Source organism: Methylobacterium ajmalii, assembly GCF_036448855.1.
GTDB classification, from domain to species: domain Bacteria; phylum Pseudomonadota; class Alphaproteobacteria; order Rhizobiales; family Beijerinckiaceae; genus Methylobacterium; species Methylobacterium ajmalii.
This window is the reverse complement of record NZ_JAZFXT010000010.1, coordinates 1-115,042: the sequence shown is the minus strand read 5'-3', so window position 1 is coordinate 115,042 and position 115,042 is coordinate 1. Positions and strand designations below refer to the sequence as shown.

General features: G+C 70.9%; 97 protein-coding genes, 3 tRNA genes, 1 other RNA gene and 1 pseudogene (1 of these 102 cut by a window edge). 63 read left to right on the top strand and 39 right to left on the bottom strand.

All coding sequences use genetic code 11. The annotated features are described in order from the left end of the window. Nucleotides 1-1,755, top strand: the 3' portion of a protein-coding gene (gene ptsP / locus V3T34_RS04570; RefSeq protein ID WP_060845485.1) for a phosphoenolpyruvate--protein phosphotransferase. It extends 507 nt beyond the left edge of the window; only the last 1,755 of its 2,262 coding nucleotides appear in the window; its start codon lies off the left edge, out of view; its stop codon occupies nt 1,753-1,755. 345 nt (nt 1,756-2,100) lie between these two features. On the opposite strand, the gene V3T34_RS04565 is transcribed toward ptsP, so the two are convergent. Further along, nucleotides 2,101-2,523: an ester cyclase gene (locus V3T34_RS04565; RefSeq protein WP_305077409.1), complete on the bottom strand. Its 423-nt coding sequence runs from the start codon at nt 2,521-2,523 to the stop codon at nt 2,101-2,103. 223 nt (nt 2,524-2,746) lie between these two features. On the opposite strand from V3T34_RS04565, the gene prfA reads away from it, so the two are divergent. The 8 genes from prfA to V3T34_RS04525 all read left to right on the top strand — a co-directional run bounded on the left by prfA (nt 2,747) and on the right by V3T34_RS04525 (nt 11,783). Then, nucleotides 2,747-3,826: a peptide chain release factor 1 gene (gene prfA, locus V3T34_RS04560; protein WP_060845487.1), complete on the top strand. Its 1,080-nt coding sequence runs from the start codon at nt 2,747-2,749 to the stop codon at nt 3,824-3,826. 5 nt (nt 3,827-3,831) lie between these two features. Further along, entirely contained in the window at nt 3,832-4,695 is an 864-nt protein-coding gene (gene prmC / locus V3T34_RS04555) for a peptide chain release factor N(5)-glutamine methyltransferase (protein WP_305077454.1), read from the top strand. 435 nt (nt 4,696-5,130) lie between these two features. Then, the gene (locus V3T34_RS04550; RefSeq protein WP_305077410.1) at nt 5,131-6,213 is read left to right on the top strand and encodes a DUF4167 domain-containing protein; all 1,083 of its coding nucleotides are present in this window, start codon (nt 5,131-5,133) and stop codon (nt 6,211-6,213) included. Nucleotides 6,214-6,441: 228 nt separating this feature from the next. After that, nucleotides 6,442-7,359: an SDR family NAD(P)-dependent oxidoreductase gene (locus tag V3T34_RS04545; protein ID WP_305077411.1), complete on the top strand. Its 918-nt coding sequence runs from the start codon at nt 6,442-6,444 to the stop codon at nt 7,357-7,359. Nucleotides 7,360-7,547: 188 nt separating this feature from the next. Beyond that, on the top strand, nt 7,548-9,023 hold the full coding sequence (gene zwf / locus V3T34_RS04540; RefSeq protein ID WP_305077412.1) for a glucose-6-phosphate dehydrogenase: 1,476 nt from the start codon (nt 7,548-7,550) through the stop codon (nt 9,021-9,023). 193 nt (nt 9,024-9,216) lie between these two features. Beyond that, nucleotides 9,217-9,879 (top strand): invasion associated locus B family protein, encoded by a 663-nt coding sequence (locus tag V3T34_RS04535; protein WP_305077413.1) that lies wholly within the window; start codon nt 9,217-9,219, stop codon nt 9,877-9,879. 43 nt (nt 9,880-9,922) lie between these two features. After that, nucleotides 9,923-10,120, top strand: a complete 198-nt coding sequence (locus V3T34_RS04530) for a putative motility protein (protein WP_091886002.1) — start codon at nt 9,923-9,925, stop codon at nt 10,118-10,120. 400 nt (nt 10,121-10,520) lie between these two features. Next, a complete protein-coding gene (locus tag V3T34_RS04525) occupies nt 10,521-11,783 on the top strand; it encodes an MFS transporter (RefSeq protein ID WP_305077414.1) in 1,263 nt (420 codons plus the stop codon). A gap of 1 nt (nt 11,784) precedes the next feature. On the opposite strand, the gene V3T34_RS04520 is transcribed toward V3T34_RS04525, so the two are convergent. Next, entirely contained in the window at nt 11,785-12,546 is a 762-nt protein-coding gene (locus V3T34_RS04520; protein WP_305077415.1) for a ComF family protein, read from the bottom strand. A 188-nt stretch (nt 12,547-12,734) separates the two neighbouring features. Between V3T34_RS04520 and V3T34_RS04515 the strand changes: the two genes are divergently transcribed. Continuing rightward, entirely contained in the window at nt 12,735-12,947 is a 213-nt protein-coding gene (locus V3T34_RS04515; protein ID WP_305077416.1) for a hypothetical protein, read from the top strand. 101 nt (nt 12,948-13,048) lie between these two features. Here the strand turns inward: V3T34_RS04515 and V3T34_RS04510 are convergent, their stop codons facing one another. Continuing rightward, the gene (locus V3T34_RS04510) at nt 13,049-13,795 is read right to left on the bottom strand and encodes a restriction endonuclease (protein WP_091886010.1); all 747 of its coding nucleotides are present in this window, start codon (nt 13,793-13,795) and stop codon (nt 13,049-13,051) included. A 267-nt stretch (nt 13,796-14,062) separates the two neighbouring features. Here V3T34_RS04510 and V3T34_RS04505 point away from each other — a divergent pair, with 267 nt between their 5' ends. After that, entirely contained in the window at nt 14,063-14,857 is a 795-nt protein-coding gene (locus tag V3T34_RS04505) for a DUF1194 domain-containing protein (RefSeq protein ID WP_060845497.1), read from the top strand. A gap of 57 nt (nt 14,858-14,914) precedes the next feature. Here the strand turns inward: V3T34_RS04505 and V3T34_RS04500 are convergent, their stop codons facing one another. Together V3T34_RS04500 and V3T34_RS04495 are read right to left on the bottom strand one after the other, a co-directional pair. Next, nucleotides 14,915-15,346, bottom strand: a complete 432-nt coding sequence (locus V3T34_RS04500; protein WP_060845498.1) for a Ros/MucR family transcriptional regulator — start codon at nt 15,344-15,346, stop codon at nt 14,915-14,917. Between the two features lie 709 nt (nt 15,347-16,055). Further along, complete coding sequence (locus V3T34_RS04495; RefSeq protein ID WP_175539947.1) at nt 16,056-17,081, bottom strand: adenylate/guanylate cyclase domain-containing protein; 1,026 nt, start codon at nt 17,079-17,081, stop codon at nt 16,056-16,058. A gap of 336 nt (nt 17,082-17,417) precedes the next feature. Here V3T34_RS04495 and V3T34_RS04490 point away from each other — a divergent pair, with 336 nt between their 5' ends. Further along, nucleotides 17,418-17,651, top strand: a complete 234-nt coding sequence (locus V3T34_RS04490; protein ID WP_060845499.1) for a hypothetical protein — start codon at nt 17,418-17,420, stop codon at nt 17,649-17,651. 109 nt (nt 17,652-17,760) lie between these two features. Here the strand turns inward: V3T34_RS04490 and V3T34_RS04485 are convergent, their stop codons facing one another. Then, complete coding sequence (locus tag V3T34_RS04485) at nt 17,761-18,165, bottom strand: penta-EF hand family protein (protein ID WP_060845500.1); 405 nt, start codon at nt 18,163-18,165, stop codon at nt 17,761-17,763. A 118-nt stretch (nt 18,166-18,283) separates the two neighbouring features. After that, the gene (locus V3T34_RS04480) at nt 18,284-19,606 is read right to left on the bottom strand and encodes a hemolysin family protein (protein WP_305077417.1); all 1,323 of its coding nucleotides are present in this window, start codon (nt 19,604-19,606) and stop codon (nt 18,284-18,286) included. 288 nt (nt 19,607-19,894) lie between these two features. Here V3T34_RS04480 and purH point away from each other — a divergent pair, with 288 nt between their 5' ends. After that, entirely contained in the window at nt 19,895-21,496 is a 1,602-nt protein-coding gene (gene purH, locus V3T34_RS04475; RefSeq protein WP_305077418.1) for a bifunctional phosphoribosylaminoimidazolecarboxamide formyltransferase/IMP cyclohydrolase, read from the top strand. A 109-nt stretch (nt 21,497-21,605) separates the two neighbouring features. Beyond that, a complete protein-coding gene (locus V3T34_RS04470) occupies nt 21,606-22,889 on the top strand; it encodes a DUF3422 family protein (RefSeq protein ID WP_091886016.1) in 1,284 nt (427 codons plus the stop codon). 152 nt (nt 22,890-23,041) lie between these two features. Here V3T34_RS04470 and V3T34_RS04465 read toward each other — a convergent pair whose 3' ends face one another. The 8 genes from V3T34_RS04465 to V3T34_RS04430 all read right to left on the bottom strand — a co-directional run bounded on the left by V3T34_RS04465 (nt 23,042) and on the right by V3T34_RS04430 (nt 31,571). Continuing rightward, complete coding sequence (locus tag V3T34_RS04465) at nt 23,042-24,730, bottom strand: cation acetate symporter (RefSeq protein WP_305077419.1); 1,689 nt, start codon at nt 24,728-24,730, stop codon at nt 23,042-23,044. Continuing rightward, complete coding sequence (locus tag V3T34_RS04460; RefSeq protein ID WP_060845505.1) at nt 24,727-25,035, bottom strand: DUF485 domain-containing protein; 309 nt, start codon at nt 25,033-25,035, stop codon at nt 24,727-24,729. Before V3T34_RS04460 ends, V3T34_RS04465 begins: the two co-directional genes overlap by 4 nt. A gap of 383 nt (nt 25,036-25,418) precedes the next feature. Then, nucleotides 25,419-27,368 (bottom strand): acetate--CoA ligase, encoded by a 1,950-nt coding sequence (gene acs / locus V3T34_RS04455; RefSeq protein WP_305077420.1) that lies wholly within the window; start codon nt 27,366-27,368, stop codon nt 25,419-25,421. Nucleotides 27,369-27,523: 155 nt separating this feature from the next. Beyond that, nucleotides 27,524-27,826, bottom strand: coding sequence for a hypothetical protein (locus V3T34_RS04450; RefSeq protein WP_305077421.1), 303 nt, complete (start codon nt 27,824-27,826; stop codon nt 27,524-27,526). Nucleotides 27,827-27,942: 116 nt separating this feature from the next. Next, entirely contained in the window at nt 27,943-28,422 is a 480-nt protein-coding gene (locus tag V3T34_RS04445; RefSeq protein ID WP_305077422.1) for a nucleoside deaminase, read from the bottom strand. Nucleotides 28,423-28,522: 100 nt separating this feature from the next. Continuing rightward, the gene (locus V3T34_RS04440; protein ID WP_048434235.1) at nt 28,523-29,413 is read right to left on the bottom strand and encodes a LysR family transcriptional regulator; all 891 of its coding nucleotides are present in this window, start codon (nt 29,411-29,413) and stop codon (nt 28,523-28,525) included. A 111-nt stretch (nt 29,414-29,524) separates the two neighbouring features. Beyond that, nucleotides 29,525-30,517, bottom strand: a complete 993-nt coding sequence (gene trxB, locus V3T34_RS04435; RefSeq protein WP_305077423.1) for a thioredoxin-disulfide reductase — start codon at nt 30,515-30,517, stop codon at nt 29,525-29,527. 31 nt (nt 30,518-30,548) lie between these two features. Further along, entirely contained in the window at nt 30,549-31,571 is a 1,023-nt protein-coding gene (locus tag V3T34_RS04430) for a mitochondrial fission ELM1 family protein (protein WP_407942672.1), read from the bottom strand. Nucleotides 31,572-31,652: 81 nt separating this feature from the next. Here V3T34_RS04430 and gltX point away from each other — a divergent pair, with 81 nt between their 5' ends. Further along, complete coding sequence (gltX, locus tag V3T34_RS04425; protein WP_305077424.1) at nt 31,653-32,999, top strand: glutamate--tRNA ligase; 1,347 nt, start codon at nt 31,653-31,655, stop codon at nt 32,997-32,999. A gap of 6 nt (nt 33,000-33,005) precedes the next feature. On the opposite strand, the gene V3T34_RS04420 is transcribed toward gltX, so the two are convergent. The 4 genes from V3T34_RS04420 to V3T34_RS04405 form a co-directional block, all read right to left on the bottom strand. Then, nucleotides 33,006-34,412, bottom strand: coding sequence for an amidase (locus V3T34_RS04420; RefSeq protein ID WP_091886027.1), 1,407 nt, complete (start codon nt 34,410-34,412; stop codon nt 33,006-33,008). Between the two features lie 4 nt (nt 34,413-34,416). Continuing rightward, entirely contained in the window at nt 34,417-34,764 is a 348-nt protein-coding gene (locus tag V3T34_RS04415) for a hypothetical protein (protein ID WP_060845510.1), read from the bottom strand. 14 nt (nt 34,765-34,778) lie between these two features. Continuing rightward, nucleotides 34,779-35,345 (bottom strand): Uma2 family endonuclease, encoded by a 567-nt coding sequence (locus V3T34_RS04410; RefSeq protein ID WP_305077425.1) that lies wholly within the window; start codon nt 35,343-35,345, stop codon nt 34,779-34,781. 110 nt (nt 35,346-35,455) lie between these two features. Further along, entirely contained in the window at nt 35,456-36,889 is a 1,434-nt protein-coding gene (locus V3T34_RS04405) for a homospermidine synthase (protein WP_060845512.1), read from the bottom strand. A gap of 330 nt (nt 36,890-37,219) precedes the next feature. On the opposite strand from V3T34_RS04405, the gene V3T34_RS04400 reads away from it, so the two are divergent. Further along, nucleotides 37,220-37,435 (top strand): hypothetical protein, encoded by a 216-nt coding sequence (locus V3T34_RS04400; protein WP_048428297.1) that lies wholly within the window; start codon nt 37,220-37,222, stop codon nt 37,433-37,435. A gap of 252 nt (nt 37,436-37,687) precedes the next feature. Here V3T34_RS04400 and V3T34_RS04395 read toward each other — a convergent pair whose 3' ends face one another. From V3T34_RS04395 to pepN, 6 genes are all read right to left on the bottom strand, one after another. After that, complete coding sequence (locus V3T34_RS04395; RefSeq protein ID WP_305077426.1) at nt 37,688-38,326, bottom strand: hypothetical protein; 639 nt, start codon at nt 38,324-38,326, stop codon at nt 37,688-37,690. A 165-nt stretch (nt 38,327-38,491) separates the two neighbouring features. Then, nucleotides 38,492-39,655, bottom strand: coding sequence for a glutamate 5-kinase (gene proB / locus V3T34_RS04390; protein ID WP_060845514.1), 1,164 nt, complete (start codon nt 39,653-39,655; stop codon nt 38,492-38,494). 11 nt (nt 39,656-39,666) lie between these two features. Continuing rightward, nucleotides 39,667-40,065, bottom strand: a complete 399-nt coding sequence (locus tag V3T34_RS04385; protein ID WP_305077427.1) for a type II toxin-antitoxin system VapC family toxin — start codon at nt 40,063-40,065, stop codon at nt 39,667-39,669. Continuing rightward, nucleotides 40,062-40,334: a hypothetical protein gene (locus V3T34_RS04380; protein WP_305077428.1), complete on the bottom strand. Its 273-nt coding sequence runs from the start codon at nt 40,332-40,334 to the stop codon at nt 40,062-40,064. The genes V3T34_RS04385 and V3T34_RS04380 overlap by 4 nt, the downstream gene beginning before the upstream one ends. A 140-nt stretch (nt 40,335-40,474) precedes the next feature. Continuing rightward, nucleotides 40,475-42,871, bottom strand: coding sequence for a PAS domain-containing sensor histidine kinase (locus V3T34_RS04375; RefSeq protein ID WP_060845517.1), 2,397 nt, complete (start codon nt 42,869-42,871; stop codon nt 40,475-40,477). Nucleotides 42,872-43,070: 199 nt separating this feature from the next. Next, complete coding sequence (pepN, locus tag V3T34_RS04370; protein WP_331369103.1) at nt 43,071-45,728, bottom strand: aminopeptidase N; 2,658 nt, start codon at nt 45,726-45,728, stop codon at nt 43,071-43,073. Between the two features lie 232 nt (nt 45,729-45,960). Here pepN and V3T34_RS04365 point away from each other — a divergent pair, with 232 nt between their 5' ends. Then, the gene (locus V3T34_RS04365; RefSeq protein ID WP_305077430.1) at nt 45,961-46,401 is read left to right on the top strand and encodes a VOC family protein; all 441 of its coding nucleotides are present in this window, start codon (nt 45,961-45,963) and stop codon (nt 46,399-46,401) included. A 47-nt stretch (nt 46,402-46,448) separates the two neighbouring features. Here V3T34_RS04365 and V3T34_RS04360 read toward each other — a convergent pair whose 3' ends face one another. Beyond that, nucleotides 46,449-46,619, bottom strand: a complete 171-nt coding sequence (locus tag V3T34_RS04360; RefSeq protein WP_305077431.1) for a hypothetical protein — start codon at nt 46,617-46,619, stop codon at nt 46,449-46,451. 206 nt (nt 46,620-46,825) lie between these two features. Between V3T34_RS04360 and rnpB the strand changes: the two genes are divergently transcribed. From rnpB to V3T34_RS04315, 9 genes are all read left to right on the top strand, one after another. Further along, nucleotides 46,826-47,254: RNase P RNA component class A (gene rnpB, locus V3T34_RS04355), an RNA gene on the top strand. A gap of 453 nt (nt 47,255-47,707) precedes the next feature. Next, entirely contained in the window at nt 47,708-48,724 is a 1,017-nt protein-coding gene (gene rsmH, locus V3T34_RS04350; protein ID WP_060845520.1) for a 16S rRNA (cytosine(1402)-N(4))-methyltransferase RsmH, read from the top strand. Next, nucleotides 48,721-49,167 (top strand): cell division protein FtsL, encoded by a 447-nt coding sequence (gene ftsL, locus V3T34_RS04345; RefSeq protein WP_060845521.1) that lies wholly within the window; start codon nt 48,721-48,723, stop codon nt 49,165-49,167. The genes rsmH and ftsL overlap by 4 nt, the downstream gene beginning before the upstream one ends. Before the next feature lie 5 nt (nt 49,168-49,172). Next, nucleotides 49,173-51,023: a peptidoglycan D,D-transpeptidase FtsI family protein gene (locus tag V3T34_RS04340; RefSeq protein WP_407942671.1), complete on the top strand. Its 1,851-nt coding sequence runs from the start codon at nt 49,173-49,175 to the stop codon at nt 51,021-51,023. Further along, complete coding sequence (locus V3T34_RS04335; RefSeq protein ID WP_305077432.1) at nt 51,020-52,477, top strand: UDP-N-acetylmuramoyl-L-alanyl-D-glutamate--2,6-diaminopimelate ligase; 1,458 nt, start codon at nt 51,020-51,022, stop codon at nt 52,475-52,477. The genes V3T34_RS04340 and V3T34_RS04335 overlap by 4 nt, the downstream gene beginning before the upstream one ends. Then, entirely contained in the window at nt 52,474-53,931 is a 1,458-nt protein-coding gene (locus tag V3T34_RS04330) for a UDP-N-acetylmuramoylalanyl-D-glutamyl-2,6-diaminopimelate--D-alanyl-D-alanine ligase (RefSeq protein ID WP_091886056.1), read from the top strand. Before V3T34_RS04335 ends, V3T34_RS04330 begins: the two co-directional genes overlap by 4 nt. Nucleotides 53,932-54,010: 79 nt before the next feature. Continuing rightward, nucleotides 54,011-55,096, top strand: a complete 1,086-nt coding sequence (mraY, locus tag V3T34_RS04325) for a phospho-N-acetylmuramoyl-pentapeptide-transferase (protein ID WP_060845525.1) — start codon at nt 54,011-54,013, stop codon at nt 55,094-55,096. 111 nt (nt 55,097-55,207) lie between these two features. Beyond that, nucleotides 55,208-56,596, top strand: coding sequence for a UDP-N-acetylmuramoyl-L-alanine--D-glutamate ligase (gene murD, locus V3T34_RS04320; RefSeq protein ID WP_305077433.1), 1,389 nt, complete (start codon nt 55,208-55,210; stop codon nt 56,594-56,596). 167 nt (nt 56,597-56,763) lie between these two features. Continuing rightward, nucleotides 56,764-57,591 (top strand): endonuclease/exonuclease/phosphatase family protein, encoded by an 828-nt coding sequence (locus tag V3T34_RS04315; RefSeq protein WP_082742365.1) that lies wholly within the window; start codon nt 56,764-56,766, stop codon nt 57,589-57,591. Here the strand turns inward: V3T34_RS04315 and V3T34_RS04310 are convergent. The 6 genes from V3T34_RS04310 to V3T34_RS04285 form a co-directional block, all read right to left on the bottom strand. Next, complete coding sequence (locus V3T34_RS04310; RefSeq protein WP_305077434.1) at nt 57,524-58,960, bottom strand: phospholipase D-like domain-containing protein; 1,437 nt, start codon at nt 58,958-58,960, stop codon at nt 57,524-57,526. The two genes, V3T34_RS04315 and V3T34_RS04310, sit on opposite strands and share 68 nt — an antisense overlap. Before the next feature lie 181 nt (nt 58,961-59,141). Beyond that, entirely contained in the window at nt 59,142-60,968 is a 1,827-nt protein-coding gene (gene typA, locus V3T34_RS04305; protein ID WP_060845528.1) for a translational GTPase TypA, read from the bottom strand. 180 nt (nt 60,969-61,148) lie between these two features. Next, entirely contained in the window at nt 61,149-62,471 is a 1,323-nt protein-coding gene (locus tag V3T34_RS04300; protein WP_091886062.1) for a TAXI family TRAP transporter solute-binding subunit, read from the bottom strand. Nucleotides 62,472-62,575: 104 nt separating this feature from the next. Continuing rightward, the gene (locus tag V3T34_RS04295) at nt 62,576-64,063 is read right to left on the bottom strand and encodes an O-fucosyltransferase family protein (protein ID WP_305077435.1); all 1,488 of its coding nucleotides are present in this window, start codon (nt 64,061-64,063) and stop codon (nt 62,576-62,578) included. 167 nt (nt 64,064-64,230) lie between these two features. Continuing rightward, the gene (locus V3T34_RS04290; RefSeq protein ID WP_091751905.1) at nt 64,231-64,425 is read right to left on the bottom strand and encodes a hypothetical protein; all 195 of its coding nucleotides are present in this window, start codon (nt 64,423-64,425) and stop codon (nt 64,231-64,233) included. A 137-nt stretch (nt 64,426-64,562) separates the two neighbouring features. Continuing rightward, on the bottom strand, nt 64,563-65,381 hold the full coding sequence (locus V3T34_RS04285) for a substrate-binding domain-containing protein (protein WP_305077436.1): 819 nt from the start codon (nt 65,379-65,381) through the stop codon (nt 64,563-64,565). 158 nt (nt 65,382-65,539) lie between these two features. Between V3T34_RS04285 and tcuC the strand changes: the two genes are divergently transcribed. Then, the gene (gene tcuC / locus V3T34_RS04280; protein ID WP_305077437.1) at nt 65,540-66,859 is read left to right on the top strand and encodes an MFS transporter; all 1,320 of its coding nucleotides are present in this window, start codon (nt 65,540-65,542) and stop codon (nt 66,857-66,859) included. A gap of 24 nt (nt 66,860-66,883) precedes the next feature. On the opposite strand, the gene V3T34_RS04275 is transcribed toward tcuC, so the two are convergent. Continuing rightward, the gene (locus tag V3T34_RS04275) at nt 66,884-67,561 is read right to left on the bottom strand and encodes a haloacid dehalogenase type II (RefSeq protein WP_305077438.1); all 678 of its coding nucleotides are present in this window, start codon (nt 67,559-67,561) and stop codon (nt 66,884-66,886) included. Between the two features lie 186 nt (nt 67,562-67,747). Between V3T34_RS04275 and V3T34_RS04270 the strand changes: the two genes are divergently transcribed. Both V3T34_RS04270 and V3T34_RS04265 read left to right on the top strand, forming a co-directional pair. Then, complete coding sequence (locus tag V3T34_RS04270) at nt 67,748-68,398, top strand: NAD(P)-dependent oxidoreductase (protein WP_091886080.1); 651 nt, start codon at nt 67,748-67,750, stop codon at nt 68,396-68,398. A gap of 4 nt (nt 68,399-68,402) precedes the next feature. After that, entirely contained in the window at nt 68,403-69,017 is a 615-nt protein-coding gene (locus V3T34_RS04265) for an SOUL family heme-binding protein (RefSeq protein WP_305077439.1), read from the top strand. Nucleotides 69,018-69,389: 372 nt separating this feature from the next. Here the strand turns inward: V3T34_RS04265 and V3T34_RS04260 are convergent, their stop codons facing one another. Then, nucleotides 69,390-70,412: an alpha/beta hydrolase gene (locus V3T34_RS04260; protein ID WP_060845536.1), complete on the bottom strand. Its 1,023-nt coding sequence runs from the start codon at nt 70,410-70,412 to the stop codon at nt 69,390-69,392. A 206-nt stretch (nt 70,413-70,618) separates the two neighbouring features. Here V3T34_RS04260 and meaB point away from each other — a divergent pair, with 206 nt between their 5' ends. Next, nucleotides 70,619-71,596, top strand: coding sequence for a methylmalonyl Co-A mutase-associated GTPase MeaB (gene meaB, locus V3T34_RS04255; protein ID WP_305077440.1), 978 nt, complete (start codon nt 70,619-70,621; stop codon nt 71,594-71,596). Between the two features lies 1 nt (nt 71,597). Here meaB and V3T34_RS04250 read toward each other — a convergent pair. Continuing rightward, a pseudogene (locus V3T34_RS04250) lies at nt 71,598-71,699 on the bottom strand (NAD(P)-dependent oxidoreductase); the annotation flags it as partial. Between the two features lie 201 nt (nt 71,700-71,900). Beyond that, the gene (locus V3T34_RS04245) at nt 71,901-72,074 is read right to left on the bottom strand and encodes a hypothetical protein (RefSeq protein ID WP_167543872.1); all 174 of its coding nucleotides are present in this window, start codon (nt 72,072-72,074) and stop codon (nt 71,901-71,903) included. Nucleotides 72,075-72,213: 139 nt separating this feature from the next. On the opposite strand from V3T34_RS04245, the gene V3T34_RS04240 reads away from it, so the two are divergent. The 4 genes from V3T34_RS04240 (at nt 72,214) to V3T34_RS04225 (ending at nt 77,871) form a co-directional block, all read left to right on the top strand. Then, nucleotides 72,214-72,855, top strand: coding sequence for a TetR/AcrR family transcriptional regulator (locus tag V3T34_RS04240; RefSeq protein WP_244533426.1), 642 nt, complete (start codon nt 72,214-72,216; stop codon nt 72,853-72,855). Beyond that, the gene (locus V3T34_RS04235; protein WP_305077441.1) at nt 72,852-74,081 is read left to right on the top strand and encodes an efflux RND transporter periplasmic adaptor subunit; all 1,230 of its coding nucleotides are present in this window, start codon (nt 72,852-72,854) and stop codon (nt 74,079-74,081) included. Before V3T34_RS04240 ends, V3T34_RS04235 begins: the two co-directional genes overlap by 4 nt. Nucleotides 74,082-74,186: 105 nt before the next feature. After that, on the top strand, nt 74,187-77,288 hold the full coding sequence (locus V3T34_RS04230) for an efflux RND transporter permease subunit (RefSeq protein ID WP_305077442.1): 3,102 nt from the start codon (nt 74,187-74,189) through the stop codon (nt 77,286-77,288). A 94-nt stretch (nt 77,289-77,382) separates the two neighbouring features. Further along, on the top strand, nt 77,383-77,871 hold the full coding sequence (locus V3T34_RS04225; protein WP_091886100.1) for a GNAT family N-acetyltransferase: 489 nt from the start codon (nt 77,383-77,385) through the stop codon (nt 77,869-77,871). Nucleotides 77,872-78,259: 388 nt separating this feature from the next. On the opposite strand, the gene trpE is transcribed toward V3T34_RS04225, so the two are convergent. Then, nucleotides 78,260-79,774: an anthranilate synthase component I gene (trpE, locus tag V3T34_RS04220; RefSeq protein ID WP_091886103.1), complete on the bottom strand. Its 1,515-nt coding sequence runs from the start codon at nt 79,772-79,774 to the stop codon at nt 78,260-78,262. Between the two features lie 4 nt (nt 79,775-79,778). Beyond that, a complete protein-coding gene (locus V3T34_RS04215; protein ID WP_305077443.1) occupies nt 79,779-81,683 on the bottom strand; it encodes a SurA N-terminal domain-containing protein in 1,905 nt (634 codons plus the stop codon). Nucleotides 81,684-81,845: 162 nt separating this feature from the next. On the opposite strand from V3T34_RS04215, the gene tpiA reads away from it, so the two are divergent. Both tpiA and V3T34_RS04205 read left to right on the top strand, forming a co-directional pair. Continuing rightward, nucleotides 81,846-82,607 (top strand): triose-phosphate isomerase, encoded by a 762-nt coding sequence (gene tpiA / locus V3T34_RS04210; RefSeq protein ID WP_060845542.1) that lies wholly within the window; start codon nt 81,846-81,848, stop codon nt 82,605-82,607. 889 nt (nt 82,608-83,496) lie between these two features. Then, nucleotides 83,497-84,516 carry a helix-turn-helix domain-containing protein gene (locus V3T34_RS04205; RefSeq protein ID WP_305077444.1) on the top strand — a complete coding sequence of 340 codons (1,020 nt, stop codon included), beginning with the start codon at nt 83,497-83,499 and terminating at the stop codon, nt 84,514-84,516. A gap of 194 nt (nt 84,517-84,710) precedes the next feature. On the opposite strand, the gene V3T34_RS04200 is transcribed toward V3T34_RS04205, so the two are convergent. Continuing rightward, nucleotides 84,711-84,786, bottom strand: a tRNA-Val gene (locus V3T34_RS04200). 270 nt (nt 84,787-85,056) lie between these two features. Between V3T34_RS04200 and V3T34_RS04195 the strand changes: the two genes are divergently transcribed. The 27 genes from V3T34_RS04195 to V3T34_RS04065 all read left to right on the top strand — a co-directional run bounded on the left by V3T34_RS04195 (nt 85,057) and on the right by V3T34_RS04065 (nt 114,922). Further along, nucleotides 85,057-85,133: transfer RNA gene (locus tag V3T34_RS04195), tRNA-Asp, on the top strand. A 44-nt stretch (nt 85,134-85,177) separates the two neighbouring features. Next, nucleotides 85,178-85,254 (top strand) — tRNA-Asp (locus V3T34_RS04190). 118 nt (nt 85,255-85,372) lie between these two features. Continuing rightward, nucleotides 85,373-86,107 carry a hypothetical protein gene (locus tag V3T34_RS04185; RefSeq protein ID WP_305077445.1) on the top strand — a complete coding sequence of 245 codons (735 nt, stop codon included), beginning with the start codon at nt 85,373-85,375 and terminating at the stop codon, nt 86,105-86,107. 7 nt (nt 86,108-86,114) lie between these two features. Next, nucleotides 86,115-86,669 carry a CAP domain-containing protein gene (locus V3T34_RS04180; RefSeq protein ID WP_407942670.1) on the top strand — a complete coding sequence of 185 codons (555 nt, stop codon included), beginning with the start codon at nt 86,115-86,117 and terminating at the stop codon, nt 86,667-86,669. A gap of 306 nt (nt 86,670-86,975) precedes the next feature. Next, nucleotides 86,976-87,341: an NADH-quinone oxidoreductase subunit A gene (locus tag V3T34_RS04175; RefSeq protein ID WP_060845602.1), complete on the top strand. Its 366-nt coding sequence runs from the start codon at nt 86,976-86,978 to the stop codon at nt 87,339-87,341. A gap of 50 nt (nt 87,342-87,391) precedes the next feature. Then, on the top strand, nt 87,392-87,973 hold the full coding sequence (locus V3T34_RS04170) for a NuoB/complex I 20 kDa subunit family protein (protein ID WP_048425437.1): 582 nt from the start codon (nt 87,392-87,394) through the stop codon (nt 87,971-87,973). A 10-nt stretch (nt 87,974-87,983) separates the two neighbouring features. Then, nucleotides 87,984-88,646 carry an NADH-quinone oxidoreductase subunit C gene (locus tag V3T34_RS04165; RefSeq protein WP_091886117.1) on the top strand — a complete coding sequence of 221 codons (663 nt, stop codon included), beginning with the start codon at nt 87,984-87,986 and terminating at the stop codon, nt 88,644-88,646. A 6-nt stretch (nt 88,647-88,652) separates the two neighbouring features. Then, a complete protein-coding gene (locus V3T34_RS04160) occupies nt 88,653-89,843 on the top strand; it encodes an NADH-quinone oxidoreductase subunit D (RefSeq protein ID WP_048425439.1) in 1,191 nt (396 codons plus the stop codon). 59 nt (nt 89,844-89,902) lie between these two features. Then, a complete protein-coding gene (nuoE, locus tag V3T34_RS04155; protein WP_305077446.1) occupies nt 89,903-91,006 on the top strand; it encodes an NADH-quinone oxidoreductase subunit NuoE in 1,104 nt (367 codons plus the stop codon). 48 nt (nt 91,007-91,054) lie between these two features. Next, a complete protein-coding gene (nuoF, locus tag V3T34_RS04150) occupies nt 91,055-92,356 on the top strand; it encodes an NADH-quinone oxidoreductase subunit NuoF (protein WP_048425441.1) in 1,302 nt (433 codons plus the stop codon). 99 nt (nt 92,357-92,455) lie between these two features. Next, entirely contained in the window at nt 92,456-94,537 is a 2,082-nt protein-coding gene (gene nuoG / locus V3T34_RS04145) for an NADH-quinone oxidoreductase subunit NuoG (RefSeq protein WP_305077447.1), read from the top strand. A 13-nt stretch (nt 94,538-94,550) separates the two neighbouring features. Beyond that, the gene (nuoH, locus tag V3T34_RS04140; protein WP_060845607.1) at nt 94,551-95,573 is read left to right on the top strand and encodes an NADH-quinone oxidoreductase subunit NuoH; all 1,023 of its coding nucleotides are present in this window, start codon (nt 94,551-94,553) and stop codon (nt 95,571-95,573) included. 23 nt (nt 95,574-95,596) lie between these two features. Next, nucleotides 95,597-96,085: an NADH-quinone oxidoreductase subunit NuoI gene (nuoI, locus tag V3T34_RS04135; RefSeq protein WP_048425444.1), complete on the top strand. Its 489-nt coding sequence runs from the start codon at nt 95,597-95,599 to the stop codon at nt 96,083-96,085. A 185-nt stretch (nt 96,086-96,270) separates the two neighbouring features. Beyond that, nucleotides 96,271-96,891, top strand: coding sequence for an NADH-quinone oxidoreductase subunit J (locus V3T34_RS04130; protein ID WP_060845608.1), 621 nt, complete (start codon nt 96,271-96,273; stop codon nt 96,889-96,891). 123 nt (nt 96,892-97,014) lie between these two features. After that, a complete protein-coding gene (gene nuoK / locus V3T34_RS04125) occupies nt 97,015-97,320 on the top strand; it encodes an NADH-quinone oxidoreductase subunit NuoK (protein WP_048425446.1) in 306 nt (101 codons plus the stop codon). A gap of 82 nt (nt 97,321-97,402) precedes the next feature. Continuing rightward, the gene (gene nuoL, locus V3T34_RS04120; RefSeq protein ID WP_305077448.1) at nt 97,403-99,547 is read left to right on the top strand and encodes an NADH-quinone oxidoreductase subunit L; all 2,145 of its coding nucleotides are present in this window, start codon (nt 97,403-97,405) and stop codon (nt 99,545-99,547) included. Between the two features lie 22 nt (nt 99,548-99,569). Further along, on the top strand, nt 99,570-101,090 hold the full coding sequence (locus V3T34_RS04115) for an NADH-quinone oxidoreductase subunit M (protein WP_305077449.1): 1,521 nt from the start codon (nt 99,570-99,572) through the stop codon (nt 101,088-101,090). Between the two features lie 10 nt (nt 101,091-101,100). Beyond that, entirely contained in the window at nt 101,101-102,546 is a 1,446-nt protein-coding gene (nuoN, locus tag V3T34_RS04110; protein ID WP_091886137.1) for an NADH-quinone oxidoreductase subunit NuoN, read from the top strand. A 4-nt stretch (nt 102,547-102,550) separates the two neighbouring features. Continuing rightward, nucleotides 102,551-103,351, top strand: coding sequence for a biotin--[acetyl-CoA-carboxylase] ligase (locus tag V3T34_RS04105; RefSeq protein WP_305077450.1), 801 nt, complete (start codon nt 102,551-102,553; stop codon nt 103,349-103,351). A 201-nt stretch (nt 103,352-103,552) separates the two neighbouring features. Then, nucleotides 103,553-105,226: a ribonuclease J gene (locus V3T34_RS04100; RefSeq protein WP_091886143.1), complete on the top strand. Its 1,674-nt coding sequence runs from the start codon at nt 103,553-103,555 to the stop codon at nt 105,224-105,226. 260 nt (nt 105,227-105,486) lie between these two features. Continuing rightward, a complete protein-coding gene (mce, locus tag V3T34_RS04095; RefSeq protein WP_091886146.1) occupies nt 105,487-105,891 on the top strand; it encodes a methylmalonyl-CoA epimerase in 405 nt (134 codons plus the stop codon). Nucleotides 105,892-105,893: 2 nt separating this feature from the next. After that, nucleotides 105,894-106,229 carry a DUF1467 family protein gene (locus V3T34_RS04090; protein ID WP_060845614.1) on the top strand — a complete coding sequence of 112 codons (336 nt, stop codon included), beginning with the start codon at nt 105,894-105,896 and terminating at the stop codon, nt 106,227-106,229. 495 nt (nt 106,230-106,724) lie between these two features. Then, on the top strand, nt 106,725-108,059 hold the full coding sequence (proS, locus tag V3T34_RS04085) for a proline--tRNA ligase (RefSeq protein WP_305077451.1): 1,335 nt from the start codon (nt 106,725-106,727) through the stop codon (nt 108,057-108,059). A gap of 4 nt (nt 108,060-108,063) precedes the next feature. Further along, the gene (locus V3T34_RS04080; protein ID WP_305077452.1) at nt 108,064-109,374 is read left to right on the top strand and encodes a lipoprotein-releasing ABC transporter permease subunit; all 1,311 of its coding nucleotides are present in this window, start codon (nt 108,064-108,066) and stop codon (nt 109,372-109,374) included. Nucleotides 109,375-109,491: 117 nt separating this feature from the next. Beyond that, entirely contained in the window at nt 109,492-110,193 is a 702-nt protein-coding gene (locus tag V3T34_RS04075) for an ABC transporter ATP-binding protein (protein ID WP_060845617.1), read from the top strand. A gap of 225 nt (nt 110,194-110,418) precedes the next feature. Then, a complete protein-coding gene (ppdK, locus tag V3T34_RS04070; RefSeq protein ID WP_091886159.1) occupies nt 110,419-113,097 on the top strand; it encodes a pyruvate, phosphate dikinase in 2,679 nt (892 codons plus the stop codon). Between the two features lie 91 nt (nt 113,098-113,188). Next, a complete protein-coding gene (locus V3T34_RS04065) occupies nt 113,189-114,922 on the top strand; it encodes an adenylate/guanylate cyclase domain-containing protein (protein WP_305077453.1) in 1,734 nt (577 codons plus the stop codon). Nucleotides 114,923-115,042: the final 120 nt, after the last annotated feature.

The window sequence follows — 115,042 nt, the reverse complement described above, 5'->3', positions numbered from 1 at the left end:
CCCGGCACGGTCAGCGCCTCGCGCCGGGCGCTGAGCCAGTGCGGCGTCGCGCTCGCCGACGGGGTGGGCCTCGGCCACGTCGTGCTGCACGAGCCGCGCATCGTCGTGCGCACCCTGATCGCCGAGAACGTCGAGCGCGAGGCCTCGCGCCTCGACACCGCCATCGCGGAGGTGCGCGCAGCCATCGACGACCTCGTCGAGCGCGGCGACGTCGCGGGGGCGGGCGAGCACCGGGAGGTGCTCGAGACCGTCAGGATGTTCGCCCACGACCAGGGCTGGCTGCGGCGGATGCGCGAGGCGGTGCTGTCGGGCCTCACGGCGGAAGCCGCGGTGGAGCGGGTGCAGTCCGACAACCGCGCCCGGATGCTGCGCCAGAGCGATCCCTACCTGCGCGAGCGCCTGCACGACCTCGACGACCTCGCCAACCGGCTCCTGCGCCAGCTCGTCGGCCGCGAGACGATCGGTCCGGATGCGATGCCCGAGAACGCCATCCTGGTGGCGCGCTCGATGGGCCCGGCGGCGCTCCTCGACTACGACCGCGCCCGCCTGCGCGGCGTGGTGCTGGAGGAGGGCGGCCCGACGAGCCACATCGCCATCGTGGCCCGGGCTCTGGGCATCCCGGCGGTGGGCGAGGTGGCCAACGCCACCGCGCTGGTCGAGACCGGGGACGCCATCATCGTCGACGGCGGCACCGGCGAGATCCAGATCCGCCCCGGGCCCGAGGTCGAGGCGGCCTACGCCGAGAAGGCGCGCCTGCGGGCCCGCCGCCAGGAGCAGTACCGCTCCCTGCGCGACGTGCCGGCGGTCACCCGCGACGGCGTCTCGGTCGGGCTCCAGCTCAATGCCGGCCTCATCGTCGACCTGTCGCACCTGCACGAGACCGGCGCCGAGGGCGTCGGGCTGTTCCGCACCGAGCTGCAGTTCATGGTCGCCGAGCGGATGCCGAGCGCGGCCGAGCAGCAGATCCTGTACGAGACCGTGTTCGACGCGGTCGGCGAGCTGCCGGTGACGATCCGGACCCTCGATATCGGCGGCGACAAGGTGCTGCCGTACATGAAGTCGCTGGAGGAGGAGAACCCGGCGCTCGGCTGGCGGGCGATCCGCATCGGCCTCGACCGGCCGGGCCTCCTGCGGATGCAGCTGCGCGCGCTGCTCAAGGCGGCGCGCGGTCGCCCGCTCAAGATCATGTTCCCGATGGTCGCGACCGTGGACGAGTTCGTCCAGGCGAGGGGCATCGTGGAGCGCGAGAAGGCGCACCTCACCCGCCACGGCTACCCGCTGCCGTCGGAATGCCGGCTCGGCGTGATGGTCGAGGTGCCCTCGCTGCTGTTCCAGATGGACGAGATCGCGGCCGAGGCCGACTTCCTCTCCGTCGGGTCCAACGACCTGATGCAGTTCCTGTTCGCGGTCGACCGCGAGAACCGCCAGGTCGCCAACCGCTTCGATCCCCTGAGCGCCGCGGCGTTGCGGGCCTTCCGGCTCATCGCCGAGCGGGCCAACGCCGCCGGGACCCCGGCGACGGTCTGCGGCGAGATCGGCGGGCGGCCGCTCGAGGCGATGGCGCTGATCGGCCTCGGCTTCCGCGCCCTCTCGATGTCCCCGGCCTCGATCGGCCCGGTCAAGGCGATGGTGCTGGGGATCGATGCCGGCGCCGTCGCGGCCTTCCTGGAGCAGGAGCTGGCGCGGACCAAGGACGGCGCGTCCCTGCGCCCGGCGCTCGCGGCCTTCGCCGAGGAGCATGGCGTCCCGATCTGAGCGGGCCGCGTGCGCGCACCGACCCGAAAGCGGTCCGTTCCCTCGGATCGACGATGACGTGACGTCGGGAAAGACCCTCTCCGGCCGGGGAGTGAGACATCCGAACGGCGTGCCGTTCGTGACCATCGCCGTCATCGAACGCCCGACCGGATCGGCTTTCGCCGTGACGATCGGGCTGCGTTCACGACCTGTCCCTGACAAGCGGGGTTGCGAGAGTGCCACCCCGCGGCTCGTCGCCTGCAAGACGGAAGCGGGAGGATCCTGTCCGCGAAGATCCCGCACGGCCTCGGGGTGCGCCAAGGCGGTTTTCGGCGTCGGACTGGATCCGGCGTCTCGGCGGCCGCCCTATCGGCCGGGCGCGCGACCCGTCCAGCTCGCCTGGGCCACGGTATCACTCCAGGCCGAGCCGACGGGCTGCATGATGACCCAGGTTTCCGCCAGCCGGCCGGCTTCCGTACGGTAGGATTGCAGACCGGCGCGGGTTCGCACTTCGCTGCTTTCGAGGTCCGTCCATTTCATCGTGAAGCGAAACCGGGCGCGATCACCCTCGAAGCTATGATCGTAGACGATGATCCTGATATCGGGACGCGCCTGCCTCAAGCGCGAGAGCTCCGCCGCGTAGTCCTCGCGGGCGACGGTGCGGTCGCCCATCTCGTCATGCCGGACGTAAGACGGCGCGACGCAAGACTCGACGAGGTCGAAGGCGCCCTCGTGCCAGACGCGCTCCCAGCGGTCGAACAGATCCTCCAGCACGGTGGCATTCGTCACGATCGGCTCCCTCTGCGAGATCGACCCGTCGCAAGCCCCTTGCCGGGTCGGTCGGCCGAAGGCTCGGGTGTGACGGGCGGTGCCGTACTGCCATGGTGCAAGCGCGTGCGAGCCCGCACCGACTCCCCATCCCCCGCAGACCTGCTATACGCGGCACCATCTCCGGCACCGGGCGCGGGCCGCCCCGGCTGAACCGTCCGCTGCGCATGGCCTTATCCTTCGTATGATCGCGATCCCGTCCGACCGTCTCGACGCCATCCTGGCCCGCCACGACATCGTCACCGCTATCCTGAGCGCCGGCGAGGCCGACGCGGAGAGCTTCGTCCAGCTCTCGCGCGAGCTCTCCGACCTCGATTCCGTCGTCGAGGCGATCCGCGCCTTCCGGGCCGCCGAGACGGCGTTGCACGGGGTCGAGGAGATGATCGCCGAGGGCGATCCCGAGATGCGGGCGCTCGCGGCGGAGGAGAAGCCGGAGGCCGAGGCCGCCCGCGACGGCGCGGCGCGCGCGCTCCAGCTCCTGCTCCTGCCCAAGGACGCGGCCGACGAGAAGAGCGCGATCCTCGAGGTGCGCGCCGGCACCGGCGGCGACGAGGCGGCGCTCTTCGCCGGCGACCTGTTCCGGATGTATTCCCGCTACGCCGACCTGAAGGGGTGGAAGGTCGAGGTCATCTCGGAGAGCGCCGGCACGATGGGCGGCTATCGCGAGGTCGTGGCCGAGGTGAAGGGCCGGGGCGTGTTCGCCCGGCTGAAGTTCGAGAGCGGCGCCCACCGGGTGCAGCGCGTGCCCGACACCGAGACCCAGGGGCGCATCCACACCTCCGCCGCCACCGTCGCGGTGCTGCCGGAGGCGGAGGAGGTCGACATCCAGGTCAACGAGTCCGACCTGAAGATCGACACGATGCGGGCGCAGGGCGCCGGCGGCCAGCACGTCAACAAGACCGAATCGGCGATCCGCATCACCCACGTGCCGAGCGGCATCGTGATCTTCGTCCAGGAAGAGCGCTCGCAGCACAAGAACCGGGCCCGCGCCATGGCGCTGCTGCGGGCCAAGCTCTACGACCAGGAGCGCAGCCAGAAGGACGCCGCCCGCGCCGCCGACCGCAAGTCGCAGGTCGGCAGCGGCGACCGCTCGGAGCGGATCCGCACCTACAACTTCCCGCAGGCCCGGGTGACCGACCACCGCATCAACCTGACCCTCTACAAGCTCGAGGAGGTGATGGCCGGCACCGCCCTCGACGAGGTGGTGGACGCGCTGATCACCGAGCACCAGGCGGCGCTCCTCGCCGCCGAGGGGATGGCGTGATCGCGCTGGCCCCGGAGACGAGCCGGATCGCGGCCCGCGCCCGGGCCGTGGACGTCCTCGCCGCCGGCGGCATCGAGACCGCCGCCCTCGACGCCCGCATCCTGGTCGAGGAGGCGCTCGGCGTCACCGCCACCGACCTCGCCCTGCGCGGCGACGCACCGGTCGGCCCGGAGGGGGCGGCGCGGCTCGCCGCGTTCCTGGCGCGCCGCGCCGCCGGCGAGCCGGTGGCCCGCATCATCGGCGCCTGGGAGTTCTGGGGCCTCCCCTTCGCTCTGTCGCCCGAGACCCTGGTGCCGCGGCCCGACACCGAGACCCTGGTCGAGACCGCCCTCGGCCTCGGCCTGCGCCGGGACGGCGCCCATCGCCTCGCCGATCTCGGCACCGGCTCGGGCTGCATCCTGGTGGCGCTCCTCAGCGAGTGGCCGCGGGCCGAGGGCCTCGGGCTCGACCGTTCGCCCGGTGCCCTGCGTACCGCCCGGGCGAACGCCGCCCGCAACGGCGTCGGCGATCGCGCCGCCTTCGCGGCCGGGGACTGGGCCGCGGCGCTCGCCGGGCCCTTCGACCTCGTCGTCGCCAACCCGCCCTACATCGCCAGCACGATCGTCGACGGCCTGTCCGGCGAGGTCCGCGACCACGATCCCCGGCTCGCCCTCGACGGCGGCTCCGACGGGCTCGACGCCTACCGGGCGATCCTCGCCCAGGTGCCGCCGCTGCTGGCGCCCGGCGGGCATCTCGTGGTCGAGATCGGCTACGACCAGGAGGCGGCGTTGCGCGGGCTCGCCGCGGCGCACGGGCTCGCGCCCGAGGTCCGGCGCGACCTCGCCGGGCATCCGCGCGTGGTCGTGATGGCGCCGCGGATCGCGACGTGACGCCGATCTGTCGGGTTCCGGACGCATTATCCCCGAAACCGGCCTGGACGAGACGGGAAATCGACTCGAAATCACTTGGCGGCGCCGGCCGAAACCGCTAACGTCCCAGGGTAGATCGTGAACGGTCCGGATATCACAGCCAGGCTCGGTTCTTAGGCGCGACATCGGACGCGGACCTTCGGACGATCTTCCACCACCGGGCAGACCAATCAGCGCGTAGGCGGTCCGGTGACCCGCATCTGTGGATCGAGGGCGGCCGGCGGCGAGACGGCCCGCGGTCGCACAGGGCACGGCGGACATCGCTGCGGAGACGGAGCAGGCCGGCACACGGCCGCCGGATCCGCGGACGAAGCCCCGCTCCGCGCGTGAAGCCCCGCCCTTCAAGTCGTCGAAGAGGGTCAGTCGAGACCGATGAGACCGAACCAGAACAGGCGTATGCGTGGTCGCAACCGCACCAACAACAAGGGACCGAACCCGCTGACCCGGGCCTACGAGTCGAACGGTCCCGACGTCAAGATCCGCGGTACGGCCCAGCACATCGCCGAGAAGTACGCCCAGCTCGCCCGCGACGCCCAGGCCAGCGGCGATCCGGTGATGGCCGAGAACTACTTCCAGCACGGCGAGCACTATTTCCGCATCATCACGGCGGCGAACGAGCAGTATCGCCAGCAGTACGGCGGCACCTACGGCCGTCAGGGCTACGACGACGAGGACGACGGCGACGACGAGGGCACGCCGACGAACGGCTATGCCGTCCAGGAGCGCGGTCAGGACCGGGGCCAGGAGCGCGGCAACGGCTACGCCCAGTCGGGCTACGGCGCCGCCGACGATTACGGCGACCCCTCCCAGCAGCCCCAGCCCTATGACGGCCGCGGCGAGGACCGCCCGTCGCGCTACGAGCGCCAGGACCGCGGCGAGACCCAGCGGCAGGACCGTCCGGACCGGCAGGAGCGCCGCGAGCGGTTCCAGCAGAACCGCCAGGATCGACAGGACCGCCCGGAGCGCCAGCAGCGCGACCGGCAGGACCGTCCCGAGCGCAGCGAGCGTCAGGACCGCCAGCCTCGTTCCGAGCGTCAGGACCTCTCCCGCGTCGAGCAGCCGCGGCAGGACGATGCCCGGCAGGACGCGCCGAGGCAGGAGTCCCTTCGTCAGGATTCCCCTCGCCAAGATTTTCCTCGCCAAGATGCTCCCCGCCAGGAGGGCTACCGCGAGGGCGGTCGCTCCGAGTTCCGCCGCGAGCGCCGCCGCGAGGAGCCGCGCTCCGAGCCGGTGCTGGCCGCCGACGAGCCGAGCGGCCTGCCGGCCTTCCTGACCACGCCGGTGCGTCCGGCGGTCTCGAACCCGGCCCCGGTCGAGGAGGCCCCGCCCGCCCCGCCGGCGACCGCGGTCGAGGCATCGGACGAGGCCCCGGCACCCCGTCCGCGCCGCCGCCGCCGCACCCGCTTCGAGGGCGCCGAGGGCGAGGGCCAGCCCTCCGGCGAGCTGTTCCCGAAGCCGTCCGAGCCCTCCGGCGAGTAGGCCTGCGGACATCTTACCGAGCGACGACGGGCCGGCTCCTCCCAGGGGGCCGGCTCTTTTCTTTGTCGGAACCGCGGACGTCCCGACGCGGATCGGCCGGATGCAGCGACATTTTTTGCGCCGCCGCGTGTGGCGTTTCCCGCGCGGCTGCCTACCTGCCGGCCTGAAGCACGGGACTGCGGTCCCGCAGACCGGCATCCTCCGGGATCGCCCGAGGTGGAGCGCAGCATGACTCATCATCCCGCCCTCGCGCAGGGCCGCGTCGCGGTCGTCACCGGCGCCGCGAGCGGCATCGGCCTTGCCGCCGCCAGGGCGTTCGCCGAGGCCGGGATGCGGGTCGTGCTCGCCGACCTGCCCGGCGAGGCGCTGACGGCGGCCGGTCGAGCCGTTGCAGCCGCGGCCCGGGGTGGCGAGGCGGAGGTGCGCGCGGTGCCGACCGACGTGACCGACCCCGAGGCCCTCGCGGCCCTCTCCCGCGAGGCCGCCTCCCTCGGCGAGGTGTCGATCCTGATGGCGAATGCCGGGATTGAGGCCGGCGGACGCTTCTTCTCCGACGCCGCGACCTGGCACCGCATCCTCGACACCAACCTGTGGGGCGTGATCAACGCGCTCCAGGCCTTCGTGCCGGGCATGATCGAGCGGGGGCGGCCCGGCGCGGTGATCGTCACCGGCTCCAAGCAAGGCATCACCACGCCGCCGGGCAACACGCCCTACAACGTCAGCAAGGCCGGTGTGAAGGTGACGGCCGAGGCGCTGGCCCACGAGCTGCGCGAGGCCGGCTCTCCGGTGACCGCCCACCTGCTGATTCCGGGCTTCGTCTATACCGGCCTGACCCGGGCCCGCGGCGTGACCGAGAAGCCGGCCGGCGCCTGGACGCCGGAGGAGACCGTCGCCCTGCTGCTCGACCGGATGGCGGCGGGCGACTTCTACGTCCTCTGCCCGGACAACGAGACCACCCGTGAGATGGACGAGAAGCGCATGCGCTGGTCCTCCGACGACGTGATCCGCAACCGCCCGGCCCTGTCGCGCTGGCACCCCGACCACAAGGCCGCCTTCGCGGCCCACATGGAGGCGCCGCTCGCGGGTGGCAGCACCGGGGCGGACGAGGGGATCAGGGAGGCCGCGGCGACGCCGGCCTCGTTCTGACGCGGCCCGCCCGCGAGGCCGGATCTTCATCGCGTCCCGGGTGCGTCGGAGGCACGGACGCGCCCGGCACGCATGCCGAATCGAGACGCCGCGGGATGTCGGGCGCGAAACGTGCTCGTCCCGCGGCAGGAGGCCGGCCAGCCCCTCGCGGAAGGGGCGCCGGCGAGGAACGGGAGACCCGTCACCCGATGCACAAGATCATCCCCGTCGCCGCCTTCGACGCGGTCGTGTTCGGCGCCACCGGCGACCTGACGATGCGCAAGCTGCTGCCGGCGCTCTACCAGCGCTTCCGCGACCGGCAGATCCCGGAGGAGAGCCGCATCGTCGCGGCGGCCCGCACCCATCTCGGCACGGACGAGTACCGGAACCTCGCCGCCACGGCGCTCGAGCGCCACGTCCCGACGGCCGACCGTGACCCCGACACGGTGGGCCGCTTCCTAGCCCATCTCCACTACGTCGCGGTGGACGGGGCCGGCGACGAGGGCTGGGACGACCTGGCGAGCCTGCTCGCCGAGCGCCCCGACCACATCCGGCCCTACTACCTCGCCACCTCGCCGAGCCTCTACGGCTCGATCTGCCGCAACCTCAGCGCCCACGGCCTGATCGGCGAGCGCTCGCGCGTGGTGCTGGAGAAGCCGATCGGCCACGACCTCGCCTCGGCCCGCGCCATCAACGACCAGGTCGGCAAGGTCTTTCCCGAGAGCCAGATCTTCCGCATCGACCACTATCTCGGCAAGGAGACGGTGCAGAACCTGCTGGCTTTGCGCTTCGCCAACACGATCTTCGAGCGGCTGTGGAACGCCGACGTGATCGACCACGTCCAGATCACCGTGGCGGAGACGGTCGGGGTCGAGGGGCGCGGCGGCTACTACGACACGTCGGGCGCGCTGCGCGACATGCTGCAGAACCACATGCTGCAGCTCCTCTGCCTGCTCGGCATGGAGAGCCCGCTCTCGCTCGATGCCGACGCGGTGCGGGACGAGAAGCTGAAGGTCCTGCGCGCCCTCAAGCCGATTCCCGCCCACGAGGTGGCGATGCGCACCGTGCGCGGCCAGTACGTCGCCGGCGCGGTCAACGGCCAGCCGGTCGCCTCCTACGCCGCCGACCTCGGCGGCGAGGCCCACAGCCTGACCGAGACCTTCGTGGCCCTGAAGCTCGAGCTGATGACGCCGCGCTGGGCCGGTGTGCCGTTCTACCTGCGCACCGGCAAGCGGCTGCCCCAGAAGGTCTCCGAGATCGTGGTGCAGTTCCGCTCCTCGCCGTTCAGCATCTTCTCCGACGAGTTCGCCCGCGAGCCGAACCGGCTGGTGATCCGCCTGCAGCCGCAGGAGGGCATCAAGCTCGAGGTGATGACCAAGGAGCCCGGTCCCGGCGGGATGCGCCTGCGCGCGACCGGCCTCGACATCTCGTTCGAGGAGACCTTCAACCAGCGCTACCCGGACGCCTACGAGCGCCTGCTGATGGACGTGGTGCGGGGCAACGCGACGCTGTTCATGCGGCGCGACGAGGTCGAGGCGGCCTGGGCCTGGGCCGACACCCTGCTGGACGCCTGGGCCGACCGTCCCGAGCCGCCGCGCCCCTACCAGTCCGGCACCTGGGGGCCGACCGCCGCCATCGCGTTGATCGAGCGCGACGGGCGCACGTGGCACGAGGACCTCGGCTGACGCCGAGCCGGCACGGTAATCCGGGTCGAACGCCGCTGATTGGAATGGATCCAGGATAATCGAAGGATCTCAACGGCATGGCCCCGGGTTCGACCGTCCGGCGGCTTCCCTTCCGGCCCGCCGCGCTCTAGACGGGCGGCGAGACACAGGCCCGTTCCGCGCCCCGGCGTGGGCGGGCGCCGAGGAATCGATCATGCCGCCCTGCCGCCGTCCCGTCGCCAGCCTGCTGGTCCTCGCCGCGTTCCTCGCGGGCCCCGTCCGTGCCCAGGAGGAGCCCGCGGTCGAGGCCCCGGCGGCGGAGGCGCCGCACAAGGCCGCGCCCAAGCCGGTGCGGCGCCCCGCCCCCAAGCCCGCCCCGGCCCCGAAGGCGGAGGCCGCGCCGCCCGTGGTGGCGGCGCCCACCGGTGCTTGGCCCAACGGCGCCAGCGCGGTGAGCGAGGTCTATGGCGACTGGACCATCAGCTGCACCCGCGAGAACGAGAAGCGCCAGTGCCAGCTGTCGCAGGCGCAGGGCGTGGCCCAGACCGGGCAGCGCCGCTTCAGCATCGAGCTCAACCCGCCGCAGGACGGGCGCAGCAACGGCCTGCTCCTGATGCCGCTCGGCCTCTCGATCGAGCCCGGCGTGACCTTCAAGCTCGACGACGCGACGCTCGGCAAGGGGGCGCCCTACACCTCCTGCGTCCAGGCCGGCTGCATCGTGCCGATCAGCTTCCCGACGGTCGCCACCGACGCGATGAAGACCGCCGTCAACTTGCGGATCACCGGCACCAAGCCCAACGGCGAGGCCGACACCATCACGGTGCCGCTCGCCGGGTTCGCCGCGGCCCTTACGCGGATGGCGCAGCTTTTGAGCTGAGATCTTCACCGCCTGGTCACGCTTGGGCGGCAGGCTTTCGGTCATGAGCATCGACTCCGCCTCCCTCGCCGCCTTCGCCGTCGCCACGCAGGGCGCCAACTACAGCCAGCAGGTCGCGACCCTCGTGACCCGCCAGGCGCTCGATGCCGAGCGCAGCGTCGCCGCCTACGTGGCCGAGACGGCCAACATCCCGGCCCCGCCCCCGCCCGGCCAGGGGCAGATCGTCGATGTGAGCGTCTGATACCGTTTCCGGAAGATCCCTTCCGGACACGGTATCACCAGCCGGCGCGGCGCTTGAGCGAAGCCGAAATCCGCATCGCGGAGCGATCAACCGGATTTCGTATGGGCGGCTCCGGCCTCCTGCTGCTGCCCCGCACGCCAGTTCCTGCCTGCCCCACAGGCAGGCGGGCGGGCCCTCGATCCGGTGCGATCCCCGAAGAACCGGCCTTCGAGCACTGGCACGAAAGCTGCAAACGACCCCCGCAGGCTGGCCTCACGGCCCGCGGGGCAACGACGCCCGAGCCTTGGACAGGGATGTCCGACAGACGGAGGAGCGTGAACGGGCCTCGCCGGTCCTGCACGATCCTCGCCCTGAAGCGCGTCGAAGACCCCCCGCGGGGGCCATGCGTGAGGCTCGTGAGATGGCCAGTTTCAAGACCGTGATGAAGTCGGGCCATCCCCCGACCCTGTTCGCCGCATTCCTGTACTTCGATTTCTGTTTCGCGATCTGGGTGCTCAACGGCGCCATGGGTCCGTTCATCACCGAGCACTACAAGCTCACGCCGGCCCAGACCGGCTTCATGATCTCGCTGCCGATCCTGGCCGGCGCGATCATGCGCTTTCCCCTCGGCGTGCTCGCCCAGTATATCGGGCGCAAGAACGCCGCGATCACCGAGATGTCGCTGATCGTCCTGGCGATGGCCTACGGCTTCTTCCTGGTGCACTCGTTCACCGACGTGCTCGCCATGGGCGTGCTGCTCGGCATCGCGGGCGCGTCCTTCGGCGTCGCCCTGTCCCTCGGCTCGGGCTGGTTCCCGCCGGAGCACAAGGGCCTGGCGATGGGCATCGCCGGGGCCGGCAACTCGGGCACCGTGCTCGCCGTGCTGTTCGCGCCGCCGCTCGCCCAGGCCTATGGCTGGCAAGCGGTCTACGGCTTCGCCGGCGCGTTCATGCTGATCCCGCTCGCCGTCATGGTCGTCTTCGCCCAGGAACCGCCGGACCGCGAGCACCAGAGCTTCAAGCAGCACGTCTCCTGCCTGTTCGAGAAGGACGGCTGGGCCTTCAACCTGGTCTACGTCATCACCTTTGGGGGCTTCATCGGCCTGTCGAACTTCTTGCCGACCTTCTTCTACGAGCAGTTCGCCGTCACCAAGATCGAGGCCGGGCGGCTCACCATGCTGGCCGCCCTGATGGGCTCGGGCATCCGCATCCTCGGCGGCTACTTCGCCGACCGGATCGGCGGCATCCTGGTCCTGACCGTGGTGCTGCTTGCCGCCGTCGGCTCGTTCCTGATGCTCACCGCGGCTCCGACGCTGCTGGTCACCACGATCCTGTTCATGGTCTGCTTCGCGGCGCTCGGCGCCGGCAACGGTGCGCTGTTCCAGCTCGTGCCCCTGCGCTGGCCGACCAACACCGCGGTGGCGGGCTCGATGATCGGCGAGGTGGGCGCGCTCGGCGGCGCCATCCTGCCGAACGCCATGGGCCTGTCGAAGCAGTATACCGGCGGCTTCGCGGTGGGCTTCCTGTTCTACGCCGCCTTCACGGCGGTCGTGCTCGGCTGCCTCGCCCTGTGGTCGCGCAAGTGGGTCGGCGTCTGGGTCGGTCCCCGCGGCAAGGTCCTGAACACGTCCGGAGATCTGGAGGCCGGCCAGGCGAACCCGCTCGGCGGCGTGCAGCGCGCCTGATCTACACCACGTCGCGCCCGTCGCTGACCACGCGGGCGAAGACCAGCACGTCGACCGCCGCCGCCCCGCCGCGCAGGAGCGCGCGGGCGGCGGCGTTAGCCGTCGCGCCGGTGGTCAGCACGTCGTCGACGAGCAGCACGCGCTTGCCCTGAAGCCGCGCCCGCGCCGCTTCCGGCACCCGGAAGGCGCCCTGCAGGTTCTCGGCCCGGGCGGCCCGGGTCAGGCCCACCTGCTGGCGGGTCCGCCGCACCCGGGCGAGGAGGTCCGGCGCCACCGTCACGCCGCTCCCGCGGGCCACCACCCGGGCGAGCAGATGGGCCTGATTGAAGCGACGCCGCCACAGCCGCCAGCGCCAGAGCGGCACCGGCACCACGAGGTCGGCCTCGGCCATGAGTTCGGCGCCCGCCCGCGCCATCATCCCGCCGAGCGCCCCCGCGAGGTCGAGTCGGTCCTCGTATTTCAGCCGCTGCACCAGGCGCCGCGCCGTCGCGTCGTAGCGGGCCACCGCCCGGGCGCGCTGATAGACTGGCGGGTCGGCGAGCGCTGCCGGGGAGAGCAGGCCGGGCGATCCGAGATCGACCGAGAACGGCGTCCCCAGCCGCTCGCAATAGGGCCGCTCGATGAAGCGCATCTCGCGCCAGCACGCGGCGCAGAGTGCGTGCGGTACCGCCGTCGCTCCGCCGCAGGCGATGCAGCTCGGCGGATAGACCAGGCCGACGAGGGCCCGGACGGCGAGACCGGGCAGCCTGGCGAAGCGGCTCACCGCCGCCCCGTGCCGCGATCGGCGGCACCGGGCCCGGCGGTGTCGTGACGGTGCATCATGGGCGAGGTGTCCGGGCGAATGTGTCGAAATCAGGCAACATACTGCCCGTTTGGCGCGCAGCACGGTTGCGTTGTGAACAGAGCCGGCGCACTATCGTGCTCAACATAAACGCGTAGGAGGAAGCGGTCATGAATGCAGTGCGGATTTCGTCCTCGGCCGAGACCGGGTTGGGCGCGACGCTCCGTACGGCCGGGCAGCGCAGCAGCGAGAGCGGCGTGGATGCCGGAGCCTTCATGACCGCGAGCTTCGTGCCTGGCGCCCCGTCCACGATCGAGGAATTGCGCGAGCGTGCGCAGCGGGAGTTCAAGCGGATCTGGGAACTCGGCGTTCTCGCTCACTGACCTCTCCGCGGCGTCCGGTACCGGCGGGCGTCGCGCCGATCTCTGCGGCCGGCTCTCGCCTCCGGAGAGATCCAGTCGGGATGCATTGGTGATCCCGCCGGTCACGTCTCGATGTCGGGCAGCGCGTCGTGGTGCAGGAGCAGCACGTCGGTCGCCGCCGCCAGCTTGCGGGCTGCGCGGGTGAAGCCGGCATTCGAGACTACCGCCGCATGGTCGGCATTCCAGTAGCTGCGCGCCGCCACCACTTCCTGCACCGCGCCGTTGCCGACGGGCTTCGCGTAGCGCTTGCACTGCACCACCAGCCGCACCCCGTCCCGCTCCGCCACCACGTCGGCGCCCTGGTCGCCCGCGGCCCGGGTGGTGCGCGCGTCCCAGCCCGCCCGCTCCAGCAGGGTGGCGCAGAAGCGCTCGTAGGCGATCCCGTCCGTCGGCGCCGCATCGTCCTCGTCCGGCAGCACCACGCTGAGGGAGGCCGCCTCGACGATGTCGAGGATCTCGTCGTAGCGCGCCGCGATCAGGTCGCCGTAGCCCTCGGCCTCGAGGCGCGGCAGCACCGTGCGGTCGGCGAAGTAGCTGCGCTCGCGCAGCCAGCCGTCGAGGATCTCGTTGCCGTAGGGATCGACGTAGCTCTCCTGGCGCCGGCGCAGCGCCAGGGTCTCGCGATGGCGGCGCGCGATCGCCCGGACCCGCCTGCGGAAGCGGCCGCCCCGGCCGAGCCGGTGCAGCACCAGCACCAGGGCCACCAGCCCGGCGACCCCGAGGGCCTTGGGCCCGAACCACAGGCTCGCCGCGCCACCGACCAGGATCGGCCAGAACAGGCGATCGGCGAGGCTGGAGGTGCGGCGCATCGGGAAGGACTCTCGCGCCGCGCGATGCGGCTGGACGGACCGGACTCTCGCGGGAGTGCGTTGTCCCCAGCCTAAGGCGCGGCCTGTCCCCGGATTCATCCACAGCAGAACGCCACCTCGCCCCGGGGGCCCGCATCGGCCTGAGACGGCGGCCCCTCACGCGAGCGTGTCGGGGCAAGGCCTTCGCGGCGCTTGCATTCGGGCTGCCGCTCGGCCGATCCTGGTGCTCCGCCGGGGTGTCTCGGGCCGGCGCACGGGAGTTCCCGGATGAGGTCACGCGTCGCCGCGCTTCTCGCCTGCCTCCTCGCCGCCACGGCGGCAGGCCCTCCGGTCCGGGCCGCGGACGCGCCGGTCGAGGTCGACGTCGCCCTGGTGCTGGCGGTCGACGTCTCCCTGTCGATGACCGGCGACGAGCAGGCGGTGCAGCGGGAGGGCTACGTCGAGGCGTTCCGCAACCCGGCGGTGCACCAGGCGATCCGCCAGGGCATGGTCGGGCGCATCGCCGTGACCTACGTCGAGTGGGCAGGGGTTGGCAACCAGCGGGTCGTGGTGCCCTGGACGCTCATCGCCGGAGCAGAGGAGGCCGCCGGCTTCGCCGAACGGCTGAGCCAGAGCCCGCCCCGGCGCTCGACCTGGACTTCGATCGCCAGCGCGATCGACTTTTCCGCCGGACTCCTTGCCGGCAGCGGCTTCGAGGCGATGCGGCGGGTGATCGACGTGTCGGGGGACGGGCCGAACAACCAGGGCCGCTCCGTCACCCGGGCGCGGGACGATGCGGTAGGGCAGGGGATCGTCATCAACGGCCTGCCGCTGATGATCCGCGAGCCGAGCGGCCCGTGGGACATCAAGGATCTCGACCGCTACTACCGCGACTGCGTGATCGGCGGGAGCGGGAGCTTCATGGTGCCGGTCCGCGAGCGCGACCAGTTCGCCGCCGCGATCCGCACCAAGATCATCCGCGAGGTGGCAAGCGGCGATCCCGGACCGCTGCTGCAGCGGGCCCAGGGCGAGCCCCGGGCCAACTGCCTGATCGGCGAGCGGCCCAACCCCGACTGGGATTAGCGCGACGCCGTTTGCAATCTGTAGATGCAGCAGGCCGCCTTCGGCCCGCGGTCCGGCTCAGCCTTCGTTGCCGCGCAGCGCCTTGCGCCGCTGCTGACCGAGGCCCATGGTCTTGGCCAGTTCCGAGCGCGCCGCGGCGTAGTTCGGTGCCACCATCGGGTAGTCGGGCGACAGGTTCCAGCGCGCGCGGTATTCTTCCGGCGTCAGGCCGTAGCGGCTGCGCAGGTGGCGCTTCAGCGACTTGAACTTCTTGCCGTCCTCAAGGCACACCAGATAATCCGGCATGATCGACTTCTTGATCGGAACGGCCGGGGTCAGCGGCTCGGCCGGGTCCGCCGTCTCGGTGTTGCCGAGGCCGCCCAACGCCGAGTGGACCGAAGCGATCAGGGCCGGAAGCTCGGCAACCGGCAACGAGTTGTTGCTCACGAATGCCGCCACGATATCCGCCGCCAGCTGGATGTGGTCCGTCGACGCCTCGGTGTCACTCATCACTTAGTCCTCTTCTCCCGATCGATCCATGACACGTTCGGACATCCCTGCCTCAGGACTCTGTGGGAGGGCGCCGAAACGGCAGGCCATGTCCGGGTTTGCTTCTGCGTGCAACTATGGCGTCGGCGCCAGAACCGCAAGGGAAAAACAAGCGACCTTCCCCAGCGGCTCAATGCCGTTCATAAATCTTGCAGGAGGGGGGATCGAGGCAGGGTTGTGCTCGCCTCAGCCTGCGCGTCCCGGGCAACTATCTCTGCCGTCGGCGATGCCTCGGCCATATCCTCTTCGGCTTATGCCATCTGGAGGATTTGTTATCTTTTGAACGGTGCGAGCTTCATCCTGTTGTCGCAAGTCGACGATCGAAGCCGGTGCAATCGCCGACGGCGGCCTTCGGCCGATCGAGCGACCAACCACAAGGTGTCGCGGGCGGGCGCGAAGAGTTGCTCGGTGATCGATGCTGTCGCAATTCAGTTATGCACGAATCGATCGACGGCGAATCGGCGCGGGGCGGCGTTTCCCGACGCCGTCGGGTGCTGCGATACAGTGCGACGGGTGGCGAAGACTGCGGTGAACGTGCAGGCCCGGCGTGACGCTGGCCGATCCGTGCGCGATCGGACGCCGAAGACCGGCGGGTTCGCTCCGCGGTGCGGGACCGGGCGGTCGAATGCTGTCGGTCGATTGCCGGAACCGGGTCGATCGTGCGGCCTTTTCAGGCCGCCGTCTGCGTCGCCGGCTCGAGGGCCGCGACGGCCAGGACCTGGTCGCGCCCGCGCACCGCGTGCTCGCCGAGCGGACGCGCGCGCACGCCCTCGGGCAGGCGCGGCAGCTTCGCCAGGAGGTCGCCGGAGATCAGCACCGGCGCGTCGAGGGTGCGGCACAGGGCCTCAAGCCGGGCGGTGACGTTCACCGCATCGCCGAAATACGCGATCTTGTGCCGGTCGACCCCGATCTCGGCGGTGACCACCGGGCCGCCATGCAGGGCGGCCCGGATGCGCGGCACGGTGCCGAAGCGCTCCTGCCAGGCCGCCGCGTCCCGGGTCAGGCTGTCCTGGATCGCCAGCACGCAGGCGACGCAGCGGGCGCCCTGCAGGCCGCGGGCCATCGGCCAGGTGATCATCGCCATGTCGCCGACGAAGTCGTCGGTCGAGCCCTGGCAGCGCCGCACCGGCTCGGCCAGGGTCGCGAAGACGGCGCTGAGGAACGCCTGCGTTCTCAGCGCCCCGTGGGTCTCGGCGTAGGCGGTGGAGCCGACGACGTCGACGAACAGGAAGATGCGCTCCTCCTCGACGGGCCGGTGGTAGCGGCCGACCAGCAGGTTGACGAAGACCTCGGCGCCGATGAGGTCGCGCATGCGCACCACGAAGACGAGCAGCGCCGAGACGGCGAGCGCGTAGACCAGGACCCGGAGCGAGGGCACCACCGCCTCGGCGAAGGGTTCGGGGCTCAGGCCCGTGCTCCACACGATGACACCGCCGGTGGCGTGCCCGAGGGTGATCATGCCGACATAGGCGAGCTCGGCGATGGGCACGTACAGGAAGGTCGGCAGGCGACGCAGGCGTGCCTGCAGCCGCGGCAGCAGGGTACCGCGCTCCATCAGCAGCGCGCAGGCGCCGATGAACACCCCGTGGATCGCCGCCACCAGCGGGATGCCGTTCTTGAACAGCGCGTCGTAGAGCAGGCCGGCCCCGGCGCTGAGCGCCAGGATCCCGATCCAGAACCAGGCGTGCTGCGGGATCGGCAGCCGCAGCGTGCGCAGGAACTCGGCGGCGCGCGCCGCGAGCCCGACGGAATCCGGCTCCCCCGATGAGCGGTGGTCGGCGGGGCCGGCTGCGGGCACGATGGCGCTCTCCTGGGCCGCGGCGGGCTCGGGGCAGGCCCGCGGCGTCAGGGCAGTTCAGCCGGGATTCGCGCCGATTTGAGGGCACCGGCGACACGAGGGCGCAGATCGCCGCCTCGGCGGCGCTTCGATCGCCGGCGCATCGCGGAGCCGGTCTGCTGCGGAAACCTGTGGAACTGTTGGCTTGACCATGGCGTTTGCAGTCCGGAACAGCATTCGAGCCTGGAGCCGACAATGTCTCTTCGTCTTGCCACCCTGGCGACCCTCGCCGCCCTGGTCACCGTTCCGGCGTTGGCCGAGGACGTGACGGTGATCCGCCGCGATTCGGCGCCTGTCGAGCGCAGCACCGTGATCGAGAAGCGTTCGGTCGAGTCGACCGGCTCGGTCGGTGGCTGCGAGACCAAGACCGTCAAGAAGACCAACGAGTACGGCGACAGCAAGACCGTCCGCAGCGAGCGCTGCGACTGATCCATCGATTGAAAAAGTGCGGCCCCGTGAGGGGCCGCCCCGTTCCGTTGTTTCTCCCGGTGTCCCTCGCGAAGCCCCCGTCCGCAGGAGCGGGCTTCGCCGGGGACGCTTACTTGATCAGGCGAGCCAGGGTCTTGCCGGCCGGGCTCTTCATCTCCTTGGCGTCGAGCGTGCCGTCGTTGTCCGGGTCGGCGGCCTTGAACAGGCTCTCGGCCAGGGCGACGTACTCGTCCTTGGTCAGCGTGCCGTCGTTGTCCGGATCGGCCTTCATCAGCTGCTGGCGGCTCAGGCGGCCCTTCAGTTCCTTGGCGTCGAGCGTGCCGTCGGCATCCTTCTCGAGCTTGTCGAACACCGCGGCGGCGGCGGCCTTGACCTCGGCGAGGTCGAGCGTGCCGTCGGAGTCGGTGTCGACGGCCGCGATGGTGCGGTCGGCCGCCGGCTTGGCCTCGGCGGAGGCCGGAAGCGCCAGCGGCGCGGCGAGCAGGGCGGCGAGAAGCAGGGTGCGGTTCAGCATCGAAAGTCTCCGGCGCGAGAATCGTCGTCCATCTCCCGTCGGGGAAATGGGATAATCTGGCAAGCGGATACCTAACCGTTGCGGGAAGCTTTGCAACCCCTTCTGACGCAAGGGCGGGTCACGCGCCGAGCCGTTCCGCCAGGATCTTGTCGACCCGGCGCCCGTCCATGTCGACGACCTCGAAACGCCAGCCGCCGCGTTCGAAGCCGTCGCCGGCGGTCGGAATACGTCCGAGCTGGAAGATCACGAAGCCTGCGAGCGTCGAGAAGTCGTCGGTATCGGGCCGTTCGGTGAGGCCGAGGCGCTCGAATGCTTCGACCGCGGGCATCATTCCATCGATGAGCAGCGATCCGTCCTGGCGCTCGACCACCATCGGCTCGTCGTCGTCGGTCTCCGGGATGTCGCCGGCGATCGCCTCGAGGAGGTCGGTCTGGGTGACGATGCCCTCGAGGTCGCCGTACTCGTCGACGACGATCGCCATCCGGACGGGCTTGGCCTTGAAGGTCTCCAGCACCCGCAGGATCGGCATGCCCTCGTGCACGACGATCGGCTCGCGGATGATCGCGTCGAGGCTGATCGGTGCCCCGTCGAGGAGCTGGTTGAGCACGTCCTGCTTGCGCAGCACGCCGACGATCTCGTGGATCTCGCCGCGGCTCGCCACCAATTGCTCGTGGCGGCAGGCGCGGATCGTCTCCAGCACCGCCTCGCGCGGATCCTCGACGTCGATCCAGTCGACCTCGTGGCGCGGTGTCATGATGTCCCGCACCCGCCGCTCGCCGATGCCGAAGATGCGCTGGACCGCCGCCTGCTGCGATTCCTGGATCAGGCCGGCCTCCTGGCTCGCCGCCACCAGGAGCGACAACTCGGCGGTGGAGTGGAGCGAGCCCTCGCCGGAGCCCGGTTGCAGGCCGCACAGCCGCAGCACGCCGTTGCCGAGCCCGTTGAGGAACGAGATCGCCGGGCGGAAGACCAGCAGGAACAGCCGCAGGGGCCGCACGATGGCGAGCGCGGTGCGCTCGCTGCGCTGCAAGGCCAGGCTCTTCGGCGCCAACTCGCCGAGCACGATGTGCAGCGAGGTGATGACCACGAAGGAGAAGACCACCGCGATGGCGTGGGCGCCGGCCGTGCTGACGCCCTGCGGCAGGAAGGCGAGCAGCGGCTCGATCAGGTGGGCGAGCGCCGGCTCGCCGACCCAGCCCAGCGCCAGCGACGAGATGGTGATGCCGAGCTGCGTGGCGGCGAGGTGCGAATCCAGGCTGTCGATCGCCCGCTGCAGGGCGCCGGCATTGATCCGCTTCTCGGCGACGAGCTCCTGGACCCGGCTGCGCCGGACGGCCACGAGGGCGAACTCGGCCGCGACGAAGAACCCGTTCGCGAAAACGAGGAACACGATGGCGAACAGGCCGAGGCCCGTCCCCCAGGGACTGTCGGAGAAAATCACCGCCTCCCGTGGCGCGACCGGCCGCTCCCGGGGCGGGGCGTGGCCGGCCCCCTCATAGCAAGTCTGCTCCTCCGAGCCTATCCGTCGGATGCCCGATCCGCCGCTCCTCCACGCCCGATGCCGCCGCGGAAAGACGGTGGACGCCGTCCGTCATCCCGCGGCGCAACATCTGGCCTCGACCCGCAGTTTCTGCTAGGCGCCGGCAAGATCCTGCGCCGGCTCAGGCTTTCTTCCCTTGTCCGGGATCTCCGCCGCGCCGCGCTCCACGACCGAAAGACCCGGTTCATCATGGCGAGCGACCTGTCCCGCATTTCCCGTGCGCTTCTCTCCGTCTCCGACAAGACCGGGCTGGTGGAGTTCGCCCGCGCGCTCGCCGCCCGCGGCGTGACCCTGGTCTCGACCGGCGGCACCCACCGGGCGCTGACCGAGGCGGGCCTGACGGTGACGGAGGTCTCGGACCTCACCGGCTTCCCCGAGATGATGGACGGGCGGGTCAAGACCCTGCATCCGGGCGTGCATGGCGGGCTGCTCGCGATCCGCGACAACCCCGAGCACCAGGCCGCCATGCTGGCCCACGGCATCGCGGCGATCGACCTCCTCGTCGTCAACCTCTATCCGTTCGAGGCGACGCTCGCCGCCGGCAAGCCCGCCGCCGAGTGCATCGAGAACATCGATATCGGCGGACCGGCGATGATCCGCGCGGCGGCCAAGAACCACAAGGACGTCGCCGTGGTGGTCGACGTCGCCGATTACGCTGCGGTGCTGGCCGACCTCGACGCCCATGACGGCGCCGTCGCCTTCGCGACCCGCCGGCGGCTGGCCCAGAAGGCCTATGCCCGCACGGCCTCCTACGACGCCGCCATCTCGACCTGGCTCGCCGGCGAGATCGAGGCCGCGCCCGAGACCCAGACCTTCCGGGCGCTCGGCGGCACGCTGGCCCAGGGCCTGCGCTACGGCGAGAACCCGCACATGAAGGCCGCGTTCTACCGCACGGCCGGCGCCCCGCGCCCGGGCGTGGCGACCGCGCGCCAGCTCCAGGGCAAGGAGCTGTCCTACAACAACATCAACGACACCGACGCCGCCTACGAGGCGGTGAGCGAGTTCGATCCTGCCCGCACCGCGGCAGTGGTCATCGTCAAGCACGCCAACCCCTGCGGCGTCGCCGAGGGCGCGAGCCTGATCGAGGCCTACGAGCGGGCGCTTCGCTGCGATCCGGTCTCGGCGTTCGGCGGCATCGTCGCGCTCAACCGCACGCTGGACGCGGAAGCCGCGAAGAAGATCGTCGAGATCTTCACGGAAGTGATCATCGCGCCCGACGCCACCGAGGAGGCGGCCGCGATCGTCGCCGCCAAGAAGAACCTGCGCCTCCTCACCACCGGCGGCGTCGCCGATCCCCGCGCCCCTGGCCAAGCGTGGCGCACGGTGGCGGGCGGCTTCCTGGTCCAGGACCGTGACAACGCCGTCGTCGACGACATGCCGCTCAAGGTCGTGACCAGGCGTGCGCCGACCGAGGCCGAATTGTCGGACCTGCGCTTCGCCTTCCGGGTCGCCAAGCACGTGAAGTCGAACGCGATCGTCTACGCGAAGGACGGCGCGACCGTTGGCATCGGCGCCGGGCAGATGTCGCGGGTCGATTCCTCGCGCATCGCCGCCTGGAAGGCGGCCGAGGCCGCCAAGGCCGCCGGCCTGCCCGAGAGCCTCGCCCGCGGCGCGGTGGTGGCCTCGGACGCGTTCTTCCCCTTCGCTGACGGCCTTCTCGCCGCGGCCGAGGCCGGGGCCACGGCGGTGATCCAGCCCGGCGGCTCGATGCGCGACGACGACGTCATCCGCGCGGCCGACGAGGCCGGCCTCGCCATGGTGCTGACCGGTCACCGCCACTTCCGGCACTGACCGACGACGGCCGTCGCCCGATCGGGGGGCGGCCTTCGCCGACCGGACCGTTGACCCCCGGGCCGGCCTCGGCCAAGCCTCGCCGGGACGACAGGCGGGACCTCGACGAATGCGGCTGGACGAACACCCCTTGCGAGCCCGGGTGCTGGCGGAGGTCCACGCCCGGCCGTTCACGCCGGTCAAGACGCCCCGCCGCTTCCTGCACTACGCCTTCCTGACCGACGGCGATGCCGCCGCCGCCGACCGCGACGCGCTCGAGGCCTATTGCGCCGGCCTCGGCCATCCCGGCCCGGCCCTGGGCGCCAAGCAGCATCGGGTGATCTTCTCCGGCGCGATCCTGCGCTGGGAGAGCCACAGCGAGTTCACCACCTATACCTGGGAGTACGGCGACGCCCAGGGCCATGCCTTCCAGCCCCAGCCCGACGCGATCGAGGGCGCGATGGGGGAGGTGGCCCAGCCCGGCCCGCTCCTCGTCGCGGTCGACCTCCACCTCCTGCCGGCGGTCGACGGGGGCCTGCCGGCCGACGTCGTATCGGGTTTCAACGCCGCCTCCCTGGCGATGGCGGAGGCCGAGGGCGGCGCCGCGGTGATCGCCACCGACTTCCAGCCCGACCCGCACGGCTACGTCCGCATCGTGGTGGCCGACCGGCGCCTGAGCCGGCTCGGCGCCGGCACCCTGGTGCAGCGCCTGCTCGAGATCGAGACCTACCGGACCCTGGCCCTCCTCGGCCTGCCGGAGGCGCAGGCGCTCGGGCCGACCATCCGGCGGATCGAGACCGCGCTGCCGCCCCTGATGGAGGCGATGCGCTCCAGCGAGGGGTTCGAGAAGAACCACGCCCTCCTCGACGAGCTGATCGGGCTCGCCGCCGAGCTCGAGGCCGGCGCCTCCCGGGCGATGTACCGCTTCGGCGCCACCCGGGCCTACGACGAATTGGTGCGCCTGCGCCTCTCCTCCTCGGGGGAGCACGCGCTGCCCGGGCAGACGAGCTGGTCGGTCTTCCTCGCCCGGCGCTACAACCCGGCGATCCGCACCTGCACGACGATCGCCGAGCGGCAGGACCTGCTCTCGCGCAAGCTCGCCCGGGCGGCCCAGATGCTGCGCACCCGGGTCGACATCGAGCTGGAGCGCCAGAACCAGGCCCAGCTGCAATCGATGAACGACCGGGTGCGGCTGCAGCTGCGTATGCAGCAGACCGTCGAGGGCCTGTCGGTCGCGGCGATCACCTACTACGTCGCGAGCCTCGTCCACCACGTCCTGGAGGGCGTCCACCATGCCGGCGTGCCGGTCGATGCGACGGTCGGGACCGCGGTCGCGGTGCCGGTGGTGCTGGCGGGCGTGTGGTGGACGGTCCGGCGCATCCGGCGGATGCATGCGGAGCCCGGGGGGCATTGAGGGGGAGCACCGGCTCGTCCGTCGCGACGACCTCGGCACCCTTTAGGTATTTGCAACAGTGCTTCCGCCGTCCGGGCGAGGGCGGATAGCAACCTCGTCACCGGACGACGAGAAAGGGGCGGCGGCCGCAACGGCCGCCGCCCCTCGCCGCATCAATGCGCGTGTGCGCCGGACGCCCCGATGCCGGTCTCGGAGCGCACATACTGCGCCTCGAAGGTCGCCCGCTCGCGTTTGGCCCGCGCCGAGTTGTCGATCTTCGAGACCGCCCAGATGCCCAGGAAGGCGAGCGGCATCGAGAACAGGGCCGGGTTGTCGTAGGGGAAGAGCGCCGCCGGATGGCCGAAGGTGGTGACCCACACGGCCTTCGACAGCACCACCATCACGACCGCGCTGACGAGGCCGATAAGGCCGCCGACGAGGGCGCCGAGCGTGGTGGTGCCCTTCCACAGGATCGACATCGCGAGCACCGGGAAGTTGCAGCTCGCCGCCACCGCGAAGGCGAGGCCGACCATGAAGGCGACGTTCTGGTTCTCGAAGACGTAGCCGAGATAGATCGCCACGATGCCGATCACGACGGCCGAGATCTTCGACAGCCGCACCTCGCCGGCCTCGGTCGTGCGCCCGCGGGCGAAGACCTGGGCGTAGAGGTCGTGGCTGACCGCCGAGGCGCCGGCGAGCGTCAGGCCGGCGACCACGGCCAGGATGGTCGCGAAGGCCACCGCCGAGATGAAGCCGAGGAAGAGCGACCCGCCGGTGGCGTTGGCGAGGTGCACCGCCGCCATGTTGCTGCCGCCGAGAAGCCCGGTGATCCGGTCGTAGGCGCCGTTCGCCCCGGCCTTGAAGTAGCTCGGGTCGCCCATCAGGAAGGTGATGGCGCCGAACCCGATGATGAAGGTCAGGATGTAGAAGTAGGCGATGAGGCCGGTGGCGTAGAACACCGACTTGCGGGCGGCCTGGGCGTCCGACACCGTGAAGAACCGCATCAGGATGTGGGGCAGGCCGGCGGTGCCGAACATCAGGCCGATGCCGAGCGACAGGGACGAGATCGGGTCGGCGACGAGGCCGCCCGGCGCCATGATCGCCTCGTGCTTGGGATGCTCGGCGACGGCGGCCGCGAACAGCGCCTCCGGATTGAAGCCGTAGCGCCACAGCACGGCGAGCGCCATGAAGGACGCGCCCGCGAGCAGCAGGCAGGCCTTGATGATCTGCACCCAGGTCGTCGCCTTCATGCCGCCGAAGGCGACGTAGACGATCATCAGGATGCCGACCGCGACGATGGCGGTGAGGTAGTCGAGGCCGAACAGGAGCTGGATCAGCTTGCCGGCGCCGACCATCTGGGCGATCAGGTAGAACGCCACCACCACGAGAGTGCCGGTCGCCGACAGGATACGGATCCGGGTCTGGTCGAGGCGGAAGCTCGCCACGTCGGCGAAGGTGAACTTGCCGAGGTTGCGCAGGCGCTCGGCAATCAGGAACAGCACGATCGGCCAGCCGACCAGGAAGCCGATCGAGTAGATCAGCCCGTCGAAGCCCGACGAGAAGACCAGCCCCGAGATGCCGAGGAACGAGGCGGCCGACATGTAGTCGCCCGCGATGGCGAGCGCGTTCTGGCCGGCCGAGATGCCGCCGCCGGCGGCGTAGAAGTCGGCCGCCGACTTCGAGCCCGCGGCCGCCTTGTAGGTGATGCCCAGCGTGGCGAGCACGAAGAGCAGGAACATGACGACGGCGGTCCAGTTCGTCGCCTGCTTCTGCACGGCGCCGAGATCCGGTCCGGCGGCGAGCGCGGCGCCGGCCCCGACGATCGTCAGGAGCGCCACGACGGCGATGCGGCGGGCGGTCATCGGCCGAGCTCCCGGTTGAGGTCGCGGGTCAGGTCGTCGAAGCGGCCATTGGCCCGGGCGACGTAGATCCCGGTCAGCACGAAGGCCGCCACGATGACGACGAGGCCGAGCACGATGCCGAGCGAGGTGACGCCGGAGCCGACCTTCGTCGCCATCAGGCCGTGCGCGAAGGCGACGAGCAGGATGAAGACAAGGTAGATGCCCAGCATCACGCCGGACAGGATCCAGCCGAAGCGGGTGCGTTCGGTGACGAGCTGCCGGAATTTCGGGCTCGCCAGAACCCGTGAATGATCGATCTCCGCCATCGGCGGGCCTCCTCCCTGTTGTCTTTCGCCTGTCGGTCTTTCGTCAGCCGGGCGCAGGTCGCCTCGCGCCCGTCATCGACGAGGCGGCCGATGCGGGCTGAGAATGTTGCCGGATCGTAACGGACAATCTTGTGCCGACTATCCGCTGCTGCAGCGCACACAGCGAATGACCTGAAATGGCGGCGATTGCCAGCGCGAAACGATTGAAAAGCCGTGTCGTGCTACGAAGGTTTAGTAGATCGCCGGTGGCGTGATCGACGGCTCTGCTGGCCGCCGCGGTGATGCCGCGCAGGAGAACGCCGCCGCGCGATCGGCGCGGCGGCGCAGCCGGGAGCCGAGCCGGCACGGGCCCCGATGGTCGTGCCCGGGGCCCGGCCGCCGGGTCAGTGGGTGCGGTTCTGGCGGTTCTCGATCAGGTCGTCGACGACGGCCGGCTCGGCCAGCGTCGAGGTGTCGCCGAGCGAGGAGAACTCGTCCTCGGCGATCTTGCGCAGGATGCGGCGCATGATCTTGCCCGAGCGGGTCTTGGGCAGGCCGGGGGCGAACTGGATCAGGTCGGGCGAGGCGATCGGCCCGATATCCTTGCGCACCCAGGCGACCAGCTCCTTGCGGAGCGCGTCCGAGGGCTCCTCGCCCTGCATCAGGGTGACGTAGGCGTAGATGCCCTGGCCCTTGATGTCGTGCGGATAGCCCACCACCGCGGCTTCGGAGACCTTCGGGTGCGCGACCAGCGAGGATTCGACCTCCGCCGTGCCCATCCGGTGGCCCGAGACGTTGATGACGTCGTCGACCCGGCCGGTGATCCAGTAATAGCCGTCCGCATCGCGCCGGCAGCCGTCGCCCGAGAAGTAGCGGCCCGGGAAGGTCGAGAAGTAGGTCTGGACGAAGCGCTCGTGGTCGCCCCACACCGTGCGCATCTGGCCGGGCCAGGAATCGTCGATGCAGAGGTTGCCCTCGCAGGCGCCGTCGAGGACCTTGTTGTCGCTGTCGACCACCACCGGCTTGACGCCGAAGAACGGCCGGGTCGCCGAGCCGGGCTTGAGCGGGGTCGCGCCGGGCAAAGGCGTGATGAGGATGCCGCCGGTCTCGGTCTGCCACCAGGTGTCGACGATCGGGCATCGCTCGTCGCCCACCACCCGGTAGTACCACTCCCAGGCCTCGGGGTTGATCGGCTCGCCGACCGAGCCGAGGGTGCGCAGGGACGCGCGCGAGGTCTTCTTCACCGGCGCCTCGCCGGCACCCATCAGCGAACGGATCGCGGTCGGCGCGGTGTAGAAGATGTTGACCTTGTGCTTGTCGACGACCTCCCAGAACCGCGAGATCGACGGGTAGGTCGGAATGCCCTCGAACATCAGGGTCGTGGCGCCGTTCGCCAGCGGTCCATACAGGATGTAGGAGTGGCCGGTGACCCAGCCGACATCGGCGGTGCACCAGTAGATGTCGCCCTCGTGGTAGTCGAAGACGTACTGGTGGGTCATCGCCGCGTAGACGAGGTAGCCGCCGGTGGTGTGGACCACGCCCTTCGGCTGGCCGGTCGAGCCCGAGGTGTAGAGCAGGAAGAGCGGGTGCTCGGCCTCGACGTGGGTGACCGGGCACTCGTCGGTGACCTGGGCGGCGGCCGCGTCGTAGTAGACGTCGCGGATCGGGTCCATCTCGACGCCGCCGCCGGTGCGGCGCACCACGATCACGTGGTCGACGCTGTCGGCGGGCAGGCGCTGGATCGCCGCGTCGACATTGGCCTTCAGCGGCACCTTGCGGCCGCCGCGCAGGCCCTCGTCGGCGGTGATGACGAGCTTCGAGTCGCAGCCCTGGATGCGGCCGGCGAGGGAATCCGGCGAGAAGCCGCCGAACACCACCGAGTGGATCGCGCCGAGGCGGGCGCAGGCCAGCATCGCGAAGGCGGCCTCGGGGATCATCGGCAGGTAGATGGTGACCCGGTCGCCCTTCGACACGCCCCGGTTGCGCAGGACGTTGGCCATCCGGCACACTTCCGCGTGCAGCTCGCGGTAGGTGATGTGGCGCGATTCCGACGGGTCGTCGCCCTCCCAGATGATCGCCACCTGGTCGCCGCGGGTCTCGAGGTGCCGGTCGATGCAGTTGTGGGCGGCGTTGGTCACGCCGTCGGAGAACCACTGGATCGAGACGTCGCCGGGGCCGAAGGTCGTCTCCTTGACCTTTGTGTAGGGCGTGAACCAGTCGATCCGCTTGCCGTGCTCGCGCCAGAACGCCTCGGGATCGTCGATCGAGGCCCGGTACCAGGACTGGTACTTCGCCTCGTCGATATGCGCCCGCGCGCGCGCATCCTGGCTGACCTCGACGACCCGCTGGCTCATGGCGTTGCTCCCCTGCCTCTGCCGCCCGGTCACGGCGCAGGTCCCGGGCTGGTTGCGGTCGGTGTAGGCGTCGGCTCGCGGCGCCCGCAACCGATCATTCCGTCTAATGCACCTTGGATTAATGCGCCGGGCGAAGGGCACGGCACCGGAGCGGGCTACTCGGTGCAGCCGGTGCAGATCTCGGTCTCGATCTTGCGGCCGATCTCGCGGTCGCGCGCCTGAAGCTCGGGGGTCGGGCCCGAATCGGGACCGAGCGCCGCGCCCGGCGGCTTGGTCTGGCCGACATCGGTGGTTGTACGGCTGCCCGGCCCGAGCGAGCCGGTGACGGCCGTGTCGTGCACGGCGATGTCCCGCGTCTCGGGGGCGCCCTGGGCGAGGAGCGGGGCGGGAGCGAGGGCCGTCGCCACGAGGCCGGTGAGGCCGAGGCCGAGGGCGGCGAGACGACGCGTCGAACGCATGAAAGGCCTCCTTCGTAGATCCGAGGCTTGCGGAACCAATTCCGAAGCATCCTCGAAGGACAACGCCGCGACGGGTGAGGGGTTCGCCCGGGATGTGCCGCCCCGCACCTCGCCTGTCAGTACGGCACCCGGTCGGCCTTGGCCTCGTAACGCTCCCAGACCTCGATCGCCTTGGCCCGCATGATCTGGCGGATCGGGATCTTGCGCTCGCCCGCGGGCTTGCGGATCTCCTCGTAGATCATGCTGTCGTCGAAGTTGCCGTGCTTCAGGGCGTCCTCGTTGGTCGAGGCGTAGAAGATCCGCGAGATGCCGGCCCAGTAGGCGGCGGCCATGCACATCGGGCAGGGTTCGGCCGAGGTATAGAGCGTGGCGCCGTGCAGCTTGAAGTTGCCTTCCTTGCGGCAGGCGTCGCGGATCGCCGCCATCTCGGCGTGCCAGGTCGGGTCGTTCTCGGCGACGACCCGGTTGGCGCCCTCACCGACGATCTGCCCGTCGCGCACGATCACGGCGCCGAAGGCGCCCCCCGCGCTCTCGACCAGGGAGGTGTGCTCCGACAGGGCGATGGCCCGCGCCATGAAGGTCTCGTCGTCGGTCATCGGGGCTCCTCGCGGCCAGGCCTTACGGTTACCCGAGGGAGCATGGCGCCGCCTGCCGGAAAGGCAAGCGGGGAGAGGGGGCCGCGAAACCGGCCGCCCCTCAATACGTCCAGCGCTGCGCCTTCGCGACGAGGAAGTCCCGGAAGGCCTGGACGCGGGCGACCGTGCGCATCTCCTCGGCGTAGACGAGATAGCTCTCGAGGTTCGGCATCTCGTAGTCGCGCAGCACCTGGACCAGCTGCTCGTTCCCGTCCGCCACGTAGTCCGGCAGGATGCCGATGCCGGCGCCGGTCTCGACCGCGAGCTGCAGCGCCGAGATGTTGTTGACCGTGAAGTGGATGGTGCGGTGCTCGCGCCCCTCGCGCCCGACGGTGGCGAGCCAGTGCGTCGCCATCAGGTAGGAGGGCTGGTCGCCGCCGAACGAGACCAGGCGGTGCTTGTCGAGGTCGTCGATGGTCTTCGGCTCGCCGAAGCGCTTGATGTATTCGAGCGAGGCGAAGACGTGGTAGTGCACCGTGAACAGCCGGCGCTGGATCAGGTCCGGCTGGGCCGGGCGCCGGAGCCGAATGGCCACGTCGGCCTCGCGCATGGCGAGGTCGAGTTCCTCGTTGGTCAGGATCAGCTCGACGCGCACGTCCGGGTGCAGGTCGAGGAACTCGGCCACCCGCTGCGACAGCCAGGCGGTGCCCAGACCCACCGTCGTCGTCACCTTGAGGTCGCCGGACGGGCGTTCGCTAGTCTCGACGAGGCGCGCGCGCGTCGTCTCCAGCCGCATCTTCATGTCCCGGGCGGCCCGAAACAGCAGATCGCCCTGCTCGGTCAGGATCAGCCCGCGGGCATGGCGGTGGAACAGCGGCGCCTTCAGCTCGCGCTCGAGCGCGCTGATCTGGCGGCTGACGGCCGACTGGCTGAGGCCGATGTCGTCGCCCGCCTTGGTGAAGCTGCCCGCCTCGGCGACGTTGAGGAAAATCCGGATCTTGTCCCAGTCCACGGCCGTCAACCCCTCGCCAGAGCTCCGGCCGGCTCGGATGAGCCGGTGAGTTCAGAGCGAACGCCACAAGGCCGGGACCGGGGCTCATCCCCGGCCCCGGTCGATTGTCCCCTACTCGGCCGCCGCCTTGCGCGGCTCTTCGCCGATCGCGAGGTTCGCCAGGTATTTCTCCGCCTCGAGGGCGGCCATGCAGCCCATGCCGGCGGCGGTGATCGCCTGCCGGTAGACGTCGTCGGTCACGTCGCCCGCCGCGAACACGCCGGGGATCGCCGTCATGGCGGTGCCGGGCGTCACCTCGAGGTAGCCGCCGGCGCGGAAGGGCAGCTGCCCCTCGAACACGGCCGTGGCCGGCTGGTGGCCGATGGCGATGAACACGCCGTCCGCCTTGCGCTCGGTGATCGCGCCGGTGACCGTGTCGCGCAGGCGCAGATGGGTGACGGAGGGGGCCGGCTTGTCGCGGCCGCAGATCTCCTCCACCGCGTGGTTCCACACCACCTCGACGTTCGGGTGCTTGAACAGGCGCTCCTGCAGGATGCGCTCGGCCCGGAAGCTGTCGCGGCGGTGGACCACCGTGACCTTGGAGGCGAGGTTGGCCAGATACAGCGCCTCCTCGACCGCGGTGTTGCCGCCGCCGACGACCACCACGTCCTTGTTGCGGAAGAAGAAGCCGTCGCAGGTGGCGCAGGCCGAGACGCCGAAGCCCTGGAACTTCGCCTCGGAGGGCAGGCCGAGCCACTTGGCCTGGGCGCCGGTGGCGATGATCAGCGCGTCGCAGGTGAAGACCGCGCCGGAATCGGCCTCGAGGCGGAACGGCCGCTGCGCGAGGTCGACCTTGGCGATGTATTCCGAGACGATCCGGGTGCCGACATGCTCGGCCTGGGCGCGCATCTGCTCCATCAGCCACGGGCCCTGGATGGCCTCGGCGAAGCCGGGATAGTTCTCGACGTCGGTGGTGATCATCAGCTGGCCGCCGGGCTGGAAGCCCGAGATCAGCAGCGGCTCGACCATGGCACGGGCGGCGTAGATCGCGGCGGTGTAACCGGCCGGGCCGGAACCGATGATCACGAGCTTCTCGTGCTGGGGAGCCTGCGGGGTCGTCGACATAGGAATCTCCGGGGCTGCCGCCGGTCGGGCTCTAGCGAGCCGTCCGACGGGCGAGCGCGTCGCGATGCCCCATATAGGCATTCGCCACGGCCTGCGCGATCGCGAGGGTCATGTCTAAGGGTTTGGGGCGCAACGCTTCAACCCGTCCGTCGAAAGCATGCACAGTTCCGTGCCGTTTCAGGGTCTCGAACAGCGTGCGATGGCGGGCGTAGACGTTCGCCGGCTCGAACAGCCGCACCGGAACACCGGCGGCGCAGGCCTCGACGACCATGTTGGCCGAATCACCCGTCGCCACGATCGTGTCGGCGAGCGCCAGCATCGCCAGGTAGGGATTCTCGCCGCTGCCGTCCCAGACGAACCCGCCGCGGCGGCGGACGAGATCGGAGAGCGCCGCGCGCAGGGCGGCGGGCGTGCGCCGCGAGGCGGTGACCATCAGGCTCGCGCCCTCCGACAGGCGCTCCAGTCCGGCGAGGAGGCGCGCCGCATCCGCCTCCGAAAAACGCCCGTGCCGGCTGTCGCCGCCGACCAGCACGGCGATGCGGGGCGAGGGGAGGGCGGCGAGGCGCGGATCGGGATGGGTTCGCGCCGCGGCGAGGCGGGCGGGCGAGACCGGGTGCGGCCCGGCCTCGGTCACGATCACGTTGGCACCGCGCAGGCGGTCGTGGGCCGGCACCCAGATCAGGTCGGCGGCCCGCGTCCCGATGCGCGGATCGCGCAGGAACACCGTGAAGGTGTCGTTCCCCGAGCGGCGCTTGATGGCACGCAACGCCGGCACCGCCCGCCGGCCGGTCGCGATGGCGAGATTCGGCCAGGGCGGGATGAGCGCCCGCTCGCGCGGATCGGCCGGGCCCCGGGGCGCCAGCCAGGAGAAGGGCGGGCGCGGTGCGATGCGCCGTTCCACGGGCGTCGACCCCAAGGCCTCCGCGAGGCCGCGGCACGGCGCGAGGTCGCCGGCCTTGCCGTCGGTGACGAGCCAGACCGTCGTGTCGGGCGGCAGCAGGCTGGCTGGGGGAGGGGAGGCGTCCACCATCGTGGCGATGCGGCGGCGGGGCAAGCGCTGTCAAGCCGGCGTCACGGGGCGGCGGCAACAACCCGCCGATTGCGCCGCGCTCGGGCGATGCTCTACGAGGGCCGCATGGCACCCGTCGTCCGCTTCGCTCCCTCGCCCACCGGCTTCCTGCATATCGGGAACGCCCGGCCGGCCCTGTTCAACGCCCTGTTCGCCCGCCGGGCGGGCGGCCGGTTCTGGCTGCGCCTCGACGACACCGACACGGCGCGCTCGACGGCCGAGTTCGCCGCGGCGATCGAGGAGGATCTGGGCTGGCTCGGCATCGTCCCGGACGGGATGTTCCGTCAGTCGGAGCGTCTGGCGATCTACGACGCGGCCGCCGAGCGCCTGAAGGCGGTAGGCCGGCTCTACCCGGCCTACGAGACCGCCGAGGAACTCGATCGCCGGCGCAAGCGCCAGCTCGGCCGCGGCCTGCCGCCGGTCTACGACCGCGCCGCCCTGAAGCTCAGCCCTGAGGAGCGCGCCGCCTTCGAGGCCGAGGGGCGCCGGCCGCATTGGCGCTTCCGCCTCGATCCCGGCACGGTGACCTGGGACGACCTCGTGCGCGGCCCCTGCCACGTCGAGGCCGACAGCCTGTCCGACCCGGTGCTGATCCGCGAGGACGGCAGCTACCTCTACACGCTTCCCTCCGTGGTCGACGACGCCGAGACCGGGGTGACCCACGTCATCCGCGGCGAGGACCACGTCACCAACACGGCGGTCCAGATCCAGATCTTCTCCGCGCTCGGCGCGCCGGTCCCGGTCTTCGCCCACCACAACCTGCTCACCACGGCGAGCGGCGAGGGGCTGTCGAAGCGCCTCGGCCACCTGTCGCTTCGCGGCCTGCGCGCGGCCGGCTACGAGCCGATGGCGGTGGCGGCGCTCGCCGTCCTCACCGGCTCGGCCGAGGCGGTGCGGCCGGTCTCCGACCTCGACGAGCTGGCTTCCCTCGTCGACCTCGCCCACGTCTCGCGGGCGCCGGCGAAGTTTGACGAGCACGAGCTCGACGGTCTCAACGCCCGGGTCGTGCACGGCCTGGGCTACGCGGCGGTGGCGGAGCGCCTGGCCGCCCTCGGCGTCGCGTCTGAGCGGGCCGAGGCGTTCTGGGAGGTCGTGAAGGCGAACCTCACCCGCGTGTCGGACGCCGCGGACTGGTGGCGGGTGGTCGAGGGCCCGGTGACGCCGGTGATCGGCGAGACGCCGCATCTCTTCGCCGTCGCCCGCGAGGCCCTGCCGGAGGAGCCCTGGGACGCCACGACCTGGAAGCGGGTGACGGAGGCGGTGCGCAACGCCACCGGCCTCAAGGGCAAGGCCCTGTTCCTGCCCCTGCGCCTGGCGCTGACGGGGCTGGACCACGGCCCCGACCTCGCCGGCCTGCTGCCGCTGATCGGACGGGCGCGGGCGCTGGCGCGGCTGAAGGGCGAGACGGCCTGACCTCGGTCAGGCCACCCCCGGCCACGGCCGGAGCGCCGGCCGGATCCGCTCGAAGGCGCGGGCGAGCCGCAGCACGCCGACATCGTCGAAGCGCCGGCCGACGATCTGCAGGCCGACCGGCAGCCCGTCCGGGGTGAACCCCGCCGGGACCGAGACCGCCGGCTGCTCCGACATGTTGAACGGCACCGTGTAGGCGATGTGGTGCATCGCCCGGGCGGGGTCGTTGGTCGGCGAGGCGTGCTCGGCCGGAAAGGGCGGGTTCGGCGAGACCGGACCGATCAGAAAATCGAACGGCCGGATCGCCGCGAGCGCGGCGTCGCGCATCGCCGCCATCTGGGCCATGCCGTGGAAGACGGCCGCGCCGCTCAGATCCCGGCCGCCCGCCGCCCAGTCGCGGATGAAGGGCAGGACGCGGGCGCGGCGCGCCTCGTCGAGGGCGTCGATGTCGAGGGAGGCGCGCTGGCGCCAGAACCGGTCGAGCCCATCGAGCATCTCCTGCGTCAGGAAGGCCGGTACCGGCGTAACGCTCGCGCCGGCCTGCGCCAGGAGAGCCGCCGCCGCCTCGATCACCGCACGGTTGCCCGGATCGAGCGGGAGGCCTGCGCCCGCCTCCATCACCAGGCCGAGGCGCAGGCCCTTCAGGTCGATTCCGTCGAGGTCGAGCCAGGGCAGGTCGGCCGGGGGCAGGCCGGTCGGGTCGCGGTCGTCCGGGCGGCTGATCGCGCGCATCGCCAGCGCCGCGTCGGCGACCGTGCGGGTGAGCGGTCCGGCGCAGCGGCCGTAGAAGGCGTTGTCGAGGGGCACGCGGCCGTGGCTGGGCTTGTGGCCGACGACGCCGCACCAGGAAGCGGGCAGGCGGATCGAGCCGCCGATATCGGTGCCGAGATGGATCGGCCCGTAGCCCGCCGCGGCGGCCGCGCCCGAGCCGGCCGAGGAGCCGCCCGGGCCCCTGGCGAGGTCCCACGGGTTGCGGGTGAGCGGGTGGAAGCTCGACAGTCCCGAGGACAGCATGCCGTAATCCGGCATCGTCGTGGCGGAAAAGATCACCGCCCCGTCCTCGCGCAGGCGGGCGGTGGCCGGCGCGTCGGCCGGGCTCGGGGCCGCGTCGTCCCGGGCGGCGGTGCCGAGCGGCATCGGCACGCCCTTGGTGGCGATGTTCTCCTTGATGGTGACCGGTACCCCGTCGAGGGGCAGGGCCTCGCCTCTCATCCACCGGGCCTCCGAGGCGCGGGCGGCGGCCAGCGCCGCCTCGGGCGCGAAGGCGTAGAGCGCGTGGAGGTGGGGCTCCCGGGCCTCGGCCCGGGCGATCACGGCCCGCGCCACCGCCACCGGCGAGACGGCGCGGCGAGCGTAGAGGGCGAGAAGCTCGGTCGCCGCGAGGTCGGCGAGGTTGTCGGAAGCCGGCTGGTCCATCGCGTCAGCGGGCCTCGGGCGTCTTCTCGGGCCGCCCGGCGAGGGCGACGTAGAAGCCGAGCCCGTCCTGGGACGGCAGGGTCTGGAGCCGCTCGACCCAGCCGCGGCGCTTGGCGTCGAGGAGCTGGCGTCCGACCGGCTGGAACAGGGTCTCGCCGCCGCCGGGCACCGGCCCGTCGAACCGCACCGCCACGGTCTTGCCCTTGGCGAAGCGGCTGCGCTCCAGCATGTCGGCGAGCGAGGCCTCGGCCTGGGCCCGGGGCGCGCCCCGCAGGTCGAGCACCGATTCGGCGTCGGTCACCCCGAGGGAGCCGCGCAGCTTGTTGGCGTAGAATTCGTCGAAATGGGGCAAGGGCGGCTCGGGCGTCAGAGGGGAATGCCATCGTAGAGTGCAGCGACGGGGATTTCCCCGCCGAGATCGGGCAGCGGGATCGTGTCGTCGCGGCCGAGGACGCGCAGGGTCGCGTCGGGGCCGTTTCCGCGCGACCATAATTCGACCCGGGCCTCGTCGGCATAGACGATCAGATAGGCGCGCAGGGTCTGGAGGGCCTGGTAGAACGCCGCCTTACGGCCTCGGTCATTGTTCAGTGTCGACGGCGACAGGACCTCGGCGACGATGAGAGGGTCGCGGGCATAGCCGTCCGTGAGAAGTGGGCCGCACCGCACGACGACATCGGGGATCGGCGCGTAATCGTCGACGAAGTCGTTGCGCAGCCCAAGGCCCGGTAGAGCACGGCAGCCGAATTTCGCCACGAGCGGGCGCAAGGCGGCGAGCAGATTGCTGACGATCTGCTGATGCCGCTCGCTCGGCGGTGCCATCAGCACCGCCTCGCCGTCGAGAAGCTCCCAGCGCTCCTCGTCCGGGCGCTCGCGGATCATGGCGATGAAATCGGCGACCCGCATCCGCGGGGCGCGCCGCAGCGCGAGCGACATGACGGCTCCCTGTCACCGGCGCGATGGTAGCACCGGGCGGAAGCGGACGACAGCCCGCGGCGGTGAGGCACCGCGCCCGAAGAAGGGGCGCGGTGCCGCAAGCTCAGGCGTTACGCGCCGTGCACCAGCACGTTGCGGAACTGCCAGGGATCGGTCTCGTCGATGTCCTCCGGGAAGAGGCCCGGGCGGCCCGAGAGCGGCGTCCAGTCGGTGTAGACCCCGACCACGGGGCCGAGATACGGCGTCTGGACCTCGAGGCAGCGGCGGAAATCGACCTCGTCGGCCTCGACGATGCCGGCCTCGGGGTTCTCCAGCGCCCAGACCATGCCGGCGAGCACCGCCGAGGTCACCTGGAGGCCGGTGGCGTTCTGGTAGGGGGCGATGCGGCGGGTCTCCTCGATGGAGAGCTGCGAGCCGTACCAGTAGGCGTTCTTGCCGTGGCCGTAGAGCAGCACGCCGAGCTCGTCGATGCCGTCGACGATCTCGTTCTCGTCGAGGATGTGGTGCTTCTCCTGCACCTTGCCGGCCTGGCCCCACATCTCGTGCAGCGACAGCACCGCCTCGTTGCAGGGGTGGTAGGCGTAGTGGCAGGTCGGCCGGTAGACCGCCTTACCGTCCTGGCGCACCGTGTAGTAGTCGGCGATCGAGATCGCCTCGTTGTGGGTGACGAGGAAGCCGAACTGCGCCTGCCCGGTCGGGGTCCAGGAGCGCACGCGGGTGTCGGCGCCGGGCTGCAGCAGGTAGATCGCCGGAGCGTCGTTCGGCAGGGTGCGGCCGTTCTCCGGCATCCAGGTCTCGTGGGTGCCCCAGCCGAGCTCCGCCGGCTGGTTGCCTTCCGAGACGAAGCCCTCGACCGACCAGGTGTTGACGAAGATGCCCTGCGGCTTCTCCGACTTGGCCCGCTGGGTGTCGCGCTCGGCGATGTGGATGCCCTTGACGCCCACCTCGCGCATCAGCGCGGCCCACTCCTCGCGGCTCTTCGGCTCGGGGGTCTTGAGGCCGAGCTCGGCCGAGAGGTTCAGGAGCGCCTGCTTGACGAACCACGACACCATGCCGGGATTGGCGCCGCAGCACGACACCGCGGTCGGGCCGCCCGGGTTGCGGCGGCGGGCGTCGAGCACCTGCTCGCGCAAGGCATAGTTGGTGCGGTCGGCCGGACCCGCGTTCTTGTCGAAGTAGAAGCCCGGCCACGGCTCGGCGACGGTGTCGATGTAGAGCGCGCCGATCTCGCGGCACAGCTCCATGATGTCCCGCGACGAGGTGTCGACCGAGAGGTTGACGCAGAAGCCCTGGCCGCCGCCCTCGGTGAGGAGGGGCGTCAGGATCTCGCGGTAATTGTCCTTGGTCAGCGCGACCTGCTCGAAGCGCAGGCCGTGCTCGTCGGCGAGCGCCTTGTGGGCGTCCGACGGCTCGACCACCGTGAACCGGGCCTTGTCGTAGGTGAAGTGGCGCTCGATCAGGGGCAGGGTGCCCCGGCCGATCGAGCCGAAGCCGATCATCACGATGGGGCCGCTGATGCGGCCGTGGACGGGCCAGTCGGTCATGGCGCTCAAGGTCTCCGGACTCGTGGTCTGTGGTATCGCCCCGCCTGCGGGGACACGCGCCCCCGAGCCGGTCGGCTCGACTAGCAGGTCAGGATGACGCGCGGGCGACGGGGTGATTGACCTCTCGGCTCCCCGGGGTCAACCCCGGGCAAGCCATTGTCCCGGAACGACCAAGCGTCACCACCGGGTTAACCGGCGCGCCGGAATCGTCATGCCGGAATCGCATGGCGCCGCTGCACCCGCGACGCTTGTGTGCAGCGCGGCAGCGTCCATATTGCGTTGCAACAAGAACACCGGAAACGCCCGCGCGCAATCTCACAGGAGATCCCGATGCTCGCGGTCATCACTCACTCTCTCATCGCCCCCGCCATCGACGAGCGCTCCGACATGGAGCCCGGCATCCTCACCCTCGTGAGCCGCATGGTCCACGCGATCCACGCCGCCAACCAGCGTCGCCTGGAGCGCCAGATCGGCGAGTACGTCGAGGTCAACGGCGGACGAATCACCGACGATCTCGAGCGCCGGATCGGCCAGCACTTCTGCTGATCGCACCGCCCCGGCGAGCCGGGGCAACCCACTCGATGGTCAAGCAAGGCGCCAGGGGCGGCTCACGCCCCTCAGGCGCCTTCTTGGTGTTTGGGCGCTGCTCGGCTTCGACGGATCGCGCAGCGGGCTCGACCCGAGTTGTCCTCGCCTCGAGGCTGCGCACGCGACCGGGACGACCGAGGGCAGGCCCCGAATCGCGGGAGCCGAAACCGAGTCGCCCTCGGCACGTGTGTACGACGGAAGCTCCCGCGATCACCGCACCGCTCGTGCCCGCCCCCGATCGCGAAGCGCCGAGGCGGCCAGCCACAATGCCAGTATCGCCATGATCGGCCAGGCGAGGAGCCAGGCGAAAGATCCGAAGAACAGCAGATCGGTTTGCCATCCCGCCGAGGCTTTAGGGTGGCACCGGAAGGACATCTGGGCGGAAACGTCCTGAAATCCTGCCATCTCCTCCGTCAGGGCCGCGCTCAACCGGTACTTTCCGGGAGGAAGAGGAAGCGATGTGCTTACGGCGCGGTAGAATCCCTCCGCGTCGAACCCATCGCTCCCGATATTCTCTGCTTTGCCCCAGGCCACCGGCTGCCCGGCCATGTCGCGGAAGGACCATTGCAACGGAATGTCGATCCCCTCGGCCGTTCCGTACCGCCCGACGAGGCGCCGCATGTCCTCGCGTGCGCGCGTCTTGCTGGACAGATGGAGACGGAGCCTGTGCGGGCAGGACAGGCGGACGAACACGTCCGTCTCGACCCGACCGGGAGGCGACAAGGAGAGGGACGCGTCCAGGGGATCGGCTGTGATCCATCGCGACCAGATGCCGAAGACGACCGCGAAGGCAACGACGACGAGGAGAGCAACCGTCAGCCACCGGTAGCGGATTAAGAAGGCGCCCATGATTCCCGCGTGTGCTGGGTGTTGCAGGTCGCACGAACCGGCGACGAACCGCGGCCTTTGCACGACGGGCCCCGATATCCGTCCCTCGGCCTCAGCCGCCCTCTTCGATACGGGGTGTCGTCGACGCGAGAACGGTTCGATCAGCAGGCACGCCCGGAAAGTGTCTCAATCCCCCACCAGCGCCAGATCGTCCCGGTGCACCATCGCCGCCCGGCCGGGATAGCCCAGCACCGCCTCGATCTCCCGGCTCGACCGGCCGAGGATGCGGGCGGCGTCGTCGCTGTCGTAGGCGACGAGGCCGCGGGCGAGGACGAGGCCGTCGCCCGAGCGGATCGTCACCGCGTCGCCGCGGCCGAAGCTGCCCTCGACCCGGGTGACGCCGACCGGCAGCAGGCTCGCCCCGCCCTGCAGCGCTCGGGCCGCGCCGGCATCGATCGTGAGCGTGCCGCGGGGCTCGAGCGAGCCGCCGATCCAGGTCTTGCGCGCCGCGCCCGGCGTCGAGCCGGCGAGGAACCACGAGCAGCGCGCGCCGTTCGCCACCGCCTTGAGCGGATTCTTGCCGCGGCCGTCGGCGATCATCATCTGGGTGCCGCCCTGGATCGCGATCTTGGCCGCCTCGACCTTGGTGCGCATGCCGCCGCGCGAGAGTTCCGAGGCAGGCCCCCCCGCCATCGCGTCGATCTCCGGGGTGATCCGGGCGATCACCGGCAGGTGTCGCGCGGCCGGGTCGCTCGCCGGGGGGGCGGTGTAGAGCCCGTCGATGTCGGAGAACAGCACCAGGAGGTCGGCGCCGATCATCGTGGCGACCCGGGCGGCGAGGCGGTCGTTGTCGCCGTAGCGGATCTCCGAGGTCGCCACCGTGTCGTTCTCGTTGACGACCGGGACGGCGCGCTCCTCCAGGAGCTTCAGGGTAGTGGCGCGCGCGTTGAGGTAGCGCCGGCGCTCCTCGGTGTCCTGCGGCGTCACCAGGATCTGGCCGGCGACGATGCCGTGATGGGCGAGCGCCTCCGACCAGTGGCGGGCGAGCGCGATCTGCCCCACGGCGGCGGCGGCCTGGCTCTCCTCCAGCCGCAGCGGGCCGGGGCCGAAGCCCAGCACCGTGCGCCCGAGCGCGATCGAGCCCGAGGACACCACCAGCACGTCGACGCCGCGCCCGTGCAGGTCGGCGATGTCCTCGGCGAGCGCCGCGAGCCAGGCGTGGCGCAGCCGCCCCCGCGCCCGGTCGACGAGGAGCGCCGAGCCAACCTTCAGGACGACGCGGCGGAACTGGTCGAGGCTGGGCGTGAAGGGAGGGGTGTCCTGGGAACCGGGCGCGGAGGTCGTGAGCATGGAACCGAACGTCAGGGTGCGGCGGGAGTGAGGTCCGTGTCGACGAAGTCGTCCCCCTTGAAGGGGAGCGGCAGGCGCCAGACCTTGGCCACGGCGTAAGCCATGCAGTCCCCCATGTTCAACCGCGCGGGGTGGCCGCGACCGCGCCCGAAGCGCAGAAAGGCATCCCGGGCGGCTCGAACCATCCGATGGTCGAAGTCGACCGAACGGAGAGAGGGGAGGGCCATCAGGCCGTCGAGGAAGTGTTCGGCACCTGCCGACAGGCGCGCTTCGAGAACCATGGCGGTTTCGACGAGCGTCGGCGTCCCGACGCGCGCCATTCCATTGACGGCACTGATACGAGAAAAGGCTTCGCTCTCCGGCTCGTCCAGGGCGATCGCCACCAGCGCCGACGTGTCGAGCACGATCATGCCGGCAGGCCGTCCTCGGCGTAGAGGTCCGAGTGGTTCGAGGTGGCGCCCGGCCGCCTATGAGGTGCCGTCGCCTTCGTCAACCTACGCAAGGCATCGTAGTCGCTCGTCTGGGCGGGCGTCAGTGACGCAGCGGGCGCAGCGGAGCGTACTTCCGCCTCGCGCAGGAGGCCGATCACGGCCTCGCTCGGCGTCGTGCCGAGCCGCTGCGCGACCCGCTCGGCGATCCCGACGATCTCGTCGCCCTTGATGATGAGCCGCTCGGTCATCGTGGTCTCCTCGCGGAGACAAGTCTATGGCAAGCGGGCCGGCGCAGCCAGGGCGCGGAGACGACGGCAAGGGAGTTCGTTCGCGGGTTCGTTCTTCTGGGCCCCCGTCTCACAGCTATCAGGGATGGGCGCGGCGTCCCTCACGCCTCGAGGGCGGCGGTTTCCCGCACGATGTCCGGGTAGGCGCTGTCCTGGGCCGCGTCCTGCGCGGCGGCGGCCTCGTTGAGGCCGGGGCGGGGCAGGCGGACCAGCACGATCGTGCCGATGCCCTCCTCGGAGCGGATGCGCAGGCCGCCGCCGTGGAGCTCGGCGAGCGAGCGGGCGATGGCGAGGCCGAGGCCGGAGCCCTTGTAGCTGCGGGCGAAGTTGGTCTCGACCTGCTCGAACGGGTAGCCGAGCTTCGGCAGCGCCGCCTTCGGGATGCCGATGCCGCTGTCCTCGACGAAGATGTGGACGGCGTCGAGGGCGCGGCGGGTGCGCACCGCGACCCGGCCGGCCTCGGGGGTGAACTTCACGGCGTTCTGGAGCAGGTTGACCAGGATCTGGTGCAGGGCGCGCTCGTCGGCCATCACCAGGGTGTCGGCGCTCATCTCGACGCTGACGGTGAGGCCCTTGGCGCGGGCCGGCTCGGCGATGAGCTTGAGGGCGCGCTCCAGCGCCTCGCTCACGGCGACCGGCTGCTTGGCGAGCTTCACCCGGCGGGCGTCGATGCGCGACATGTCGAGGATGTCGTCGATGACCGAGAGCAGGTAGTGCCCGCTCGATCGGATGTCGCGGCAATATTCGCGGTACTTCTCCGAGCCGAGCGACCCGAACACCTCGCTCTCCATCACCTCGGCGAAGCCCAGGATGGCGTTCAGCGGGGTGCGCAACTCGTGGCTCATGTTGGCCAGGAACTCGGATTTCGAGCGGTTGGCGCTCTCGGCCTGGGCCTTCTGGTCGAGGTAGCGCTCGGCGAGGTCGGCGAGCTGCTGGGTCTGGATCTCGAGGGTGCGGCGCGAGCGCTTGAGGTCGGAGATGGTGGCGATGAGCTGGCGCTCGGATTCCACCAGCCGCTCCTGGTGCCGCTTGAGCGCCGTGATGTCGGTGCCGACCGAGACGTAGCCGCCGTCCTTGGTGCGGCGTTCGCTGATCTGCAGCCAGCGCCCGTCGGCGAGCTCGGCCTCGAAGGTGCGGGCCCCGGCCTCCGGGAACTCGCCGGCGGGGATCTCGCGCCGCACGGTCGGCAGCGCGGCGCGGCCCATGATGGCGTCGTAGCGCCGGCCCGGCTGGGCCTCGTCCGTGGTCAGCGCGTGCAGGCGCCGGAACTTCGAGTTGCACAGGACGAGGCGGTTCTGTGCGTCCCACAGCACGAAGGCCTCGGACACCGCCTCGACCGCGTCGCGCAGGCGCATGTCGGCGGTGGCGGTCGATTCGGCGAGACGGCGCTGCTCCGAGATGTCGATGACGATGCCGACGAGGTGGCGGCCGTTATCCTCGAGGTCCTGGACGATCTCGGCCCGGGCCTTGAGCCAGACCCACTCGCCGCCGGCGCCGCGGATGCGGAACTCGTGGTCGACGGTGGTGTCGCGGGCTGCCAGCTGGCGGGCCAGCCCGTAGAGGTCGGTGTCGTCGGGGTGGACGAGGGCGTTGACGTCGCCGAAGGAGAGGAACTCCTGCTCCCGGACGTAGCCGAGGAGCTGGTACATCGAATCCGACCAGTAGATCCGGCCGCGCGGGATGTCCCAGTCCCACAGGCCGCAACGGCCGCGGCCGAGCGCCGTGTCCAGGCGCTGGCGGACCTGCTCGCAGACCCGGTCGACGGCCCGCGCCCGGTCGGCCTGGAGCGCGTAGGCGAGGCCGGTGCAGACCACCACCAGCGCCACCGCGCCGACCAGCACCGCGGCGGTGCGCGCCCGGGTCCCCCAGATCGCCGTCACCGAATCGAGGGTCTGGACCACCGCGACCTGCGCGACCCCGGCGCCCCCCGTCACCGTCCGCACGGTGGCGAGCGCCCGCTCGCCGTTGCCGAGCACCACCGGCAGCACGCCGGCGCGCTCGCCCATGATGCCGAGCACCTGCACCTCGCCGACGAGTTCGGCGAAGCTCCGGGGCAGGCCCGGGCGCTCCGGCAGGGCGGCCAGGATCGCATCGTCGGCGCCGACCAGCAGGACGGTGCGGCCGGCCGGCAGGCTGCCGACGGGAAGCAGGCGGACCAGCCGCTCGCGCAGGGTCGCGGGCGTCGCCGTCTCGGGGAGGCCCAAACCGGGCAGCGAGGCGGGCCGGGCCAGCGCCGTCGGCAGCGTGCCGGCCAGAAGGCGGGCGACGAGGTCGATCTCGCGCCGCGCATCGCCCACCACCTCCTCGCGGTGACCGGTGAGCTGCAGGGCGGTGACGGTGGCGAGGCAGATCAGGAAGGCCGCCAGCATCGCCGGGACGGCGAAGCGCAGCCAGGATTCCGCATGGGCAAGACGCTGGTGCGCCGTCTTCGAAGACCGGCTGATCCCGAGGATCGTCGCGGCACGCTCCGAGAAGGGGGCGGGATCCGCCTCCAGCATACCCAAACCCCCAACGGAACAGAAAGACAGATGCCGCGGAGGTTTTCAGCGGGCCCCCGAATCGAGCCTCAATCTGGCATTTCCACAAGCATTTTGTCCAGCGCCCCGCATCCCGGAAATGAAGTGTTAACCAGTGATCCGGGGGCCGGGCGGCCGGGCGTCCTGCGCGATTCTGCCAGTTCTCACAGGGGCTTGTGCATTATCTCGCCGGGGCGAGCGAGCGCCCGACGATGTCGCTGACGTCGGGGGAGAGGCCCGGCGCCTGCGCCACCCGCCGCAGGGCCGCCTCGGCGTGGAGGCGGCGCCCGCCCTCGACCATACGCCAAGTATTGAAGGCAGTTAGCAGGCGGGCCGCGACTTGCGGATTTTTTCCGTCGAGGGCCAGCACCACCTCGGCGGTCAGGTCGTAGCCGGCCCCGTCCGGGCGGTGGAACTGGGTCGGATTGTTGAGGCTGAAGCTCGCGATCAGCGAGCGGACCCGGTTCGGGTTGCCGAGCGAGAAGGCCGCGTGGTGCATCAGGCCGCGGACCCGCTCCAGGGTGCCGGCCTCCGGGATCATCGCCTGGAGGGCGAACCACTTGTCGAGCACCAGGGGCTCGCCGCGATAGGTCTCGCCGAAGCGGGCGAGCGCCGCCTCCCGGGCTGCGCCCGGCACGAGGCTCAGGGTGGCGAGCGCCGCGAGACGATCGGTCATCGTCGCGGCGTTCTCGACCTGACCCAGCGCCAGGGCGGTACCGGCCTGCGGGTCGGCCGCGGTCACGAGGTCGAGGGCGGCGTTGCGCAGGGCGCGGCGCCCGGCGCTCGCGGCGTCCGGGCTGAACGGCGCGCCCTCCGGCTCGACCAGCGCCTCGCGCAGCGCCAGGAGCCGGGGCCCGAGGTCGCGGCCGAGCTGCACCCGCAGGGTCTGGCGCGCGCGCCAGATCGCGTCGGGGTCGATCTCGGCGCCGATCGCCTGGGCGATCTCCTGCTCGCCCGGCAGGGTCAGGACCAGGGCGGCGAAGGCCGGATCGGCGAGGGCCTCGCCATCGAGGAAGGTCGCCAGCGCGGCGGCGAGGCCCGCGCCCTCCGTCCCGGCCTCCTCGGCCAGCGGGGCATTCGCGCGGGCGCGGCCGACCAGCGCCTCCATGGCGAGGCTCTGGGCCGCCTGCCAGCGGTTGAAGGCGTCGCGGTCATGGGCGAGCAGCGTCAGGCGCTCGTCGCGGGTCAGCGCATGCTCGACCTTCACCGGCGCCGAGAATCCGCGAAACAGCGACGGCACCGGTGCCGCGTCCAGCCCGGTGAAGACCAGCGCGTCCTCGGCCCGGTCGAGCACGAACACCCCGTCGCGCACCCGCTCGCTCGCCGCCGCGACCGGGCCGCCGCCGGGAGCGACGAGGCCGAGCGCGATCGGGATCACCAGGGGCTGGGGCGCGGCACCGGCGGCCGCCTCGGTGGCGACGACCGGAAGGCTCTGGCGGAAGGTCAGCGTATAGGTTCGCGCGGCGGCGTCGTAGGCACCCGAGACCGCGACGGTCGGGGTACCGGCCTGGGCGTACCAGCGGGAAAAGGCGGCGAGATCCCGACCGCTCTCGGCGGCGAAGGCGGCCAGGAAGTCCTCGACCGTGGCGGCGGTGCCGTCGCAGGTGGTGAAGTACCGGTCCATGCCGGCCCGGAAGGTCTCGGGCCCGAGGAGCGTGCGCAGCATCCGGACGATCTCGGCGCCCTTCTCGTAGACCGTCGCGGTGTAGAAGTTGTTGATCTCGCGATAGGCCTGCGGCCGCACCGGGTGGGCCAGCGGCCCGGCATCCTCCGGGAACTGGCGGGCGCGGAGCGTCCTCACCTCGGCGATTCGGTGGACCGGGCGCGAGCGCTCGTCGGACGAGAATTCCTGGTCGCGAAAGACCGTCAGGCCTTCCTTGAGGCAGAGTTGGAACCAGTCGCGGCAGGTCACACGGTTGCCGGACCAGTTATGGAAGTACTCGTGCGCGATGATCGCCTCGATGTTGGCGTAGTCCGCGTCGGTCGCGGTCTCGGGACTGGCCAGCACGTATTTGTCGTTGAAGATGTTGAGGCCCTTGTTCTCCATCGCGCCCATGTTGAAGTCGGAGACCGCGACGACGTTGAAGACGTCGAGGTCGTAGGCGCGGCCGAAGGTGCGCTCGTCCCAGGCCATCGAGCGGGCGACCGCGTCGAGGGCGAAGTCGGCGCGCCCCTCCTTGCCGGGCTCGACGTAGACCGCGATCTCGACGTCGCGGCCCTCCATCGTGGTGAAGCGGGAGCCGACGCGGCCGAGCCGGCCGCCGACGAGGGCGAACAGGTAGGCGGGCTTTGGGTGGGGGTCGTGCCAGATCGCGTAGTGCCGGCCCGGGCCCGCCTCGCCCTGCGCGACCGGGTTGCCGTTGCCGAGCAGCACCGGCGCGGCGTCGCGGCTGCCCTCGATCCGGGTGGTGAAGACCGCCATCACGTCCGGCCGGTCGAGGAAGTAGGTGATGCGCCGGAAGCCGTCGGCCTCGCACTGGGTGCAGTAGACGCCGTTCGAGCGGTAGAGCCCCATCAGCTTGGTGTTGGTGCTCGGGTTCACCTGCGTCTCGATCTCGAGCACGAAGGGACGCTGCGGCGGCTGGTGCAGGGTGAGCGACCGGGGCGTCACCTCGATGGCGCCGGGGCCGGTCGGCTGGCCGTCGAGCGCGATGGCGACGAGCGTCAGCTCGTCACCGTCGAGGACGAGCGGCGCGCCCGGTTCGCCCGCCGGGTTCGGCCGCAAGCCCAGGGTCGCGGTGATCCGCGTCTCGGTCGGATGCAGGCGCACGTCGAGGTCGACCCGGTCGATCAGGTAGTCGCTGGGGCGGTAATCGGCGAGGCGGACGATCGTCTGCATGGCGGGTCTCGCGGGCGCTCGCGAACGGCGCGGGGGAACAGGGCGGGGGAACAGGGTAAGGAATCAGCCTTTGCACCGCCGTCGGCCCCAGCGCAACGCCGGAGCGATGCCGGGGCTCCGGGTGAGGGAGGCCCCGGCAGGAGAGGGCTCCCCGGAGGCCGACCCGCGCCCTAGCTACGACGCCGAAACCGGGCGGCTCCCGTGCGCCCGACCACGAGGACGAGAGAGCGCCATGGAATACCTGCACACGATGGTCCGCGTCGCCGATCTCGAGCGTGCGCTGGACTTCTACTGCAACAAGTTCGGCCTGCAGGAGGTGCGCCGCACCGAGAGCGAGAAGGGCCGCTTCACCCTGGTGTTCCTGGCCGCCCCGGGCGACGCCGCGCGGGCGAAGGACACCAAGTCGCCGCTGCTCGAGCTGACCTACAACTGGGACCCGGAGGAGTATACCGGCGGGCGCAACTTCGGCCACCTGGCCTACCAGGTCGACGACATCTACGCGACCTGCCAGAAGCTGCAGGATGCCGGCGTGACCATCAACCGCCCGCCGCGGGACGGCCACATGGCCTTCGTGCGCTCGCCGGACGGCATCTCGATCGAGATCCTGCAGAAGGGCGGCGCAAAGCCGCCGCAGGAGCCCTGGGCCTCGATGCAGAACACCGGCAGCTGGTAAAGGCCGGTGCGGGCGGGCCGCCGTCGGGGCCCGCCCGCGTCTTCAGATCAGGCCCCGGCGGCCGGCGTGATGCCGAGCTCGGCGAGCTTGGCGTGGATCGCCGTGACCGGTCGCTTGAGCTTCAGGCTCATGACCGAGGCCGGGACGCCCTCCCGGGCCATGGCCCGCAGTTGCTGCACGGTGTCGAGCGTCCAGCCCGCCTCGATGTTCTCGCTCATCAGGGTTGCCTCCCGTGTCGGCCGCACGCGTCCGTGACGCCGGCCTTGAGAAAAGCAGGTAGGGAGTATCCAGGGTCCGGCAAGCCGATCGGGCGCGGCTGCCGCCTCGACGCGGATGCGCCCGCGTCCCCTTACGTCCTCGACGCGGGCATGGCCGTGGCGCCTGCGCCTTGACGCGGCGGCTCCCGCGTCGCACATCGGCGGCGTCAGCCGGCCGGGCGGCCGCTCCGGTCCTGTCAGCGGGTTCGCCCGTGCGCGGGACCGGGGAGGAAAGTCCGGGCTCCATGAAGAGACGGTGCCGGATAACGTCCGGCGGGGGCGACCCCAGGGACAGTGCCACAGAGAGCAGACCACCGGGCGGATCCTCGCGGATCCGGGCCGGCCAGGGTGAAAGGGTGCGGTAAGAGCGCACCGCGGACGCGGCAACGCGGACGGCACGGCAAACCCCACCGGGAGCAAAACCGAATAGGGGCGGCACGCGCGCTCGTCGCGCAGGGCTTCTTCAGGCCCGTCGCCCGGGTTGGTTGCTCGAGGCGGCCGGCAACGGCCGTCCCAGAGGAATGGCCGCCACGTTCGGGCGATCCTCGCGGATCCTCCGGGCCATACAGAACCCGGCTTACAGGCCGGCTGATACCCAATTTCCCGATGATCACATCCTCCGCCCCGCGGCGCGAACCCGCCGGGCGCGAGGATTTGTCGACGTAGAGCGCGGCGCACCCCGCGAACAGGCGGCACGGCCTCGACTTTCCCGGGACGCCCGCCGTCGGGCACAAGCCTTCGTTAACCTTGCTGGTCTCTGATGGCACACGGACGGGTGCTGCCCGTCGCGTGTGCCCTCGCGTTGACGACCCCAGAGGCCCATGATACCCCGAGCCACCCCGTTCCCGGCGATTCCCGCACCGGCGACCACGTCCCGCGCGAGCGGGCCCGATGGCCGCGCGGCGATGTCGGGCGTGGACAGAGCGGCGCCCCGGCGCCGGACCCGGCCGGCCTCGGCCCGGCTCGTGCGGACTGCGGAGCACCATGGATCGTCACGCGTCAGAGCGCGCTCGCCGCGCGCGGTGTGTCGTCGTCTCGGGAGGCCGGCCGTGACCGACGCGCCCCACATTCCGGTCCTGCTCGACGAGGTCCTGGGCGCGCTGCGCCTCGGCGACGCGCCGGCCCGCATCATCGACGGCACCTTCGGGGCCGGCGGCTATACCAGGGCCATTCTCGCCGCCCATCCGGGCAACCAGGTGCTCGCCATCGACCGCGACCCGACCGCGATCGCCGCCGGGCAGGCGCTGGTGGAGCGGGAGGCCGGTCGCCTCGTCCTGGTCCAGGGCCGCTTCGGCGACCTCGACGCCCTGGCGCGCGACCACGGCTTCGCCGACGCCGACGGCGTCGTCCTCGACATCGGCGTATCGTCGATGCAGCTCGACCAGCCCGAGCGCGGCTTCTCGTTCCGGTTCGAGGGCCCCCTCGACATGCGGATGGAGCGGGCCGGCGAGAGCGCCGCCGACCTCGTCAACGAGGCCTCCGAGGCCGCGCTCGCCGACGTGATCTACCATTACGGCGAGGAGCGCCGGGCCCGCGCGGTCGCCCGCGCCCTGATCGAGGCGCGCCGGCGCGGCCGCATCGAGACCACGGCGGCGCTCGCGGAGATCGTCGCGGGCGTCGTGCGGGCGGAGCCCGGCAGCGGCATCCACCCGGCGACCCGGACGTTCCAGGCCCTGCGCATCGCGGTCAACGACGAGCTCGGCGAGTTGCAGCGGGCCCTGCACGCGGCCGAGCGGACCTTGCGCCCGGGCGGACGCCTCGCGGTGGTGACCTTCCACTCGCTCGAGGACCGCATCGCCAAGCAGTTCTTCTCGGCCCGCAGCGGCCGGGCGGTGGCCGCCTCGCGCCACCTGCCGATGGCGGCGCAGCCCGCGCCCCGCAGCTTCACCCTCGCCACCAAGGGCCCGGTCGCCGCCGGCGAGGCCGAGTGCCGGGCCAACCCGCGCGCCCGCTCGGCCAAGCTCCGGGCCGGCGAGCGCACCGACGCAGCCCCGCCGCCGCCGCTGACGGCGCTGGAGGCCCTGGCCTCCCTGCCCGAGCCCCAGACCCGGGGAGGGCGCCGGTGATCCGCCTCCTGCACCTCGCGGCGATCGCCGGGCTCATCGCCTCGGCCATCTACGCCTACTCGATCAAGTACGACACGCTCTACCAGGCCGAGCAGGTCGCGAAGCTCAAGACCCGCCTGCGCAAGGAGCGCGACGCGATCGCGGTCCTGCGCGCCGAGTGGCAGCTGCTGACCCGGCCCGACCGGCTCCAGGGCGCGGTCGACAAGTACCTGACGCTGGAGCCGATCGGCACCAGCCACCTCGCGCGGCTCGCCGACCTGCCCGCCAAGGTCGATCGCGGCGACGAGATCGCCCGCAAGCTCGAGGCGCTCGGCCTCGGCGCCACCGCGACCCCGGCCGCCAAGGACCGCGCCCCCTCGACCACCGGCGCCACCGCGGCCCGGCCCGAGGAGCCCCGCACCACCGGCTCCACCTCCACCCGCACCCCGACCGCCAAGAGGTAGGCGCCGTGACCCAGGATTCGGACTTCCAGGCTCACGCTCCCCTCGACCCGGACGCCGTGCCGGAGACCGGCGCGCAGCCCGTGGACGACGCCCCCCAGCCCGTGCCCGGCCGCAGCCTCGCCGCGCTGCTGCGCGGCGGCGTGCTGGCGATGTTCCGCCTCTCGGTCGAGCGCAGCGCCGCCCGCGTCGGGCTCGTCAGCCTGGTCTTCGGCGCTGTGTTCCTCACCCTGATGGGCCGGCTCGCCAGCTTCGCGCTGTTTCCCGACGATCCGGTCACCGCCTCGGCCCGCCGCGCCGAGGCCGGCGGCACGACCCAGATCCGGCCCGACATCATCGACCGCAACGGCGAGATCCTGGCCACCGACATCCGCACCGTCTCGGTCTTCGCCGAGCCGAAGAACATCTACGACAAGGACGAGGCGGTCGAGCTGCTCACCGCCGTCCTGCCGGAGATCAACGCCCGCGACCTGCGCGAGAAGCTGTCGTCGAAGAAGGGCTTCGTCTGGGTCAAGCGCGAGATCACCCCGCGCCAGCAGGTCGAGGTGCATCGCCTCGGCATCCCGGGCGTCGGCTTCCTGCCGGACCACAAGCGTGTCTACCCGAACGGCACCGCGGCCGCCCACATCCTCGGCGTGACCAACCTCGACAATGTCGGCATCGCCGGCATCGAGAAGTACATCGACCGCCAGGGCCTGCGCGACCTCACCAGCCTCGGCTTCGTCGAGAAGTCGGCCGACATGGCGCCGGTCCAGCTGTCGATCGACCTGCGGGCCCAGCACGCGGTGCGCGATGAGCTGGCCTGGGGCATGGAGCATTACCGCGCCAAGGCGGCGGCCGGCTTGATCCTCGACGTGACCACCGGCGAGGTGATCGCCCTCGCCTCGCTGCCCGATTTCGACCCCAACGAGCCGAAGGACGCGCTCGATCCCGACCGCATCAACCGGATGAACGTCGGCGTCTACGAGATGGGCTCGACCTTCAAGGCGATGACACTCGCCATGGCGCTCGATTCGGGCAAGTTCAACGTCAACTCGACCTTCGACACCCGCGGCGGCGTGCTGCACTGGGGCCGGCAGAAGATCCACGAGTACCACGGCACCAACCGGGTCATCACGATGCCGGAGGTGTTCACCCACTCGTCGAACATCGGCTCGGCCAAGATGGCGCTCGGCATCGGCGTGCCCGGCCACAAGGCCTTCCTCAAGAAGATGGGCCTGCTCGACCGCCTGCGCACCGAATTGCCGGAGAGCGCCGAGCCGATCATCCCGCCGCGCTGGACCGAGATCAACACGATCACCATCGCGTTCGGCCACGGCCTCGCCGTGGCGCCGCTCCAGGCCTCGGCGGCGGTGGCGGCGATCGCCAATGGCGGCTTCCTGATGACGCCGACCTTCCTCAAGCGGACCGAGGCCGAGGCGCGCGAGAAGGCGACGCAGGTGCTCTCGGCCCAGACCAGCGAGGCGATGCGCTACATCATGCGCCTCAACGCCACCGAGGGCTCGGCCAAGAAGGCGGCGATTCCCTACTACTACGTCGGCGGCAAGACCGGCACCGCCGAGAAGGTCATCCGCGGCCGCTACGTCAAGAACCGGCTGTTCACGACCTTCATGGCGGCCGCTCCCATGGACAAGCCCAAATACCTGTTCGTCACGATCATGGACGAGCCGCAGGCGGTCGCGGCGGAATCGGGCTCCTACGCCACCGCGGCCTGGAACTCCGGCGTCGTGACCGGCCGGGTCATCGCCCGCGTCGCCCCGATCCTCGGCCTGCCGCCGCAATTCGAGCCGCCGGCCAAGCCCTTCCCGCTTATGGTCAAGCTCGGCGCCTATCACGTCAACCAGGTGGACGGGCGATGAGCCTCACCCTCGGCGACCTTTTTCCGCAGGCCGGTCGAGCCGCCGGCCTTCCCGTGGCCGGCCTCACCGCCGACAGCCGCAAGGTCGAGCCCGGCTTCGTGTTCCTGGCGGTGCCCGGCACCGCCGCCGACGGCCGGTTGTTCGCCGCCAAGGCGGCGGCGGCCGGCGCGGTCGCGATGGTGGCCGAAGGCGCGCGTCCGGCCGACCTGCCCGATCCGGTCGCCTACCTGACGGTGCCGGACGCGCGCGTCGCGCTCGCCGCCGCCGCCGCCCGGCTGCATCCGGGCCAGCCCGGCACCGTCGTCGCGGTCACCGGCACCAGCGGCAAGACCTCGATCGCCGACTTCGTGCGCCAGATCCTCGGCCGTCTCGGCCGGCAGGCGGCGAGCCTCGGCACGCTCGGCGTCATCACCACCTCGGGCGCGGCCTACGGCTCGCTGACGACCCCCGACCCGATCACCCTGCACGAGACCCTCGACCGGCTCGCCCGCGACGGCGTGACCGAACTGGCGATGGAAGCCTCGTCGCACGGCATCGAGCAGAGCCGCCTCGACGGGGTACGCCTGACGGCGGCGGGCTTCACCAATCTCGGCCACGACCACCTCGACTACCACGGCACGCCGGAGGCCTACCTCCAGGCGAAGCTCCGGCTGTTCACGACGCTCCTGCCCGAGGACGGCACCGCGGTCGTCAACGCCGACGGGCCGCAGAGTCAGGCGGTGATTGCGGCGGTGCGCGAGCGTGGAATCCGCCTCGTCACCACTGGCCGGGCCGGGGAGGGGGTCCGCCTCGTCTCCGCCCGCCCGGAGGGCTTCGCCCAGCGCCTCGAGATCGCGGTGGCGGGGACGACCCATGCGGTCGACCTTCCCCTCGTCGGGACGTTCCAGGTCGAGAACGCGCTGCTGGCCGCCGGTCTCGTGCTCGCGACCCCGGCCGGCGCCGGGCGCGAGGCCGAGGTGATCGCGGCGCTCGGCCACCTCGCGGGCGTGCCCGGACGGCTCGAGCGGGTCGGCACGGTGCGGGATGCGCTCTGCATCGTCGACTACGCCCACAAGCCCGACGCGCTCGCCAACGTCCTAGACGCGTTGCGCACCTTCACCACCGGGCGCCTCGTCTGCGTCGTCGGCTGCGGCGGCGACCGCGACCGCGCCAAGCGCCCGCTGATGGGCCGGATCGCGACCGAGAAGGCCGATCGCGTCATCGTCACCGACGACAATCCCCGCAGCGAGGACCCCGCGACGATCCGCGCCGCGATCCTGGCGGCGGCACCCGGCGCCGAGGAGATCGGCGACCGCGCCGAGGCGATCCGGGCGGCGGTGCGCGACCTGCGCGCCGGCGACGTGCTGGTGGTCGCCGGCAAAGGTCATGAAACCGGCCAGATCATCGGCGACCGCACGTTGCCCTTCTCCGACCGCGACGCGGTCCTGAGCGCGATCGAGGAGTCCCGCGCATGACCGAGCCCCTCTGGACCCTGGACACCGCCGCCGCCGCGATGGGCGGCCGCGCCGTCGCGGACGCCGCCGCGTCCCGCGACCTGTCCGGAATCTCGATCGACACCCGCACCCTCAAGGTCGGGGACCTGTTCTTCGCCATCCGGGGCGAGGCCCGCGACGGCCACGACTTCGTGCGCGACGCGCTCGCCCGCGGCGCCGGCGCCGCGGTGGTGGCCGAGGAGCGCGCCGCCGACCTCGCCGAGGCCGGCCCGGTGATCGCCGTGCCGGCCCGGGACGAGGACGGCGTGCTCGCCGCCATGCGGGGCCTTGCCGCCGCCGCGCGCGCCCGCACCGGCGCGCGGGTGCTCGCCGTCACCGGCTCGGTCGGCAAGACCGGCACCAAGGAGGCGCTGCGCCACGTGCTGGCCGCGCAAGGGGTCACCCACGCCTCGGTCGCCTCCTACAACAACCACTGGGGCGTCCCCCTGACCTTGAGCCGGATGCCGGCCGCGAGCGAGTTCGGGGTGTTCGAGGTCGGCATGAACCATGCCGGCGAGATCGCGCCGCTTACCCGGCTGGTGCGGCCCGAGATCGCGATCGTCACGACCGTCGAGCCGGTCCATATCGAGCATTTCCGCTCGCTGTCGGGCATCGCCGACGCCAAGGGCGAGATCTTCTACGGCCTGGAGCCCGGCGGCGTCGCGATCGTCAACCGCGACAACCCGAACTTCGAGCGGCTGAAGGCCCATGCGCTGGCCTCGCGGGCCGGTCGCATCGTGAGCTTCGGCGAGCACCGCGAGGCCGACGTGCGGGCCGAGCGCATCGTGATGCGGCCCGACCTCTCGATCGTCGACGTGCGGGCGATGGGCCAGGCCGTGACCTACCAGCTCGGGACGCCTGGCCGGCACACGGCCCTGAACTCGCTCGCCGTCATCGCCGCCGTGCAGGCGCTCGGCGCCGACCTGGCGCTGGCGGCCCTGTCGCTGGCCCAGCTGCGCCCGCCCGTCGGCCGCGGCGCGCGCACGATGCTGCGGATCGGCGACGGCGAGGCGCTGCTCGTCGACGAGAGCTACAACGCCAACCCGGCCTCGATCCGGGCCGCGCTCAGCACGCTGGCCGGGGCCGAGACCGCCGGCCGCCGCATCGCGATCCTGGGCGACATGATGGAGCTCGGCGCGGACGCGCCCGCCCTGCACCGCGAGCTGGCCGGGGCGGTCGAGGAGCACGGCATCGACCTCGTCCTCACCGCCGGCCCGCTGATGCAGGAACTGTTCGAGGCGCTGCCGGCCTCCCGGCGCGCCGCGGCCCGGCCGACCTCGGCCGAGCTCGTCGATCCGGTGCTCGATCTCGTCCGCCCCGGCGACGCCGTGATGGTCAAGGGCTCGAACAGCACCCGCATGGGCCGGATCGTCGAGGCGCTCAAGGCCCGCTACGGCGCCCAGGACCAGGATCTCGCCGTCGGCCGGTCCGGCTGAGCCCACCTTCAGGAAGCTGTCGCAGTGCTGCCGGCATAAGCCCGGCGCTGCCGCTCGCCCACGATCGGATATCCTTGGGATGCTCTACCTCCTCTCCGACCTGAGCGGCGTGTTCTCGCCGCTCAACGTCTTCCGCTACATCACCTTCCGCACCGGCGGCGCGCTGTTCACCGCCGGCTTCTTCGTGTTCTGGTTCGGGCCCTGGATCATCTCGCTCCTGCGCCTGCGCCAGGGCAAGGGCCAGCCGATCCGCGAGGACGGCCCGCAATCGCATCTGCTGACCAAGCGCGGCACGCCCACCATGGGCGGACTGATGATCCTGGCGGGCACGCTGGTGGCGGTCGTGCTCTGGGCCAACCCGCGCAACCACTACGTCTGGATCGTCATGATGGTGACGCTGGGCTTCGGCGCCATCGGCTTCTACGACGACTACCTCAAGGTCACCAAGCAGAGCCACAAGGGCTTTTCCGGCAAGTTCCGCCTCGGCCTCGAGGCGCTGATCGCGATCGCGGCCTGCACCGCCATCGCGGAATATTCGGCCCCGGGCCTCGCCTACCGGCTCGCCTTCCCGGTCTTCAAGGACGCGATCATCAATCTCGGCCTGTTCTACGTCGCCTTCGCGGGCTTCGTGATCGTGGGCGCGGGCAACGCGGTCAACATCACCGACGGCCTCGACGGGCTCGCCATCGTGCCGGTGATGATCGCGGCGGCCACCTTCGGGATCATCGCCTACCTGGTCGGCAACGTCATCTACGCCTCCTACCTCCAGGTGAACTACGTTCCAGGCACCGGCGAGCTGGCGGTGATCTGCGGCGCCCTGATCGGGGCGGGCCTCGGCTTCCTGTGGTTCAACGCGCCGCCGGCCCAGATCTTCATGGGCGATACCGGCTCGCTGGCGCTCGGCGGCCTGCTCGGCACCGTGGCGGTGGCGACCAAGCACGAGATCGTGCTCGGCATCGTCGGCGGCCTGTTCGTGCTGGAGATCCTGTCGGTCATCATCCAGGTCGCGTCGTTCAAGCTCACCGGCAAGCGCGTCTTCCGCATGGCGCCGATCCATCACCACTTCGAGCAGAAGGGCTGGAAGGAGCCGCAGGTCGTGATCCGGTTCTGGATCATCGCCGTGGTGCTGGCGCTGCTCGGCCTGGCGACGCTCAAGCTGCGGTAGGGGCGGCGAGGTCGGACCTTGCAATCTCGGCCGCCGCTTGGAAGGAAGGCGCTTTCCCTCTTCCACACCGGGAGGGGGGAGGCGCCCTTCGATCATCCGGCGGAACCCCGCATGACACCCTCCACCACCTTCGCCGGCCGGACGGTCGCCCTGTTCGGCCTCGGCGGCTCGGGCCTCGCCACGGCGCTCAGCCTCAAGGCGGGCGGGGCCCGGGTGATCGCCTGCGACGACAACCCGGCCCGCATGGCGGCGGCGCGCGAGCAGGGCATCGAGACCGGCGACCTGCGCGGGGCGGAGTGGAGCACCTTCGCCGCCCTCGTCCTCGCGCCCGGCGTGCCCCTGACCCACCCGGTCCCGCACTGGACCGTGGACCTCGCGACGGCCGCCGGCGTCCCGGTGATCGGCGACATCGAGCTGTTCTGCCGCGAGCGGGCGGCGACCAGCCCGGACGCGCCCTTCGTCGCCATCACCGGCACCAACGGCAAGTCGACCACCACGGCGCTGATCGCCCACGTCCTGGCGGCCGCCGGACGCGACGTGCAGATGGGCGGCAACATCGGCACGGCCATCCTGTCGCTCGCCCCGCCGTCGCCGGAGCGCGTCCACGTCATCGAGCTGTCGTCGTTCCAGATCGACCTGACGCCGTCGCTCGCACCCACCATCGGCGTCCTCCTCAACCTCACGCCCGACCACCTCGACCGCCACGGCGACATGGCGCGCTACGCCGCCATCAAGGAGCGGCTGGTGACCGGCGCCGCGCATGCGATCGTCGGCGTCGACGACGCGTATTGCCGCGCGATCGCGGCGCGTCGCACGGGGCCGCTCACCCGGGTCCATGTCGGCGAGGCGGGGGAGGGACCGGGCATCCTCGCCCGCGGCGGCATCGTCATCGACGGGCGCCGGGAGCCGGCGGAGCCGGTGGCGGACCTCGCCGGCATCGGGTCGCTGCGCGGCGCCCACAACTGGCAGAACGCCGCCATCGCCTACGCGGTGGCGAGCGCGCTCGGCGTGACGCCGGACGCCTTCGCGGCGGCGCTCGCGACCTTCCCGGGCCTGCCGCACCGGATGGAGGAGGTCGGGCGTCGCGGCCCGGTCCTGTTCATCAACGATTCGAAGGCCACCAACGCCGACTCGACCGAGAAGGCGCTGTCGGCCTTCCCACGGGTCCACTGGATCCTCGGCGGCAAGCCGAAGGAGGGCGGGATCGCGAGCCTCGCGCCGTACTTCCCGCGCGTCGCCCACGCCTACCTGATCGGTGCGGCGAGCGACGACTTCGCCGCCACCCTCGACGGTCATGTGCCGTTCAGCCGCTGCAGCACGCTCGCCGCCGCGGTCGCGCAGGCCGCCGGGATGGCCGAGGCGGATGCGGCGGGCGAGCCGGTGGTGCTGCTCTCGCCGGCCTGCGCCTCCTACGACCAGTTCCGCAGCTTCGAGGATCGCGGCGACCAGTTCCGCGACCTCGTCCGGGCCCTGCCGGGCCTGCGCCCTCCCGGGGCCTGAGCGCCGACCTCGGCCCTCCCGCATCCGCGGCGGCGTTCCCAGGGCGGGCAAATCGGCGTAAGGGGCTTGCCGCCGGACGGGCCTCGCGCGGGCCCGGCGCGCGCCCGGGCGGTGCCTTTCCGCATCCGCCCTCGTGCCGGCCCCTCCATGCGCTGCCAGCCGGTGCCATGCTCCCTCCCCAACACCTTCTGCCCGCCGAGTCCCAGGCTCCCGCGACCACGCCCGCGCACGTCCCGCACCGGCCGGGGCCACGCAAGATCATCAGCTGGAACCTGCTGCGACGGACCGGCGCGACGGTCGATGCCCTGGAGGCGCTGATCGCCCAGGAGAAGCCGGACCTCCTGCTGATGCAGGAGGCCACCGTCGACATCACCGAGCTGCAGGCGCGGGTCGGCGGGCACTACGCCTGGGCGCCGCTGCCGAAGCGCATCCACGGTCTCGCGATGTGGAGCCCGACCCCGTGGCCGAGCCCGCCGCGGGTGATCACGCTGCCCTCGGGCGCGCTCATCGACCGGGTCTGCCAGATCCTCGATCTCGGCTCGTTCGGGGTCGCCAACGTCCACCTGTCGCACGGCCAGGTGCTCAACCGGCGCCAGCTGCGCCGCATCGCCCAGAACCTGCCGGTGCGCGCCGCCGTGCTCGGCGACTACAACATCGTCGGGCCCGCCCTGCTGCCGGGCTTCCACGATGTCGGGCCGCGCCACCCGACCCACGCCATGGTCGACATCGTGCCCCTGCGCCTCGACCGCTGCCTGGTCCGCGGGCTCACCTGCCGCGGCCAGGCGGTGCTGCCGCGGGGCGCCTCCGACCACCGGCCGATCGTGGTCCACCTCGAGCCCGGCAACCCGCAGGGGCGGCGCGAGCCGCTGCGCGACAGGATCGCGGCGTTCCGCGACCGGGCCGAGGATCTCCGCAAGCGGGTGCCGCTCAAAGATATGGCAGCAGCAATCGGACGGCGGCGTCGCGCAGCCGCACGGCCATCCCGCGAGAGTTGAGGTCGTCGGCGGTCAGCCGCGCCTCCATCTTGGCCTGCATCAGCCGGTTGAGGTCGGCGGCGAAGTCGGGGTCGTAGACCTCGACGTTGAGCTCGAAGTTCAGGCGGAAGCTGCGGCTGTCCCAGTTGGCGCTGCCGACGAAGCACCAGGCGTCGTCCACCACCATCAGCTTCGAGTGGTCGAAGGGCGGCCGGTCGAGCCAGATCCTGACGCCGGCTTCGAGCAGCGGCCCGACATGGGCCCGCGTCGCCCAGTCGACCACCCGGTGGTTGCTCGCCTGCGGGATGATGACGTCGACCGTGACGCCCCGCATCGCCGCGAGGCCGAGCGCCGTCAGCAGCATCTCGCTCGGCAGGAAGTAGGGGGTGGCGAAGCGCACCGAGTGCCGGGCGGTGGCGAGCGCCTCCAGCACCACGAACTCGATCTTCTCGATATCGGCGTCCGGCCCCGAGGTGACGACCCGGGCGAGCGACGCGCCGGCGGGCGGGATCTGCGGGAACCAGGCCGGCCCCTCCAGGTCCTCGCCCTTGACGAAGGCCCAGTCGCGCCAGAAGGCCTGGGCGAGCTGGCCGACCACCGGCCCGTCGATGCGGAAATGGCTGTCGCGCACCGGCTCGGGCGGGTCCTTCGCCATGACGTTCTCGTCGGCGATGTTCACTCCCCCGACGAAGCCGACCCGGCCGTCGATCAGAAGAAGCTTCTTGTGGGTGCGCAGGTTGAGGAACGGCATCCGCCAGGGCAGCGCCGAATGCATGAACAGCCCGGCCGGGATTCCGAGGCCGCGCAGGCGCCGGTACATCGCCGGAAAGAAGTAGCCGCTTCCGATGCCGTCGATCAGGACGCAGACCGCGACGCCCCTGGCCTGCGCGGCGTTGAGCGCCGCCGCGAAGGCCCGGCCGCTGTCGTCGTCGCGCATGATGTAGCTCGACAGCGCGACGCTGGTCTGCGCCTCGGCGATCGCCAGGAGCATCGCCGGATAGGCCTCGTCGCCGTGGCGGTAGCGCCGGACGCTGTTGCCCGCCACCAGCGGCAGGCCGCTGATCCGTTCGACGGCGCGCCGCAAGGGGGCGAAGGCCTCCGGCACCTCGGCCACGGGGGCCGGCGGCGCGCCGGGCCGCGGCCCGGGCAGCACCGGCAGGCGGCGGGCGCGCCGGCTCACCCGGTTGATGCCGAACATCACGTAGAGGAGGCTGCCGAGCATCGGCGAGAGCCAGCCGAGGCCGATCCACCCGATCGCCGCGCCGACCTCGCGCTTGTTCATCAGCACGTGGACGGTGACGATGACCGCGAGCGCCAGGCCGATCGGCGCCAGCACCTCCGACTGGATCGCGGCCGGGATGCCGAGCCAGCGGTAGATCTCGTGTTCCACGCGGGTCTCCTGCCGGCGCCGTCCGAGGGCCCGCGCCCTGCCGTGCCCCGATCGGTTCCACCGGATACGAAAGGATGGAGGCGGAATCCACTCGGCGGCGCGGCCATCCACGCCCGACAAACAAAAATCCCCCGCCCCGGGGAGGGGCGAGGGATCCGGTCTCACGAAAAGCCTGAGGCGATCAGGCGCTCAGCGCTTCCTTGGCCCGCTCGGCGCGCTTGCGGTCGTTCGGGTCGAGGACGGCCTTGCGCAGGCGGATCGACTTCGGGGTCACCTCGACCAGCTCGTCGTCCTGGATCCAGGCGAGCGAGCGCTCGAGGGTCATGCGGATCGGCGGGGTCAGGCGGACCGCCTCGTCCTTCGAGGTGGTGCGGATGTTGGTGAGCTTCTTGCCCTTGAGCACGTTCACCTCGAGGTCGTTCTCGCGGTTGTGCTCGCCGATGATCATGCCCTGGTAGACCTTCCAGCCGGGCTCGATCATCATCGGGCCGCGGTCCTCGAGGTTCCACAGGGCGTAGGCCACGGCCTCGCCCTGGTCGTTGGACATCAGCACGCCGTTGCGGCGGCCGGCGATCTCGCCCTTGTAGGGCTCGTAGGCCTTGAACAGCCGGTTCATGATCGCGGTGCCGCGGGTGTCGGTCATCAGCTCGCCCTGGTAGCCGATCAGGCCGCGGGTCGGAGCGTGGAACACCAGGCGCAGGCGGTTGCCGCCCGACGGGCGCATCTCGATCATGTCGGCCTTGCGCTCCGACATCTTCTGCACGACGACGCCGGAATACTCCTCATCGACGTCGATCACGACCTCCTCGATCGGCTCCATGATCTCGCCGGCCTCGTCCTTCTCGAAGACGACGCGGGGACGCGACACGGCGATCTCGAAGCCCTCGCGGCGCATGGTCTCGATCAGGATCGCGAGCTGCAGCTCACCGCGGCCCGAGACGTAGAACGAGTCCTTGTCGGCGGCTTCCTCGATCTTGAGCGTCACGTTGCCCTCGGCCTCCTTGAACAGGCGGTCGCGGATCATGCGGCTCGTGACCTTGTCGCCCTCGGTGCCGGCGAGCGGCGAATCGTTCACGATGAACGACATCGTCACGGTCGGCGGGTCGATCGGCTGGGCCTGGATCGGGGTCTCGACCTGCGGGTCGCAGAAGGTGTCGGCGACGGTGCCCTTCACGAGGCCCGCGATCGACACGATGTCGCCCGCCTCGCCCATCTCGATCGGCTGGCGCTCCAGGCCGCGGAAGGCCAGGATCTTCGAGACGCGTCCGGTCTCCACCACCTTGCCCTCGCGGTCGAGGACCTTGATCGCCTGGTTCGGCTTCACGGTGCCCGAGGCGATGCGGCCGGTGATGATGCGGCCGAGGAAGGGGTTGGCCTCCAGCAGCGTGCCGAGCATGCGGAACGGGCCGTCCTCGGTCTTGGCCTGGGGCACGTGCTCGAGCACGAGGTCGAAGAGCGGCGCCAGGCCGTCCTCCTGCGAGCCCTCGGGCGAGGTCGCCATCCAGCCGTTGCGGCCCGACCCGTACAGGATCGGGAAGTCGAGCTGGTCGTCGGTGGCGTCGAGCGCCGCGAAGAGGTCGAACACCTCGTTCACCACCTCGGTGATGCGGGCGTCGGGCCGGTCGACCTTGTTGACCGCCACGATCGGGCGCAGGCCGATCTTGAGCGCCTTCGAGACCACGAACTTGGTCTGCGGCATCGGGCCCTCGGCGGCGTCGACGAGCACGATCACGCCGTCGACCATCGAGAGGATGCGCTCGACCTCGCCGCCGAAATCGGCGTGGCCGGGGGTGTCGACGATGTTGATCCGGGTATCCTTCCAGACCACCGAGGTGGCCTTGGCCAGGATGGTGATGCCGCGCTCCTTCTCGAGGTCGTTCGAGTCCATCGCGCGCTCCTCGACCCGCTGGTTCTCGCGGAACGAGCCGGATTGCTGGAGCAGCTTGTCGACCAGGGTCGTCTTGCCGTGGTCGACGTGGGCGATGATGGCGATATTGCGCAGCTTCATGGGATATCCGAAGCAAACAAAGCCCGGCACACCGCGGGCCGCCAGGATGGCAGCCGGACGCATCGAGCCGGGGGAAAACTATTGCGTCGCAATATAAGGTGTGGCGCCACTTCGCAAGGGGGCTGTCGCGACGGTCCTCCCAGGAGGGTCCTCCCAGGACGGCCCTCGCGAGACGGCCGCCTACTCGGCCGCGGCGGAGAGCGGGTCCGGCCCGGCGGCGTGCCGCTCGACCAGCACCGCCCGGCGCTCGGCGATGGCGCGCCGCGCCTGGTCGAGGCCCAGCGTGAAGGCCGCCACGCCGGCATTGTCGATGGCGCCGGTCCCCGCCCGGGCCAGGGCCGCGGCCAGGATCTCGTCGGCCTGGCGCTCGAGGTCGGACAATTCCAGCTCGTCCTCGACGTCGCGGCTCGCCCGCACGATGGCGAGGAGCTGGCGCAGGAGCGCCATGTCCCGGGCCCGCGACCTGTTGGCGGCGCGTGACACCAGGGTGGCGGCGGCCGAGCCGAGGATCGAGACGCACATCACCAGGAGGTAGAACCAGTCGCCGTAGCGCTCGAAGAAGCTCTCGACCTCGCCCTCGTAATAGGCCTGCGCGCCGGGATGGACCGGGAGCGAGGCGCTCTTCGAGGTCTCGGGCGCCTCGATCTGGTTGGCGAGCGGCACCTCGACGGCGAGGGCGGGCCGGATGACGAAGAGAAGTCGCGTCAGCTCCGACACCACCGAATCGGCGAGGCGCGCCTGGGCCACCAGCCGGTGGCTGACCCCGACCGTGGTGACGGTCTCGGCCGGGCGCGGCGGCGTGCCGCCGAAGGTGCCGCGGGCGATCTCGACGCTCTCCAGCGCCGGCCAACGCCGGGCCAGCACCGCCGCCTCGCCGATCGGCACGAAGGCCGGGGTCCCACCGGTGCGCCCGATGCTCGCCACGACGTCGCCGGCGGTGCGGCCGATCAGCGGGCTGACGGTCAGCACGGCGTCGACCTTGCCCTCGCGCAGCGCCTCGCCGGCCTCCTGCCCGTCGCCGAGCGGGACCGTCGTCACGGCGTCGGCCGGCACGTCGTAGTGGGCGAGCAGGCTCGCCAGCAGCCGGAGGTTGGCGGCGGGGTTGCGCACGATCCCGATCCGCTTGCCGCGCAGGTCCGGCACGGCGGAGAGGGACGGGTCGGTCGCCAGCAGCAGGGCCGCGTCGCGATGCAGGATCGCCACGGTCTGGGTGCTCGCCGGAATGCCGACGTCGGAGCGCACCACGGCGAGGTCGGCGCGGCCGATCTCGGCCATCCGCGCGCTCTCGGCGACGCCGCTCGTCGGCACCAGCCGCAGGCGCACCTCCTCGTGGGTGCGGGCGAGGGATTGCGCCACCGCCGCCATCAGGCGGGCGTCCTCGCTGCCCGCCGGCCCGACGGCGACGCGCAGCGTCGTGGGCTGCCCGAGCCACTGGTAGGCGAGCAGGGCCGTCGCCACGAGGGCGAGGATGGCCGCGAGGACGAGGGGAAGGTGGCGCCGCATGGTCGTGTGACCTTGCGGCCGGGCGCCCGGTTCCGCAATCCGGCCGTTTGGCGCGGGGCCCGCGCCCCGGATTGCCCGTCGTCCCGGATCGGGCGGCGAGACGCCTACAGCCCGGCGATGCGGTCGATGGCGAACTTCGCGTTGGCGACGATGCGGTCGCGGTGCTCGGCCGGCAGCTTGCCCCCCGTCAGGAGCTGCAGGCAGGCCCGGAGGGTGTCGGCGGGACGCCCCGTCCAGGAGGCGGCGACGGCGTACTCGTCGAGCAGCGCCCAGTCGTGGATCCAGGCCTCGACGGCCCGGCCCTCGGCGGGCGGGCCGATGCCGAGGCCGCGCGCCGCGAACCCGTAGGCCTCCTCGTGGCGGCCATGCGTGCGGGCGTGCCGGGCGGCGGCGTGCAGCGCCTCCGCCCGCGACGCACCGATGCCGGCCGCCCGCGCGAACGCGTCGAGCACCGTCTGCGGCTCGTCGCCGAGCGCGGCCTTCAGGCGCGCCGCGCGGTAGAGCGCGAGATAGACCTCCTCCCGGTCGGGCCCGCCGAACGCGCCTCGCGCCAGGTAGCGGTCGTGCGCCGGCCGCAGCCGGCCAGCCGTCTCCAGGATCAGGCCCAGCTCGTAGCCGCAGGACGGATCGGCGACCGACTCGGCCGTCGCCAGGCGCGCCGACCGGAAGGCGCCCCGGTCGTGCCGGACCGCCAGCCTCGGACCGAGCGCGTTGTAGAGGCTGTGGTTCTCCACGCTCCCGGTCTGGGCGAAGCGCTCCAGCGCGGCCATCCCCGAGAAGGTCGACCGCGACGTCCCCACGAAGGCTCCTGCCGCGAGCGCGATCTCGAAATCCGCCAGCGAGAGCTCGAGCAGGTTCGCGTCGTCCGACTGGAAGCGCGGCAGCAGGTCGGACTTCCAGAACGCCTCGATGTCGAAATGCTCGCGCAGGGATTGCCGGATCCGGTCCTTTCCGTCGACGAGCGCCGCCTCGTCGCAGACGACGTAGATCTTCGCGGCACCGTCGGGATGCGTCGCGCGGAACTTGCGGGCGATGCTCTCGGCCGTGTGCAGGTTGTCCTCGTTGAAGCCGACCTCCGGATCGACCCGGGTCCGGACGTGGAACTCCCAGTCGCGCTCGATGCGCATCTGGACCACGTGGGTGATGCCCCGCTCGTCGAGCACGATGTCGCGCAGCCTCGCCACGTCGGGCGCGGTGCGCGCCGACGGCACCAGGGCGCGCAGGAACCGGGCGGCGACGCCGTCGCGGTCGAGCTCCCCGGCCGCCGCCGTGCCGGCGATGTGGCGCTCGCCGTGATGGAAATACTCCCAGCCGCCCTCGTCCCCGGCGGGATCGCGATCGAGGACGGTGACGCCGATGGACTCCGCGAAATCCCGTAGGCGCGCCACGTCGAACGCCGTCGCGATCGGGACGCGCTTGTGGATGAACGTGATCTGGTCGAAGATCACGATATCGGGCAGGATGACGCAACGATTCTCGCCCGTCATCGCCTTCAGGAACAGGCCGAGAAGGGCGATCTTCTGGTTGCTGATGCCGCCCCTGTTGTAGGAATAGCCGTGCGCCTGATCGGGGCGGTCGGTGTCGCGGATCACGAAGGAAGCCTTTTCGCGGAAGCCCGTCGCCGGCCGATCGATGCGGGCATCGAATGCTTGCGGCCGCTTCCCGGTCAGCCCGGCCTGCTCGCGGGATAGACCCGATCATCGTTCATGCGCCGCCGGCTGCCAACCCCGGCGCTTTCGTCGTTCCGGCCGGGCTCCGCCTACAGGCTGACCCGCAGCCCGAGCGCGATCACCGCCACGATCGCCGCCCCGAGCGCCGGACCGACGGCCGCGATCATGAGGGCGCCCGGGTGGTAGCCCGGCGCCGCGAGGTAGCGCTGATGCGCGTTCTTCTCCTGCCGGAGCAGCGGCGCGTGCTCGCGCGCCGCCGCTCCGGGCGTCCGACCCTGTCGCATGATGCCGTCCCCGCCCGCTTGAGCCGGCCCGTCTCCGGGCGGCGCGAGACCTGTTGTGTGGAACCCATGAGGCGCCGGACGGCGTGAAGAGGTGGTGAATCCGATCCCTCGGATTCTCCCTTGTCGTGAATCGGGGGTTAGCGCGCCGAGATCGGGTCGAGGCCGGTCCCGGCCACCGTGCCGGCGTGCTCCGGGGCGGACAGCCAGGCGATCAGGGCCCGGGCCGCCTCCGGGTGCTGCGCGCCCTTCGGGATCCCGGCCGAGAATACCGTCACCTTCTGCACCTCGGGTGGGACCGGCCCGACGATGGTGATGCCCGGGACGGGCTTCAGTTCGGCGACCTGCTGGAAGCCGAACTCCGCGTCGCCGCGGGCGACGACGTTGCCGACGCGCTCGGCGACGATCATCCGGCTCTTGGGCGCCAGCTCCTTCTCGAGACCCAGCTTCCTGTACATCTCCTTCTCGATATAGACGCCGCTGGCGCTGTCCGAGTAGGCGATCGAGGCGGCGCCGAGCAGTGCCCGCTTGAAGGCGTCGAGGGTGGCGATGTCGGGCACCTTGGCGCCGGCCTTGACCGCCAGCGCGATGCGCGAATCGGCGAGCGCGACCTTGCTGCCCGGCTCGATCCGGCCCTCCTTGTCGAGGGCGTCGAGGGCGTAGCCGACCATGATCACCACGTCGGCCGGCTCGCCGCGGGCGAGCCGCACCGGGATCGCCTCGGGCGCCGTCCCCATCGAGGGGCCGTAGGCGGTCGCGACCGTGTCGCCAGTCTTCGTCTCGAAACCCGGAACCAGGGCCTGGTAGGCGGCGGTGAAGCCGCCGGAGATCATCACCCGGACCTCGGCGGCCTTCGCCGGGCCGGCGAGCGCGAGCCCCGCCGCCAGAAGGGCGGCGAGCCGGGGGAGGGCGCGTCGCCGGGTCCGCCCGGCGCGGTGATGCGGTGTCGTCTCGCTCATGGAACCTCCCGGCGGCGCCCGTCGCGGCACCTCGTCCGTCGATTAAGCCGTCGACGGCGCCCTCGCCACCGATTCCGCGGGATTAGATTTCTCTGTCAAACGTGCGACGGTTGGCGCTAGAGAGGGCGAAGGCAAGCCCGATATCGGGAGGAAGCGTCATGGCAGGTCCGGTCCACGGTCCGCAGGGATCGAAGGTCGCCACGGTGTTGCGCGTCACGAGCGGCAACTTCCTGGAGATGTTCGACTTCTTTCTGTTCGGCATCTACGCGAGCCACATCTCGAAGGCCTTCTTCCCGGCCGAGAACGAGTTCGCCTCGCTGATGTTCACCTTCATGGCCTTCGGCGCCGGCTTCCTGATGCGGCCGCTCGGGGCGATCTTCCTCGGCGCCTATGTCGACCGGATCGGCCGGCGCCAGGGCCTCATCGTGACCCTCGGCATCATGGCCGCCGGCACGGTGCTGATCGCCTTCGTGCCGTCCTACCAGACCATCGGCCTCGCGGCGCCGTTCCTGGTGCTGGTCGGCCGCCTGCTCCAGGGCTTCTCGGCGGGCGTCGAGCTCGGCGGCGTGTCGGTCTACCTCGCCGAGATGGCGACGCCCGGCCGCAAGGGCTTCTACGTCTCCTGGCAGTCGGGCAGCCAGCAGGTCGCCGTGATGGTGGCGGCGCTGATCGGCTTTACCCTGAGCCGGACCCTGATGCCGGCCCAGATGTCGGACTGGGGCTGGCGCATCCCGTTCTTCATCGGCTGCATGATCGTGCCGTTCCTGTTCTACATCCGGCGCTCGCTGGAGGAGACCCAGGAGTTCCTGCACCGCAAGCACCGCCCTTCGCTGCCCGAGGTCTTCAATTCGCTCGGCGAGAACTGGAAGATCGTACTGCTCGGCATGCTGCTCGTGGTGATGACCACGGTGTCGTTCTACACCATCACGGTCTACACCCCGACCTTCGGCAAGAGCGTGCTCAAGCTGTCCGAGACCGACAGCCTGATCGTGACCTTCCTCACCGCCCTGTCGAACCTGTTCTGGCTGCCGGTGATGGGCGCGCTCTCCGACAAGATCGGCCGCAAGCCGATCCTGCTGGTGTTCTCAGGCCTGACCCTGCTCACCGCCTACCCGGCCTTGGCCTGGCTCACCTCCAACATCTCGTTCACCAACATGCTGATCACGCTCCTGTGGCTGTCCTTCCTTTACGGCAGCTACAACGGCGCGATGGTGGTGGCGCTGACCGAGATCGTGCCGGCCAACGTCCGCACCACCGGCTTCTCGCTCGCCTACTCGCTCGCCACGGCGATCTTCGGCGGCTTCACCCCGGTCGTCTCGACCTGGCTGATCCAGGCGCTCGACAACAAGGCGGCGCCGGGCCTGTGGATGGCCTTCGCGGGCGCCTGCGGGCTGATCGCCACCCTGCTGATCTACCGCCGCCGCGAGGGCGCGACCGCCGCGCTGCCGGGCACCGTCCGCCCGATGGCGGGCGAGTAGCCCGCGCCGGGCTGCAAGCCCGCGTCAGGTCAGGAGACCGTCGAGGGAGCGGATCACCCGGACCGGCGCGAGGTCCGGGTATTCGTCGGGCTGGCCGGTCCGGTTGACCCAGACCGGGGCGAAGCCGTAGGCCGCCGCCCCGGCGATGTCCCAGCGGTTCGAGGACAGGAAGACGATCCGCGCGCGCTCGACCGCGAGCGCCCGCGGCGCCAAGTCGTAGGCCCGCGGCGCGGTCTTGAAGGTGCCCGCGGGATCGACCGACAGGACCGCGTCGAGCCGGCCCGACAGCCCCGCCGCCGTCACGGCCGCGTCCAGCATCGCGGGGTCGCCGTTCGACAGGATCGCGGTCTTCAGCCCCGCCCGGCGCAGGGCGTCGAGGGTGTCGGGCACCTCCCCGTAGGCGTCGAGCGACCGGTAGGCCTCCAAGAGAGCGTCCCGCATGCCGGCATCGACGTCGGGATGCTTGGCGAGGGCGAAGTCGAGGGCCCGTTCGGTCAGGGTCCAGAACGGTGCGTAGCGCCCGCACAGCGACAGCACCCACGAATATTCGAGCTGCTTCTGCCGCCAGGTCTCCGACAGGGCCTGCGATTGCGGGCCGATCGCGGCGGCGTGGCGCTGCACGGCCGAGTGGACGTCGAGAAGCGTGCCGTAGGCGTCGAAGACGACGGCCTCGGCGCGGTCGAGCGGGGCGGGAAGCGGCATGGACGAGCCCTCACGGATCGAGCGTGAACCCGCGAGGCCCGCGACGGGTTGCGCCCGTGCTCCAGGATACCGCGTCGTGGCGCAGTGTCGCGCACCGGCCGGAATCTGCGCCGAGCGGGGAAACCGGCCGGCCTCCCCGGCGCTTCATAGGGAGCGTTCGCAACCCCACCGATCCGGGATTCCTCCATGCCGCATCTCCTCGTCATCGGCGCCAGCCAGGGCATCGGCCTGGAGACGGTCAAGGCGGCGCTCGCGGCGGGGCATCGGGTGCGGGCCTTTGCCCGCTCGGCGGGCAAGATCGACCTCTCCGACCCCAACCTCGAACGCTTTCCCGGCGACGCCCTGTCCTCCGCCGACGTGACGGGGGCGCTCCAGGGCGTCGACGCCGTGGTGCAGGCCCTCGGGGTGCCGGCCCGCGACCTGCTCGGCCCGGTGCACCTGTTCTCCGACGCGACGAACGTGCTCGTGCCGGCGATGGAGAAGGCGGGCGTGCGCCGGCTCGTCGCGGTGACGGGCTTCGGCGCGGGCGACAGCCGGGCGGCGATCGGCCCGCTGCAGCGGCTGCCCTTTCGTCTCGTCTTCGGGCGCGCCTACGACGACAAGGACGCCCAGGAGATCCGCATCCGCCAGAGCGGGCTCGACTGGACCCTGGTGCGCCCCGGCGTGCTGACCGGCGGTGCCGCGACCGGGCGCTACCGGGTGCTCGACCGGCCGTCCTCGTGGAAGAACGGCCTGATCGCCCGGGCCGACGTGGCCCGCTTCATCGTCGCGGAGATCGCCGACAACGCCCATGTCGGCCGCCCCGTCGTCCTGATCAGCCACGCCCTGCCGCTGTGACGCCATGGACAAGCTCGCCTATTACGCCGTCACCCTGTTCGAGTCGGTCCTCGGCGTCGTCGGGATCCGGACCTTCTACGACCAGCCCCGCTACGCGGTGGTGGAGCGGCTCGATCGCGGCGTCGAGATCCGCGCCTACGAGGCCCGCGTCGCGGTCGAGACCGACGCGCGCGGGCAAGGTGGCGGGCAAGGCGACGGCGAGGCCTTCGGGCGGCTCTTCCGCTACATCACCGGGGCCAACCGGGCGGGCGACCGCATCGCCATGACGGCGCCCGTCGAGACCGGCGGCCGGCGCATCGCCATGACGGTGCCGGTCGAGCAGGGCGCCGGCGGCACGATGCGGTTCTTCCTGCCCCATGCCGTGGCGGATGCCGGCGCGCCGGAGCCGACCGAGGCCGGCGTGCGGCTGGTGCGGGTGCCGCCCGAGCGAATCGCGGCGCTTCGCTTCTCCGGCCGCATCACCCCGGAGGCGAGGGCCGAGCAGGAGCGCATCCTGACCGGGGTGCTGGCGAGCGCCGGCAAAGCGACGGCCGCGGCCCCTTTCTTCATGGGCTACGACCCGCCCTTCGCGATCCCGTTCCTGCGCCGCAACGAGGTGGCGGCACGGCTGGGGGAGTGACCCGCGCCCGAGCAGACTTGCGTTGGAAGGCCGCACGGTACACGACAGGGGCATAAAGCCTTTCTGCGTCAAGGCTTTCCCATACATAACCTCATCCTGAGGTGTTGGCGATCAAAGATCGCACGTGATCGAAGATCGCTGAGCCTCGCAGGAGGGCTCCAGAAATCGCAGCGACATCTGGAGGCCTCCTTCGAGGTCAGTCGATCGAAGATCGACCAACGCCTCAGGATGAGGTCGCGGGTGGGAGAGACGATCATCGCGGATTGACGTCGCTGCCGTGTACCGTGGGCAGGCCAACGCGTCGCCCGCTTAGGTTCTTGTTTTGTCGCAGATGTTCGGCGCCGAACCGATAACCGCTTCCGCGAAATCTGCTTACCGCCCGTCCGCCCGCGCCACCGCCCGCTTGATCACCTGCTGGACCTCGACGTTCGACAGGAAGAGGTCGTGGTTGATGAGGCCGCTGCCGTAGTCGGACGCATCGGCGACGCGCACGCCGAGCGCCTCGAGGCGGCTGCGGTCGGCCGCGCCCGCCCGCGTCACGCCTCCCGCGATGGTGCTGGAAAGTTCGAGCGCCCGGTCGTTCGTCGAGGAGATCACCGTGATCTTCTGCGCCGCGGTGCCGAGGCGCTCGATGCCGTTGGTGAACAGGTCGATGTCGATGTCGGGGGCGGCGAGCACGATGGCGCCGATCCGGTCGAGGGCGGCCTCGCCGGCGTCGGCCCGCAGCATGCGCAGGGTCTCGAGGGTGAGGAGCGTTCCCATCGAGTGGGCGACGATGTGGATCCGCCCGCCCTGCGAGACCGCGAGCGCCCGCAGCAGGTCCTCGAAGGCGTCGCGCGACCACAGCGCGCTCTCGCGGTCGTAGCCGTAATCGAAGGTCTTGCCGGCGGACGGCCAGCTGAACAGGCCCGACACGCCGCGAAAGCGGATGCCGTCGGAGAGCTGCGCCGCGCTCACCGCCGCGGTCTCGAACGATTCGCGGTAGCCGTGGACGTAGAGCAGCACGTCGCGCCCGAGCGCGGCTTCCGCGAAGGCGGTGGCGGCCTCCGGCCCGGTGACCACCCGGGGGGCGGCGGCGATGCGCCAGTCCCCGGTGACCACCGCCGAGACCTTGCCGATCAGCGAACGGTCCGGCACCGCGAGCCGCACGGTCGCGAAGGACAGGCCGCGCCCGCGCTGGTCGGTGAAGTAGGGCGGGCGCCCGGCCGGGTCGGCGGGGCGGCGGGTCGTGGCGACAAGGAGCACCGGGCTCACGTCCAGGGCGGATTGCTTCTCGGGACCCGGGGACTCGCCGAGGAGCCCGTCGCCGAAGCAGCCGCCCAGCGACAGGCTGGCGAGGGCGGAGAGGCCGAGGCGGGCAAGGCCCCGGCGCGTCGGCGCGGCGTTCGTGGTCATGGCGTCCTACTCGGGATGCGGCACTCGCCCCGGCTTTGGGGCCGGGGATGCGGCATGATCGTGGCCGTGGCGCGTCGCGCCGGGGAATGCCGCGGCGAAGGGACCGGGCGAGGCCCCGCCTGTTGCCCGAAGGTTACGCTTCCCCGACCTTTCGTCCACAGCCCGGGCCCTCGACGGGGGCCCGGCGAGCCGGCAGAAAGGTCGCCATGACCGTCCCGGCCCCCGATCTCGCCCAGCTCCTGTCCGGCAACCGCGCCGCCCTCGCCCGCGCCATCACGCTGGTCGAATCGAAGCGGGCCGACCACCGCGCCGCCGCCCGCGGGCTCCTCGACGCCGCCCTGCCGCATGCCGGCAAGGCGGTGCGGGTCGGCATCACCGGCGTGCCCGGCGTGGGCAAGTCCACCACCATCGACGCGCTCGGCGCCGCCCTGACGGCGCGGGGCCACAAGGTCGCGGTGCTCGCCGTCGATCCGAGCTCGTCGCGCACCGGCGGCTCGATCCTCGGCGACAAGACCCGGATGGCTCGTCTCGCGGTCGATCCGAATGCCTTCATCCGGCCCTCGCCCTCGTCGGGCACCCTCGGGGGCGTCGCCGCCAAGACCCGCGAGACGATGCTGCTGTGCGAGGCTGCCGGCTTCGACGTGGTGCTGGTCGAGACCGTGGGCGTCGGCCAGTCCGAGACCGCGGTCGCCGACCTGACCGATTTCTTCCTCGTCCTGATGCTGCCCGGCGCCGGCGACGAATTGCAGGGCATCAAGAAGGGCATCCTCGAACTCGCCGACATGATCGCCGTCAACAAGGCCGACGGCGAGGAGGGAATGCGGCGCGCCATGGCGGCGGCGGCCGAATACCGCGCCGCGCTGCACATCCTGACCCCGGCGAGCGCCACATGGTCGCCGCCGGTGTCGACGATCTCGGGACTGTCCGGCCAGGGCCTCGACGCCCTGTGGGACGCGGTGCTCGACCACCGCCGCAAGCTCACCGCCACGGGCGAGATCGCCGCCAAGCGCCGGGACCAGGACGTGAAGTGGATGTGGGCGCTCGTCCACGAGCGATTGCACCAGCGCCTCACCGGCAGCGCCGAGGTGCGCAAGACCACGGCGGAGGCCGAGCGGATGGTGGCGGCGGGCGAGCGCTCGCCCGCCGCCGGCGCCGACCTGATCGCCGAGCTGATCGGCCTGTAGGTTAGTACCCGACGGTGAAGCGCCGGCGGAGATGGGCCGGGCGCTCGATCTCGTCGACGAGGGCGACGGCGTCGTCCTCCCAGGAGATGCGGCTGCCGCCCTCGACGACGAACCAGGCGGCGATCCTGGTAGCGCGGCAGCGCCAGGCGAAGCCTGCGGCCAGGGTGGCACCGGAACGATCGCGGGCAGGCACGACTTGCCCGGTAACCGGGCGTTAACCAAAATCGGTAACGATGCCTTAACACAAAAAAGCCGGGACGAATCCCGGCTTCTCTTCGGTGGTCTCGAGGGTCCGGGGGCCGGCTCAGCCGAGGTTGAGCCGGTCCACCTTGGTGCTCCGCAGGGATTCCGGGATGGCCGCGAAGTCGGTGTACCCGGCTTCGCGCGCCATGGCGTCGAGGGCCTGCTGCTCGTCCGCGGCACCGCCGGTCCAAAGGATCGCACCGGTCGCGGCCTGCCGAACCTGGAAGATGGCCATCGCGCTGTTCCTTCCCGTGATCACTGACATTCGTCCCCTCAACGCGGAGCGGGCACGAGAAGTTGCAGCCGATCGGTCATTGCGCGCTGTCATGCCCTGGGTGTAGAGAATGAACGTTCATTCTCGGAAACGACACCGCGTGCCGCCCTCACAAAGTCCCGCCCGCCTCGATTCGGCCGAGGAGCGCCGCACCCGCATCCTCGATGCGGCGGAGGCCTGCTTCGTCCGCCACGGCTTCCACCGCGCCACGATGCACGACGTGGCAGCGGAGGCCGGGATGAGCCCCGGCAACCTCTACCGCTACTTCCCCTCGAAGGACGCGATCGTCGCCGGCCTTGCCGAGCGCGACCGCGCCGCCGTGGCGGAGGACTTTTCCGGCATCGAGGCCGCCCCGGACCTGATGCAGGCCTTCACCGGCCTCGCGCGCCGCCACCTCGCCGAGGCGCCGGCCGAGAAGGCGGTCCTGTGCCTGGAGATGTGGGCCGAGGCGACCCGCAACCCCGCCATGGCGGCGATCTGCCGGGACTTCGAGCGCGAGATCGCGGGACGGCTCACGTCGCTCTACCGGCTGGCGCAGGACCGCGCCGATCCGCCGAAGGCCGGCGCCGACCCGGAGGCGCTCGCCCGCCTCGCGATGGTGATGGCCGACGGCATCATGGTGCGCCGCGCCCTCTCGCCCGACTTCGCCACCGGCCCCGTCATCGACGCCATGCTGACCCTCGTCGGCGCGGCGCTCGACGGCCGCTTCGACCCGACGACCACCCCGGAATCCGACCGATGACCCGCCCCCGTCGCCGCGCCGGCATCCCGGCCCTCACCCTCGCGGCGGCCCTCGCTGCGACCTCCGCCGCCGTTCCGGCCCTGGCCGAGCCCGCGCCGTCGGCTCCCGTCGTCGCGGCGGCGCCCGCCCCCGCGGTCACCGTCGCGGTGGCGGCCGAGCGCGAGATCGTCGAGCGCGCCGTCGTCACCGGATCGCTGGTGCCCCGCGACGAGATCCTGGTCTCCCCGGAGATCGAGGGCTGCCGCATCACCGAATTGCTGGTGGAGGAGGGCGACCGGGTCGCCAAGGGCGCGGTGCTGGCGCGGCTCTCGCGCGAGATGATCGACACCCAGCTCGCCCAGAACGCCGCCGCCATCGCCCGGGCCGAGGGCGCGGTGGCGCAGGCGCGCAGCACCATCGTGCAGGCGGAGGCCGCCCAGACCGAGGCCGCCCTGTCGCTGGAGCGCGCCCAGTCGCTGATGAAGACCGGCAACGGCACCGCGGCGGTGCTGGAGCAGCGCGAATCCGCCGCCAAGGGCGCGGATGGCCGGCTCTCGGCCGCCCGCAACGGGCTCGCCATCGCCCAGGCCGACCTCGCCCAGGCGCGGGCCCAGCGCACCGAACTCGACCTGAAGCTCGCCCGCACCGAGATCCGCGCGCCGGAGGGCGGCATCGTCAGCCGCCGCACCGCCCGGGTCGGCGCCACGGCGAGCGCCTCCGGCGAGCCGCTGTTTCGCCTGATCGCCCGCGGCGAGATCGAGCTCGAGGGCGAGGTGCCGGAGACCGGGCTGGCGCGCCTGCGCGCCGGCGCCCCGGCGAGCCTCGACCTCGATACGCCCGACGGGCCGGTCTCGGTCTCGGGGCGCGTCCGGGTGGTCTACCCGGAGATCGACCGGGCGACGCGGCTCGGCAAGGTCCGCATCAAGCTCGACGCCGATCCGCGCCTGCGCATCGGCGCGTTTGCCCGCGGCGCCGTCGAGGCGGCGCGGCGCACCGGCGTCGCCGTGCCCCTCGCCTCGGTGGTCTACGGCCCGTCGGGCCCGACCGTGCTGGTGGTCTCGGGCGAGCGGGTCGAGCTGCGCTCGATCCGCACCGGCCTGTCGGCCGGCGGCTTCATCGAGGCCCGCGACGGGGTCAAGGCCGGGGACGCCGTGGTGGCCCGGGCCGGCAGCTTCCTGCGCGACGGCGACCGGGTGCGGCCGATCTACCCCGCGATGCCGGCGACCGCCGAGGCAGGGCGTCCCTGACGCCCTCTTCCCAGGTTCTCCGGCGTCCCTGACGCCCTCTTCCCGACTCTCGGACGTCCCCGACGCCCGCCTCGTCCGCCTTCCTCTCCTGACCGGGTCCGCTCGATGCGCCTGAACGTCTCCGCCTGGGCGATCCGCAAGCCGATCCCCTCGATCGTGCTCTTCCTGGTGCTCGGGCTGCTCGGCCTCGTGAGCTTCCGCAGCCTGCCGATCACCCGCTTCCCCAACATCGACATCCCGATCGTCTCGGTGACGGTGACCCAGGCCGGCGCCGCGCCGAGCGAATTGCAGACCCAGGTCACGAAGTGGGTCGAGGACGCGGTGGCGGGGGTGAAGGGCGTCAAGCACATCATCTCGTCGATCACCGAGGGCACCTCGACGACGACGATCGAGTTCCGCCTCGAGGTGAATACCGATCGCGCCGTCAACGACGTGAAGGACGCGATCGCCAAGGTCCGGATGAACCTGCCGCGGACGATCGACGAGCCGATCATCGCCCGGGTCGAGATCGCCGGCCTGCCGATCATGGTCTACGGCGCCTCGGCGCCCGCGATGACGCCCGAGGACCTGTCGTGGTTCGTGGACGACGTGGTGGCGCGCCAGATCCAGGGCCTGCGCGGCGTCGGCGGCGTCGAGCGCTTAGGGGGCGTCGCCCGCGAGGTCCGCGTCACCCTCAAGCCCGACCGGCTGCTGGCGCTCGGCATCACCGCCGCCGACGTGAACCGGCAGTTGCGGCTCACCTCCGCCGACATGGCCGGCGGCCGGGCCGAGGTCGGCGGCCAGGAGCAGTCGATCCGCACGCTCGCGGCGTCGGCCAGCCTCGATACCCTGGCGGCGACCTCGATCGTGCTGCCCGGCGGCCGCAAGGTGCGGCTCGACGACCTCGCGACGCTCAGCGACGGGGCCGAGGAGCCCCGCACCTTCGCACGCCTCAACGGCCAGCCGGTCGTCGCCTTCGCGATCTCGCGGGCGAGCGGCGCCTCCGACGCCTCGGTGGGCGAGGTGGTGTCGAAGAAGATCGAGGAGCTGGGCCAGACCTATCCGGGCGTGCGCTTCGACCGGATCGATTCCTCGGTCACCAACACCATCGGCAACTACGAATCCGCCATGCACAGCCTCATGGAGGGCGCGGCGCTGGCGGTGCTGGTGGTGTTCCTGTTCCTGCGCGACTGGCGCGCGACGCTGATCGCCGCCGTCGCCCTGCCGCTCTCGGTCTTCCCGACCTTCTGGGCGATGAGCGCGATGGGCTTCTCGCTCAACGCGGTGAGCCTCCTCGCCATCACCCTCGTCACCGGCATCCTGGTCGACGACGCGATCGTGGAGATCGAGAACATCGTCCGCCACATGCGGATGGGGAAGTCGCCCTACCGCGCCGCGATCGAGGGCGCCGACGAGATCGGCCTTGCCGTCATCGCCATCACGGCGACGCTGATCGCGATCTTCGCCCCCGTCTCGTTCATGGGTGGCATCGCCGGGCAGTACTTCAAGCAGTTCGGCCTCACCATCGCGGCGGCCGTCTTCATGTCGCTCCTGGTGGCGCGCCTCATCACCCCGATGATGGCGGCCTACTTCCTGCGCGACCACGGCCACCACGAGGAGCGCGAGGGCCCGGTGATGCGGGTCTACAACCGCCTCGTCCTGTGGTCGGTGCGGCACAAATACGTGACCCTGGTGGTCGGCCTGGCGCTGTTTGCCGCCTCCATCCTGTCGACGAGCCTGCTGCCGGCCGGCTTCCTGCCCAAGGAGGACGCCGCCCGCACCCTGATGGTGGTCGAACTGCCGCCGGGCGCGCGGCTCGACGACACGATCGCCGTCACCGACCGGATCGCGCAGCGCATCCGCACCCTGCCGGAGGTCCGCTCCGTCTTCGTCGATGGCGGTCGGCAGCTGCCGGGCAAGAAGGAGGTGCGGCTCGCCACCTTCACCATCAACCTGACGCCGAAGAACGCCCGCGCCCGCAAGCAGGCCGACGTCGAGGCGGCGATCATGGACCTGATGCGCGACGAGGCGGACGTCCGCTACTGGTCGCTGCGCGAGGGCGGCCAGCGCGACTTCACCCTCATCGTCGCGGGCGGCGACACCGCCCAGGTGACCGAGGTGGCGGAGAAGATGCAGCGCGAGGTCGCGACGCTGCCCAACCTCGTCAACGTGATGTCGACCGCGCCCCTCGACCGCACCGAGGTCCGCATCCGGCCGAAACCCGGCGTCGCCGCCGATCTCGGCGTCTCGACCGACACCATCGCCGAGACGGTCCGCGTCGGGACGATCGGCGACATCGGCCAGAACCTCGCCAAGTTCAACGCCACCGACCGGCAGATCCCGATCCGGGTCCAGCTGCCGATGGCCCTGCGCGGCGACCTCTCGGCGCTGGAGAGCCTGAAGGTGCCGGCGAAGAACGGCGCCTCGGTGCCGCTCGCCGCGGTGGCCGACATCAGCCTCGGCCGCGGGCCCACCGCGATCGACCGCTACGACCGCGCGGTGCGCGTGGCGCTCGAGGCCAACATGCAGGGCTCGGACGCGCTCGGCGAGCAGATCAAGCTCGCGATGAACACCCCGACCGCCCGCAACCTGCCGCCCGGCATCAGCTTGCGCCAGACCGGCGACGCCGAGGTGATGGGCGAGGTGTTCGAGGGCTTCGCCCTGGCGATGGGTGCCGGCCTGATGATGGTGCTCGGCGTCCTGATCCTGCTCTTCGCGTCGTTCTTCCAGCCGCTGACCATCCTGTTCTCGCTGCCGCTCTCGATCGGCGGCGCGATCCTCGGGCTCCTGGTCTTCAACCGGCCGATCTCGATGCCGGTGGTGATCGGCATCCTGATGCTGATGGGCGTGGTGACGAAGAACGCCATCATGCTGGTCGACTTCGCCGTCGAGGAGATGAGCCGCGGGGTCGACCGCGTCACCGCCATCACCCAGGCCGGCGCCAAGCGTGCCCGACCGATCGTGATGACGACCATCGCCATGGCGGCCGGCATGGTGCCGAGCGCGATGGCCTTCGGCATCGGCGGCGAGTTCCGCTCGCCGATGGCGATCGCCGTGATCTCGGGCCTGATCGTCTCGACCCTGCTGTCGCTGCTGTTCGTGCCGGCGATCTTCCTGCTGATGGACGATCTCTCGCGCCTGATGGGCCGGCTGTTCGGCCGGTTCGTCGGCGCGGTGGACGAGCCGCCGGGGCACGAGGGGGCCCAGCGTCCGGCGGCGGCGGAGTAGGGGTGACTTGATCGCGCCGGGATCATCGTGGGACAAGTTGCGGCGCTGCCGCTCGGGCATCCGATCGTTGGTTTTCCAGGAAGCCGGTGCAACGATGACCACGCCTCCCAACCCAGCGAGAGTGGCGACCATCCGGCAGGAGGATCCGGCACAGCCGGAGGTCGTCGCGCTGCTCCGCAACGGCGAGGCGGATTCTGCCGCGCTTTATCCTGCTGAAAGCAACCACCATATGATTCTTGAAGGGTTGCGCGCATCGAACGTGCGCTTCCTCGTGGCGCGTGACGCCGAGGGCCGGGCGGTCGCGACTGGTGCCCTGGTCGAGCATGGCGACTGGGCCGAGATCAAGCGGATATGGGTCGAGGAACACGCACGAGGACGGGGCCTGTCCCGGCAGATGCTCGATGCGTTGCTGGCCGAAGCGGATCGCGCCGGGATGGCCGTCCTGCGCCTGGAGACCGGTATCGTCAGTCACACCGCGCTCGCCCTTTACGAGAGGACAGGCTTCGTGCGTCGGGGGCCGTTCGCGGACTACACCGACGATCCGCTGAGTGTGTTCATGGAACGCCGGCTGAGAGCCGCGTGATCTGATGAGATGCCACAGCGCGACACCGAGAACTCGGTCAAGCAGCAGAACAAGGAGAACCGGGAGGCCGACCGCAACGTCGATCGCCTGATCACCAACCGGAAGTAGGTCTGCCACTTCTTTCGACCGGTGGAACTGTCAGAGCCTTTCTGAGTGGCTGCGCAAGCTGTCTGCCGCACAGACGCCGCCATCTCCCGACGTCATCCTGGGGCTCGACGAAGTCGAGAACCCGGGATCCATAACCGCTGACGGGGCAGGATGAGGTGTGCAGCGTTCCGCTTCAACCTGGACTGTCAGCGGTTATGGATCCCGGGTTCCGCTGCGCGGCCCCAGGATGACGTTGGTGGACTTGAAGGCGCCATCGCATAGCTGCGGGCGCGACCAAGCGCTACTGCCCCCGCCGCGCCTGCGCGGCGAAGCGCACCGCCTCCTCCGCGGCCCGGAACTGCGCCTTGGCCTTGTTGATGCATTCCTGCTGCTCGGAGGCAGGATTCGAATCGTGCACGATGCCGGCCCCGGCCTGGACGTGCATCCGGCCGTCCTTGACGATGGCGGTGCGCAGCACGATGCAGGTGTCCATCTGGCCGTCGGCGCCGAAATACCCGATGCAGCCGCCGTAGGGCCCGCGCTTCTCGCGCTCCAGTTCGTCGATGATCTGCATCGCCCGCACCTTCGGGGCGCCCGAGACCGTGCCGGCGGGGAATCCCGCGGCGAGCGCCGAGAGGGCGTCGTGCCGGGGATCGAGGCGGCCCTCGACGTTCGACACGATGTGCATGACCTGGCTGTAGAATTCGAGGAAGAACGAATCCGTCACCCGCACGCTGCCGATCTCGGCGACGCGGCCGACGTCGTTGCGGCCGAGATCGAGCAGCATCAGGTGCTCGGAGCGCTCCTTGGGATCGGCCAGGAGCTCGTCGGCCAGCGCCCGGTCCTGCTCCGGCGTGGCGCCGCGGGGCCGCGTGCCGGCGATCGGCCGGATGGTGACCGCGCCGTCGCGCACCCGCACCAGGATCTCGGGCGAGGAGCAGACGATCTGGAAGCCGCCGAAATCGAGGAAGCACAGGAACGGTGCCGGGTTGACGCGGCGCAGCGCCCGGTAGAGCGCCAGGGCCGGCAGGCCGAACGGCGATTCGAAGCGCTGCGACAGCACCACCTGGAAGATGTCGCCGGCGGCGATGTACTCCTTGGCCCGCGCCACCATGGTGTGGAACTCGTCGGGCGTGACGTTCGAGACCTGGGTCGGCGTCGGGATCTCGGCCGGGTTCTGGCGCGCCTCGACCGGCAGCGGGCCCTCGAGGGCGTCGGCGGCCGCTTCGAGCCGGGCAAGCGCCCGCTCGTAGGCGGCCCTGGCCGAGATCCCGGCGACCGGCCGGATCGGCGCCACGAGCGCGATCTCGTCGCGCACCGCGTCGAAGATCACCATCACGGTCGGGCGGACCAGGATCGCGTCCGGCACCCCGATCGGGTCGGGATGGGCCGGGCCGAGCCGCTCCATCTCCCGCACCATGTCGTAGCCGAGATAGCCGAAGAGGCCGGCGGCCATCGGGGGCAGGCCGGGCTCGGCCGGAATCGCGCTCTCGGCGATCAGCGCCCGCAGGCTGTCGAGGGGGGCGGCCTCCTCGGGCGCGAAGGCCGCGAGGTCGGGCGCCACGGCCCGTTCGGCCCGGCCGTCGGCGCAGCGCCAGGCGAGGTCGGGATCGACCCCGATCATCGAGTAGCGGCCGCGCACGGCGCCGCCCTCGACCGATTCAAGCAGGAAGGCGGCGCCGTCGCGGCCGGCCTTCAGCTTCAGGAAGGCGGCAACCGGGGTCTCGAGATCCGCCACCAGGGTGGTCCGCAGGAGGACCGGCCGGCCCTCGGCATAGGCGGCGGCGGCGGCCTCGGGGGAGGGGGCGACCAGCACGGGATCAGTACTCGCCGCCGATGGCCCGCCGGAAGGCGGCATCGTTGACCGAGACGCCGGCCTGCTTCTGCACGTCGGCGATGTACTGGGCCAGGATGTCGTCGGCCAGCGCCGTGCGGTACTGCTGCTCCACCGCGACGGCACCGGCCGCACTCGGCACGAAGGCCGGCACCGTGGCGTTCGTCACCCGGAACACCGCCCGGGCGGTGTCATCGCCGGCGGCAGTGCCGGCCTTGCCGACCGGGGTCGCGAAGATGCGGGCGACGCTCTCGGCCGAGAGGCCGTCGCGCCCGCGGCCGCGGGCGAGGTCGGTCACGGTCTTGGCCTCCTGGCCGAGGGACTTCGCGACCTCCTCGATCGCCTCGCCCTTGTCGAGGCGCTCGGTCGCCTCGCGGGCCTTGGCGGCGAGGCGGCGGGCGACCTCGTCGGCCTTCCACTGGGCCGTCACGGCGTCGCGGACCTCGGCCAGGGGCTTGTCGTGGGCCGGGTCGACCTTGGTCACGTCGTACCAGACGTAGCCGCCGGCGCGGGTGCGCAGGGCCTCGTTGTCGGCACCCATGTCGCTGCGGAAGATCGCCGCCAGCGTCGCGTCCTTGTCGGGGATGGCCTCGACCGCCTTGCCCTGGGGATCGCGGCCCTGCGCGTCGACCGCCGGCACGCTGACGAGGGTCAGGCCCTGGTCGCGGGCGATGTCGGCCAGCGGCTTGGCGCCGGCGCGCTGGTCCTCGATCGCGTCGTGGACCTTCTCCAGCCCGTCCCGGGCCTTGTCGAGGGCGACCTCGGCGCGGATCTCGCCCGCCACCTCCTCGAACGGCTTGCGCGCCGCCGGCTGCACCGCGGTCACCCGCAGGAGCACCGTGCCGAAGCGGCCCTTCACCGGCTCGCTCACGGCGTTCGCCTCGGCGGCGAAGGCGGCGTCGGCGACCGCCGGGTCGAACAGCTCGGACTTGGCGAAGGTGCCGAGATCGAGCGCCTTGGCGTCGAGGCCGCGTTCGGTCGCGACCTGGTCGAAGGTCGCCTGGCCGCCGCGGATGCGGGCGAGCGCGGCTTGCGCGTCGGCGTCGTTGGGGAAGACGATCTGCTGGATCGACCGCTTCTCGGGCGTGCCGAAGCGGGTCTTCTCGCTCTCGTAGCGGGCCCGGGCGTCGGCGTCCGTCACCGCGTCGGGCTTGGCGAGCGTCGCGGGATCGAGGACCAGCAGGTTCACGCTGCGGTACTCGGGCGCCCGGAACGCGCCCTTGCGCTCGGTGTAGAAGGTCGTGACCTGCTCGTCGGTCGGGGCCGGGATCTCGCCGGCGGCCGAATCCGGCAGGGTGAAGGTCGCGGCGGCGCGGCGTTCGGAGGTGTAGCGGTGGATCGCCTCGCGGGCGGCGAGCGAGACCGGCAGATCGGCGGTGATCGCGTCGGCGAGCTGGAGGCGGGCGGCGACCGCGCGCTGCTCCTGCACGAAGCCCTGCTCGGTCAGGCCGGCCTGCCGCAGGGTGTCGCGGAAGGTGTTGACGTCGAAGGCGCCGTTCGTGCCCTTGAAGGCCGGCTCCTCCTGGATCAGCCGCACCACCGTCGAATCCGGGATGCGCAGCCCGAGGTCCTTGGTCTTCTGGTCGAGGGAGGCCTCGGTGATCAGCTGGGCCAGCACCTGGCGGTCGAGGCCGAGCGCCTTGGCCTGATCCGGCGTGATCGGCCGGCGGCTCTGGCGCGACAGGCGCTGGAGCTGGTTCTGGTAGGCGGTGCGCAGGGCCTCGGCCGGGATCTGCGTGCTGCCCACCGTCGCGACCGCGTTGCTGCCGCCGCCGCGGAAGATGTCGCCGATGCCGAAGATGGCGAGGCCCGCGATCAGGAGGCCGAACACCACCGTCACCACGATCTTGCCGAGCCAGCTCTGGCTGGCGGCGCGGAACCCCTGGAGCATCGCGATCCTCAAAAGCCATGGGGGCGCCTGCCGCGAGGGGACGCCCGGATCGGGCCGCGATACCGCATAAGCGCCGCAAGGCAAAGAGCGCCCCCCGGACGTTTGCCGCCCGGCGGCGGACCTGTTACCCGGCGACGCTTGATCGAGGATCAGGGGAGAGACATGACGACCGAACGGCCGCGTCCGCTGGTGGCGGGAAACTGGAAGATGAACGGCCTCCAGGCTTCGCTGGCGGTCGCCGAGGCGGTCCGCGACGGCCTCGATGCGGGGCTGGCCGCGCGCATCGACGTGCTGGTCTGCCCGCCCGCGACCCTCGTCGGCGCGACCGCCGCGGCGCTGAAGGGCTCAGCCGTCCAGGTCGGCGGCCAGGACGTCCACGCCGAGGCGAACGGCGCCTATACCGGCAACGTCTCGGCCGAGATGCTGGCCGATCTCGGCGCGCGCTACACCATCGTCGGCCATTCCGAGCGCCGGGCCTACCACCACGAGAGCGACGCCGACATCCGCGCCAAGGCGCTGGCCGCGCGCCGCGCCGGCCTCGTCGCCATCATCTGCGTCGGCGAGACCCGCGAGGAGCGCGAGGCCGGCCGGACCCTCGAGGTCGTGGGCGGCCAGCTCGCCGGCTCGCTGCCGGACGGCGCCACCGCCGCCGACACGGTGATCGCCTACGAGCCGGTCTGGGCGATCGGCACCGGGCTCACCCCGACGGTCGACGACGTGGCGCAAGTCCACGCCCTGATCCGGAAGGAGCTCGAGGGCCGGCTCGGCGCCGAGGGGGCGAAGCTGCGCATCCTCTACGGCGGCTCGGTGAAGCCCTCGAACGCGGCCGAGCTGATGGGCGTCGCCAACGTCGACGGCGCGCTCGTCGGCGGCGCAAGCCTGAAGGCCGAGGACTTCCTGGGGATCGCGGCGGCGTATCGCTGAGGCGCGCGTCCCCGCGCGCGTCCTCCACCGGGATTCAACCCCATTGATTATCCCGGGGCTCGCCGAAGGCGGGGCCCGGGACCCATGAAGGCCGGCGCTTCAGAACGCGGCCGAGATCGTGCCGCTTCGCCTGGAGGCCTTGGGCACGGGATGACGAGCCCCCGGGTTCAGTCGTCCGGGCGCCATAGATCAGTCGATCCGTGACTGCAGGAACGCGACCGGACCCGGCGAGGTCCGGTCGAAGACCGCGGCGGCGTAAGAGGCGAGAGTCCTGTCACCACCCGTTGCCGTCCAGGCGGCAGCCCGTCGGGGATCGTGCATGGCGCGCGGCAGCGCCACTTTCCGGTTTCCCATCAGGCAGACGACGGAATCGGGCTCACGCGACTGCAGGAGCCGGATGGCCCCGATGGTGCGGGCAATCTCGGGTCCCTTGTCGACGCAATCGCCGAGGAAGACCAGCTTCCGCGATCACCCGTCGCAGTGATCCGCGGTCATGGCGAGCAATCTCTCAAATTCGCTCGCGCAGCCGTGAACAGTGCCAATTGTATATGTTAAATATTACACGCAAGAATACTGAATATTTTTGACGACAGCACGGTAGATCGCGCACAATAACGGCGCTGGCACCCTGCAATAATTGGTCGATCGGCCCGGCTGGCGAGGGTGCTCCGAGCTGGGAATGGAGACATAGTCGATACCGCGGGACCTGGGAGAAACGCCGTGAACAAAGATCGGGATGTCCTGCAAAGCGGGATACAGGTTTCCGCTCCGTCGCCCGTTGACGTGCGACACGCGGCGCGGCGACGGAGCAGCGTTCCACAGGGTGCGATCTTGCGTTGCGCGATCTTTTTGCCGTAAAGAAAATGAAGGTAAATCGGTCGAGCAATCCATGCCGGACATCGAGGCTTCGGGTCGTCAAACGGTCAGTCTACGATTCTCGACCGACCTGGCAGCGCCATCCGGTCAGTGCGGCTTCGAGGCGTATCACGACCTCTACGCGACAGCCGCCGACGCGGTGAGGCTGGACGAGACCTTCGCGGTCGCGGTGACGGCCGAGCGACTCGGTGGCATGATCTTGTTCGACCGACAGCTTCGGGGCGTCGCGCATGCACGCCCGCGCCGGCGGGTCCTGCGCAACGGCTTCGATCACTTCACGGCCCAGATCGTCCTCGACGGAGCCCTGACGGTCGGCACGCCGAACGGCAGCCGGATCGTCGGACCGGGCGAATGCGCCCTCATCGACATGAGCCAGCCCATGGAGACGAGGGCGAGCCAGGCCCGCGTCATCACGCTGTCCATCCCCCGCGACGTGATCGAAGTGGCCGCGCCCGAGCCCGGGCGCCTGCACGGTGCGGTCCTGCCGCAGGATCGGGTACGCCTGCTGACCGGGTTCCTGCACGCCGTGCTCGACGAACTACCTCGTCACGGCGCGAGCGATCGCCAGCGGTTGGAGCGAGTGACTGCGGAGCTCCTCGCCCTTACGCTTGCAGGCCACGTCCCGCCAGCATCGGACGCGGTGCGGACGGCCAGCGCGGCGGCCTGCCGCCGCCGGGCCCGACGCTACATCGATGCGCATCTGGGCACGACGCCCGACGACGTCGCGCGGGCCGTCGGCGTGTCGCGCTCCGTGCTCTATCGGGCCTTCGAGGCGAGCGGCGGCGTCGCCCGCGTGATCCGCTCCCACCGGCTCGCGCGCCTGCGTGCCCTGCTGGCGAGCCCCGACGAGTGCGGCCGGATTTCCGATCTCTCCCGGGCCTGCGGCTTCTCGAGCGAGTCCGATTGCAGCCGCACATTCAAGGCGGCCTACGGCGTGTCGCCGAGCGACTACCGCCATCTCCGACGGGCCGAGAGCAATCCGGACGCCGCGTCCCCTCAGGGCCTCGCCGAATGGTGGGACGATCTGCGCTGAACCGTCGCCGCCGCTGCGCCGCATCGGCACGTCGCGGTGTTCGAACCTCGATGCGGATCCGGTCGGACAAGGACCTTGCGCGGCGACGGCCCGGCGAGACCGTGGGACCGGTCGCGGACGGCGGCTTCTGGCGGATTGGATGGCGAAAGGGCCCTGCCGATGGCGGCGCCTAGGGCCTGAGCCATCGCGGGCATTGGTGGGCGGTGACGGGCTCGAACCGCCGACCCTCTCGGTGTAAACGAGATGCTCTACCAACTGAGCTAACCGCCCGGGTGCCGGCATCGTTAAGGGGCTCGGGCCGCGAGTGCAAGACGCTGCATGCAAGCTGCGGCACGGACAAGGTCCTTTGCAGCGGGGGGCAAGGCTCTGCCCACGGGCGCCGGCGAGGCCTGTCGCGGATGCGGAACGGGCCGCGTGCGATGGGCCGGCGACACCCCGCGCAGCACCCCGAGGACCCCTTCCGGCTTTCTTGAGCCGGCGGCTTGACAGGGTAGGGGGCTCCCCATACACCGCAGCCATCGCAGCACTGCGAGACGCCGGGCGGACGTAGCTCAGTCGGTTAGAGTGCCGGCCTGTCACGCCGGAGGTCGCGGGTTCGAGCCCCGTCGTCCGCGCCACTTCCTTCAGGGATAAGGCGTTTCTGTAGTGCAATGCGCCATGTGCGGACGTAGCTCAGTCGGTTAGAGTGCCGGCCTGTCACGCCGGAGGTCGCGGGTTCGAGCCCCGTCGCCCGCGCCATTTCCCTCGCTGGAAAAACGACTTCCAAGATCTGACCCTAAGGCAACGTCAATCATCGTTGGCCTAAGGCATTCCCGTATGGAATGCGGTGCTGCGGATTTCTTGGTCCAACATTGGCGTGAGCCGGAAATTCGCCATCCTGATGGCGGCGACCGTGCTCGGTCTCGGCGCGGTGATGCTCCATGCCCTGCGCGCCAACCACGACAGCCTGGTCGGCGAGCGGGTGGCGAAGCTCCGCGCCCTGACCGACGTGGTGGTCGCGACCGCGCCGGGCCTCGAGGCGGAGGTGAAGGCCGGCACGTTGACCCGCGAGGCCGCGATGGCGATGGTCCAGCGCCGCTCCACCGCCATGCGGTATGATGGCGACAACTACGTCGCCGTCTACGACTCCTTCGCCGGCCAGACCGACCGGGCGACGCAGGAGATCTCCGCCCAGGTCGCGGCGATCCAGGACACGATCCGCCGGGCGACCGCCGCGATGGGCGAGGTCGCCGAGCGGGCCCGGGCGATCAACGGCGTCACCGACCGGTTCGCGACCGCCGTCGAGACCCAGGTCGGGGCGACGCAGGCGATCGTGCGCGGCGTCGCCGAGACGGCCGCCGGCACCGCCACGGTCCGCGACGCGGTCGAGGGCCTCGCCCTCGCCGCCGAGGCCACCGGCGACGCCGCCCGCCGGGTGCTGCAGGCCGCCGGTGCGGTGGCGCAGCAATCGGCCGGCATCGGCGCCGAGGTCCGACGGTTCCTGGCGACGCCGCGGGCCGCCCGAGGCCGCCCGCACATCGCCACAATCCCCGCACAGGTGGCGCCGCCGGCCCGGACTCGCCCGGGCCGCGCCGCCCGCCCCGAGGATTGACGAGACGATGCCCCAGCCGCTCCGTTCGATGGCCCCAGCCCGGCCGGCCGGGAGCCCGCGTCGCGGGGCGACCCGGCGCCCGCTCGTCCTCGCCGCCCTCGCGGGGGTCGGCCTGGCGCTCGCCGGGTGCAGCGGCAGCGCGCTCCTGCCGGCGCCCGACCTGCCCACGAGCCCGGTGATCCTCGACGAGGCCGCGGCGGCGGCGGCGATCTCGCGCTACCGGGCGAGCCACGGCCTCGGGCCGGTGACGGTCGATTCCTCGTTGATCCGCGCCGCCTCGTACCAGGCCGATTCCAACGCCCGCGCCGGACGGCTGTCGCACGAGGTCGGCGGCACCTTCGACGCGCGCCTCAAGCGGGCCGGCTTCGGCGGGCGCTACGCCGCCGAGAACCTGAGCGCGGGCTCGGCCACCTTCGACGAGGTGCTGAAGCGCTGGCAGGTCTCGCCCGAGCACAACCGCAACATGCTGATGCCGCAGGTCAGGCGCGTCGGCATCGCCCGGGTCGACGCGCCCGGCAGTCGCTACAAGCGCTTCTGGGCCCTGATCCTCTCCGACGGCTGAGCCCCGCCGTCGCCCTGCGCTGCGGCATGGCGACCGGTCCCGGCCCGGCCCGGGAGCGGGGAGGGCCCCCCTGCGACGATACTCCCCGGCAGGCCGCGGCCCGCCGGCGTTGTGCGCCGCGTGCATGTCCTTATGTAGCGCGGAGACGTTCGCGGTTTGTGCGGTGCGAACGCCCCTTGTTTCGCAATACCCGCTCGTTTAAGCCTCGCGGCACCTTCCGGGCTTTGGAACCGTTCCGATGACGGCCCCGGCGGCCCGCGGCGCGGGCCCGCGCCCAACGCTCGCGCCAACCCTTGGGGATGCTCGATGAACGGCCTCCTGTCGGATTACCTGCCGCTGGTGATCTTCATCGGCGTGTCACTCTTCATCGCCGTGGCGCTCCTCGTGGCCCCGTTCCTGGTGGCCTACAACAGCCCGGACCCGGAGAAGCTCTCGGCCTACGAGTGCGGGTTCAACGCCTTCGACGATGCGCGCATGAAGTTCGACGTGCGCTTCTACCTCGTCGCCATCCTGTTCATCATCTTCGACCTCGAAGTGGCCTTCCTGTTTCCGTGGGCGATCACGTTCGGGGACCTCGGCTGGTTCGGCTTCTGGTCGATGATGACCTTCCTCGGCGTGCTCACCGTCGGCTTCGTCTACGAGTGGCGCAAGGGCGCCCTCGAGTGGGACTAGCAGCCGGAACGCGTAGAGCCGCCCCCGAGACGTAGGAACCGGACCCCGCCATGGCCCTCACCACCGTCCGCGCCCCCGAGATCGCGCCGCAGCCGAAGGGTATCCTCGACCCGGCCACCGGCAAGCCGATCGGCGCCAACGACCCGACCTTCCTGACGATCAGCGACGAACTCGCCGATCGCGGCTTCCTGCTCACCACCACCGACGACCTCATCACCTGGGCCCGCACCGGCTCGCTGATGTGGATGACCTTCGGGCTCGCCTGCTGCGCCGTAGAGATGATGCAGATGTCGATGCCGCGCTACGATTGCGAGCGCTTCGGCTTCGCGCCCCGCGGCTCGCCGCGCCAGTCCGACGTGATGATCGTCGCCGGCACGCTGACCAACAAGATGGCCCCGGCGCTCCGCAAGGTCTACGACCAGATGCCGGAGCCGCGCTACGTCATCTCGATGGGCTCATGCGCCAACGGCGGGGGCTACTACCACTACTCCTACTCGGTGGTGCGCGGCTGCGACCGGGTGGTCCCGGTCGACATCTACGTCCCGGGCTGCCCGCCGACCGCCGAGGCGCTGCTCTACGGCGTGCTGCTGCTGCAGAAGAAGATCCGCCGCACCGGCACGATCGAGCGCTGAGGCCGGACCCATGAGCAACGGCATCACCATCCGGGCCCACACCCAGACCGAGCAGGGCGACGCCGCCCTCCAGGCCCTCTCGGACACGCTCGCCGCGAGCCTGGGCGCCGCGATCACCGACCGGGCGCTCACCTTCGGCGAGCTGACCCTGATCGTCGAGGGCTCCGAGATCCTGCGGGTGCTCACGCACCTGCGCGACGATCCCTCCTGCGCCTTCTCGACCTTCATCGACATCTGCGGCGCCGACTATCCGGGCCGCGCCAAGCGCTTCGACGTCGTCTACCACCTGCTCTCGATGCGCCATAACCGGCGCATCCGCGTGAAGGTGCAGACCGACGAGCGCACCCCGGTCCCCTCCGCCATCCCGGTCTTCCCGGCCGCCAACTGGTTCGAGCGCGAGACCTACGACCTTTACGGCATCCTGTTCTCGGGCCATCCAGACCTGCGCCGGCTGCTCACCGATTACGGCTTCGAGGGCCATCCCCTCCGCAAGGACTTCCCGCTCACCGGCTTCGTCGAGGTCCGCTACGACCAGGACGAGGCCCGGGTGGTCTACGAGCCCGTGCGACTGACGCAGGAATTCCGCAACTTCGACTTCCTGTCCCCCTGGGAGGGCACCGACTACGTGCTCCCGGGCGACGAGAAGGCCGACAAGGCACCGGCGAAAGGCTGAGCCGACATGGGCGAGCACAGCATCCGCAACTTCTCGATCAACTTCGGCCCGCAGCACCCGGCGGCGCACGGCGTGCTGCGCCTGGTGCTGGAGCTCGACGGCGAGGTGGTCGAGCGCGTCGACCCGCATATCGGCCTCCTGCACCGCGGCACCGAGAAGCTGATCGAGGTCAAGACCTACCTCCAGGCGACGCCCTATTTCGACCGGCTCGACTACGTCGCGCCGATGAACCAGGAGCACGCCTTCTGCCTCGCGGTCGAGCGGATGCTCGGGATCGAGGTGCCGCGCCGTGCCAAGCTGATCCGCACGCTCTACTGCGAGATCGGCCGGCTCCTGTCGCACCTCCTCAACGTCACCACGCAGGCGATGGACGTCGGCGCCCTCACGCCCCCGCTCTGGGGCTTCGAGGAGCGCGAGAAGCTGATGATCTTCTACGAGCGCGCCTCGGGGGCTCGTCTCCACGCCAACTACTTCCGGCCAGGCGGCGTCCACCAGGACCTGCCGCCGAGCCTGATCGACGACATTGAGGCGTTCTGCGAGACCTTCCCGCAGGTGGTCGACGACCTCGACAACCTCGTGATGGCCAACCGCATCTTCAAGCAGCGCAACGTCGACATCGGCATCGTCACCGTCGAGGAGGCCCTGGCCTGGGGCTTCTCGGGCGTGATGGTGCGCGGCTCCGGCATCCCGTGGGACCTGCGCAAGTCGCAGCCCTACGAGGCCTATGCCGAGATGGAGTTCGACATCCCCGTGGGGAAGAACGGCGACACCTACGATCGCCAGGTCATCCGCATGGAGGAGATGCGCCAGTCGGTTCGCATCATGAAGCAGTGCATCGCCAAGCTGCGCGAGCCGGCCGGCCAGGGGCCGATCGCCACGCAGGACGGCAAGGTCGCGCCGCCGCCGCGGCGCGAGATGAAGCGCTCGATGGAGGCGCTCATCCACCACTTCAAGCTCTACACCGAGGGCTTCCACGTCCCGGCCGGCGAGGTCTACGCCGCGGTCGAGGCGCCCAAGGGCGAGTTCGGCGTCTACCTCGTGGCCGACGGCACCAACAAGCCGTATCGCTGCAAGATCCGCGCTCCGGGCTTCGCCCACCTCCAGGCGATGGACTGGATGTGCCGCGGGCACCTGCTGGCGGACGTGTCGTGCATCCTCGGCACGCTCGACATCGTGTTCGGCGAGGTGGATCGGTGAGGGGGCTCGCGCCCGCACCCGCCCCCGTCGGACACGTTTGAGACATGGACGTTTGAGACATGGCCAACCGCAGATTAGCCCCCGTTTCCGAGCAGCCCGAGAGCTTCGCGTTCACGCCTGAGAACGCCGAGTGGGCCAAGGGGCAGATCGCCAAGTACCCGGAGGGGCGCCAGGCCTCGGCGGTGATCCCGCTGCTGTGGAAGGCGCAGGAGCAGAACGGCGGCTGGCTGCCGCAGAAGGCGATCGAGGCGGTGGCCGACCAGCTCGGCATGCCGCATATCCGCGTGCTGGAGGTCGCGACCTTCTACACGATGTTCGCCCTCGAGCCGGTCGGCCGCTACTGGATCCAGGTCTGCGGTACCCCCCCCTGCGACGTCTGCGGTGCCCGCGAGCTGAAGAAGTACCTGCACGAGCGGCTCGGCCCGTCCGGCCATGTGAGCCCGGACGGCAACTTCTCCTGGCTCGAGGTCGAGTGCCTGGGCGCGTGCTGCAACGCCCCGATGGCGCAGATCAACCACGATTACTTCGAGGACCTCACGCCTGAGTCCCTCGGCAAGCTGATGGACGACCTCGCGGCCGGACGGCCGGTGAAGGTCGGCTCCCAGATCGGCCGCACCTCCTCCGAGCCCAAGGACGCGGTCTCGACCCTCCAGGACGAGATGCTGTTCGACGGCTCGCGCGTCGGCGCCTGGCGCAAGCGCTTCGAGGAGGAGGGGCTGAAGGAGACCGGCGCCGACGCGACCGGCGAGAAGGCCCGCACCGACGCGTCGGCCGCCGAGAATCCGAAGGCCGCCCGTCCCGATGCCGGCCGCGCCACCGAGAGCAAGGCCGCTGCCGCTCCGGCGCAGGCCCAGGCTCCGGCCGGCGTCGAGCCGAAATCCGACAAGGGCGAGGTGACGCCGGACCGCACCACGGTGGCGGTCCCCCGCACCGGGCCCGAGACCGTCGGCGCGCCCCAGAGCGGCCGCTCCTACACCATGACCCCGGTGAAGCCCGAGGAGGGCCGTCCGGTGGCGGCGCCCAAGGGCACGACGCCGGAGGCCGGCGCCGAGCCGGCGACGGCCGCGGGGAAGACCGACGGGTCGCAGGCCAAGCCCATCGGCCTGACCAACGCCGACAAGGCCGCCGACAAGGGTCCGCCCGGCCCTAAGGCGAAGCCGTAATCTCGACCATGATGTCCCTTTTCACAGCAGGCCTGTAGGACGATCGCCATGCTCGCCGATCAGGATCGGATCTTCACCAACCTCTATGGTCTCCACTCCCCCGGCCTCGAGGCCGCGAAGAAACGCGGCGCGTGGGACGGCACCAAGTTCCTGCTGCAGCAGGGCCGGGACTGGATCATCGAGGAGATGAAGAAATCGGGCCTGCGCGGCCGCGGCGGCGCCGGCTTCCCCACCGGCCTGAAGTGGTCCTTCATGCCGAAGAAGTCGGACGGCCGGCCGCACTACCTCGTGGTCAACGCCGACGAGTCGGAGCCGGGCACCTGCAAGGACCGGGAGATCATGCGGCACGATCCGCATCTCCTGATCGAGGGCTGCATGCTGGCCTGCTTCGCCATGGGCGCGCATGCCTGCTACATCTACATCCGCGGCGAGTACGTCGCCGAGAAGCACGCGCTCCAGCGCGCGGTGGACGAGGCCTACGCGGCCCGCCTCGTCGGCGAGAGCAACGTCCACGACTACCCCTTCGACATCTACGTCCACCACGGCGCCGGCGCCTACATCTGCGGCGAGGAGACGGCGCTGATCGAGAGCCTCGAGGGCAAGAAGGGGATGCCGCGGCTGAAGCCGCCGTTCCCGGCCAATATGGGCCTCTACGGCTGCCCGACGACGGTCAACAACGTCGAGTCGATCGCGGTGGCGGGCACCATCCTGCGCCGTGGCGGCGCCTGGTTCGCCGGCCTCGGCCGCCCGGGCAACACCGGCACCAAGCTGTTCTGCGTCTCGGGCCACGTCAACAAGCCCTGCAACGTCGAGGAAGAGCTCGGGATCACCTTCCGCGAGCTGATCGACCGGCATTGCGGCGGCATGCGCGGCGGCTGGGACAACCTGCTCTGCTCGATCCCCGGCGGCTCCTCGGTGCCGCTGGTGCCGGCCGCCGAGATCATCGACGCGCCGATGGACTTCGACACGCTCAAGAACCTGAAGTCGGGTCTCGGCACCGCCGCCGTGATGGTGTTCGACAAGTCGACCGACATGGTCGCGACGATCGCCCGCATCGCGTACTTCTACAAGCACGAGTCCTGCGGCCAGTGCACCCCATGCCGCGAGGGCACCGGCTGGATGTGGCGCGTGATGCTGCGCATGGCGGAAGGCCGGGCGCAGAAGCGCGAGATCGACATGCTGCTCGACGTGACGAAGCAGATCGAGGGCCACACGATCTGCGCGCTCGGCGACGCCGCCGCCTGGCCGATCCAGGGCCTGATCCGGCACTTCCGCCCCGAGATCGAGAAGCGGATCGACCGCTACACCGCCAACCCGCATCCGACCCCGGTGCCGATGGCGGCGGAGTGAGGCGGTGCCCCGTCTCACCCACCCTGGATCGTATCAACGGTTCGCCGGCCTGACGCGCGGAGACGTGCGCGCCGCGGGCCTCGCCCGAGAGTTGACCGCATGACCAAGATTCTCGTCGACGGCATCGAGGTCGATGTCCCGCCGGACTACACCCTGCTCCAGGCCTGCGAGGTCGCGGGTGCGGAGATCCCCCGCTTCTGCTTCCACGAGCGGCTGTCGATCGCCGGCAATTGCCGCATGTGCCTGGTGGAGCTGAAGGGCGCGCCGAAGCCCGTCGCCTCCTGCGCCTGGGCCGTGCGCGACTGCCGCCCGGGCCCGAACGGCGAGCCGCCGGCGGTGTCGACCAAGTCGGCCCTGACCAAGAAGGCCCGCGAGGGGGTGATGGAGTTCCTCCTCATCAATCACCCGCTCGATTGCCCGATCTGCGACCAGGGCGGCCACTGCGACCTGCAGGACCAGGCGATGGCCTACGGCGTCGACTCGACCCGCTACGGCGAGAACAAGCGCGCCGTCGAGGAGAAGTACATCGGCCCGCTGGTGCGGACCGCGATGAACCGCTGCATCCACTGCACCCGCTGCGTCCGCTTCCTGGCGGAGGTGGCCGGCGTGCCGGATCTCGGCGCCATCGGCCGCGGCGAGGACATGGAGATCACCTCCTACCTCGAGCGCGCGATGGAATCGGAACTGCAGGGCAACGTCGCCGACCTCTGCCCGGTCGGCGCGCTGGTCCACAAGCCGCAATCCTACAACGTCCGCCCCTGGGAGCTGAACAAGACCGAATCCGTCGACGTGATGGATGCGGTCGGCTCGGCGATCCGCGTCGACACCCGCGGCCGCGAGGTGATGCAGATCGAGCCGCGGGTGAACGAGGCGATCAACGAGGAGTGGATCTCCGACAAGACCCGCCACGTCGTCGACGGCCTGCGCCTGCAGCGCCTCGACCGGCCCTACCTGCGCGAGAACGGCCGCCTGCGCCCGGCCTCCTGGGCCGAGGCCTTCGGGGCGATCGCGGCGAAGCTCAAGGGCGCCGATCCGAAGCGCGTCGGCGCGATCGTCGGTGACCTCGCGGGCGCGGAAGAGATCTTCGCGCTCAAGACCCTGATGGGCGCGCTCAAGGTCCAGAACCTCGATTGCCGCCAGGACGGCGCGATGATCGATCCGGCCTGGGGCCGGGCCGCCTACACCTTCGGGCCGGGCATCGCCGGCATCGAGCAGGCGGACGCGATCCTGATCGTCGGCGCCAACCCGCGCACCGAGGCCTCGCTGCTGAACGCCCGCATCCGCAAGCGCTGGCGGCTCGCGCCGATCCAGATCGGCGTGATCGGCGAGGACGCGGACCTCACCTATCCCCACACCTATCTCGGCGCCGGTCCCGAGACCCTGGCCGAGGTGGCCTCGGGCCGTCACAGCTTCGCGGAAGCCTTCAAGGCCGCCGAGCGGCCCCTGGTCATCGTCGGCCAGGTTGCGCTCGCCCGTCCGGACGGTGCGGCGCTCCTCGCGGCGGTCGCCAAGCTGGTCCAGGGCCTCGGTGCCAAGGCCGAGGGCTGGAACGGGCTGGGCGTGCTGCAGAACGCGGCGTCCCGCGTCGGCGCCCTCGATCTCGGCTTCGTGCCGGGGGAGGGCGGGCTGAGCTTCGCCGAGATGGTCGAGGCCGGCGCGCTCGACGTGCTGTTCAACCTCGGCGCCGACGAGGTCGAGGTCGGTCCTGGCGCCTTCGTGATCTACCAGGGCACCCACGGCGACAAGGGCGCCCACCGCGCCGACGTGATCCTGCCGGGCGCGGCCTATACCGAGAAGTCGGCGACCTACGTCAACCTCGAGGGCCGGGTCCAGCTCGCCAACCGCGCCGCCTTTCCGCCGGGCGACGCCCGCGAGGACTGGGCGATCCTGCGCGCCCTCTCGGACGTGCTCGGCCACCGGCTGCCGTTCGACTCGCTGAACGCGCTGCGCAAGGCACTCTACGCCGCGCATCCGCACTTCGCCGGCATCGACCAGGTCGCCCCGACCGACGGCGCCGCGGCGCTGACGACACTGGCGGGTCTCGCCGGCGAGCCCGGCCGCGAGGCGTTCCGCCCCGCGGTGGCGGATTTCTATCTTACCAACCCGATCGCCCGCGCCTCGCGGGTGCTCGCCGAGTGCTCGGGTCTCGCCCGCGGGCGGGCCCTCGAAGCGGCGGAATGAGGAGCACCGACCGATGACCGTCTGGGAGGTGCTGGGCACCGTCCTCCTCGTGGCCCTGAAGAGCGTGGCGCTGCTGGTGGCGCTGCTCGTCTTCATCGCCTACGCGCTGCTCGCCGACCGCAAGATCTGGGCGGCCGTGCAGCTGCGCCGCGGCCCGAACGTGGTCGGGCCCTGGGGCCTGTTCCAATCCTTCGCCGACCTCCTGAAGTTCGTGCTGAAGGAGCCGGTGATCCCGGCGGGCGCCAACAAGAGCCTCTTCCTGCTGGCGCCGCTGATCTTCGCCACCCTGGCGCTCGCGTCCTGGGCGGTGATCCCGCTGGCCGACGGATGGCCGATCGCCGACATCAACGTCGGCATCATCTACATCTTCGCGATCTCGTCGCTCGGCGTCTACGGCGTCATCATGGGCGGCTGGGCCTCGAACTCGAAATACGCCTTCCTGGGTGCGCTCCGCTCGGCGGCCCAGATGGTGTCCTACGAGGTCTCGCTCGGCTTCGTGATCGTCACGGTGCTGATGTGCGCCGGCTCGCTCAACCTGTCGCAGATCGTGCGGGCGCAGGACACCTCGCTCGGCATCCTCGGCTGGTACTGGCTCTGGCTCTTCCCGATGTTCGTGGTGTTCTTCATCTCGGCGCTCGCCGAGACGAACCGCCCGCCCTTCGACCTGCCGGAAGCCGAATCCGAGCTCGTCGCCGGCTACATGGTGGAATACTCCTCCACCCCGTACCTGCTGTTCATGCTCGGCGAGTACGTCGCCATCGTCACGATGTGCGCGCTCGGCACGATCCTGTTCATGGGCGGCTGGCTCTCCCCGATCCCGTTCGCGCCCTTCACCTGGGTGCCGGGCCTGATCTGGTTCGCGCTCAAGGCCAGCTTCCTGTTCTTCATGATCGCCATGGTGAAGGCCATGGTGCCGCGCTACCGCTACGACCAGCTCATGCGGCTGGGCTGGAAGGTGTTCCTTCCGCTCTCCCTCGTCATGGTGTTCGTCGTCGCCTTCGTCCTCAAGCTGACCGGCCTGGCGCCGGTCTCCTGAAGCCCCCCGTCGGAGAACGAGCCATGAAGCTCGACCAGGTCGCCCGCGGCCTGCTGTTGAAGGAGTTCGTCACCGGGTTCGCCCTGGCGATGCGCTACTTCTTCAAGCCCAAGGCGACGATCAACTACCCCTTCGAGATGGGCCATCGCGGCCCGCGCTTCCGCGGCGAGCACGCCCTGCGGCGCTACCCCAACGGGGAAGAGCGCTGCATCGCCTGCAAGCTGTGCGAGGCGGTGTGCCCGGCCCAGGCCATCACCATCGAGGCGGGTCCGCGCCGCAACGACGGCACCCGGCGCACCACCCGCTACGACATCGACATGGTAAAGTGCATCTATTGCGGCATGTGCCAAGAGGCCTGCCCGGTGGACGCCATCGTCGAGGGGCCGAACTTCGAGTTCTCGGTCGAGACCCGCGAGGAGCTGCTCTACGACAAGGAGAAGCTGCTCGCGAACGGCGACCGCTGGGAGCGCGAGATCGCCCGCAACATCGCGGCGGACGCGCCCTACCGCTGAGCGCGGGCCGGGGAGGGTGGGAGCGCCCTCCCTCGAGGACAGGGGAGGGCGGCGATCCTTCCCCATCGACGCCACATTCGCCGCTCCCCCGGTTGTGCGCCGCGGGAGCGGGTTCTATAGACGAGCCGCCGGCACGCTCCGGGGGTCGGGCAGGAGGCCGCCGCCAGGCGGCATGAATTCAGCGCATGACCGCAGCCGCCGCCTTCTTCTATCTGTTCGCCGCGATCACCGTCGCCTCCGGCTTCATGGTGATCGCCTCGCGCAACCCCGTCGTCTCGGTGCTCTTCCTCATTCTCGCCTTCGTGAACGCCTCCGGGCTGTTCGTGCTGATGGGGGCGGAGTTCCTGGCCATGCTCCTGGTCGTGGTCTATGTCGGCGCCGTCGCGGTGCTGTTCCTGTTCGTCGTCATGATGCTCGACGTCGACTTCGCGGCGATGCGCCAGGGCTTCCAGGACTACCTGCCGGTCGGCGGCATGATCGGGGCGGTCTTCCTGGTCGAGCTGCTCCTCGTGGTCGGCTCCTGGGCGATCGATCCGGGTCTCGTCCACGGCCCGCTGGCGGTGTCGCCGGGCTCCGAGACGGTGACCAACACGCAGGCCCTCGGCCTCGTTCTGTACACCAACTACTTTTTCTTCTTCCAGATCGCCGGCCTGATCCTGCTGGTCGCGATGATCGGCGCGATCGTGCTGACCCTGCGCGACCGCCCGGGCGTCAAGCGCCAGGACATCGCGATCCAGAACGCCCGCACCCAGGCCAGCGCCGTCGAGGTCCGCCAGGTCCCGACCGGGCAGGGCGTCGAGGTCTGACGGGCCGGCCCGGGGCCGGACGAGTTCGTGCGGGGCTGCCCCAAGCCTCGCGATGGTGATGGCAAGAGCGGCGGGGCATGTGCCCCGCGACACGAAGGCGGCCGCCCGCGGCCGAGAGGCACGATGATCGGTTTGAGCCATTACCTGACGGTCGCCGCGATCCTGTTCACCCTCGGGGTGCTCGGCATCTTCATCAACCGCAAGAACATCATCGTGATCCTGATGTCGGTCGAGCTGATCCTGCTCGCGGTGAACATCAACCTGGTGGCGTTCTCGACCCATCTCGGCGACATCGTCGGCCAGGTCTTCGCCCTGTTCGTGCTGACGGTCGCCGCCGCGGAGGCCGCGATCGGCCTCGCCATCCTGGTGGTGTTCTTCCGCAACCGTGGGTCGATCGCCGTCGAGGACGTCAACATGATGAAGGGCTGACGCGGCTCGCCCGAGCCCGCACGCCCTTTCCCCCAGAACCAGCGCCACAGCGGCAACCGCCACGCGAGGCCGGGACCCGAGCATGTACCACGCGATCGTCTTCCTGCCCCTGATCGGCTTTCTCATCGCCGGTCTGTTCGGGCGCCGCATCGGCCCGCGGGCCAGCGAGGTGGTGACCACCGGCATCCTCGTCTTCGTGGCGCTCCTGTCCTGGGTCGCCTTCTTCGAGGTGACCGGCGGGCACGGCCACGGCGCCACCAAGGTCCATGTTGCGACCTGGTTCACCGCCGGCGACCTCGTGGTCGACTGGGCGTTCCGGGCCGACACGCTGACCGCGATCATGCTGGTGGTTGTCAACAGCGTCTCGGCGCTCGTCCACCTCTACTCGATGGGCTACATGCACGAGGACCCGCACCGGCCGCGGTTCTTCGCCTACCTGTCGCTCTTCACCTTCGCCATGCTGATGCTGGTGACGTCGGACAACCTCGTCCAGATGTTCTTCGGCTGGGAGGGCGTCGGCCTCGCCTCGTACCTGCTGATCGGCTTCTGGTACGAGAAGCCCTCGGCCAACGCCGCCGCCATGAAGGCGTTCATCGTCAACCGCGTCGGCGATTTCGGGTTCTCGCTCGGCATCTTCCTCTGCTTCGTCCTGTTCGGCGCGATCTCGTACGACGCGATCTTCGCCAAGGTGCCGGAGCTCAAGGACGCGACCTTCCACCTGCTCGGCTACGACTGGAACGCCCTGACCATCTGCTGCTTGCTGCTGTTCATGGGCGCGATGGGCAAATCGGCGCAGTTCCTGCTGCACACCTGGCTGCCGGACGCGATGGAGGGCCCGACCCCGGTCTCGGCTCTCATCCACGCCGCCACCATGGTGACCGCCGGCGTCTTCATGGTCGCCCGCCTGTCGCCGCTCTTCGACGCGGCGCCGAACGCGCTCATCGTCGTCACGGTGATCGGCGGCATCACGGCCTTCTTCGCCGCCACCGTCGGCCTGGTGCAGAACGACATCAAGCGGGTCATCGCCTACTCGACCTGCTCGCAGCTCGGCTACATGTTCGTCGCCCTCGGCGTCGGCGCCTACGCGGCGGGCGTGTTCCACCTCTTCACCCACGCCTTCTTCAAGGCGCTGCTGTTCCTCGGCGCCGGCTCGGTCATCCATGCGATGCACCACGAGCAGGACATGCGGAACATGGGCGACCTGCGTCGCTACATCCCCTTCACCACCGCCATGATGGCGATCGGGACGCTCGCGCTGATCGGCTTCCCGTTCACCGCCGGCTTCTACTCGAAGGACGCCATCATCGAGGCGGCCTACGTCTCGACCCGGCCGGGCCACACCCTGGCCTTCCTGGCGACCGTCATCGCCGCCTTCATGACCTCGTTCTACTCCTGGCGCCTGTTCTTCTTGACCTTCGAGGGCCGGGCCCGCTGGCAGAACGCGCACGGCCACGGCCATGACGACCACCACGCCGACGCGCATCATGCGGTCGCGCATGCCCCGGTCGCGCATGCCCAAGTCGCCCAGGCCTCGGCTCAGGCCGACGGCGCGCCGGGCCACCACGAGGGCGTTGCCCACGACGACAAGGGCCACGACGTCGAGCCGGCCTCGCACTCGGCGATCGAGCACCACGATCACCACGCCCACACCCCGCACGAGAGCCCCAAGGTGATGACGATCCCGCTGGCGATCCTCGCCCTGGGAGCGCTCTTCGCCGGCCTGGTGTTCAAGAACCGCTTCATCGGCGAGGGCATGGACGAGTTCTGGAAGGGCGCGCTCGCGCACGGCCCCGACAACCACATCATGCACGACATCCACAACGCGCCGGCCTGGGTGCAGCACTCGCCCTTCGTGATGCTGGTGCTGGGCTTCCTGCTCGCCTTCTGGATGTACATCCGCCGGCCGGAGCTGCCGCACCAGCTGGCCCAGAACCAGCCGCTGCTTTACCGCTTCCTGCTCAACAAGTGGTACGTCGACGAGATCTACGACCGGCTGTTCGTCCGCCCGGCCAAGGGCTTCGGCGAGTTCCTGTGGAAGGTCGGCGACGGCCGGATCATCGACGGGATGGGCCCGAACGGCATCGCCGCCCGCGTCGTCGACGTCACCCGCGGGGTGGTCCGCCTGCAGACCGGCTACGTCTACCACTACGCTTTCGTGATGCTGGTCGGCGTCGCGGCCCTGGTGAGCTGGTACCTCATCACCGGCGTCTCCGCGGCCACCCACTGACCTGACCGGAGAACAGAGACTCATGCTCGGCCTCGGGATCCTCTCCGGCCTCCTCGTCCTGCCCCTCGTCGGCGCCGCGTTCATCCTGACGCTGCGCGGCGACGAGGAGTCGGTCCGCCGCAACGCCCGCTGGGCGGCGCTCATCGCGACGCTCGCCACCTTCCTGCTCTCGCTCGTCGCCTGGGGGCGCTACGATACCGCGACCTCGCAGTTCCAGCTCGTCGAGACCCATGCCTGGCTGACCGACACGATCCGGTTCAAACTCGGCGTCGACGGCTTCTCGATGCCGCTGGTGCTGCTCACCACCTTCCTGATGCCGTTCTGCATCGGCGCCTCCTGGCTCTCGATCGAGCACCGGGTGAAGGAGTACTTCGTCGCGTTCCTGGTCCTCGAGACCACGATGATCGGCGTGTTCTGCGCCCTCGACCTGGTGCTGTTCTATCTGTTCTTCGAGGCCGGCCTGATCCCGATGTTCCTGATCATCGGCATCTGGGGCGGCAAGCGACGGATCTATGCGTCGTTCAAGTTCTTCCTCTACACCCTGCTCGGCTCGGTGCTGATGCTGCTCGCCATCATGGCGATGTACTGGCAGGCCGGCACGACCGACATCCCGACCCTGCTGCAGACCCGCTTCCCGGCGAACATGCAGATCTGGCTCTGGCTCGCCTTCTTCGCCTCCTTCGCGGTGAAGATGCCGATGTGGCCGGTCCATACCTGGCTCCCCGACGCCCACGTCGAGGCGCCGACCGCCGGCTCGGTGATCCTGGCGGGCATCCTCCTGAAGATGGGCGGCTACGGCTTCATCCGGGTCTCGCTGCCGATGTTCCCGGACGCCTCCCATTACTTCGCTCCGATGGTCTACACGCTCTCGGTCGTGGCGATCATCTACACCTCGCTGGTCGCGCTGGTGCAGACGGACATCAAGAAGCTCATCGCCTACTCGTCGGTGGCGCATATGGGTTTCGTCACGCTCGGTCTGTTCACGCTCAACGAGCAGGGCATCCAGGGCGCCCTGTTCCTGATGATCTCGCACGGCATCGTCTCGGGCGCACTGTTCCTCTGCGTCGGCGTCATCTACGACCGGATGCACACCCGTGAGATCTCGGCCTACGGCGGCCTGGTGAAGCGGATGCCGCTCTACGCGGTCGCCATGATGGTGTTCACGATGGCCAATGTCGGCCTGCCGGGCACCTCGGGCTTCGTCGGCGAATTCCTGGCCATGATGGGCGCCTTCCGGGCCAACCCGATGGTCTCGTTCTTCTCGGTCTTCGGCATCATCCTGTCGGCGGCCTACGCCCTGTGGCTGTTCGCCCGGGTGGTCTACGGCAAGCTCGAGAAGCCGAGCCTGCAGGGGATCACCGACCTCGACCGCCGCGAGATGCTGATCCTCGCCCCGCTCGTGGTGCTGACGATCTATTACGGCGTCCATCCCGGCCCGATCCTCGACGTCTTCGCGCCTTCGACCGACGCGCTGATGCAGGGGATGCGCGCCGCCCTCTCCACGACCCAGACCGCTGCCGCGGCTCTGCCGGTCCCGCACTGAGTTTTTCGCGATGAACGCCGCTCAGATCGTCATGCCCGCCCTCGGGCCCGCCCTGCCGGAGCTGATCCTGTCGGTCGGCGTCCTGGTGCTGATCCTCTACGGGGCCTTCAAGGGCGAGCGCTCCACCGAGGGCGTCAGCGTCGGGGCCCTGATCATCCTGATCCTCGCGCTGTTCGCGGTGGTCAGCCAGCCCTTCGGTGCCAAGGTCACCACCTTCAACGGCTCCTTCATCGTGGACGGGTTCGCCCGTTTCATGAAGGCGTTGACCCTGATCGGGTCGGCTGCCGCGATCCTGCTCGCCAAGGAGCATTTCGAGCGCGAGCGCATCGCCCGGTTCGAGTACCCGATCCTGATCGTCCTCGCGACGATCGGCATGATGGTCATGGCCTCGGCCAACGACCTGATCGCGCTCTACATGGGCCTCGAGCTGCAGAGCCTGGCGGCCTACGTCATCGCCTCGTTCCACCGCGACGACGTGCGCTCGACCGAGGCCGGCCTGAAGTACTTCGTGCTCGGCGCCCTCTCGTCCGGCATGCTCCTCTACGGGGCCTCGCTGGTCTACGGCTTCACCGGCACCGTCTCGTTCCCGCACATCGTCACCGCCTTGCGCGAGGGCTCGGGGATCGGCGTGGTGCTCGGCGTGGTGTTCGTCGCCGCCGGCGTGTCGTTCAAGCTCGCCGCCGTGCCGTTCCACATGTGGACGCCGGACGTCTACGAGGGCGCGCCGACCCCGGTCACCGCCTTCTTCGCCTCGGCCCCCAAGATGGCCGCGATGGCGATGGCGGTGCGCGTCTTCATCGGCGCCTTCCCGGTGATCACGCCGGAGTGGCAGCAGATCATCGTGTTCGTGTCGATCGCCTCGATGGCGCTCGGCTCCTTCGCGGCGATCGGCCAGCGCAGCCTCAAGCGCCTGATGGCGTATTCCTCGATCGCCAATGTCGGCTACGCCCTCATCGGGCTCGCCGCCGGCACGGAGGAGGGCGTGCGCGGCGTCGTGATCTACATGGCGATCTACCTCGCCATGACGCTCGGCGCCTTCGCGGTGATCCTGTCGCTGCGCCGCGGCCGCCAGATGTACGAGACCATCGACGACCTGTCGGGCCTGTCGCGCACCCACCCGCTGGTCGCGTTCCTGCTCGCCATGATGATGTTCTCGCTCGCCGGCATCCCGCCGCTCGCCGGGTTCTTCGCGAAGTTCTACGTCTTCGCGGCGGCCATCAAGGCGAACCTGGTGCTGCTGTCGGTGATCGGCGTGGTGACGAGCGTGGTCGGCGCCTACTACTACCTGCGCCTCGTCAAGGTGATGTACTTCGACGAGCCGGCCGGCGCCTACGCGCCGATGGGCCCGGGCCTGCGCATCGTGCTCGGCCTGTCGAGCGTCGTCGTGCTGCTGTTCTGGCTCGTGCCGGCGCCGCTGGTCGGTTTGGCCGGAGCCGCCGCCAAGTCGCTGTTCTAGGCGCATGACCTTCGTGCTCGACCCCGCGGCGACGGCCGCGGGATATCGCCTCGAGGTCCATGACAGCCTCGGCTCGACGAGCACGCAGGCCCTCGCCCGCGCCCGCGCTGGCGAGACCGGCCCGCTCTGGGTGGTGACGCGGGAGCAGACCGGAGGCCGCGGCCGGCGCGGCAAGGGCTGGAGCTGGATCCCCGGCAACCATGCCGCCAGCCTGCTCTGGCCGGTGCCGGCGGGCCTCGCCCCCGACCGGGTCGCGACGCTCGGCTTCGTCGCCGGCCTCGCGGTCGAGCGGGCGTTGCGCCGGGCCTGCGGGCCTGGCATGCACGGACGCGGCCCGGATTTCCGGCTGAAATGGCCGAACGACGTGCTGCTCGACGGCGCCAAGCTCGTCGGCATCCTCCTCGAGATGGAGACCCTGCCGGACCGCCGCGCGGTGGTGACGGTCGGAATCGGGATCAACGTCGCGGGGGCGCCCGACGGGCTACCCTATCCGGCGACCTCTCTCGCCGCGGCGGGGTACGCGGTCGATGCCCCGGGCCTGTTCCGGCTCCTCAGCGCCGCCTGGGTCGAAGCCGAGCGCCTCTGGGACGAGGGAAAGGGCTTTTCCCGCATCCGCGAGGCCTGGCTCGCGGCGGCGGCGGGCCTCGGCGGCCCGGTCAACGTCCACGCCGGCGGGCGCAGCGTGGCGGGAATCTTCGAGACGATCGACGAGGGTGGACGCCTGGTCGTGCGCCTGGCGGAAGGCGGCCACCTCGCGGTCTCGGCCGGCGAGGTGCATTTCGGGACGGCCGCCACGGCGGCGTGACGCGGGGAGGCGGCACGGCGCCGGGATGGCGACGGCGGCTCCCCCGATAGATCGGGTTTTCACGGCGGGGCGCCCCTGGCGCCGCCGCCGCGCGGCCGTTTCCGGCCGCAAAGGGACATGACGGCGCCGTGACCGTGACGGCAGACGAGGCCGTTCCTCGAGTGTGACCGCGACGGCGGTCCGTGCAGTGATGGTATGGGAATGTCGAACAAGGGAGATGAGCTGATCTTCGTGCCCCTCGGTGGGGTGGGCGAGATCGGCATGAATGCGGGCCTGTACGGCTTCGGCCCGCCCAAGGCGCGCAAGTGGATCATGGTCGACCTCGGCATGGGGTTCGCCAGCGAGGAGCACCTGCCGGGCGTCGACCTGATGTACCCGGACCTCAGCTTCGCCGAGGAGCACCGCAAGGACATCCTCGGCATCCTGATCACCCACGGGCACGAGGACCATATCGGCGCCATCGGTGAGATGTGGCCCAAGCTCAAGGTGCCGATCTACGCCACCCGCTTCACCAAGAACCTGATCGAGGCCCGCCGCCTCGGCGAGCCGGGCGCGCCCAAGGTCGACATGCGCGAGGTGCCGGCGGACGGCCGCCTCGAGCTCGGCCCGTTCTCGATCGAGTACGTGCCGGTCGCCCACTCGATCCCGGAGGCCAACGCGCTGGCCATCCGCACCCCGCTCGGCATGGTGCTGCATACCGGCGACTGGAAGCTCGACGACACGCCGGTCGCCGGCAACTCGACCTCCGAGGAGACCTTCACGCGGCTCGGCGAGGAGGGCGTGCTGGCGCTGGTCTGCGATTCGACCAACGTCACGCGTGAGGGCCGCTCTCCGAGCGAGTCCGAGGTCGCCGAGCATCTCGCCGAGCTGATCCGCAACTCCCCGCACCGGGTCGCGGTCACGACCTTCGCGTCGAACGTCGCCCGCATGCGCGCCGTCTGCCTCGCCGCGCAGGCCTGCGGCCGCGACGTGGTGGCGGTCGGTCGCGCCATGGACCGGGTGATCGACGTCGCGCGCGAGTGCGGCTACCTCGACGGCCTGCCGGAGATCCGCGGCGCCGAAGCCTACGGCTACCTGCCGCGCGAGAAGGTGGTGGCGCTCCTCACCGGTTCGCAGGGCGAGGCGCGGGCGGCGCTCGCCCGCGTGTCGCGCGACGAGCATCCGGAGATCGCGCTCGCGGCCGGCGACCGGGTGATCTTCTCCTCGCGGGCGATCCCCGGCAACGAGCGCGCGGTCGGCGCGATCATCAACGACCTGATCGAGGCCGGCATCGAGGTCATCACCGACCGCACCGAGCTCGTCCACGTCTCCGGCCACCCGCGCCGGGACGAGATGGCGGCGATGTACCGCTGGACCAAGCCGCGGATCGCCGTGCCGGTGCATGGCGAGGCGCTGCATCTCGCCGAGCACGCCACCTTCGCCCGCAAGCAGGGCGTCGACAAGGTGATGAAGGCCCGCAACGGCACTCTCATCCGCCTCGCGCCGGGCGAGCCGGAGATCGTCACCAAGGTGAAGAGCGGCCGGGTCTACAAGGACGGCAACGTCCTGGTCGATGCGAACGACCGGGCCATCCCCGAGCGGCGCAAGCTCGCCTTCACGGGCATCGTCTCGGTGGCCGTCGCGCTCGACCGCAACGGCGAGATCAAGGGCGAGCCGTCGATCGACCTGATGGGCCTGCCGAGCTACGGCCGCAAGGGCGAGGTCATCATCGACGTCGTCGGCGACGCGGTGGAGCGGACGCTCAACGGCCTGTCGCGGGTCAAGCGCCGCGATTCCGAGGCGGTGGAGAACGCCGTCGACCGGGCGATCCGCTCGGCGGTCAACGAGGTGTGGGGCAAGAAGCCCGCCTGCCACGTGATGGTCGTCGAGGTGTGAGGGCCGGGGGCGTCGTTCACGGACGCTCCCGATCGAGGAGCCGAACCCTCCCCTTCTGCGGGGGAGGGTGGACCCTGCGTTGGCAGTGGCCGGGCCGGGGCAACGTCCCGCGAGAGGGGCGGCAGCGTCCCCTTTCCCGGTTCGCTGCGCCCGCCCTCCTCCCCGCAGGGGGGGAGGGCTCAGCGCGCGTCCTGAAGTACCCTCTTGGACGCTGACCTCGTAACGACAAACGTCCCGAAGGGACCACGGAGGAACACCCCATGATCGGCCGGCTCAACCACGTCGCCATCGCGGTGAAGGATCTCGCGGCCGCCGCCGCCGTGTACCGCGACACCCTCGGCGCGACCCTGTCGGAGGCGCTGCCGCAGCCCGAGCACGGCGTGACGGTGATCTTCGTGGAGCTGCCCAACAGCAAGATCGAGCTGCTGGAGCCGCTGGGTGCGGATTCGCCGATCAACGCCTTCCTGGAGCGCAACCCGGGCGGCGGCATCCATCACGTCTGCTACGAGGTCGACGACATCCTGGCCGCGCGCGACCGGATGAAGGCGCAGGGCGCCCGCATCCTCGGCTCGGGCGAGCCGAAGATCGGCGCCCACGGCAAGCCGGTGCTGTTCATGCACCCGAAGGACTTTCTCGGCACGCTCGTCGAGCTGGAGCAGGCCTGACCTTGTTCTCCGCCCTTCTCGATCGTGCCACCACCTCGATCCCCCGCACCCTCGCGGCGTGCATCCTGCTGATGCTGCCGATGCTCGCCCTGGCGGTCTGGGGCTTCCGCCTCAGCGGCTTCGGGGCGGGGGCGCTCTACTTCGTGGTCTGGTGGACAATGCTCTTCTCGGTGCTGCCGTTCCGGGCCGCGCCCGACGGCACCGAGGTCGTGGTGCCGGGCCAGGATCTCGGCGCGCCGCACAGGCCGCAGATGCGCCGCAAGGCAGTGTGGACCACGCTGGTCGCCGATGTGGTCTTCCTCGTCGCCGTCGCGGCGTTTCCTCTCGCCGGGTTGTAGCAGAGCTGCGGCGTCCACCGCCGCGGCCTCCCGGATGATCCGACTTTGACTGCTGATCGAAGCACAAAATAAAAAAGCAAGGCTCGGAAGCCTTGCTTGATAGCTTTCTGAATGTTTTCGCCAGTCCGTATTCTATTATTCACCCCGTTGGGTGTTGAGGCTGGCTATTCCTCCCGAGACTCGGACCTTGCGCGGCGCCGTTCGGCCTGCCTGCGCATCATCGCGATGCCGCTTATAGGAACAAGAATTCGCATTGTCACCTGCTTTCGAGCAGGGTGATGCGTTTTTTTGCATGGCAACCGCATTTTTCTCCTCTGCCCCGCGTTCGGTGCGGGGAGAGCCGCGACCGGACCAAGGGCCCGGGCTTGCGCCGCGCGTTTCATGTTTTGCGAACGGGGCCGGAAGCGTGCAAAAGAGCGGTCCCCGGGGATCAACCCGCCCCGGCGGCGCCGTTGCGCCCCCGCAAAGCCACTGCCTGCCACGCCAAGGTCCACCATGCGTCTCAGCCGCTACTTCCTGCCCATCCTGCGCGAGACGCCCAAGGAAGCGGAGATCGTCTCGCACCGGCTGATGCTGCGCGCCGGCATGATCCGCCAGGAGGCGGCCGGCATCTACGCCTGGCTGCCGCTGGGTCTGCGGGTTCTCAACCGCGTCGCCGACATCATCCGGGCCGAGCAGGACCGCTCGGGCGCCGTCGAGCTCCTGATGCCGACGATCCAGTCGGCGGACCTCTGGCGCGAATCCGGCCGCTACGACGCCTACGGCAAGGAGATGCTGCGCATCAAGGACAGGCACGAGCGCGACATGCTGTTCGGGCCGACCAACGAGGAGATGATCACGGCGATCTTCCGCTCGGCGGTGCGCTCCTACAAGGATCTGCCGAAGAACCTCTACCACATCCAGTGGAAGTTCCGCGACGAGGTGCGGCCGCGCTTCGGCACGATGCGCTCGCGCGAGTTCCTGATGAAGGACGCCTACTCGTTCGACCTCGACCAGGCGAGCGCGCGGCACTCCTACAACAAGATGTTCGTCGCCTACCTGCGGACCTTCGCGCGGCTCGGCCTGAAGGCGATCCCGATGCGGGCCGAGACCGGTCCGATCGGCGGCGACCTCTCCCACGAATTCATCATCCTGGCCCAGACCGGCGAGAGCGAGGTCTTCTGCGACCGCGCCTATCTCGATTTCCCGACCCCCGAGGCGGGAATCGACTTCGACGACGTCGCCGGGCTCCAGGCCACCGTCGACCACTGGACCTCGCGCTACGCCGCCACCTCCGAGATGCACGACGCCGACGCGTTCGCGCAGGTGCCGGCGCCCGAGCAGATGGCCGCCCGCGGCATCGAGGTCGGCCACATCTTCTACTTCGGCACCAAGTACTCGGAGCCGATGGGCGCGAAGGTGACCGGCCCGGACGGCCAGGAGCGCCCGGTCCATATGGGCTCCTACGGCATCGGCCCGAGCCGGCTGGTGGCGGCGGTCATCGAGGCGGGCCACGACGAATCCGGCATCGTGTGGCCGGATGCGGTGGCGCCGTTCGACGTCGCGCTCCTCAACCTCAAGGTCGGGGATGCCGGCACGGACGCGGCCTGCGCCAAGCTCCAGGGCGAGCTGGAGGCCGCCGGCCTGACCGTGCTCTACGACGACCGCGACGAGCGCCCGGGCGGCAAGTTCGCCACCGCCGACCTGATCGGCCTGCCCTGGCAGGTCATCGTCGGGCCGAAGGGCCTGGCCGAGGGCAAGGTCGAGGTGAAGCGCCGCGCCACCGGCGCCCGCGAGACGGTGGCGCCCGACGCGGTTCCGGCCTACCTGCGCCAGAACCGGACCGCCTGACCCGATGGCCCTCGCCGCCATCCGCGACCGCATCCCGAAGCTCGGCACCCTGTTCGCGGGACGCGGCGGCGGCGGTACCCTGCCGTTCGCCCCCTTCGAATGGACGATCGCCGGGCGCTACCTGCGCACCCGGCGCAAAGAGGGCTTCGTCTCGGTCATCGCCCTGTTCTCGTTCCTCGGCATCATGCTGGGCGTCGCCACCCTCATCATCGTGCTCTCGGTGATGAACGGCTTCCGCAAGGAGCTTCTCAGCAAGATCGTCGGCATCAACGGCCACATCTTCGTGGCGCCGATCGACCGGCCGCTGACCGATTTCGCCGATTTGTCGGAGCGGCTCGGCAAGGTGGCGGGCGTGCACCTCGCCCTGCCGATGGTCGAGGGCCAGGCCTTCGCCTCGTCGCAGTTCGGCGGCTCGGGCGTGCTGGTGCGCGGCGTGCGGGCCGACGACCTGCAGAAAATTCCCTCGGTGGCCAAGACCATCCGGGGCGGCACGCTGGAGAACTTCGACGCCGCCGGCGGCGTCGCCATCGGCAAGCGGCTCGCCGAATCCCTCGGGCTTCAGGCCGGCGACACGATCACGCTGGCGACGCCGAAGGGCGCGACGACGCCGTTCGGGACCGCGCCGCGGATCAAGAGCTACAACGTGGCGGCGGTGTTCGAGGTCGGCATGTCCGAGTTCGACGGCACCTTCGTGTACATGCCGCTCACGGAAGCGCAGGCCTTCTTCAACCGAGACGGCGATGTCTCGGTGATCGAGATCTTCCTCGACAACGCCGATTCGGTCGGGGAGGCGCGGGGAGAGCTGGAGCTTGCCGCCGAGCGCCCGGTGCTGATCACCGACTGGCGCCAGCGCAACCGCACCTTCTTCTCCGCCCTCGAGGTGGAGCGCAACGTGATGTTCATCATCCTCACGCTGATCGTGCTGGTGGCGGCGCTCAACATCGTCTCCGGCCTGATCATGCTGGTGAAGGACAAGTCGAGCGACATCGCGATCCTGCGCACCATGGGGGCGACCCGCGGCGCGATCATGCGGGTGTTCCTGATCACCGGCGCCTCGATCGGCATCCTCGGCACCATCGCGGGCTTCGTCCTGGGGCTGGTCTTCTCGGCCAACCTCACGGTGATCCAGCGCACGCTGTTCCCGGGCGCCTGGGACCCGACGGTGCGGTTCCTGTCCGAGATCCCGTCGGAGACCAACGCCAGTGAGGTCGTGGCCGTCGTCGCGATGTCGATGGTGCTGTCGCTGCTCGCGACCCTCTACCCGTCCTGGCGCGCCGCCCGGCTCGACCCGGTGCAGGCCCTGCGCTACGGCTGATCCTTCGTCCCGGCCGGGCGCTCGTCCGGCCCCGTACCCGAGTACCGTCCGGATGCCGTTGCCCGCCTTCCCCGAACGCTCCACCCCCCACGCCTCGGCGCGGGGCGCCTGACGCCGATGGACGACACCCAGCAGCAGCCGGTCCCGGCGCTCTTCCTCGCGCAGGTCGAGCGGCGCTACGCGCAAGGCGCCGGCCATCTCGAGATCCTGAGCGGCGCCGATCTCGCGATCTGGCCCGGCGAGATCGTGGCGCTGGTCGCGCCGTCCGGCACCGGCAAGTCGACCCTGCTGCACGTCGCCGGGCTGCTCGAGCGCCCGGATGCGGGCGAGGTCTATATCGGCGGCCAGCCGAGCGCCCGGATGGACGACGCCGCCCGCACCCGGATGCGGCGCGAGGAGATGGGCTTCGTCTACCAGTCGCACCACCTCCTGCCCGAGTTCTCGGCGCTGGAGAACGTGGCCCTGCCCCAGCTCATCCGGGGCCTGGCCGCCAAGGAGGCGCGGGCGCGGGCGGGCGAACTCCTGTCGTTCCTCGGCCTCAAGGAGAGGCTGAGCCACCGCCCGGCGGAGCTGTCGGGCGGCGAGCAGCAGCGCGTCGCCATCGCCCGGGCGCTCGCCAACGGCCCCCGCCTGCTGCTGGCCGACGAGCCGACCGGCAACCTGGACCCGCAGACCGCCGGACACGTCTTCGCGATCCTGGTCTCGCTGGTGCGGGCCTCCGGCGTCGCGGCGCTGATCGCGACCCACAACCTGGAGCTCGCCGCCCGGATGGACCGGCGGGTGACGATCCAGAACGGCCTCATCGTCCAGCTCGCCTGACACCCGCGCGGCGGAGCGGCCGCTTCGCCCGCCCGGGCGGGGCCGGAATCCGCGTCGCGCGGCGACTTGCCGGATTCGAACGGCGCGGCCTCACGCCCGACTCACCGCGAAGAGGTCGGGACGGCGCCGCCGTTCAGCTTGCGTTGGGGTTCCGAATGGTCCAACCCGGCGGGAACGTCAGGCGGCAGCCGCTACGAACGGACGAGTGACATGGCCGGAAGTGACATGGCAAAGTGGGTCTACACCTTCGGCGACGGCAAGGCCGAGGGCAAGTCGGCGATGCGCGACCTGCTCGGCGGCAAGGGCGCGAACTTGGCCGAGATGTCGAATCTCGGGCTTCCGGTGCCGCCCGGCTTCACCATCACCACCGAGGTCTGCACCTACTACTACGACCACGGCCGGCAATACCCGCCGGAACTGGAGGGGCAGGTCGCCGGCGCGCTCGAGGCCGTCGGCGCCCTGGCCGGCCGCCGCTTCGGCGATTCCGAGTCGCCGCTCCTCGTGTCGGTGCGCTCCGGCGCCCGGGCCTCGATGCCCGGCATGATGGACACGGTGCTGAACCTCGGCCTCAACGACGTCACCGTCGAGGCGCTGGCCCGCGGCGCCGGCGACGAGCGCTTCGCCTATGACAGCTACCGCCGCTTCATCACCATGTACTCGAACGTGGTGCTCGGCGTGGAGCACCACTCCTTCGAGGAGGTGCTGGAGCGCTACAAGGACGAGAAGGGTCTCACCCTCGACACCGAGCTGGGTGCGGCCGACTGGAAGCACCTGATCGGCGAGTACAAGGCGCTGGTGAAGCGCGAGCTTGGCCAGGACTTCCCGCAGGACCCGCAGGCCCAGCTCTGGGGCGCGATCGGCGCGGTGTTCGGCTCGTGGATGAACCCGCGCGCCAACAAGTACCGCGAGCTGCACAGCATTCCGGCGAGCTGGGGCACCGCGGTCAACGTCCAGGCCATGGTCTTCGGCAACATGGGCGAGACCTCGGCCACCGGCGTCGCCTTCACCCGCAACCCCTCCACCGGCGAGAAGGCGCTCTACGGCGAGTTCCTGATCAACGCCCAGGGCGAGGACGTGGTCGCGGGCATCCGCACGCCGCAGGACATCACCGAGGTCGCCCGCATCGAATCCGGCTCCGACAAGCCGTCGATGGAGCGGGCGATGCCGGAGGCCTACGCCGAGCTCGTGCGCATCTACGGGATGCTCGAGCACCATTACCGCGACATGCAGGACCTTGAATTCACGGTCGAGACCGGGAAGCTCTGGATGCTGCAGACCCGCAACGGCAAGCGCACCGCCAAGGCGGCTCTGCGCATCGCCGTCGAGCTGGCGGCCGAAGGACTGATCACCCACCAGGAGGCGGTCGGCCGCGTCGAGCCGGCCTCCCTCGACCAGCTGCTGCACCCGACCATCGACCCGAAGGCCGAGCGCAAGGTCATCGCCACCGGCCTGCCGGCCTCGCCGGGCGCCGCCTCGGGCGAGATCGTGTTCAACTCCGAGGAGGCCGAGGCCGCCAAGAAGGCCGAGCGCAAGGTCATCCTGGTCCGCATCGAGACCTCGCCCGAGGACATCCACGGCATGCATGCCGCGGAAGGGATTCTCACCACCCGCGGCGGCATGACCTCGCACGCGGCGGTGGTCGCCCGCGGCATGGGCAAGCCCTGCGTGTCGGGCGCCGGCCAGATCCGGGTCGATTACGCCGCCCGCACCCTCTCGGTCGGCGGCGTGACGCTCAAGGCCGGCGACCGCATCACCATCGACGGCTCGAACGGCCAGGTGATGCAGGGTTCGGTCGAGATGGTCGAGCCCGAGATGTCCGGCGACTTCGCGGCGCTGATGGAGTGGGCGGACGAGGTCCGCACCATGAAGGTCCGCACCAACGCCGAGACGCCGCTCGACGCCCGCACCGCCCGCAAGTACGGCGCGGAAGGGATCGGCCTGTGCCGCACCGAGCACATGTTCTTCCAGGAGGAGCGCATCGTCGCGATGCGCGAGATGATCCTGGCGGACGACGCGGAAGGCCGGCGTGCCGCGCTCGCCAAGCTCCTGCCGTACCAGCGCCAGGACTTCGTCGAGCTGTTCACCATCATGTCGGGCCTGCCGGTGACGATCCGGCTCCTCGATCCGCCGCTGCACGAGTTCCTGCCGCACTCCGACAAGGAGATCGGCGAGGTCGCCGCCGCCACTGGCGTCCAGGAGGACAAGGTGCGGCGCCGGATGAACGAGCTGCACGAGTTCAACCCGATGCTCGGCTTCCGCGGCTGCCGGCTCGCGATCCTATACCCTGAGATCGCCGAGATGCAGGCCCGGGCGATCTTCGAGGCGTCCGTGGAAGCCGCCAAGCAGACGGGCACGCCGATCATCGCCGAGGTGATGGTGCCGCTGGTCTTCACCCGCACCGAGTTCGACCTGGTGAAGGCCCGCATCGACGCCATGGCGAAGGCCGTGGCCTCCGAGACCGGCACCGAGGTCGAGTACCAGGTCGGCACGATGATCGAGCTGCCGCGCGCGGCGCTCCGGGCCGGCGACATCGCCCAGACGGCGGAGTTCTTCTCCTTCGGCACCAACGATCTGACCCAGACCACGCTCGGCATCAGCCGCGATGACGCGGGCCGCTTCCTCGGGCCCTACACCCAGCGCGGCATCCTGGCCTCCGACCCGTTCGTGTCGATCGACCAGGAGGGTGTGGGCGAGCTGGTGCGGCTTGCCGCCGAGCGCGGCCGGGCGGTGCGCGACAAGCTGAAGCTCGGCATCTGCGGCGAGCACGGCGGCGACCCGGCCTCGATCGCCTTCTGCCAGGAAACCGGCCTCGACTACGTCTCGTGCTCTCCGTTCCGGGTTCCGATCGCCCGGCTGGCGGCGGCGCAGGCGGCGCTCAAGGTGAAGGGCCGCGGCGAGGCGTAACTCGACGTGTAGTCGAGCGTCTCGGGCCGTGCGCATGTCTCCTCTCCCCGCCCGCGGGGAGAGGAGGAAACCCGCGGCAGGAAAGAATCTCATGCGCGCACCTCCCGCCGGCATCCCCGATCCGGAGGCGGGCGCGCGCCTCTGGCGCGGCTCGCTCGCGCAGCGGCTGCGGCTGGTCTCGGGCCTCGTCCTGTTCGTCTTCGCGGGCACTCACTTCGCCAACCACGCGCTCGGCCTCGTCGGCCTCGACACGATGATGGACGTGGCCCGCTGGCGGGTCGCGGTCACCCGGTCGATTCCCGGCAGCCTGGTGCTCGGCTTCGCGCTTCTCGCCCACGTCGCCTTCTCGCTGGTGCGCCTCGCCGAACGCCGGACCCTGCGGATGCCGCCCTGGGAGGCGGCGCAGACGCTGCTCGGCTTCGCGATCCCCTTCCTGCTGGTGCCGCACGTCCTCGGCACGCGGATCGCCAGCCTCGTCGACGGCACGCGCACCAACTACCCCTACGTGATCGTCCGCATCTGGCCGGACGGGATGGGCTTCCAGACCGCCCTGCTGCTGGTCGTCTGGCTGCACGGCTGCCTCGGCCTCCATGCCTGGCTGCGCCTGTCGCCGCTCTACCGGCGGATGGCGCCGGTGCTCGCGGTGCCGGCCGTCGGCCTGCCGGCGGCGGCGCTCGCCGGCATCGTCACGCAAGGGCGCCTGATGGAACGCGACACGGTGCTGGCGCGCCGCTTCGACGCGCCGGACCTCGCCGCCCGCTGGCAGGTGCCGCCCCTCGATTCGACGGTCGCCGCCTGGGGCGACACCGTCACCGGCGCGATCTACGCCGCGGTCGCCGTCGCGCTCGGCATCGTGCTGCTGCGGGCCGCCGCGACGCTCCGGGCCCGGCGTTTCAGCATCACGTATGTCGGAGGGCCCATGGTGAGGAGCCTGGAGGGACCGACGCTCCTCGAGATCAGCCGGGCGAACAGGGTGCCCCACGTCTCGGTTTGCGGCGGGCGCGGGCGCTGCTCGACCTGCCGCGTGCTGGTGGTGGGCGGGGAGGGGCACCTCTCGCCCCCCGGCGCCCAGGAGAGCGCGGCGCTCCGGGCGATCGGCGCGCCCGCCAACGTGCGGCTCGCCTGCCAGGCCAAGCCCGGCGGCGACGTCGCCGTGGTGCGCATCCTCGACCCGCGCCGCGAGAGCGTGAACCAGCACCTGACCAACACGGACGTCGCCGGCATCGAGCGCGAGGTGGCGATCCTGTTCATCGACATCCGCGGCTTCACGACGCTCTCCGAGCGCAAGCTGCCCTTCGACGTGGTGTTCATCCTCAACCGGTTCTTCGAGGCGGCCGGCCGCGAGATCGAGGCGGCGGGCGGCTGGATCGGCGGGTACGCCGGCGACGGGCTGCTCGCCCTGTTCACCCATCCGGACGGGATCGCCCCGGCCTGCCGCAGCGCCTTCGCGGCCGCCGGGGCGGTCGACCGGGCGGTGACCGACCTCAACCGGCAGATCGCCGCCGAGCTGCCGACGGCGCTCCGCATGGCGATGGGCCTGCATGCCGGCCCGCTGGTGCTCGGCCGCCTCGGCTACGGCGCGAGCCGGGGGCGCTCTGTGATCGGCCCGGCGGTGAACCTGGCGAGCCGGCTCGAATCCCTCGCCAAGGCCGCCGACGTGCAGATCGTCGCCTCGTCGGAGGCCGCGACTCGGGCCGGGATCGGCCTCGACGGCCTGCGGGTCGAGACCGTGGCGGTGCGGGGCGTGGCCGCCCCCCTGCCGGTGATCTACGCCGCGCGGGCCGGCGACCTCGCCGGGCGCCTCGGTTCGCGCGCATCGGCTTAGAGCGCCTAACAGAACGGCACGATCGTGGCGTTTGGGCGTTGGGCCGGTATGGCTCGCCCGCTTCTTCCCGACGATCTCTGGGCTACAATCGCCCCGCTTCTGCCGCCGCACCCGCCTCGC

Coding starts and splice junctions, on each gene's coding strand:
- prfA (WP_060845487.1), top strand. CDS start 2,747: ATGATCGCGATCCCGTCCGACCGTCTCGACGCCATCCTGGCCCGCCAC.
- V3T34_RS04550 (WP_305077410.1), top strand. CDS start 5,131: ATGCGTGGTCGCAACCGCACCAACAACAAGGGACCGAACCCGCTGACC.
- V3T34_RS04545 (WP_305077411.1), top strand. CDS start 6,442: ATGACTCATCATCCCGCCCTCGCGCAGGGCCGCGTCGCGGTCGTCACC.
- zwf (WP_305077412.1), top strand. CDS start 7,548: ATGCACAAGATCATCCCCGTCGCCGCCTTCGACGCGGTCGTGTTCGGC.
- V3T34_RS04535 (WP_305077413.1), top strand. CDS start 9,217: ATGCCGCCCTGCCGCCGTCCCGTCGCCAGCCTGCTGGTCCTCGCCGCG.
- V3T34_RS04530 (WP_091886002.1), top strand. CDS start 9,923: ATGAGCATCGACTCCGCCTCCCTCGCCGCCTTCGCCGTCGCCACGCAG.
- V3T34_RS04525 (WP_305077414.1), top strand. CDS start 10,521: ATGGCCAGTTTCAAGACCGTGATGAAGTCGGGCCATCCCCCGACCCTG.
- V3T34_RS04515 (WP_305077416.1), top strand. CDS start 12,735: ATGAATGCAGTGCGGATTTCGTCCTCGGCCGAGACCGGGTTGGGCGCG.
- V3T34_RS04510 (WP_091886010.1), bottom strand. CDS start 13,795: ATGCGCCGCACCTCCAGCCTCGCCGATCGCCTGTTCTGGCCGATCCTG.
- V3T34_RS04505 (WP_060845497.1), top strand. CDS start 14,063: ATGAGGTCACGCGTCGCCGCGCTTCTCGCCTGCCTCCTCGCCGCCACG.
- V3T34_RS04500 (WP_060845498.1), bottom strand. CDS start 15,346: ATGAGTGACACCGAGGCGTCGACGGACCACATCCAGCTGGCGGCGGAT.
- V3T34_RS04490 (WP_060845499.1), top strand. CDS start 17,418: ATGTCTCTTCGTCTTGCCACCCTGGCGACCCTCGCCGCCCTGGTCACC.
- V3T34_RS04485 (WP_060845500.1), bottom strand. CDS start 18,165: ATGCTGAACCGCACCCTGCTTCTCGCCGCCCTGCTCGCCGCGCCGCTG.
- purH (WP_305077418.1), top strand. CDS start 19,895: ATGGCGAGCGACCTGTCCCGCATTTCCCGTGCGCTTCTCTCCGTCTCC.
- V3T34_RS04470 (WP_091886016.1), top strand. CDS start 21,606: ATGCGGCTGGACGAACACCCCTTGCGAGCCCGGGTGCTGGCGGAGGTC.
- V3T34_RS04465 (WP_305077419.1), bottom strand. CDS start 24,730: ATGACCGCCCGCCGCATCGCCGTCGTGGCGCTCCTGACGATCGTCGGG.
- V3T34_RS04460 (WP_060845505.1), bottom strand. CDS start 25,035: ATGGCGGAGATCGATCATTCACGGGTTCTGGCGAGCCCGAAATTCCGG.
- acs (WP_305077420.1), bottom strand. CDS start 27,368: ATGAGCCAGCGGGTCGTCGAGGTCAGCCAGGATGCGCGCGCGCGGGCG.
- V3T34_RS04450 (WP_305077421.1), bottom strand. CDS start 27,826: ATGCGTTCGACGCGTCGTCTCGCCGCCCTCGGCCTCGGCCTCACCGGC.
- V3T34_RS04445 (WP_305077422.1), bottom strand. CDS start 28,422: ATGACCGACGACGAGACCTTCATGGCGCGGGCCATCGCCCTGTCGGAG.
- trxB (WP_305077423.1), bottom strand. CDS start 30,517: ATGTCGACGACCCCGCAGGCTCCCCAGCACGAGAAGCTCGTGATCATC.
- gltX (WP_305077424.1), top strand. CDS start 31,653: ATGGCACCCGTCGTCCGCTTCGCTCCCTCGCCCACCGGCTTCCTGCAT.
- V3T34_RS04420 (WP_091886027.1), bottom strand. CDS start 34,412: ATGGACCAGCCGGCTTCCGACAACCTCGCCGACCTCGCGGCGACCGAG.
- V3T34_RS04410 (WP_305077425.1), bottom strand. CDS start 35,345: ATGTCGCTCGCGCTGCGGCGCGCCCCGCGGATGCGGGTCGCCGATTTC.
- V3T34_RS04405 (WP_060845512.1), bottom strand. CDS start 36,889: ATGACCGACTGGCCCGTCCACGGCCGCATCAGCGGCCCCATCGTGATG.
- V3T34_RS04400 (WP_048428297.1), top strand. CDS start 37,220: ATGCTCGCGGTCATCACTCACTCTCTCATCGCCCCCGCCATCGACGAG.
- V3T34_RS04395 (WP_305077426.1), bottom strand. CDS start 38,326: ATGGGCGCCTTCTTAATCCGCTACCGGTGGCTGACGGTTGCTCTCCTC.
- proB (WP_060845514.1), bottom strand. CDS start 39,655: ATGCTCACGACCTCCGCGCCCGGTTCCCAGGACACCCCTCCCTTCACG.
- V3T34_RS04385 (WP_305077427.1), bottom strand. CDS start 40,065: ATGATCGTGCTCGACACGTCGGCGCTGGTGGCGATCGCCCTGGACGAG.
- V3T34_RS04380 (WP_305077428.1), bottom strand. CDS start 40,334: ATGACCGAGCGGCTCATCATCAAGGGCGACGAGATCGTCGGGATCGCC.
- V3T34_RS04375 (WP_060845517.1), bottom strand. CDS start 42,871: ATGCTGGAGGCGGATCCCGCCCCCTTCTCGGAGCGTGCCGCGACGATC.
- pepN (WP_331369103.1), bottom strand. CDS start 45,728: ATGCAGACGATCGTCCGCCTCGCCGATTACCGCCCCAGCGACTACCTG.
- V3T34_RS04365 (WP_305077430.1), top strand. CDS start 45,961: ATGGAATACCTGCACACGATGGTCCGCGTCGCCGATCTCGAGCGTGCG.
- V3T34_RS04360 (WP_305077431.1), bottom strand. CDS start 46,619: ATGAGCGAGAACATCGAGGCGGGCTGGACGCTCGACACCGTGCAGCAA.
- V3T34_RS04335 (WP_305077432.1), top strand. CDS start 51,020: ATGAGCCTCACCCTCGGCGACCTTTTTCCGCAGGCCGGTCGAGCCGCC.
- V3T34_RS04330 (WP_091886056.1), top strand. CDS start 52,474: ATGACCGAGCCCCTCTGGACCCTGGACACCGCCGCCGCCGCGATGGGC.
- mraY (WP_060845525.1), top strand. CDS start 54,011: ATGCTCTACCTCCTCTCCGACCTGAGCGGCGTGTTCTCGCCGCTCAAC.
- murD (WP_305077433.1), top strand. CDS start 55,208: ATGACACCCTCCACCACCTTCGCCGGCCGGACGGTCGCCCTGTTCGGC.
- V3T34_RS04315 (WP_082742365.1), top strand. CDS start 56,764: ATGCTCCCTCCCCAACACCTTCTGCCCGCCGAGTCCCAGGCTCCCGCG.
- typA (WP_060845528.1), bottom strand. CDS start 60,968: ATGAAGCTGCGCAATATCGCCATCATCGCCCACGTCGACCACGGCAAG.
- V3T34_RS04300 (WP_091886062.1), bottom strand. CDS start 62,471: ATGCGGCGCCACCTTCCCCTCGTCCTCGCGGCCATCCTCGCCCTCGTG.
- V3T34_RS04290 (WP_091751905.1), bottom strand. CDS start 64,425: ATGCGACAGGGTCGGACGCCCGGAGCGGCGGCGCGCGAGCACGCGCCG.
- V3T34_RS04285 (WP_305077436.1), bottom strand. CDS start 65,381: ATGAGCGAGACGACACCGCATCACCGCGCCGGGCGGACCCGGCGACGC.
- tcuC (WP_305077437.1), top strand. CDS start 65,540: ATGGCAGGTCCGGTCCACGGTCCGCAGGGATCGAAGGTCGCCACGGTG.
- V3T34_RS04275 (WP_305077438.1), bottom strand. CDS start 67,561: ATGCCGCTTCCCGCCCCGCTCGACCGCGCCGAGGCCGTCGTCTTCGAC.
- V3T34_RS04270 (WP_091886080.1), top strand. CDS start 67,748: ATGCCGCATCTCCTCGTCATCGGCGCCAGCCAGGGCATCGGCCTGGAG.
- V3T34_RS04265 (WP_305077439.1), top strand. CDS start 68,403: ATGGACAAGCTCGCCTATTACGCCGTCACCCTGTTCGAGTCGGTCCTC.
- V3T34_RS04260 (WP_060845536.1), bottom strand. CDS start 70,412: ATGACCACGAACGCCGCGCCGACGCGCCGGGGCCTTGCCCGCCTCGGC.
- meaB (WP_305077440.1), top strand. CDS start 70,619: ATGACCGTCCCGGCCCCCGATCTCGCCCAGCTCCTGTCCGGCAACCGC.
- V3T34_RS04245 (WP_167543872.1), bottom strand. CDS start 72,074: ATGGCCATCTTCCAGGTTCGGCAGGCCGCGACCGGTGCGATCCTTTGG.
- V3T34_RS04235 (WP_305077441.1), top strand. CDS start 72,852: ATGACCCGCCCCCGTCGCCGCGCCGGCATCCCGGCCCTCACCCTCGCG.
- V3T34_RS04230 (WP_305077442.1), top strand. CDS start 74,187: ATGCGCCTGAACGTCTCCGCCTGGGCGATCCGCAAGCCGATCCCCTCG.
- V3T34_RS04225 (WP_091886100.1), top strand. CDS start 77,383: ATGACCACGCCTCCCAACCCAGCGAGAGTGGCGACCATCCGGCAGGAG.
- V3T34_RS04215 (WP_305077443.1), bottom strand. CDS start 81,683: ATGCTCCAGGGGTTCCGCGCCGCCAGCCAGAGCTGGCTCGGCAAGATC.
- tpiA (WP_060845542.1), top strand. CDS start 81,846: ATGACGACCGAACGGCCGCGTCCGCTGGTGGCGGGAAACTGGAAGATG.
- V3T34_RS04205 (WP_305077444.1), top strand. CDS start 83,497: ATGCCGGACATCGAGGCTTCGGGTCGTCAAACGGTCAGTCTACGATTC.
- V3T34_RS04180 (WP_407942670.1), top strand. CDS start 86,115: ATGCCCCAGCCGCTCCGTTCGATGGCCCCAGCCCGGCCGGCCGGGAGC.
- V3T34_RS04175 (WP_060845602.1), top strand. CDS start 86,976: ATGAACGGCCTCCTGTCGGATTACCTGCCGCTGGTGATCTTCATCGGC.
- V3T34_RS04170 (WP_048425437.1), top strand. CDS start 87,392: ATGGCCCTCACCACCGTCCGCGCCCCCGAGATCGCGCCGCAGCCGAAG.
- V3T34_RS04165 (WP_091886117.1), top strand. CDS start 87,984: ATGAGCAACGGCATCACCATCCGGGCCCACACCCAGACCGAGCAGGGC.
- V3T34_RS04160 (WP_048425439.1), top strand. CDS start 88,653: ATGGGCGAGCACAGCATCCGCAACTTCTCGATCAACTTCGGCCCGCAG.
- nuoE (WP_305077446.1), top strand. CDS start 89,903: ATGGCCAACCGCAGATTAGCCCCCGTTTCCGAGCAGCCCGAGAGCTTC.
- nuoF (WP_048425441.1), top strand. CDS start 91,055: ATGCTCGCCGATCAGGATCGGATCTTCACCAACCTCTATGGTCTCCAC.
- nuoG (WP_305077447.1), top strand. CDS start 92,456: ATGACCAAGATTCTCGTCGACGGCATCGAGGTCGATGTCCCGCCGGAC.
- nuoH (WP_060845607.1), top strand. CDS start 94,551: ATGACCGTCTGGGAGGTGCTGGGCACCGTCCTCCTCGTGGCCCTGAAG.
- nuoI (WP_048425444.1), top strand. CDS start 95,597: ATGAAGCTCGACCAGGTCGCCCGCGGCCTGCTGTTGAAGGAGTTCGTC.
- V3T34_RS04130 (WP_060845608.1), top strand. CDS start 96,271: ATGACCGCAGCCGCCGCCTTCTTCTATCTGTTCGCCGCGATCACCGTC.
- nuoK (WP_048425446.1), top strand. CDS start 97,015: ATGATCGGTTTGAGCCATTACCTGACGGTCGCCGCGATCCTGTTCACC.
- nuoL (WP_305077448.1), top strand. CDS start 97,403: ATGTACCACGCGATCGTCTTCCTGCCCCTGATCGGCTTTCTCATCGCC.
- V3T34_RS04115 (WP_305077449.1), top strand. CDS start 99,570: ATGCTCGGCCTCGGGATCCTCTCCGGCCTCCTCGTCCTGCCCCTCGTC.
- nuoN (WP_091886137.1), top strand. CDS start 101,101: ATGAACGCCGCTCAGATCGTCATGCCCGCCCTCGGGCCCGCCCTGCCG.
- V3T34_RS04105 (WP_305077450.1), top strand. CDS start 102,551: ATGACCTTCGTGCTCGACCCCGCGGCGACGGCCGCGGGATATCGCCTC.
- V3T34_RS04100 (WP_091886143.1), top strand. CDS start 103,553: ATGTCGAACAAGGGAGATGAGCTGATCTTCGTGCCCCTCGGTGGGGTG.
- mce (WP_091886146.1), top strand. CDS start 105,487: ATGATCGGCCGGCTCAACCACGTCGCCATCGCGGTGAAGGATCTCGCG.
- proS (WP_305077451.1), top strand. CDS start 106,725: ATGCGTCTCAGCCGCTACTTCCTGCCCATCCTGCGCGAGACGCCCAAG.
- V3T34_RS04080 (WP_305077452.1), top strand. CDS start 108,064: ATGGCCCTCGCCGCCATCCGCGACCGCATCCCGAAGCTCGGCACCCTG.
- V3T34_RS04075 (WP_060845617.1), top strand. CDS start 109,492: ATGGACGACACCCAGCAGCAGCCGGTCCCGGCGCTCTTCCTCGCGCAG.
- ppdK (WP_091886159.1), top strand. CDS start 110,419: ATGGCAAAGTGGGTCTACACCTTCGGCGACGGCAAGGCCGAGGGCAAG.
- V3T34_RS04065 (WP_305077453.1), top strand. CDS start 113,189: ATGCGCGCACCTCCCGCCGGCATCCCCGATCCGGAGGCGGGCGCGCGC.